The following is a 114,798-nucleotide window of genomic DNA, read 5'->3' on the forward strand; positions in this document are numbered from 1 at the left end:
TCTGCGAGGCGGTCACGCGACCGACGATGCGCTTTGTTCCGACAAAGAGCGAGGAGCAGCAGAGCGTGTTGATGCTGCATCGCGTCCGCGAGCTTTTGATCCGGCAGCGGACAATGCTGGTGAACGCCTTGCGCGGCCACTTGGCGGAGTTGGGCATCATCACTCGTCAGGGTGCTACAGGGCTGAGCATGCTCGTCGCGTTGGTTGAGGACGAGGGGCACGACCTCATTCCCCCGCTTGCCCGATCGGCCCTCTTTCTTTTGGTACAGCAATTGCGTGAGGTGCACGAGAAGGTCGGTGAGCTGGACCGACAGATTCACATCTGGCATCGTTCGCACGAGTTGAGCCGTCGCCTCGAAACGATCCCCGGCATCGGTCCGATCACCGCCAGCGCAATCGTTGCGACCGTGACAGATGCTTCCCTGTTCAAATCCGGCCGGCAACTCGCGGCTTGGCTTGGCCTGGTGCCGCGACAGAACTCATCCGGAGGAAAGGATCGGCTCGGGCGGATCAGCAAGCAAGGCGATCCCTACATCCGTCGCCTTCTTGTTGTGGGAGCCCATGCCGTGCTTCGCTTCTGTCGTAAGGGCAAAGCGGCACCCACTCGCTGGGCTGCCGAGCTTCTGGCGAAAAAGCCGTACAACGTCGTTGCGGTGGCCTTGGCAAACAAGATGGCCCGGATCGTCTGGGCGCTGATGACTACGGGCAAGCGCTTCGCGGATTCACCGGCGTAGTGACGTAGTCGCAGAGGATGCACAGAGGTTGGTGAGGTGCTGATGGTGTGATGACGGACGGTCAAACCGGGATCGGAAAAACCCGCTCAGTGGGTGCCGCTCAAAAAGCGCGTTGACCTGTCTGGGATCCGATCCGCGGACTTCATCAAGGCCAGCGGCATGAACAGGCCGCACTCAAAGGCCGAATACATGCCTGCACCCGACCAACCTGTCATCAATGTCAGAAAGCCCTTGCCACGCGGAGGCCGTCCATACATGCCATTGAACTTTCATCCAGCGGCGATTAGAGCCTCGACCGTTTCTGTTACGCCGAGGGGCACGGGTTGAGCAACCGGCGAAGACGCGGAGCCTTCGATCAGCACAGCGTCGGAGCGGGTTGCGGTGATGACCTCGGCATAGGCCGCCGGGGTCTGGTACCGAGCGAGGAATGTGGCCTCGCAGTGTTGAACAACTCAGCGATGCAACACCCACGGGACCGGCCCGGAGCGCGAGCTTCTCTATCCATGGCATCCTTGGGCGGGTCGCCAAGTCCATATTCACGAAGTGATCGATCGGAATGACGTAGCAGTCTTCCGCTGTAGCGTTTTCGGCCAGGCCTCGGATAAGAGGTTGGAGGTCCCGGCTTGGATGTTAGAGTTGGCGCATCACGACTGCTCCGCACGTCGACCTTGCCGCGCTGGGCACCCCGGCGAAGCCGCTCCTCGACACGGGCGCCCCATCGCAATCGCCGGAGATGGGCGCAGCATTGGGCTCTCACGCGAATCGGGCCAGATGCCCATGCCGCGCCAGCCCACGACATACCAGTTCGATATGTTCTCGAAGCCGAACGACGCCAATACGGTGCAGACGCCGCAATGGCAGGCGCTGCCGGCCGAGACGCGCCGATCAGTGACGAAGCTGACGGTCAGCCTGATCCTCGGGCACGTCGACGGCGAGGGTGCCCTACAACGGGAGGCCGCCGATCATGATGCATGAGAAGATCAAAGAATCGGCCGCCCACGGCGAACATTGAGTCAACAAAGTCCTGCGGAATCTGGAGAAGCTATGGGGCGAGCGGCGGCGGTATGGCACCATTCTCGTCGATAGAAGCGACAGAGGTGCCCCATGACCCAGGCTAACGATTTGAGCCGTTCGCTGGTCTCGTTTGAGCAGAATAGCAGCGTGACGGTCGTTGTCGAAATGAGTGAATCGAGCTGGCTGGTGGCGGGACAGGTTCCCGGTCTCGAACGCCAGCCGCTGAAGAAGCTGGACCCGGATTCAGCCGCGCTGCTGAGCCTGATGGAACGTTGGCGCGAGGAAGCCGTCAAGGCCGGCAGGACGATCGAGCGGATCGCGCTGGCCTTTGAGGCGGGACGCGACGGGTTCTGGCTGGCGCGGTGGCTGCGGGCGCGCGACATCGAGGCGCACGTCATCCATTCGACCAGCGTTGCGGTATCGCGTGAGCATCCCGTGCGAAGACCGACCGGTTGGACACGGCGATGCTCATGCGCGTGTTCCTGGGCTGGCTGCGCGGCGAGCGCGGGCATTGCGGATGGTTGCGATCCCCACGCTCGAGGAAGAGGATGCCAGACGCCCAAGCCGTGAGCGAGAAAGCCTGGTGGGCGAGCGCACGCGGATCATCAACCGTATCAAGGCGATCCTGGCGTGGCTCGGGATCCGCGGCTTCAACCCCAAATTGCGCAGAGCGGTGGAATGCCTTGACGCGCTGGGACACCGGATGGTGTGCCGCTGCCACCGAACACGGTTGACGAGCTCCGGCGCGATATGACCCGGCTCGCCATGATCCGCGAGCAGATCAAGGCGATCGAGGAGGCACGCCTCGCGCGTCTGGAACAGGCGCCGGTGACGGGGGCCACATGCCATGGTGCGTCTGATTGCCAGCGTCATCGGCATCGGCGTCGAGACCGCCGATATACTGGTGCAGGAGGTGCTATCCCGCAACCTGCGGATCGCCGAGCGGTTGCCCGCTATGCGGGGCTCACTGGCGCGCCTGACGAGAGCGGTTCCAAACGGTGGGAGAAAGGCTCGGCGAAGGCCGGTAACGCCCGAGTGCGCCGCGGCCTAGTCCAGCTCGCCTGGCGTTTCCTGCGGTTCCAGAACGACAGCGCGCTCGCCCAATGGTTCCGGGCGCGAACAGATGGCCCGAGCGGTATGCGCAAGACGAAAATGATCGTAGCGCTCGCCCGCAAGCTGCTCATCGCTTTGTGGCGCGTGGTCACGATCGGCGACATCCCGGCCAGCGTCGCGCTGCGGCAGCCGGCCTAAGCAGGTCTGGGAGGAATCCAAACAAGCAGTTCAGCGTCCGGTCGACTTTCCTGACTGGCCGTCGATGATCCGCGGTGGTGGTGACCCGAACAGAAACCTGGCTTCGATGCCTTCTGGAGAATGGGCCTGCCGCCTCGGAGCCTTGCCGCCGAAGCGAATGGATGCTTCATGGTCGGGATCCAGCACGGATCTCACCGAATACAAGGTCGCGGCGCATGTGTTGCGTGCGATGGCGGGCTCCCCTCGGATCCTCTCAATCAGGCGGGGCTGGTTGAAACGAAAGAAAACAGCAAGGCAGCCCAAATGGCTTGACAAACAAATCCCCATACAAGGTTTCTGTGAGGTCCGCACGCTCAACGGAGCACACCCGCTGGTCTTCGACCTCATTGCAAGCCGGATTGAACGAACCGGACGGTCCTGGCGCTATGGGGATTGTAGCCTGGAGAAGCGATCGGGGTCGTCGGTGCCGGGCTGAAGAAGGGCATTCACGATGCGGCCAGCGAAGCATGGCACGCTGGAATGCGGAACCGTTTGGCGCGGGCCGTCGGATAGGCTGCAGTGCTTTCTATCGTCGGGCTGGCTGCTTGCGGCTTTGTGCGGCAGTGCCGGCGCGCGTGGCGACGGGTGATGTGGACGCGCCCGGCGGATTATGAGGGTTGTCCAGAAAGGGCTCGGCGGCGCTTGCCCGCACTGCCAGATGGCGAGTGTGATCATTCCCTCTCCGCAGCAGAGCCAGCGATGCGCTACAGCAAGATGCTAGCGGCGACTGCGGCGGATCGACCACGGAGAGAGAACCTTGAGCCCGGCAAGCGCTGCATCAGCGAAGAGAAAGGAGCTCATTGACAGAAGCGATTAGGGAACCTGTGGTGACGCGACCCATCGGAACCCTCCGAAATTCATCGAGAGGCTGCCTGCCACACGGCCGGTACCAAAACGTTGCAACAGATCCTTCAACTAAGTTTGCAGTATCTTTACGACCGCCAAGCGCTGACAGTGGTACCTTCACCGCAAAGGTTTGAGATCAGGCATGGATAAAAAAAGCCGATGCCGGTTTACACTCGGGCCGCCGCATAGCAAGCAACGTCGGAGTCAAAAACCCATGGGAAGAAAAGCGCTCATCCTGGTTGAAGGTCATAGAGGTAATGGTCCGCTCTACGTCCAAGCGGCTCAGCGTGACGGCCTTCATCCAATTACCCTGGCTGGAGAACCGGCTCAGTACGAATATCTTGCGGCGGAAAGCATTGAGGCTATTCGTGTTGATACAGGTAATCTCGATGCACTGATCCGCGAATGTTACCGGCTGCGTGATGCGTATGACATTGTTGGCATTACTGGCTTTGCGGGTGACGACGAGTCTTTCTCTGCAACAGTCGGCAAGCTCTGCCAGCACTTCGATCTACCCGGCCCGAATCCCGCATCGATTGAACGATGCTGCGACAAATTCGTTCAACGTCAGGTTCTCGCGGGGGCTGGCGTTCCAGTACCTGCTTATCGCGTGGCAGAGAATGCGGCGGAGGTGGAAAGCTTTGCCGCCGAGATCGGCCTGCCGGTGATTCTTAAGCCGGCCCTGGGCAACGGCAGCGTCGGTGTCCGATTGTGCCGCAACGTCGATGAGTTGGCCGAACATACGAGTTATCTGTTGGGCGGGAAGCACATATGGCGATCTTCGCCGAGGATACTGGTCGAAGAATTCGCACAAGGCCCTTATTATACCGCCGACATCATGGGTAATGAGGTCATTGCGATTGGCGCCGGTGAGTTCGGTCCCCACCCGCATTTCGTTTCTCGTGATCTCACCTATCCGGCCCCGCTGACTGATGACGAGCATAATCGTATCGCCGATGTTTCGCTGAGCTCTCTGCGAGCTCTCGGCCTTGGCTGGGGGCCAACGAACATTGAACTTCGGTGGACGAAGCGTGGCCCAGTCGTCATTGAAGTTAATCCGCGTATGCCGGGTTCGCCCGTTCCTCAACTGGTTCAGCTGGCTTACGGTGTCGATCTCATCACCGAGCACATCAAGCTTGTCATCGGCGACGAATGGAATTTGCGCAGAAGGCATTCGCAGACTGCGGTCGCGCGGTACCTAGTTGCTGATCGCGATGGCACCCTCGATTGGATCGACGGCAGTCGGGCGGCTGCTGTGCCAGGGGTCGCCGAGGTCAAATTCTATATTAGACCCAAGACGCCGATCGTCAGGAAAGGCGATTACCGGGACTGGATCGGGCATGTTATCGCCGTCCCACCCAACCGTGCTCGGACCAAGACAATACTTCAGCGTGCTGCCGATTTGATCGATTGTTCGATCACACCATTTGCGAACCTTGACGAATAGCGGCAATCTCTGGCCCTTGCCGGTTTGCGGGGAGCGGAATTGGGGGCGCATGGATATCAGTGCGCTGCGGATCAGGCTGCGGGAATGGCGGGTCTCAGAGCAGGCCCGGGTTGTCAAGCGAAGTGAGGATTCGACCCCTTGGAGCATCATCGCACAGCTTGCATTGCCAACAACGCGATTGGTGGAACATGAACGCGACGGTTCTGAAATTCGGCGGCTCTTCTTTTCTGCATCCCAAAGACTACAGTCGAGTTGCTGCGCACATAGCCGACCGACGGGCGGCTGGCAAAAACAAAAATCGTTGCCGTGGTCAGCGCAATGTCGGTTACCACATCCGGGCTATGATGTCAGTCAGCGCTGCCGCAAGCGGATCGAGGAGGTGTTCGGCTGGATCAAAGCCTCGGCCGGCATGGCCAAGATCAAGCTGCGAGGATGCGCCCGTGTGGGAACCTGGCGGCCTACAATCTGATCCGCTTGCCCAAGCTGCTGGCAGCGCCGGCATGAGCGTCACCGGCCGCTGGCGGATCGTCGCGATGTCCTACTATGCCGGGGACTATCGCGACATGATGGAGCCCGCCTACATTGAGTTCGCGGCAGATGGCTCCGGCGAATTCGCTTTCGGCTGCGTCACCGGCCAGCTCTTCGGACCGGGCGACGGCAACAATGTCGCCCGCTCCTGGCAAGGCAATGACGAAATGGATGAAGCCCAAGGCAATGGCTGGGCCGAAATTCAACCAGACGGCTCCATCAACGGACAAATCTGCTTCCATGGCGGCGATGAAGCAGACTTCATCGCCCGCAAGTGGACTTCTTCAACAGCCTGCTAGGGCGAATGCTGCGCGGGGCCTGCGCGTGCACAAGCCTCCGGGGAATGGCAGCCGTGCTATTTCTCTGAGCCAAGGACGGTTTTCTTCGTATTCAACCATTTGAGGAAGCTATGAATATGTCAGGCGACAATCATTCTCGTCCAGCCCATCGCGTGGATGGATACGATACCGTGGGCTCGATTGAAACAAACGTTGCGGACGGCTTCACGATGGTGGCAGTCGGCGACCTCATCGTATCGCGACCGCTCACCAGATACGGACATCCCGGCTTCGATGACATCGTCAAGATCCTTCAGGACGCTGATGTCACGTTCGGCAACATGGAAACGCTTATCTTCGATATCCGGTCGTTCAAAGGAAGTCCGCAGGCTGAGCACGGCGGTTGCTACCACGTCAGCGTGCCAGAACTCGGCCCTGATTTGAGGGCGATGGGCTTCAATCTAATGAGTCGCGCAAATAATCATTCCCTCGATTGGGGTCTTGAGGGAATGCGCGAGACGAGCCGGGTGCTTGATGAGAGTGATATTGTTCACGCAGGTGTGGGAGAGAATCTCGCACAGGCGAGTGCCGCCCGCTTTTTGGAAACCGCACGCGGTCGCGTGGCGATAGTATCGCTTGCCACAACCTTTGCGCCTATGGCTCGGGCGTGCGATCCCGCCGGCGAGGCGCCTGGCAGACCAGGGCTCAATGCGCTTCGTTTGGCCCATAGCATTGTCCTTCCGCCAGAGATGCTTGAGAGCTTGAGACGGGTGCGTGACGTGTTGCCAGGCAGTATGGCCAGCGAGAAGGATCCGAGCCGGGTGGTACTCCTTGGGAAGACTTTCAAAGCGGGCGACAAGCCCGATTTTAGTTACGAAGCAGATCCGAGCGATGTCGCCGATATCGTACGAAACGTTCGCCGGGGTAAGCAATTCTCCGACTTCTGTATCATCACGAACCATGGCCACGAACCTGATTGGAGCGAGGAGGTCAGTCAGGGACCTGCAGATTACGAGCAGTCCTTTGCGTGTAAGATGATCGATGCCGGAGCAGACGCATATATCGGGCACGGACCGCATTTGCTGCGAGGCATCGAAATCTACAAGGGCCGGCCGATATTGTATAGCTTGGGGAATTTCTTCTATGACCACCTGCGGACGCCTGCGGGGGCTGACATGTTTGAAGCCTACGGCAAAGACCCTCGGATTGACACGGATGCTGAGGTAACGGTCGATGAGGAAGCAAAAGGATATCCGACGCCGGACGGGTTTAGTGGCGCGTTCGCGGCACCGATATATTACGAAAGCGTCATCGCTGTCAGTCGCTTTGAGCAGAACCAGCTCACTGAATTGAGGCTTTATCCGGTCGAGCTTGGCTTCTCCAAGAGGTTTGCTAATCGCGGCATCCCGCGGCTGGCGAGCGGGCAACAGGGAAGAGCCATTCTGGAGCGAATGCAGAAGCTCTCGGAGCCGTTTGGGACCGAAATAGCCATCGAGAACGACGTTGGAGTCATCAGATTGACGCCGGGCTCGCCGCGATGACGCAGCTCGGCTGCGCCAATTGAATCGTATCGGCTCGCCAAACCGATTGCTTGGGCTGGCGAACTACTTTTTGGGCACTTACGCCTGGCTGGATCGAGCCGTCTATGCGCACCCGAGGACTGATTCAGGGGTCGTGACGTGCCAGGGCATTGCCGGTTGTCGGCACGCTGATCGCGTTCATCGAAGACGAGAACAATGAGCTCATCCCGCCCCTTGCGAGAACCCCGCTTCTTCCCCTGATCGGGCAGTTGCGGGAGATTCACGAGAAGGTTGGCGAGATAGATCGCCAAATTCATGCCTGGCATCGCTCGAGTGAACTGAGCCGGCGCCTCGAGACGATGCCCGGAATTGGCCCTATCACCGCCAGCGCGATCACCATAAGCGTGACGGACGCGTCGCTCTTCAAATCCGGCCGGCAGTTAGCGGCATGGATAGGTTGGTGCCGCGGCAGAACTCCTCGGGCGGCAAGGACCGCCTCGGCCGGATTCGCAAGCAGGGTGATCCCAATCTCCGCCGCCTTCTCGTGGTCGGAGCCCATGCTGCGCTCCGATTTTGCGGCAAGGGCAAAGCGGCGCCTACCCGCTGGGCTGCCGAGCTTCTGACAAAGAAGCCTTATAATGTCGTCGCCGTTGCACTCGCGAACAAAATGGCGCGGACATTTGGGTTCTGATGATCACCGGCAAACTCGTTGAAGCTTCGGCGGCCGCGTGACGCGACCGCCGAGGATGCAGAGATTGGTGATGTGCTGATGGTATGATGGTCGAGCTGGATCGGACAAACCCGCTCAGTGGGTGCCGCTTTTCCTCCCTGAATGACATTTGTTTCCAGTGTGCACTTGCCGATCGGATAAACCGTGTTTAGGGCTGCTGCCGACTGTGATCTCTCGTTGTGATTGTCTCTGATTGCCTTTCCGATTCAGACGAGGTCGCGGGGGATCGTCTTCGATCACGACTTGCAGAAGATTCGCTCGCACTTTCGAAAGCGTCGAAGTTAAACTTCAGTTGAAAGGCCGACTTGGTGGCGGTCATAACTGCCCGCCCCTCCACCGCTGTCTGCCAGGCTCCGCGGCCCCGCTCATATCGGAAGTAGGCTTCCGTGCGGGCCGATTGCGCGTTTCGGTAATTCCCGGACACCCTTTTCGCTAAATCCCGGACTCCACCATTAGCGGAACCCCTGTCCGGCTTTTGCGAAATGCGCAGGCCGATGTCGGCGACCGAATAGATCAGGTGCTTTTTAGAGGTATCCCCACGGTGACGGCCGCCTTGCTGAGGTAGGGTGAAGGCTGCAAGTCCTAGTGCAAGCACTAGGAGTAGCCCTGTGACGAAGCATCAGATTGGAGTGATCACGTCGGTCGAGCGGCGCCGGCGCTGGTCTCGGGAGGAGAAGGAGCGGCTGGTCGCGGCGACGTTTGAGGCTGGGGTCAGTGTTTCCGAGATCGCTCGATCGGCCGGGATTCATGGGAGCCAGCTTTGCCGGTGGCGCAAGGAGCTCTGTCAGATCTCTGCGCCGTCAGTGCCACAGCTTGTTGCAGTGGAGGTCGTCGAGGCGCGGCCGGCGCCGCAGCCGCCTGCGCAGCAACCACCGATATCGCGACAGCGCAAGAAGAGCAGCACGGTGACGATCGAGCTTGGCGGCGCCCGTCGGCTGCGGATTGAGAGTGATATCGATACCGAAGCGCTCGGCCGGATCCTGGATGTGCTGGAGCGGCGATGATCCCGGTCCCGAGCGGCGTGAAGGTGTGGCTCGCCACTGGTTATACGGACATGCGCAAGGGTTTCCCCGGCCTCGCATTGATGGTGCAGGAGACGTTGAAGCGCGATCCGCATGCCGGCGATCTTTATGTCTTCCGCGGCCGCAGCGGCAATCTGATCAAGATCATCGGGCATGATGGGCTCGGCATGTCGCTGTATGCAAAACGGCTCGAGAAGGGCCGGTTTCTATGGCCGTCGCCGGCGGACGGTACGGTTTCCATATCACCGGCGCAACTCGCATCGACTGGCGGATGCCGCAAAAAACCTGCATCCGAGCTCGGCGGGATGAGCAAAATCGTTGGCATGGAGGAGCGAATATGATTCCATCGCGCCATGACCGATGCGGCCGATCAGCTTCCTGATGATCTTGCCAGTGCGCACGCGATGATCCTCGCGGAGCGTGCCGCCCGCCGCGAGGCGCAAGCTCTCGCTGCCCGCGCGCAAGCCGTGAACTCGCACTCGCCCAGCACCAGCCGCTGAACCGACAAAGCGAGCGCTATGCCCGCGAGGGCATCGACCTCAGCCTCTCCACACTGGCCGACCAGGTCGGAGCCTGTGCCGCGGCGCTGAATCCGGTGCATGCGCTGATCGAGACGCATGTGCTTGCCGCCGAGCGGCTTCATGGAGACGACACCACAGTGCCGATCCTGGCCCGCGGCAAGACCGATACGGGCCGCATTTGGACCTATGTCAGGGATGACCGGCCGTTCGGCGGGCAATCGCCGCCGGCGGCACTTTACTATGCCTCGCGCGATCGGCGGCAGGAACATCCCGAGCGACATCTGAAGACCTTTAGCGGCATTCTGCAGGCCGACGCCTATGGCGGCTATAACCCGCTGTTCAAAGTGGGCCGCGATCCCGGTCCGCTCACCCAGGCGCTGTGCTGGGCGCATGCGCGTCGCAAATTCTTCGTGCTCGCCGACATCGCTACCAATGCCAAGCGCGGCAAGGATGCCGCACCAATCTCCCCGATCGCGTTCGAGGCAGTCAAACGAATGGACCTGCTGTTTGATATCGAGCGCGACATCAACGGTCTTGCCGCCGACGAACGACTGCAACGACGCCAGCAGGAAAGCCGGCCAATCGCAGAGGCGCTTGAGGAATGGATGCGGAGCGAGCGGGCAAAACTGTCCCGAAGCTCTCCGGTTGCTGAGCCAATCGACTATGTGCTGAAGCGCTGGGACGGCTTCACGTCCTTCCTCAGCGACGGCCGGATTTGTCTGACCAACGACGCCGCCGAACGTGCGCTGCGTGGCTTTGCATCTCGGGGTCATTCTGCCCATGTTGGGCAGGAGGTCGAGGTCCATTACCGTTGGCACCCGTATTTCGGACGTCGGCTTCGCTGCGAGAACAGCGAAGAGCGCGCCAACGGCCGGATCATTCATCTCGTCGTCGCGCCCGGGCATGTCATTACCGCTTCGGCCTGGATGATCGATCCCGTGGCTTGCGCGGCGATGGACCTGGGCTCCCCGCGCGTATCGCTTGCCGCGCTGCTTGAGCTTCACAAGCTCTTGATCGAACGCCGTTTCCGGCGAGGCTCTCCGGATGGCTTCACCATCGCGGAGGCGCAACATGAGAACCCTGCCACCCCCGACACGATCTCTCGTGGTCGTTCGCCAACTCAGCTTGCCGCTCGACTATCGCTGCGCACGGTGCACAAGATCAGCGGCTATCGTTCTTCCGACAAGAGTGGCGAGTGGCTCACCATGTCGGATGCCGCCGCGAAGCTCGGCGTGTCGCACGTCAAAATCCGCCGGTTCATCAGGGATGGCCTCTTACCCGCCGAGCAGGTCATGCGCGGCGCGCCCTACCAGATCCGCGCCAGCGACTCGAAGACGAACGGATCAAGGCCGATTTGGCGCGCAATACTCCGCGTCGCATCCACGACGACAACCCGGAATCGCTGTTTTCCGCCGTTTGAAAAGGAGGTGCATAATGAATCAGTCTTCGCCCTCGGCAGGAAAGCTTGGCTGTTGCAGGCTCCGAGCGCGGTGCCGATCGGGCCGCCTTCATGGCGACGCTGATCAACAGCGCCTTATGCCGCGCGCGGCATAATGCAGAGCGTTTTTAGCTTGGCGTCGCGGAGAAAGGCGGTGGCTAGAGCGCGCTGAGATGGATCGCGACGGTGAGCTAAAAACGTGTTGGACTAAGCCGCCGGCACGGGTGGCCGCTATGGGCGTTCAATCAGGCCGTGGCCATGAACAGGCATGGCGTGGGCGCGGATGCGGTCGTGGACGCAGCGATTGCAGGGGTCGTGTGCGCCGAAAGCGGCACAGATATAGGTTCGGCAAAGTGAGGACCGGCGTCGCGCCTTGCCCGGCAAAGGCAGCCGGGGGTGACGGCGCGCAGCTTCGCGGACCGACTCGGTTTTCCGGCCGAACGGCTCGTGCGATGCGGTGACTGCGAAAGCGGAGCGGTTCTTTCATGAGGTATCCCAGTATGGCGGGGGTCCAGTGGCGCCGTCGAAGATATCGACGATGATCATCTGGCCTTGACGACAGGCGGGGCATTGCCTGAGGGAATGACCGGTGAGATCCTCATAGCGGTCGCGGTAATCCCTTTCGGAAGAGCCATCCGACGGCTCTGGAACCGGCATGCCGAGCAGGTCGCGGCAGTGGGCGAGCTTTTGCGCGCGGTAGCGATTGCCGAGGAAGCCGTAGTAGCGGATGCGATGAAAGCCCTCGGGCAGGACGTGCAACAAGAAGCGGCGAATGAACTCGTCGGACGCGACGGTCATGACCTTCTGCCGATTGCCGTGCCGGTAGTCCTTCCAGCGGAAACGAACGGCGTTGTCCTCGATATCGATGAGGCGGTTGTTGGAGATGGCGACGCGGTGCGTATAGCGCCCGACATAGTCGAGCACCTGGGCAGGTCCGGCGAAGGGCGGTTTGGCAAAGACGACCCACTCAGCCTTTCGTAGCGGCGCCAAATAGCGCCGGAAGGCGTCGCGCTCGCTCAGGTGCTGCGGGCCAGAGAAAAACTGCAACTGGCCGGCGTCGAAGGCTTTCTCCAGGTGCTCCAGAAACAATCGTCGGAACAGGCGTGAGAGCACCCGGACCGGCAAGAAGAAGCCGGGCTTGCAGGCGATCCACCGACGACCGTCGGCAGACAGGCCGCCGCCGGCGACGACGCAGTGCAGATGCGGATGATGAAGCAGGTTCTGGCCCCAGCTGTGCAGCACGGCGAAGAAGCCGATCTCGGCGCCCAGGTGCTTGGGATCGGCGGCGATGGTGCGCAGGGTCTCGGCGGCGGCGCGGAAGAGCAGGCCGTAGACGAGAGCCTTGTTGTGATAGGCGATGGCGGCAATGTCGCCGGGCAGCGTGAAGACGACGTGAAAGTATTGCGTGTCGAGGAGCTCGGCGCGACGATCCTCCAGCCATTGCGCGCGAGCCACCGATTGGCAGCGGGGGCAATGCCTGTCGCGGCAGCTGTTGAAGGCGATGCGCCGGTGGCCGCATTGATCGCATGCTTCGACATGCCCGCCGAGCGCGGCGGTCCGGCACAGTTCGATCGCCGTCATGACGCGGCGCTGGGCGGTCGACAGCGACGCGTCATGCTGCTCGCGATAGGCTTCGCCGTAGCAGCGGAAGATATCCGCCACTTCCGGCCCCGAGCGGGCCATCGGCGCGAGCTCAGAAGTACTGAGGCTTGGCGGCCGGCGGCACGGTGGGCGCCGGACGCGGTAAGAGCTCGAAGGGGCTCGATGTGGCGCAGACCTTGTTGGTGGCAATCCGCAGGTAATGGGCGGTGGTCGCGAGGCTGCGGTGACCGAGCAGCAGTTGAATGGTGCGCACGTCGGCGCCGGCCTCCAACAGATGGACGGCGAAGGCGTGCCGCAAACTGTGCGGCGTGACCGGTTTGGACAAGCCGGAGAGGTCGCACGCTTTCGCGCAGGCCTGTCCCACCGCACCCCTGGTGATCGGCTGGCCGGCACGATCGCCGGGGAAGAGCCACGCCTTTGGCCGCCGCAGCTTCCAATAGTCACGCAGGATCTCCAGCAGCTTGGGCGACAGCATCACGTAACGGTCCTTCTGGCCTTTGCCCTGCTCGACGCGGATGACCATTCTCTGGCTGTCGATGCCCGTGGGCTTTAGCTGAACCGCTTCCGAGATGCGCAAGCCGGCGGCATAGCAAGTGGTCAGGATGGCGTGGTGTTTGACGTCGAGGACGCAGCCGAGGAACCGCTGAACTTCCTCGGCACTGAGGATGATCGGCAGCTTCTGCGGCTTCTTGGGAAGCGGCAGGACCTCTTCAGGCGCCCAATCCCTCTCGAGCGTCACACTGTAGAGAAAGCGCAGCGCCGCAATTGCTGTGTGGATCGAACCAGGCGACAGCTTCTTCTCGTTGGTCAGATAGACCTGATAGGTCCGAATATCCTCGCGCCCGAGCAAGTCCGGCGACTTGCCGAAGTGACGCGCATACAGCGACACCTGCTGAAGATAGGAGAGTTGGGTGTTGAGCGCGAGGTTGCGCACCTCCATGTCCTCGCTCATGCGCTGGCGAAGTTGGGTCATGACAAGCTCCTTTGTCCGATGGAATAGGCTGCAAGCAGCCACTCCATGCTGACGCAGTCGGAGCTTGTTGTGGACACATGAACCAGCGCGACAGACGACGCGATCAGATCACGCTGTCGGCACTCACCCTCCTTGCCGCTCCGCATTCGCGGAGCGGGTTAGTCCAAATCGAGTAATGTTGTGCTGCACATTACTCGATGACTGGGGACCGGAAAAACTTAATGATGACCAGCGGCGTGATGTGCTTGAGATCATTGAAGACCGCTACGAACGCCGATCGACAATCGTCACCAGCCAGTTGTCTCTGGATCGCTGGCACTTTGGCCGACGCCATCCTGGATCGCCTCGTTCACAACGCCTATCGCATCGATCTCACCGGTGAAAGCATGCGAAAACAGCGCCCGCCGATCGCACCCGAAAACACCGAAGCTTGACCTGAAACAAAACCCAACCCAAACATCAACGAGACCCAGGATCAGTCCGAAAAATGGCCGCCTTCAAATCGGAATGGCGGCCGGAATGAAATCGGAATGACTGGCCGGCTTCAAATCGGAATCGGTGGCCGGCTTCATCGGAACACGCACTCGCCCGCATGACGCACGATAACGCGGCCGCCCAGCACCACGACTTGGACGTTCTCCCCGATCAGCCGCCACGGAACCGAGTAACTGAACTGTTCGTGTCCAGGTCGATTGCGCAGTCCGCCTGGACCTTGCGCACGAGATCCCGCAGCTGCCCAAACGGCGCCCGTCCGCCCAGAGCCTCTTCGGCAAAGCGCTCCGCAGGAGCCACGCCGGTCGTGCCATGCACACGCTGATCGGCAATCTCGCGCGTCCACCGGTCCAGATGCGCCTCGAACGCCGCCCAGTTCTCGAACCGGCGGCCGGCAATCGCATTGCGCTTGACGTAGCCGACCCCGCGTTCGTCCTTCCCCTTCGTCCGCGCCCGATAGGGCGCACAAGCCCGCGGCGTAAATCCCCAGTAGCGGGCAAAGGCGTGCAGCCGCATGTTGAACCGCACCTCCCGCGTCGTCGCATCGTGATGTTCGACCAGCGCCTTCGGGTTGTCGAACAGTACTTCCGTTGGAACCCCGCCGAAGCGAAGGAAGGCTCCTGCCATCCCCTCGAACCAGTCCGCCTGGCGCTCCCGAAGCGAGCAGGGCTGTCCGGGGAAAGTTTTGAGTGAATCGAAATGCCACATGTGCATGCCCCGTAAAACGGGTTTTGTCCGTCTTCTCTCTGGTTGTCGAGACTCAGAAAAGGAACGGGGCATGCGCTTTGCACCTAGCATCTTCGGGCAGCTTCTTGAACCCATCGATCGGCGTCAATTCCAAGCAATTGTGGATCGCCACGACGGGGATGCGTACGACAAATCGTTCAGAAGCTGGGATCATCTGGTGGCGCTGATCTATGCCCAGTTCTGCGGCAGCAGCGGCTTGCGTGGCCTGGAAGCCGGCTGGAACGCCAACAGCCAGCATCATTATCACCTGGGCAGCGGTCCCTTGATGCGTTCGACCTTGTCGGACGCCAACAGACGGCGTCCGGTCGCCATCTTTGCCGAGGCGTTCGGTCTGGTGGCGGGTCTGCTTGACCGGCAGACGCGGCGCGAGGGCACAGAAATGCTGCGGCTGATCGACTCGACCCCCATTCCGCTCGGCAAACTGTGCGATTGGGCCAAGTCGAACGGGCGCATCCGCGGCATGAAGGTGCATGTCGTCTATGACCCGAAGGCCGACTGTCCGCGCGTCCTCGACATCACCGACGCCAACGTCAACGACGCCCAGGTCGGCCGCCAGATCACGATCGAAGCTGGAGCGACCTACGTGTTCGACAAGGGCTACTGCCATTATGGCTGGTGGACGGCGATCGCCGAAGCCGGATCGATCTTCGTGACGCGGCCCAAGGCCAACATGGGGCTGGCGCTGGTGTGCGATCGCCCTATAGCCGAGCCGCAGGGCGACGGCTTCCTGGTTGTGGAAGACAGTGAGGTAAGCCTGGTCAGCAAGGGCGTTTGCAAGCTGCCGATGCGCCTGCGTCGCCTGCGCGTTCAGCGCGAAGAGGGCGACACCATCACGCTTTTGACCAACGATCTGGAGCGCTCCGCCATCGAGATTGGACGGCTCTACAAAGGCCGCTGGCAAATCGAGCTTCTGTTCCGATGGATCAAGCAGCACCTCAAGATCCGCAAGTTCCTCGGCAACAACGGCAATGCCATTCGCCTGCAACTCTTTGCCGCAATGATCGCCTATGCGCTGCTGCGCATTGTCGCGCGCACCCGCCGCGTCCCTATTCCAATCTTGAGGTTCACAGAACTGGTCGCTCAATACTTGTTCGGGCGGCGGAAAATGCACACCATCCACAAGCCGCCACCGGTCAATCAAAGCCGACCAAAAGACCGAGCCTCTCCCAATCAGATGGCCTTCATATATGAATAACTTTCCCCGGACAGCCCTGCGAAGCGAGGGACGGATATGCAGCCGACGCGAGTAACCCAGCGTTGCTACAAACAGGTGCACCCGAACACGCTCGCCGCCGATCCACGCCCGCGTGTCGCCAAAGTCGATCTGCATCTGATGTCCCGGCGCCGTCTCAAACCGAACCATCGCGCAAACGCGGTCGGCCGCACAGGCTTGCGAAACGGAACAGTCCCGCCCTCGCGTAGATACCGACGCACCGTGTTGCGCGCGCACCCGAATTCCTTCGCCAGTCGCTTCGCTCCCCAGCCAAGCTCATGCAGCCGCAGCATCGCTGCCACCTCTTCAGGCTGAAGCATCTCCTCTCCCTGCATCGTTCTCGACAATGCAGGAATCGCCGAAATCCCAATCGTCATCCATGCCTCCTCTCATAACCGAGGGGGTCAGTTCTTCATTTCGTCAGGGGGTCAGTTTCTCAATTCGACCGACATGTGTCAGGGCAACATTTTTCACTTCCTCGGTTCGGTTGATCGGAATCCATGGTCTGAGCCTGATTGCGTGACGCGTCTCGTTTATCCGAGCCAGATCCAACTTATATACGGTCGCGGTTTGAGACAGCGGCACCAACATCCCGCTTGCGGCGGACAAGGGCTCAGGAGGACGAGGCCATTCTGGCTGACGGCCATTTCAGCCATGCATATTCTCGGCTCGTCCCACCTGGATCCACCAGGACTTGATCAGGCCCTGGAAGAAGTGCTGAGTTCAGATTCTATGGAGGAGTGGCATCAGGCGCTCTTCATGACCGCGCCCTCGATGACGACGCCGGCGCTGACGTATTTCCACAGCGCTACGAGCAGCTTGCGGGCGAGCGCAACAATCGTCGCCTTCTTCAGGCGGCCGCCGTTGTGTTTGACCCGGTCCCGGAACCACAAGGTGAGCGCCGATCGCGGTTGATGGCGCAGCCACAGCTAGGCTGTCTGGATCAGCGTCGTTCGCAGCCTTGGATTGCCGGCTTTCGATACCCCCTGGTCGTGATCGACCGAGCCACTCTGCCAGGGTGTCGGCGCGAGGCCAGTCCCACGGCTGGCGTGATCGACAGCCAGTCGGTCAAGGCTCCGCAAGCTGAAACAATGGGTTACGACGCTGGCAAGAAGATTGTCGGCCGCAAGCGACACATTGCCGTCGATACGGACGGGCGGCTGTTGATGGTCAACCTCACCACCGCCGATATCTCCGACAGTGCCGGCGCTCAGGCGATCCTGGATGGTATCCGCAAGCGCTGGCCCTGGTGAAGCATCTGTTCGCCGACGGCGCCTATGACCGGCTGAAGCTCATGGGCAAAGCCACCTATCTCGACTTCGTGGTCGAGATCATCCGTCGATCCGACGACCAGAAGGGCTTCCACATCCTGCCCCGCCGGGGTCATCGAGCGGACCTTCGGCTGGATGACAAGATGGCGCCGCCTCGTGCGCGACTACGAGCAGCGCACCGACGTCTCGCAAGCCATGATCCTTGTCGCAATGGGCGGCAATCTCATCCGCCGAAACGCTCATCCGTGAATTTCAAAACGGACTCTAAGCGATTACCTCAATGAAGGCACCCTGGTAAGGCCAGGTAAGGCCAGGTAAGGCCTCTAAATGAAAGCTATCTCACTGGCCGAAAACATCATTTGCTGATTCCGGATACTGCGATGGAGCGAGAGGACGTCCAGATCTTTCGCAATTGGTTGATCACACAGGTCGCAGACCTAAATCCGATCCCGCCGGCGTCGGCTGTCGAATACGTTAGGGCAACACCAGTCGGGCGCAATGAGATAACAGCTGGGGCCTACAGTGCCGCCATCGCCTTATAACATTTAGTCCTGCGGCACATAATTTTTTGTTCGGTTGTTTTGTTGCTCCCGCGTCGCTAGCATTCTCAGAACAGTAAGGGGCAATGGCCCCTCAAGCTGCGTTCTTTTACTTGGATATTGAAGCAACGTTTGGATCATGCAGTTGAACTGTGATGAGAGATTAGAGGGTTATCGGCGGATGCTTCGCATCCGTCCATTCGAAGAAGAGGCTATGCGCCAGTACAAAAGGGGCAAAATCCCTGGTTACCTCCACGTGAGCGTCGGTCAAGAAGCCGCTATCGTGGGGGGGGGGTATGTCTCGCCTTTCGGGACGATGACGCCATGACCGGAACGCATCGTTCGCACGGCCATCCGATTGGGAAGGGTGCCCATCTGGGCGCTCATGGCCGAGCTTGGGAAAGGAAGGCGGCATTTGTAAGGGGCGCGACGGTTCGGAGGCGCCGGCGATACGCGGAGAGCCCGGCGATCGCTAGAGTCAATTCCGCACTTCCGGCTGGTAGCCAACCGCCAAGCTGATGATCTTGCGTTGGCGAGCAGGGATCAACGGAGTTGATTGCAGAAAAATGCTCCATCAAGCAGATAGGCGCGGATCGTTTCGCGCCAAAACCAAAAAAGGGGGAACTGAAAGATGGCGATTTCTCGACGCAATCTCTTAAAGACGGGTATCGCCGCCGGAGCGGCTTTTTCGATCCCTTCCGTCCTGCGGGCGCAAACGGCAGCGACCGAGGCGCGGACGGTCCGTATGTCGATGAGCGGCATACCGAGTATATTCGATCCCGTTATTACGGTTTCTCAAACCACCACCGACCACGCTGCGGCGATTTACGACACGCTGTTCGCGCTTGATTCGAAATTTATGCCGCAGCCGCAGATGGTGGGAAAGTGGGGCGCTTCGGATGACAAGAAGACTTACACTTTTGAGCTCCGCGATGGCCTAGGATGGCACGATGGCAACTCCGTTACCGCGGCGGATTGTGTGGCCTCAATTCGTCGCTGGGGCCAAGTGGATCCCGGCGGGCAGTTGATCATGGAGCGGGCCAGCGACATCTCGAAGAAGGACGATAAAACTTTCACGATCGCGCTCAAGGAACCTCTGGGGCTACTTCCCAATCTCCTGGCGAATCTGCTCTACGTCATGCGGGAGAAGGATGCGGATAAGCCGGCAACGGAAGCAGTGACAACCAACATCGGATCGGGACCGTTCAAATTTAATCAAGCTGCGGCGAGGCCTGGCGCTAGTTTAACTTACGACCGCAATGATAAATATTTACCACGCCAGGAACCAGTTGACGGATTGGCCGGTGGGAAAGTCGTCAAGGTCGACCGCGTGATTTGGGAGAATATTGGCGATGCACAAACTGCTATCGCGGCCCTTCAGGCGGGTGAGATTGTTTTTTATCTCACGCCGCCTGCGGATCTTTTCCCAGCCATTGAGAGCGATCCAAACCTTGAGCTCCAGGTTCTCTACAAGCACGGTCAGGACTTTTTCCTGCGCATTAATTGCTTGCAAAAGCCGTTCGACAATTTGAAGGCGCGCCAAGCAATGCTTCACTTAGTCGATCAAAAAGCCTTTTTGCAAATCCTTTCCTCCAACCAGAAGTACACGAATACTGTCACGTCATTTTTTGGCAGTGGCAATCCCGTATCTAACGATGAAAATACCGGATGGTTCAAAAAGGGAGGCGACCCGGAAAAGGCGAAGCAACTCTTCAAGGAAGCAGGATATGCAGGCGAAAAAGTCGTTATTCTTCAGCCGACGGACTGGTCAGACGCCAGCAACACTTCGCAACTTCTAGCAGACGCTCTACGCAAGATCGGGATTGACTCCGAGCTTGCCCCGAGCGACTGGAGCGGGCTTGTTGCACGCCGATCAAACAAGAACGCCATCGAAAATGGGGGCTGGAGTATCTTTATAACAAGCGACACCGACTTCGCCCGTGGTGAGCCTATGACTACATCCCATCTCGCGCTGAATGGCGAGAAAGCATGGTACGGTTGGCCACAGAATGATGAGTACGAGGCCCTTCGTGCCAAATGGGCCGATGTTGAAACGGTGGATGAGCGCAAGGCTCTGGCCCGCAAAATGCAGGGAATTGCTTGGGATTATGTGCCCGAGGTTCTCCTGGGCCAATTTACGGCGCCAATCGCACGCCGAAAGACGCTCACCGGCCTCATCGGCATGCCTGATATCGTTCCCATGTGGAACATGGAAAAAGCTTGAGCGATGGCTGGTTACATCCTTCGCAGAATTGTTTCGACCATCGCCGTTATGGCGTTGGTCGGGATCTTCGTTTTCTTGCTGCTCAGGCTGGCGCCGGGGGACCCTGCGGCGATGATCGCCGGCAGGTCGGCCACGGAGGAGATGATCGCCGGCATCCGCGAGCAGCTGGGACTGAACGATCCCATGCCGGTTCAGTTCATGCGTTGGGTGCGCGACATGCTCGGCGGCGATTTCGGCACCTCGATCTTTGCCGGACGACCGGTCCTCGAGCTCATCTCGCAGCGGCTTGAACCGACCCTTTCCCTGTCGATCCTGACAATGATCCTTTCGGTAACGGTCGGGGTCTCCTTCGGCATCTTTGCCGCGTGGCGAACTGGCGGTCTCGTCGACCGGCTCCTCACCGCCTTTTCAGCGTTTGGTTATTCTGTCCCGGTCTTTGTCATCGGCTATTTCCTCATATACTTCTTCGCCATCAAGACACACTGGCTGCCGGTTCAGGGATACGTGGAGATCGAGCGTGGCCTCGGGCCATGGTTCGAGCATCTGGTCCTGCCCACCGTGGCGTTAAGTCTTGGCTTCATTGCATTCATCGCCCGGGTTACGCGGGCGAGCATGCTCGAGGTTCTGTCGGAAGACTATATGCGAACGGCCGCCGCCAAAGGCGCTTCGTCCTATGCCATGCTTTTCCACCATGCCTTGAAGAATGCCGGCGTCCCGATCCTGACCGTCATCGGCATAAGCTTCGCTTATCTGATCGGCGGAGTTGTGCTTACGGAAACGGTGTTCAACATACCCGGTATCGGTCGTTTGGTCGTCGATGCGATCAACAACCGTGACTATCCCATCATCCAGAGCGTGCTCATCCTGACTTCGGGTCTGTATGTCCTTATCAATCTCGCGGTCGATCTCGCCTATACGCTGATCGATCCCCGCATACGATACTGATATGACGATTTTGTCCGCACCAGTTGAAGCTGTGCCGATGGGCCGGCTGCGAATATCTGACATTCCCCGTCTAACAAGGCGTCATCCGCTGGTCCTGGCGGGCGGCGGCCTGTTGGCGCTCCTCATCGTTCTGGCGCTGGCCGCCCCGCTTTACGCCGGCGATCCAGTGAACCTGGATCCATTCAAGCGCCTCCAGCCGCCTTCCGCCGAAATGTGGTTTGGGAGCGACAATCTGGGCCGGGATGTGTTTGCGCGAACGATCTTCGGTGCCCGCATTTCCCTCTTGGTCGGATTGATGTCGGCGGCGTGCACGGCTCTTGCCGGGCTTCTGATCGGTGTCATCGCCGGCTACAGCCGCAGCTTCGACAACGTCGTCATGCGGGTCATGGACGGCCTGATGTCGATCCCGACGATTCTGTTGGCGATTGCGCTCATTTCTCTGACAGGACCGGGAATCGGCATCCTTATCGTCGCGATCGCGATCCCCGAGACGCCAGCCGTCGCGCGGCTGGTTCGTTCGGTGGTTCTGGGTGTTCGCGGGCGTCCCTATGTTGAGGCCGCACTCTGCGGCGGGGCGCGCCTGCCGAGGGTGCTGTGGCGACATATCCTCCCGAGCACCGTTCCGGCGCTCATGGTCCAGGGCGCTACAGTCTGCGCCAGCGCGATCATGACGGAGGCGGGGCTGAGCTTCCTCGGCGTGGGCGTGCCGCCGGAGATTCCGAGCTGGGGCAACATGATCGCCAGTTCGCGCCTGTATCTCGCCATCGCCCCATTGACGATCTTCGCCCCCGGTATCTGCCTTGCCGTCACAGTCCTTGCCGTCAACCTGCTTGGCGATGGCCTGCGCGACATGTTTGATCCCCGCGCCAAGCAGAGGCGCTAACATGCAGATGCATCAAACCGCAGGCAATGATGTGCTTCTCGACGTTCGAAATCTCGAGACGCACTTTTACGGCGAAGACAGCGTCACCCGTGCGCTCAGCGGCATCAGCTTCCAGGTCAAGAAAGGCGAAACGCTTGGCATCGTCGGCGAATCGGGATGCGGGAAGAGCGTCACCGCTCTCTCCATTCTTCGCCTGCTGCCGAAGCTGACCGCCAGGACCGTCGGCGGCGAGATCCGCTTTCACGGACGCGACCTGCTTGAGCTGTCCGATCGCGAGATGCGAAAGGTCCGCGGCGATCAGATCGCCATGATCTTCCAGGAGCCGATGACCAGCCTGAACCCGGTCTATACGGTCGGCCGCCAGATTGCAGAGGCGGTGCAAATCCACACGAAAGCGTCCCGCTCGGTGGCTATGGCAAAGGCAGAAGAGATGCTGCGTCTCGTCCGCATCGCGGACCCTGAGCGTCGCGTCGACAACTATCCGCATGAAATGTCGGGTGGCATGCGCCAGCGCGCCATGATCGCCATGGCCCTTGCTTGCTCGCCGGAACTGTTGATCGCCGACGAGCCGACGACAGCGCTCGACGTCACCATCCAGGCGCAGATCCTGCGGCTGATCGTCGATCTGAAGGAGCGCACGGGAACGGCCGTGATGTTCATCACGCATGATCTGGGCGTTGTGGCCGAGACATGCCAGCGCGTGATCGTGATGTATGCTGGCCGGATCGTAGAACAAGCGAACGTCATGGATTTGTTCGCGCGACCGGCGCATCCCTACACTCAAGGGCTCATGCGATCGGTGCCTGACCGGCGGCGCGGCCGACAGCGCCGCCTTCCAGAAATTCCCGGCATTGTCCCAAGCCTGCGCGAGCACATTGTGGGCTGCAGCTTTGCGCCTCGCTGCCCGTTCGCTGTCGACATTTGCCGCGACAAGACGCCTGCCCTGCGTGATGTCGGGCCGAGCCACGCCGCGGCTTGCTGGCGCGCGGAAGAGGTGATGGGCGCATGAACGGTCCTCTGCTGAAAGTCGAGAATCTGACCAAGCACTATCCGCTTGGCTCGGGAATCTTCAAGAAAGGCATTCCGGTGATCCGGGCGGTGGAGGATGTGTCCTTTTCGGTCGAGGCGGGCGAGACGCTGTGCATCGTCGGTGAATCCGGCTGCGGCAAGTCCACCGTGGCGCGGCTCTTGATGCGGCTCGTCGAGCCGACGGGCGGGCGCGTGCTAATCGACGGTACCGATATTGCGGGCCTCAAGAAGGACGCGCTTCACGCCTGGCGCCGTCGGATGCAGATGGTGTTTCAGGATCCTTACTCGTCGCTGAACCCGCGCCTCACCGCTGGGCAAATCATCACCGAACCCGTCGAGAATTTCGAGCGTCTCAGCCGGAAGCAGCGCCAGGCACTCGCCGCGGACCTTCTCCGACAGGTCGGAATGTCGCCCGAGATGATGCACAGGCTGCCGTCCGAGTTGTCGGGCGGCCAGCGCCAGCGGCTCGGGATCGCGCGGGCGCTGGCCCTCCAACCCTCGCTCATCATCGCCGACGAAGCGGTCTCAGCCCTTGACGTGTCCGTGCAGGCACAGATCTTGAACCTGCTTCTGGATCTCCAGCAGCAGATCGGCCTCGCGTTCGTCTTCATCTCGCATGACCTCGGCGTCGTGGAGCATATCGCGCATCGCGTCGCCGTCATGTATCTGGGGCGGATCGTGGAACTCGCCCCATCCGAGGCGTTCTTCGCCAAGCCGGTCCACCCCTATACCGAGGCGCTGATTGCGGCAGCTCCGGTGCCCGATCCGACGCGGGTTCGGCTGGAGGCGCCCGTTGAGGGCGAGGTGCCAAGCCCCATCAATCCGCCGAGTGGGTGCGCCTTCCATCCACGCTGTCCGCTCGCGGTCGAGCGTTGCCGCATCGACGTGCCACCTTTGGTGCCGATGGCAGATGGGCGCGTCGTGGCCTGTCACGTGCGCGCTCCAGCCACGGACGTTGCGGCCGAGCCGGCTGCGGCGGCCAACTTGGCTATGCCAATCTCAGCAATTACCGGGAGATAGGAATGGAGGCCAGCTTAGTACGCTCATTGCCGAGCCATTTCCGCTGGCCGACATAACTGGCCAGCCGCATCAATGCGGACGGCAGTATGGCCACGAGACGCCGATCAAATTCGAAAGGGGACATCGCAACATTCCCGACCGCTAAGGCGCCTAAGCAAGAATGTTCCCGTGCCGGAGGTTTGGCGCGACAATAGTTTGATGAAAGGAAGTCTTTAAATGGGAATGCTTGAATTCGATGGACATCGCTATCTTGATGGCCGCGCGTCCGATCCTCGGGATCTTGGCTGGATGCGTGACGCGCCGCCGCCCGTAGAAAAGCGCATCACGATCGAGAGTGATACCGTTCTCCAATTCCCGCAGATGCGCTGGTCGCTGTCGCACATGCGTGAGCTCATGCCTACAGTGAACGTGTGGCGAAAGCCTGGCGCGCCTTCGCATTTTGAGCGCCACGAGAAGACTGGCGAGATCGACGCATTGACGTTCACAGATACCAACGGACGCACCCTCCGCTTCGATGAAGCGCTCATCGACAACTACACCGATGGCATCGTAGTATTGCATCGCGGACGCCTAGTTTACGAGCGTTACTTCGGCGCCCTCGAGCCGCACCTGCCGCATGCGTGCCACTCAGTCACGAAGTCGTACGCAGGCACGGTCGCGGCCGCTTTCGTGCACGAAGACGTACTCAATGACACCAAGACGGTCGCGTATTACCTGCCCGAGCTTCAGGGCACGGGGTGGGAAGACGCCACGCTGCGCCAGGTAATGGATATGCAGACAGGTCTGGCCTACACGGAGGTGTACGAGGACGAACGCTCCGGCGTCAGGGCGTATATGCGCGCTTGCGGCTGGCGGCCGCGGCCGGTCGGCTACGACGGGCCAAAGACCTTGTGCGATTATCTGCAAACGGTGCGCAAGGAAGGCACCCACGGCGAAACTTTCGATTATAAGACCGTCAACACCGACGTAATGACCTGGGTGATGACGCGCGTGACTGGCCGCTCGTTTGCCGAACTGCTGCAAGAGCGCCTGTGGGCGCCGCTCGGCTGCGAGGAGGACGGCTACCTCACTATCGATCCCGTCGGCACGCCACTAGCCGGCGCTGGTCTGAGCGCGAGCCTGCGCGACCTCGCGCGCTTTGGCGAGTTGATACGATGCGAAGGTGCGTGGAATGGTAAGCAGGTCATTCCCGCATTCGTAGTGCACGACGTGCAAAACGGCGACCACCCGGCTAAGCTTTCCGGCGGCTACTCGTATCGCAGCCAGTGGTGGGTGACGCACGATGAGCTGGGCGCAGTCGAAGCCCGGGGCATCCACGGTCAGCGCCTCTATATCGCGCCGGAGGCGGAAATGGTGGTCGTCCGCTTCGCGTCGCATCCTTTCGCGAACTCCCAGGTCGGCGACATAATCACGACCCCGCAAATGTTAGCTCTAGGGCGAATGCTGCGCGGGTAGCTGCGCGTGCACATGCCTCCGGGGAATGGCGCAGCCGTGCTATTTCTCTGAGGTTCGGCTGAGCCAAGGACGGTTTTCTTCGTATTCAAGCATTTGAGGAACAAATGTCAGGCGACAATAATTCTCGTCCAGCCCATCGCGTGGATGGATACGATACGGTGGGCTCGATTGAAACAAACGTTGCGGACGGCTTCACGATTGGTAGCAGTCGGCGACCTCATCACATCGCGACCGCTCACCAGATACGAACATCCCGGCTTCGACGACATCGTCAAGATCCTTCAGGACGCTGATGTCACGTGGCGCTGTTCGCACGGCTGCGGAGAAATTAGGGGAGATCGCAGGGCAGAAAATGCGGGACTGTGTGCAAGCAATCACCTGCGGATTCGGCGGCGCATATGAGTTACGAAAACGGAGCCAATGAGCGGAGTGGTTGCAACCTATGAAAAGGCAATCGTGAGTTCGGGCCCGCTGTGGGTAAGCAAAATTATCGGAGGATGTACTTGGATCTATGTTTATTTGCTTCATGAGATTAGTCGCCGCACGGGCCGCTGCGATTGGTCTGCTATTTCGGTCAATCTAACAAGCTGCCGAATCCGAAATCGCGCGCATCTTGGGCAACTTGTCGGCTGCAACTCCCCGTAAGAGATTCGAGCCTATGCTGATCCCGAATGGGTGCGATGGTACCCTGGCGCCCTCCGCCACTAACACGTTCAGTGGTTGATCAAGCGCGCCACGAAGAGCGTGTTCCGGAATTCATTTTCATATCGAATGCCGCTGCCGGGACTAGAGCCCTGGATCCGTTAAACTAGCATTCAGGTTAGCTCAGCGTTGCAAGGTAAAACCCATCATCACAAAGGAGGATTCAATGACCTTTCATGTCTTAACCGCAGAATTTTACCATGAAACTAATACATTCAGCCTGCGACCGACCGACTATCAGGCGTTTTGTGTGGACGGCGTTCATTTTGGTGACGATGCCGTTCGCGCACGTGGCGAAGCCAATACGGAGATTGCCGGTTTCCTCGACATCGGCCGCAAACATCAGTGGATCGTGCAGCACATCGTCAGTGCCCAAGCTGAGCCAGCCGGGCCGGTGACTAGCGGTGCCTTCCACCGCATCGGCGGTGCTATTGTCGAGGCGGCTAAGGAACTGAAAAGCGAGATCAATGGGATATTGCTTGGCTTGCATGGCGCCATGGTTACAGACTTCTCGCAAGACGGCGACGGCGAACTACTGGAGCGACTGCGCGCCGTAGTCGGTGAGTACCTTCCCATAGTCGTCACACTCGATCCACACGCCAACGTTACGTCTAAGATGTGCGAAAACGCCGATATATTGGTGTCTTACAAGACCTTCCCGCACGTTGACGTGCGCGAGACCGCACGCCATGCAGGCGAATTACTGCAGCGAACCATGACCGGTGAAATCCGTCCTAAGACGCTTCTCGTACGACTCCCAATGCTAGAAGAGGCAAACGGTGGGCGCACCGACGTTGGACCAATGGTCGATTGGATCAATGAGGCACGGATCCATGAGAAAACGCCGGGCGCTCTAGCCGTGAGCATCAATGGCGGTTTCCCCCACGCCGACATCTTCGAGGTAGGGCCGACCGTGCTTGTGACATACAACGGGGATCGCACGCCACACCAAGCTTTCGCTGAAAGCATTGCAAATAAAATCTGGGATAATCGCTTCAATGTGCTGAATACCTTCCATACGGCAGAAGAGGCAGCCGAAATTGCTCGGGAATATCGAGGCGACCGGCCGCTAGTTATCGCGGATTATGCTGACAATCCAGGAGCCGGTGCTTATGGGGACGCGACAACCCTGCTCAAGGCGCTATTGGACGCCGGCGTTGACGGCGCGTGTTTCGGACCGATCGTTGACCCGAAGACAGCACTTCAGCTCCACAACGCCACTATCGGCGAGACCGTTGCGCTCACGCTAGGAGGCAAGACAGACGCCCGCTTCGGGGGCGGCCCAATAGAGGCCGACGGAAAGGTGCTGTATGTCAGCGATGGCAAGTTAATAGGCGACGGGGAGCAACTAGGCGGTCTGGAGTTAAACTTCGGCCCCACCGCCGTGGTGCAGATTGAAGGCGTCACTGTATTGGTGGTCACGGAGCCGTCCCAGATCCGTGATCTGCAACAGTTCCGTGCCTTCGGTATCGACCCAGTTCGCCATCGTGTGGTCGGCTTGAAATCTATGCAACATTTCCGCACGGCTTTCGAGCCAATTTCGGGCAAGGTGATCGTTTGCGATAGCGGCGCCCTTTGCACCATGGATTTCTCCCGGATGGCATATGCCAATGTCCCGCGACCGATCTTCCCACTCGATCGCGACATGAAGCTCTAGAGGACAAGATGGAAACGAGATTCCTTCTTGCGAGCCTATCAGTCGTTTCGGCTGCAACGTTCGATCGGAGTTATATAGAGTCTTGGAAATCATCAATTCCACAGCGGGCGACATAGACGATAATAGCGCAAGCAAAGCATGGGGCAGACGTCATCGTCTTGGGGCCGGCATCATCGGCGTGTCGGTCGCGCTGTATCTGTTGCGTAAGCATCTGGCAAAGGCCGCAGCCCAGGACCTCAATTTTTTCGGCGTGATTTACGGGCCCACTTTACGATCAGGTCCTCGACGGCTTTGTTGAGTTCGGCGAAGTTGGGCTTTTCTGGATCGTAATCTCCGCTGCCCCACCATTCGACGAGCTCGGCGTGCCGCTCGTGGGTCGGATAGGCGAGAGCCTCGCGGAACTCCTGATAGCCCCCACGGACCGCCGATGTCCTCGGGAGGGCAACGTCCGGTTGCCTCGATGAGCATTGGGTCTGCAAGGCCGATAACGGGGTAGGTGCGCTCGATCTTGATACTGTGCGTCCAGCCGTCGCCGAAGTCGTAAAGGTACTTGAATGATTTCGCGCCGGTATCTTCGATAGCTGCCAGAAGCGAGATCTTGCGCGCGTCGAGCGGACCATCTCCCCAATCCTGATCAGGCAGACCAAAGCCGACGTCACGGATGCAGAATTCGTAGAGGTGGCATTGGTCCAGCCCATCGCCGCCTGCAGCACCTCATGAAGCCGGTTGAGCTTGATGCGGAACGGCACCACAACGCGCCGCATAACCGTCGGTTCGACATGGTCGAGGGTAACCTTCAGGCGGACCAGAGAGGCCGGCATCTTTATGCCGCCAGCATGTGCGCCGTCCGGAATGTTCTTTTTCAGTTCCAGGGCAGAAGCTCATCGATCCGATGCGCCGGATAGCCGGCAACACGGCTCAGCACATCGGCGAGCCAGGCTTGAGGATCGGCGTCGTTCATCTTGGCCGTGACGCAAGACGACGCTGTCGAGGCCATCGAATGGATCACGCGACAGGCCTGGTGCAGCGGCAGTGTGGGCATGATCGGCATCTCGTGGGGTGGGTTCAGCGCCTTGCAAGTCGCGGCGCGCCGGCCCAAGGGCCTGAAGGCGATCATCACGCACTGCTCGACTGACGATCGCTATGCTGATGATGGGAAGTACATGGGCGGATGCCTTCTCAACGAGACAGTGGTTTGGGGTGCGTGCTGTTCCGTGCAAATGGCGCAATCACCCGATCCGGAGATCGTCGGCCAGGAGCGCTGGCGCGCGATTTGGATGGACCAGCTGGAAAACGCGCGTCCGACGTTCTTTGATTGGCTTACTCATCAGCGCGGAGGTGATTTCTGGAAGCAAGGCTCGGTCTGCGAAGATTACGGTGCGATTGATTGCGCGGTCTTCGCGACTGGTGCTTGGAACGATGGTTATTCCAACGTCATATTCCGGCTTCTCTCGAAGCTAAAGGGGGTTGCCGATTCCGACGAAGCCGCCCCTTTGTTCCGATATGATTGCGCCCCCCGGATTCCAATATGATCTCGCCCCCTGGGGCTAGGGCTCTGCTGGCGTTGATTGTTGTCATTTCGTATGCGTCAGGTGTCAAGCTTTTTGCGGCTGCTTTCGCCGCAGGCTTTCGCCCGTCAGATCGATGCGATGAGCGTTGTGAACGAGGCGATCCAGGATGGCGTCGGCATAAGTCGGATTCGCGAATGCTTCATGATGCACCTTTCCTTAATCGCCTGGTCCGTTGCAGTCGGCGTTGAAGTTGATCGATCTGGTCGCTGGAAAGGCTGATCTGCCAAGGCTGGCCTTTCGTGCTTTGCCGACCGTGGACAAGGCCCTGGGCGAGGTAGTCGAAGATGGTTTGAGCCGTCACGCCGATCGCGGTGGCTGCGCCCTGTACAGAGTAGGTTCCATCAGGCCAGCGCGGCGGATTGGCTGCGACGCCGTTGATCTTGGCTGTGGGGATTCCCAAACGGTGGCGTAAGAGCCAGATGTTCTCATAGCTGAACAGCTTGCCTCGCGCCGAGCGGACGCCCTCGTCATTCAATATTTTGGCGATTTGCCTGTCCATAGCGCCCGCAGAATTGAGTTCCGTGATCCGCTCACGCACAAGCTCGAGTTCGCCATAGTCTCGATCGTAAGATTGAACGCGGCGTTGGATTTGATGTTCGCTGGTTGCGCCGGTCTGCCAGAGAATCCTGATGATGACCTGGCCGCGTATCTTCTTCTGGTCGAGAATGACCTCCTGCACGATGAAGCGCAAGATACGTTTGCGGTCTTCTGGCTGGGTGGTTTCTGAGTGCCAGATAGCCGGCAAATTCTCGGCGAGTTCCTGAAGCGCCGCGTGATCCTGTGCCTGTAACACCAAGGGCTCTCGGTCTCTCCACCGACGATATTCCTGCTCGATCCCATCGACCAAGCGCAGCTTGTCTTCCCATGCCTTTTCCAGGGTTCTGGCGACGAGACGATTTTCCGGTTCCACGGCGTCGTATTGTCGCCGAGCCCGCTCGGCGTCATACCGCGAGCGTTCCCGCCGTAGCGCCCATTGTTTCTCGAGGCTTCGTGTTTCCTCCGCAATCTCGTCGAGCGCAGCGATGGCGATGGCGATTTGGTCAGGTTCCAACGACTTCAGGAGGATCCGGGCGACCAGTTCATCTACTGCGGGCGCCCGAACCTCCTGACAGAGAGAGCTGCCGGTCTGATTGCGGTCCGCCAAGCAGCAGTAAACGGGGCATGCACTGTCGGGGCCGCTGTAGCGCACGGTCATGCGCCGTCCGCATTGGCCGCAAACCGCCAAGCCCTGCAGCAAAGCAATGCCCTTGCGCGCCGCGCCGCGGTGGCCGGCCTCGTATCGATTGGTGTTGTCGGCGAGGCGTCGCTGATTGGCCATGAACTCCTCCCAGTTAATATAACCAGGGTGTGCGTCTTTGATGCAAACCTCCCAGTCGTCAATGGCCACCTTCGAGGTTGCGCGGTGCGAACCCGGACCTTGGCGGACCGCATTGATTTGGCGCCGGCCATAGACATATGCGCCGGCATAGGCCGGGTTGTGCAAAATATGATGGACGTGGGCGATGGTGGCGTCTCGCCACAACAGCTCATGGGGCGCCGGCCCGCGAAGCGGCCGCACCGGTACGCATAGGTCGTGTGTGCGCAGGTAACGCATAACGCGTCGCGCGGTCTGAAGCTCTCTAAATTTGTCGAAGATCAGACGCAGCCGAGCCTGAACCTCTTCATCAGGGTTGAACACGATCTGGCCGGAGCGGTTGTAGGCCAAGCCGCCTGGCAGCGGTATGCGAAGCTCGCCCCGCGCCGCCTTCTGCCGCTCCCCTTGATGCAGGCGGATGCGGATCTGGTGCAACTCCGCTTCGCTCATGATCCCCGAGAGCCCTAACAGCAGCCGGTCGTGATAAGCGCAGGGATCGTAAAGACGTTCACCATCGGCGATGACAACGCCGAACAATGAACACAACTCGAGGAGTTGATGCCAATCCCGGTTGTTGCGCGCCAATCGAGATGCATCGAGGCTGACCACCAGACCCGCGTTGCCGAGCCCGATCTCGGCGATGAGCCGTTGGAAGCCGCCACGCTCGACTTGGCCGTTTCCCGATTTTCCAAGATCCTCATCGATGACGACGACACGATCCGGCGGCCAGCCCAATCTGACGGCGCGGTCCACCAAGCTGTACTGAAGTTCGGTGCTTTCCTGATGGTGGCGCACCTGGTTTATCGAGGATTGGCGCACATACACGTAAGCGAACTTTGAACGCCGGACGGCCGTGAGCCGCTCGTCAGAACTGCTCGGAATAGCCAACATCAAACCGCTCCCTCGCCGCTGGCGCGTTCGGCGGCATCCGGCGGATCAGAGTCGCGAGCATCTGCGTGACTTGGTGCTGAGATACCGGTGGGAGATTGTTCCAAAGGCTGGGCATATCTGGCTTGATCCGTACCAGTGGAACACTGGTCTCCGGTAGAGACACCGCAATCCGATGCGCCAAAGCATGAGCAACCATCGCAACTCTCTATTGAGTTACTAAAGGTGATTCGCGCATAATACACTAAAGGAAGCAAATTCCGAACGGATATTAACTTTCTCGCCGCGCTACGATGTTCATGATCATCATCGCTAGCAGGCGACAAATCCGTCACTGACCGGCGGATATTGCGTGACCGTCCATCCGGAAGGCGGATGACAATAAAGGCAGGTCCGCGCCCCGACCGAAGTGATGCCACCTCAAACCGTTGTCCACAGAGCGCATGTCGACGGTCAACTACCGTGACATGAGACACCAACCGATCAACAACAGGGGCAACCGCGATCCTTGATCGCCTGCTTCATCATTCGACAGTGATCACCATCCGCGGTGACAGCTACCGGCTTCGCGAAAAGCGTCGTTCCGGCCTATTGCAGAAGGCCGGAACGACGCTCGAGACCAACGAAACCGCAAAACAATGAGGGATCAGTTCTTCGTTTCGCCCAAGGGGTCAAATCCTCACTTCGCTTGACAACACATCCGTTCCGCCTTGATCTTCCTCATATAAGTATATTCGATCTGTTCGCCGAGCACGAGATCGGCCGCGAACTGCAAGCGATATCGCACTGGCTGGACGCGCATTGTGATGTGCTGAGCCAGGTGGCCGAGGATCTGCGTCGGCGCGGTCTCAAGGAGACCGGCCGGCAGGGCCTGCCGGCGGAGGCGGTGCTGCGCTGCGCTGCTCAACCAATACCGCCAGTTAAGTTATCAGGGCTGGCGTTTCATCTGGAAGATTCCGCATCGTTCCGAGCCTTTGCCCGGCTGCTGTGGGGATGGAGCCCGAAGAAGTCGGTCTTGCACAAGACGATCAGCGCGATCGGGGCAGAAACCTGGGAAAAGATCAGTCGGAGGCTGTTGACGAGCGCCCGGCGGGACAGGTTGGAAAACGGCAAGGTTGTGCGTGTCGACAGCACCGTCACCGCAGCATTCATCCACGCGCCGAGCGACAACAGCCTGTTATGGGACGCCGTGCGGGTGATGGTGCGGCTGCTCCACGCGGCCGACGCCTTGGGCAGCGCCACCCCATGGCATGATCACTGCCGCGCGGCGAAGAAGCGGGCCCGGACGATCGAGTATGCCCGCAGCCGTCTCCAACGGGTCAAGCCCTATCGCGAACTGCTCAGGATCACGCGCACCACCTTGAGCGATCTTCAGCAGGCGGCACAGCAGTTGCCTCTGGCCGCGGGCCCAGCCGTCGAACTCTGGCAGGCCACCGTCTGCCACTACCAGCCGCTGATCGAGCAGATCATCGCCCAGACCGAGCGGCGGGTCATGGGCGGCGAGGCGGTGCCCGCCAATGAGAAGCTGGTAAGCCTCTTCGAGCCGCATGCCGACATCATCTTCAAGGGCCGTCGCGATGTCGATTACGGCCATAAGCTCAATCTGACCACCGGCAGAAGCGGCCTGATCCTCGATCTTGTCATCGAGGCAGGCAACCCGGCCGACAGCGAGCGTCTGCTGCCCATGCTGGAGCGCCCACATCGCCTTTTATGGCCAAGCACCGCGGCAGGCGGCCGCCGATGGCGGCTTTGCCAGCCGCGCCAATCTGAGCCAGGCCAAGGCCTGGGGCGTGCGCGACATGGCCTTCCACAAGAAAGCGGGTCTCAAAATCGAAGACATGGTCAGGAGCCGCTGGGTCTACCGCAAGCTGAGCAACTTCCGCGCCGGCATCGAGGCCGACATCTCCTGCCTGACACGCGCCTACGGTCTGGCCTACTGCACCTGGCGCGGGCTCACACACTTCAAGGCTTACGTCTGGTCCTCGGTGGTCGCTTACAACCTCGCCCTCTTCGCCCGCCTCATACCCAACTGACCCCCCTCATCGGGTCGCCCTCAATGGCATGCCGGCAAGCGCCGGCCGATACCTTGTGCCCGCATGACCGTTGCAAACACTCTCGGTCGCAACTCAATGTCTCGCGCCATCACGCGCCGCTGTCAATGGGCACCGAAGTTTCCGCAAAAGTGGGCATCCAATTTTCCCTATCTGGCGGGTGAAGGTTTCGGTGATCAGCCGGCGTCTTGATCGGTCGATTTCAGTCCTGCTGGGCGGCCACGCTTTTTCGGCGGTGGCGGCGGATTGATGAGCGCTTTGGAGCGAACATGCTCGGGAACAAGATCAGCGTGCTGGCGCAATCGGTAGCTCGATCCTTCGATCTGCACGACGACAGCATGGTGAAGAAGTCTGTCGAGCAATGCTGTTGCGACACAGGATCACCAAAAACTTCGCCCCATTCTGCAAAGCCGCGATTGGAGGTGAGTATCATGGCACCCTTCTCGTAACGGGCATTGACGAGCTGGAAGAAGAGATTGCCGCCGCCGGGCACGACCGGGAGATAGCCGATTTCGTCGACGACGAGCAACGAGGCGCGGCATAGATAGCGGATACGCTCGCGCAACTGCCCCTCGCGCTCGGCCTTGGCCAGCGAGGCGATAATGTCGGCGAGCGTGGAGAAGTAGACGCTCTTTGCGGCCTTGACGGCTTCGACGGCGAGCGCGGTTGCCAGATGGCTCTTGCCGGTGCCGGGCGGGCCGAGAAGATGGACTACCTCCGCCCGCTCGATGAACTTCAGTTCGGCCAGCGCCATGATGCGGTTTTTATCGAGCGATGGCTGGAAAGCGAAGTCGAAGCCGGCGAGCGTCTTGATGGTGGTCAGGCGCGCCATCATCAGAGCAGCCTTGATGCGCCGACTTTCGCGCAGGGTTAGTTCTTCCACCAGAAGTTCGTCGAAGGCCTGGATGCCGTCGATCTCGCCCTGCTCGATGCGCCGCAGGGTCGCGTCAAGCGCTTCGAGCGCCCGCGGCATGCGCAGCCCGACCAGGCTCTTCCTGATGCTGTCGATCGTGGATGCGTGCATGGTCATGACCGGCTCCCCGCGTCGGCCAGTCGCTCGGCGACGGCCTGATAGAAGTCGAGCGAGCGCCGGGCGACATGGTCGCCGAGGCGGCCGACGATGATATCCGGGGCGCTCTTCCTCGCCGCGTGGCGAACTGCCCCCTGACGATGAGCAGGATCGATCCGATATTGGCGGCGCCCCTCGAGCACAGGATGGCTGGCGACCAGCCGGCCTTCGTCCAGGATGCGGATGCAGTCGGCAAGCTGGTGAACCTCGACAAGTCGCCGGGTGCGATCGGGAACGCTATAGTAGTTGCCGCCGATCGAGACGAGACCATCATGGCTGACGCGACGCTCCAGCTTGAGAAGCGCGTCGAAGGGAACTGCCGGGAGAGGTTGAAGTTCCGGCTGCTCCGCCGCGAAGGCTTCACTGACGATGCGTTGCGTGGTGCCGTGCAGGCGAGCGTTGGCGACGGTGTCGAGCCAATCTTGTAATTGCTCGTTCAGGTCGTCGAGATTGCGGAAGCTGCGGGCCAGGAAGAAGTCCTCGCGGATATAGCGGAATGGTCGCTCGACTTTGCCCTTGGTTTTGGCACGATACGGCCGGCAGGCTCTGGGCTGGAAGCCAAAGTGCTTGGCCAGCGCCAGCAGCGAGCGATTATAGATGATGTGGCCTTCGTTATCTTCGCCGGTAACCGCCGTCTTCATCCTGTCGTAGAGGATCTCGATCGGCACTCCTCCAATGGCGTCGAATGCCTGCATATGACAGCGCAGCAGCGTCTGCAGGTCCTGGTGCATGACGTAGCGGGCGAAGATGTAACGCGAGTGGCCAAGCACAAGCGAGAACAGCCAGACAATGCGCATCACGCCCGGCGCGTCGGTGAACTCGGTGATGAAGCGCGCGAAGTCGACCTGTGCTTGATATCCGGCCGGGGTCTCGAACCGCACCTCGAAGGGACGCACCTGCTCCTGCGGTCGGATTGCGGCCACGAAGCGCTTCACGGCGGTGTAGGCGCCGTCATAGCCGCGCTCACGAATCTCGCGCGTCAGGCGCACGGCGCTCAGATCGGGAAAGGCCGAGACCCGTTCGCGCAGATAGTCGACAAAGGGAACGATCTTGTTTGGCCGCCCCGCCTGTCGCGGGCCATAGGCGGGAAGTTCGAGCCCGCGCTCGATGTATTTGCGGACCGTCTTGGGATCGCGGCCCGTTCGCCGGGCAATCGCGGTCACGGACAGGCCCTGACGGTGTAGATCCAATATCATCAGAAGTTCTCCAAGTTGGACCACCAGCACCGCTCCGATTCCGATCAAATCGGGACGGACTATCGACGCCGGAGCGAAAGCCGCCAGTTCCGGGACGCGTCCCGGAACTGGCGGCAGCAGCGCCAACTAGGGAATTTTCGATGCCCACAATCAGGGAATATTCATCGCCCGATGACAGCCGCAAAAGCAGCATGGATCGAGCGGCCAAACGACCTTGAACACTCGCAAAAACAGCGATTATGGACGGGCACTAGTCTAAGAGGCCGCAACGTCCGCCGCTCCGCCAGCACGGGGGCTGCGCGGCGGACACGCCAACGTCACCGCTGAATGCCACGCCATTTTTGCTGATGGGGTGGATGCCAGCCTTCTCCGACGGCATCGCAATGTGCCAAGTTTGTGGCGTTAGCGCCACGCAAAGGAGAGGCAGGCATCCATGGAAAAGGTTACCATCATTGGGGTCGATCTGGCAAAGAACGTCTTTGTGCGACCTGCAAGTCGCGTAAGTTTCTGTTTCACAGGAGGGATATAGCCTGAAGAAACCGGCTGTTCCATCAGCCGTTCCCTACCCGGACATGCGGAGCCGGTAACAGCTCGGTGTGAAGCTCTGGGGACAAAGTAGCCGCCGGGTATCCGGTACGCCGAGCCGCGAGGCAAGGCGGAATCTGCCAGCACGAAGGCGGAGAGGAGCAAGGGATGAGCGGATACGACCAACGTATGTGAACTTCCGATAAACGTCGTGATCTTTGACAAGCCAAACGTGCTGAAAGGCTTGAACCAAAACGGTACGCGGTGTGGAGTGGTCTTTGAAAACTGGGCCACCATGGACGACCAGCCGCCGGCGAAGAGGAAGGGGTCCGCCCCGCTCGGAGACTTATGCGGAACAGGGTAAGCCCATAGTGCTGCCGGCAACGGCAGGCGGACCATAAGGAACGCTGTTGGCGCTGTGGGTACAGGAATGCGGAAAAAGCGAACGCCCGACTGTAATGGACGGGATACGGGCTGAAACATCGCCTGACGCGAAAGCGGGCAGACTTCCGCGCGGTCATTCATGGCGAGAGAACTTTGACCAATCATTATACGAGGGAAAGCAGATGACGGCGATCGGCGCGAAAGCGACCGAGGCTGGTGCATCCTCGCGCACTGCGCAGATGTGGGACCAGGCGAACTGGTCGCGCATTGAGGCAGAGGTGAAACGACTTCAGGTGCGTATCGCCAAGGCAACCCGGGAAGGCCGATGGAGCAAGGTGCAAGCATTGCAACGTCTGCTGACCCGCTCGCATAGCGGCAAGATGTTGGCCGTGAAACGGGTGACGGAGAATCGCGGTAAGAGAACGCCGGGGGTGGACGGTAAGATATGGTCATCCCCGGCGGCCAGATGGAACGGGATGATGTCACTTCGACATCGCGGTTATCGCGCGATGCCGTTGCGACGTGTTTACATTCCCAAGAGTAACGGCAAGAAGCGTCCGCTGGGAATTCCCTGTATGCGGTGCCGGGCGATGCAGGCGTTATGGAAGCTCGCTCTGGACCCGGTGGCAGAGACACTGGCGGACCCGAATTCCTATGGATTCCGGCCCGAACGCTCGACTGCCGACGCCATCGAGCAGTGCTTCATCACTCTGGCCAAGCGTGCCACGCAAGAGTGGATTCTGGAAGGTGACATCAGAGGCTGTTTCGACAACTTCAGTCACCCCTGGCTTCTGGAGCATGTCACGATGGACAAGGAGGTCCTGCAAAAGTGGCTTCAAGCCGGATATATCGATGAGGGAACTCTGTTTGAGACGTCGGCGGGCACCCCGCAAGGGGGGATTATCTCGCCGGTGATCGCGAACATGGCGTTGGATGGGCTGGAGGCGGCAGTCTACGCAAGCGTGGGATCGTCGAAACTCGCGCGCAGCAAGGCCCAGCTCAACGTCATCCGCTATGCCGATGACTTTGTGGTGACCGGCGAATCGAAAGATGTGCTCGAATTCAAGTCCTTCCGGCGGTCAGGCAGTTCCTGGCCATTCGAGGTCTGGAACTCTCAGAGGAGAAGACCCGGATCACGAACATCGCGGAGGGTTTCGATTTCCTTGGCCAGAACGTACGCAAGTACGACGGCAAGCTACTGATCAAGCCGGCAAGGAAGAGTGTTAAAGCACTCCTCGACAAGGTCAGGGAAATCATCAAGGGCAACGCGGGCGTCACGCAGGAGGTATTGATACAGAACCTGAACCCTGTCATCCGGGGATGGGCTATGTATCACCGCCACGTCGTCGCGAAAGCGAGCTTCTCATCGATAGACTCGCACATCTGGCAAATGCTCTGGAAATGGGCAAGTCGACGCCATCCCATGAAAGGAGCACGGTGGGTGAGGAACAGGTACTTCCGGGTCGATGGACACCGGTCCTGGGACTTCGCTACGAAGGGCCCGGCAGATGCCAGTACCAGCGGGTGCCGGCTCTTCCGCGCAATGACGATCCCGATTACGAGGCATGTCAAGATCCGGGGACTGGCTAATCCATTTGATCCGGTATGGTGCACTTACTTCGCCCGCCGTCGAATTGCGAAACGCTCCGGCCAGTTGTTCGGTGCCACACCATGGTGCTGAAGAATGGCTTGAGCCGGATGCGGGGTGATCCGCATGTCCGGTTCTTAGGGGGCGGCGGCGCAGCAATGCGCCGCCGCTACCCGACCAGCTGCACGGGGCGGCAGCTGATGGATCGGTTGTGTTCCGCAAGAAGCTGTCGCGCCTGCAGTTTTGCAAGTTCATGGCGAGTCAACCGGCATGTGTCGTGGCGATGGAAGCGTGCGGCAGCTCCCACTACTGGGCCCGTCAGATGGCTCGGCTTGGCCATGAGCCAAGACTGATTGCCCCGGCCTATGTCAAACCGTTCGTCAAGCGGCAGAAGAACGACGTCGCCGATGCGGAGGCGATCGTCGAAGCAGCGCAACGACCGACAATGCGCTTTGTCGAACCGAAGACCAAGGAGCAGCAGTCCCGGGCTATCGTGTTTCGCACCAGAGAGCAGTTCGTGAATCAGAGAACCGAATTGGTGAATGCGCTGCGCACGCACCTCTATGAGTTCGGTTATGTTGCTCCGCAAGGCATCGGCCACCTGCCACGTCTGGCAGAGATCGTCGAGGACGAGAACGCAGACCTGCCGGATCTGGTCCGCGACATCTGCAGCGCTCTCCTTGACCAGATCGAACAGTTGAGCAGCCGGCTCGCGGCATTGAAGAAGACGATCGACACGCTGTCCAAGCAGGCTGCAACATCTCGGCGCTTGCAAACCATGCCCGGTGTTGGCCCTATCGCTGCCCTTGCCATTGAAACCTTTGCGCCGCCGATGGAGGCCTTCACGTGCGGTCGCGATTTCGCCGCCTGGCTCGGGCTGGTCCCTCGGCAGAAGTCGAGCGGCGGCAAGCAACGACTAGGGAAGGTATCGATGATGGGCCAGCGCGATATTCGGCGGTTGCTCATCATCGGCGCCATGGCCGTGGTTCGATGGGCATCTCGGAGGCGCGCGCCCGACGGTTCCTGGCTTGACCGCTTGATCTTGAAGAAACCGCGCATGCTGGTGGCAATCGCGCTGGCCAACAAGATGGCGCGTGGCATCTGGGCCATGCTGACGAAACAGGAGGACTACCGAGATCCGGCGACGGTGCCTGCGTGATTTGCAACAACCCACCTGAGACCGGCACGTCGGGGATGTGAGGAAGGCATGAACTGCATGGGCAAATGATCGATCAGATCGGGGTCAGGAAAACCAGAGTCAAGTTGAGAGCCCACGCAAGCTCGCTTTGCTGATTTGGACCTGATCCGCGCATCACCATACCGGCCCGCGGCATATGGAACGGCCGCAAATCAAGGCCTGACACATGACCGCACTCGATCACATGTCCAATGCTTCAGGTTCTCCTTGCAAAACGGCTGGCATCCACACAAGAACTTGACGCACACATCTCTTGCGTGGGTCTCGGCGCAGGCCGCAGTTCCGTCACGAAGCTTGGTGGTGACTAATCAGTCTCTCAACGTTAACGTGTGTAGAACTAGCGGCACTCCTTCATGGGCCAGCGGACGACGTGGATACCCGTCGTTCGGTTCGCGACTGCGGGGTTCCGATTGAAGGCGTATCTCGGCTGCCGTTTTCGGATCATATGAATCACTTTGTTAATGTCACGGCGGCACCGGGGAATGACTTGAAGCTGAGCATGTACTGTACTGGAAGCGGCGCTTGTACCAGGTTCGCAGGAATGACTACTACATCCATCTCGGGATAGTTCAACTTGCTGCGGCATTTTGCCTGAGACTCCCGAGCAAATCGAGACGAGCTGATGGCGCAGGCTGGCCGGGGAACGCAACGACGATGTCCATATCAGTCGCGCAGCACGCAATCGACACGTCTGCCGACATGATTGTCATAGGCGCTCAGGTCCACCGCCGACTGCGTGATCGGATATTCGGCGCATAGGCGCTCCGCCGAGGCGATCTGGCTGATCGCGGTAATCTCAAAGGAATGGTCCCAACACCGTCACCATCGGGGCCAGCGACAATGGAGCATCGCCTCTGACTCGCTCCAAGTCGGTACCAATTTTCGGATGTGTCTCGGCTTTTTAAACTGAGACACAACGTTGCAATGTTGCAATGAGGGTTGTTTGCAATCCAATCCAATTGCGTTCGCGGATGTTGACGAACGCGAAGTGCCTTTCGCCAGTGTTGACCGGCACTAAATCGACGCCGGCCGGAGTTGCCCGATTTGTCAGAAGCGGCGCCTTTCCCAACCAAATGGGTGTCCCTATTGTTGCAACCCTGACCAGATTTTGTCGGCGGCGGAACAGCCAGAATCGCCGCTTAAACACAAGGCATGGAAACAACAGGGCTTTTTACTTTGGCGTGACTTTTGCGAAGGGAAGGTGACGATTAACCAGCAAGGGGGCCGTTCGATGTCCATACCGCAAATGTTGCTTGGCAGCCTCGCTGAACCGACGTCCAGCGAATATTTGCTGGCGACCGCAAAATCCGGCGGCGGGGCATTTTCATCCTGCGGCTCGTGCGCGACGCCGGAGGTCATGCATTCTCCTACGTTCTTACGTGCGCTGTCTTCATCCTACGCGGTGTCTCTTTCTAGCGCTGGGCGTCGCGCGAGCGCAGCGAGCGGCGAAGCCGCCATGACTGCCCATCCGGCGCGAACGATTTGCGGTCTACGAGAGTGGACCTGCTCCGTTTCCTCGCTCTGAGGTAATTCCTATGACGAGCTTAGGTGTTCATTCCGAGGTCGCCCCATTGAGAGAAGTTCTGGTGCACCGGCCAAGCCTTGGCCTCCACCGCCTCACTCCGCAGAACTGCAAGAGCCTCCTTTTTGACGATGTGCCTTGGGTGAAACGCGCCGGAGAAGAGCATGACATCTTCGTGGAGGCGCTGCGCGACCTTGGTGTGATAGTTCACTCATTCGACGAACTGCTTTCGGAAACGATGGCGTCAGCGGAAGCGCGTCGCTGGCTCCTCCACCGCCGTGTTAATGTCCCCTCGGTGGGGCAAGATATAGTGGATGACTTGTGGGGCTGGCTTGAAGAGATGCGGCCTGATCAGCTCGCCACCTACCTGGTTGGTGGGATTCTGGCCGAGGAAATCCCGTTCCAGGTGCGCAGTCTGACAGGGCAAACACTGATGCCGGAGGATTTCGTCCTGCCTCCATTGCCCAACCAGCTTTTCACACGAGACAGTTCCTCTTGGATCTATAGCGGCGTCTCGATAAACACAATGTATTGGCCGGCGCGACAGCCGGAAGCTGCGAATGTCGAGGCCGTCTATCGTTTCCATCCGCGGTTTCGGGATGCCAACTTTGCGAACCTGTCGCTTGATGGAGCGGGCCTCCCCCCGAGTCTTGAAGGCGGCGATGTAATGCCAATTGGCGGTGGGGTCGTGTTGATTGGAATGGGCGAACGAACCACACCGCAGGCAGTCGAGGCCCTTGCACGCCGCTTGTTCAGGACGGAAGAGGTGACGCACGTTATCGCAGCCGCGATGCCGCGGAATCGCAGCTTCATGCATCTCGACACAGTCTTCACGTTCTGCGACCGTGACCTCGTAACAACATACCCGCAGGTCGTTGAGCGATTGCAAACGTTTTCCCTGAGACCGAGCAATCCTGAGCGCGCGCTCGACGTCACCAAGGAGACAAGACCCTTCTTATCGGTAGTGGCCGAGGCGTTGGGGCTGAAGGCTCTTCGTACTATCGAGACTGGGGGTGATAGCTTCGCGGCAGAGCGGGAGCAATGGGATGGCGCCAATAATGTGCTCGCCGTCGAGCCGGGTGTTGTGATTGCTTACGACCGTAACGCATACACGAATACGTTGCTGAGGCGCGCCGGTGTGAAGGTAGTGACTATCGGCGGCTCAGAACTCAGCCGTGGCCGTGGCGGCGGACATTGCATGACTTGTCCACTGGTGCGCAATCCCATCTAACCAACAAGACTGCTGCACAATGTCGATACTTAATGACCGAGCCAAACCTTGGTTCCCGGCTGGCCATGAAGGCCGACTCGCGATCGTCCGTGTGAGGATCTTCGCCATCGACCAGCGAGCAACAGCAAGTTATCCGCTCTCTCCATCTCCGGCGTCAATGTTGGTCCGCGGAAGCAGAGCCGGTGCACATACATGGTTCCATCGGCGGCGATGCCGTAGTGACAGATTTGCACGATGGTTCGACGCGCGCCCATACGCTCAGATTGGGAGCGAGGGCGGGTCCCACAGACGTATCCGGCAACTGAGCTGCAGAGTCGTCACCCAGAGCGCTCTGCGGAAACCGATTTTTGCCATCGCCTCATTATTGGCACCCGGGGATGACCTGAGAAATCTCTTCCGAATGCCTGCAACGTGCTCGCCAACCCGATCGGAGTCTTCCCCCATGGCACAATCTTCAAATTTCTCGATTCAGGCTCCTTCAGCCGTGGTTATGATCCGTCCGCATCATTTCACGGTCAATGACGAAACCGCGGCCGACAACCGATTTCAGGTAGCGGAACGTGATGCGAGTGATCTGTCGCCGCTTGCGTACGCGGAGATCACCCGCGCCGCTGCACTCCTTCAAGAGGAGGGTGTCGCGGTGCATTTGTTCGAGGACGAAGGCAGCGACACTCCGGATTCAGTGTTTCCGAACAACTGGTTTTCAACCCACCCCGGCGGCTATGTGGCTATCTATCCGATGAGGGCTCTAAGCCGCCGGCGTGAGCGCCGGAGTGACGTTATCCAGATGCTCAAGAGGTGCTATAGAGTGCAAGTGGTAATCGACTATTCTGGCCTCGAGCCGGACGGGCTGTTCTTGGAAGGTACTGGTGCGATGGTGCTCGATCATATCCACCGTGTCGCATATGCGGTAAGATCCGAGCGGACGAATCCGGTCGTGCTTCAGAGGTTCTGCAGCCAATTTAGCTTTGAGCCCATGCTCTTTTCGGCGAAAGACCCAAGGGGGGCGGATATTTACCATACGAACGTGCTGATGTGCGTCGCGACCGATTTCGCCATGATCGGGCTCGACATGATTACTAACTCAGTTAGACGGCGCGAAATCGTCAATCGTTTGGAACGGACCGGTCGCCGAGTAATCGGGCTTACCAACGCCCAGATTGAGAATTTCGCAGGCAATGTGATTGAGCTGCAAGGCGAAAACGGGCGCATCCTGGCGCTGTCGACCACCGCACTCTTGTCATTGACGCCGGAACAAATTGACATCATCGGCGAGAGCGCGAAACTGTTGCCGCTGTCAGTTCCTACCGTGGAGCGGGCGGGCGGTTCTGTACGATGCACAATTGCGGGCGTGCATCTTCCGCCACGAAACTAGCAGAAGACCTCCTGTCACCGACGATATCAGCTACGCAATGAGAAATCTCCGGCGTTTGCTGGTTGTGTGCCAGGATACGGCACGGTTGGTGCTTGAGCGCAAGCCAGTGGCGGATTCGCAGTATCGTCTTGCAACGTCATTTCGCCCGCATGTCAAGTCCCTTCAGGAAACACGTGCTCCCATCAACTCATCTCGGCGAATGGCGGCCGCCGAGAGGCGGCTCATATTGCAGATAAATAGAGGGGATCCGACCGACGAACCACCCCCTTAGGCTTGCCAGTTGGACCCACACGCAATTTGACTCCAGGTGATAAGCTAGCCCATGCCACGAGCGCAGTGCAGTCGCCGTGACCGCTAGCGACGTGGTCAAGAATGATGGATGACCTTTTGGCCCTATGCCTTTTGCCACGGGTTTTGTTTGCCATTGATGAGGGCAGCACGGAGACGGGATGGGCCTTGAGACGACGGTTGGTTCTCTATTCGGCGGGTTGAGGTCAAGCGTTTTCGAGCTTTCCGCTTTGCCGGCATCTGACGTCTTTCGCGGGGTCTTGCTTCTCTCCGGGATCGGCGCTCAGGCCCTACCCTCCATGGGGTCAGAGGAATGAGGTGGAACAATCTCTTATGCGTCCTGATCGCGGCGATGCGATCGGTACTGCTTGATCAGCGAACCCACCCTCATCCATCGTCCCGCGAAGGACATCTTTCCACCGGCAAGTGGAACTTTGTTATCTCCTTCTTGGCTTATTCTTGGCTTACGGACCAATCAGCCCGCAACTGGCATGATTTCCTTCCTGGTTCATCGGAACTGTGTACCGTCGCTCCAGATACGATGCATGATTACTGCTAGCCGCCTTGCCAGTGCGACAATCGCTTTTAGCCGGTCGCGCCGCTTGGCGACGTGGCGACGTTCATCGCCCAGACTTTCAACCATGACCATTTTTTCACGTTGTCAGCAGGGCCTGCGCGGCTTCATAGAGCAGCGTTCGCATTATGGTGTCGCCGCATAATGAGATCCGGCCGACCCGTCGGCTTTCACCCGACTCATTGAGCACCGGCGTCAACCCCAAGATCGGTCCGACCGCTTTCGAGTTGCGGAAGCGGGCCGGGATGTCGATCGTCGCGGTATAGGCCAGGGCCACAACTGGGCCCACCCCTGGAATCGTCATCAGCCGGCGGCAAACCTTGTCATCCCGGACGATCGCCTGAACCTTGCGATGAAGAGCGTCAAAGTGCTGGCGTAGCTTGCTGCGTGCGTCGAGTAGCGATTCGATGACCTCGGCCAGTTCGGGCATGCCTTCGATGAGTTCGCGGATGCGCGCCTCGAACTTGACGGCTTTGACCTTGCCGACCTTGAGCCCAAAATTGCGCAATAGCCAGCGGATATCGTTCTCAATGGCAATCGCCTTTTCCTGCAGCAACTTGCGCGCGGTTTAGCAGCGCCCGGCGCTTCTCACCTGTTCGGTTGCGGGGCGATTCGCGTCCTTCTCGCGCATGATGAACAGGCACGGCGTTGCAGTGTCCGCGAGGATATTGATCAAAAGCCCTAACGGCTCCTTAAGCGGCAATCGTGAAGGTTTTGTCGTCCTTCTTCGAGAGGTCGCTGGCGCGCCATGATCAGCTGTCCGCCGGGGGCCACTTGGGCCCAGCGACGGAGCGAGGCGACGCAGTCCGCGCGGCGGTGACGGGACTGCCGTCGTGCCAGCCCAGGCCGTCCCGCAGCTCGAACGTATAGGTCTTCTTGTCGTCGGAGACGGCCCAGTTCCCCACCATTTGCGGCTGCGACATGAACTTCGAATCGAACGAGAACAGTGTCTCGTAGATCGCCGCGCCGTGGTCGGCGGTGATGTTCGTCGCCGTCCAGATCGGATCGAACACACGCAGGTCACTCGACTTGACCTTGTGCAGCATCCGTGCGCCGGCTGACGCTGTCTGCGCCCGCAGGACCGAAGGGAACGATAGAGCCGTTCCGGCGGCCAAACCGCCTTGAGGATTTCGCGTCGAGAGATTGTCATGCTTCAAGTTCCCCTTTTTGTTTTTTGGGCAAAACGATCCGCGCCTATCTGCTTGATGGAGCATTCTTCTGCAATCAACCCCGTTGATCCCTGCTCGCCAACTCAAGAGATCATCAACTTGGAGGTTGGCTACCAGCGGGAAGTGCGAATTGCCTGCATCATCGGCGTCAGCCTAATTGGGAAACACAAAGCGCTCGGTAACGTTCGTGAGGGGACTCTGGCGATCACCGGGCTCTCCACGTACCTCCGGCGCATCCAGCACGCGATACATGTGCAGGGAGTCGATGAAGATCTTGAACTCGACGATCTTTCCGTCACGGAACTTGAACATGTAAACGTAACAGTTGTTGTAACGCTTTCCGTTGGTCAGGTTCGCGTTGCTCTCCCACTCGACCCAGACACGGTCGCCCTCGGCGACCATATCACCGATTGTTGTTGTCCACGGTCCAACTGTCTCCAGGATGGATGGGCTCAAAACATCCTTCTCGCGCTTTGTCATCCATCCAGAGCAGGGCATGTCTCCCGAAAGAAAAAAGCGGCAGTCTTCGTCCACGAATTCCCTCTCTCCGCTGAAGTACCTCAGCACGAGGGCCTTGTTCTCTGCTTCTGTCATCAAATTGTCTCCTTATGGTGGTGATTATGGTTAGGCTTACGTTCATCAACTGGAAGCCCTGAATCAGTGCCGCGCTCTTTGCCGCTACTGGTACGGCAATGAGCAAATTTGGATGCACCACCCAAGGCCCCAGCCTCGGCGCTCGCCATCTTAATGGGGCAATGCGGGTCTCGACCACGATCCCCGAGCCCGACAGGCTGCTAGGCAGGCGTATCCCATTGTAGCGAGTCGCATTGCGGCGAGCCGAAATCGTGGATACGAAAGTTACGTAACCGTAGTCGCGAGATCGCTGCCATCTCTTCGCCGGAAAGCTTGAAATCGAACAGGTCGATGTTTTCCGCCAGCCATTCCTTGCGCTCGGCGCGCGGAATGGCGACCACACCTTCCTGCTGCACTAGCCATCGGAGCACGATCTGCGCTGCGCTTTTGCCGTGCCGCTTGGCGGCGTCCCCGATCGCCGCCTCCTCGAACAAGGCACCGCCTCGGGCGAGCGGGCAATAGGCAACCATCGCCATGCCGGCCGCGCGGCAGGTGGCATGGACCTTGGTCTGATCGATATAGGGATGATATTCGACCTGGTTGGCCACAAGCGGGGCATCTGACAGGCGCACCGCCTCCGCAAGCATCCCAGTGGGGAAGTTTGACACGCCGATGTGCCGCGCCATGCCGGAATCGATAACTGCGTTCAGCGCCTTGATAGGCCCCGCCAGCGGAATGGCGGGATTCGGCCAGTGAATCAGCAGCAGGTCGACCGTTTCGAGCCCAAGGCGCGTCAAGCTCTTCTCGGCAGATCGCTCCAGCTCTCCCGGTGTAATATCGGCAGCCCGAACCTTGGTTGTGACGAAGACGTCGTCGCGCGGTATGCCGGAAAATCGCACTCCCTCGCCCACCGCGCTCTCGTTCTCATAGTAGGCTGCGGTATCGAGATGGCGGTAGCCGAGCGAGAGTGCATGCGCGACCAACTCCGAGCACACTTCGCCCTGGAGTGTCCACGTCCCAAGCCCGATTACCGGGATCGCCGCGCCGTTCACCATGACATTATGCATAAGACCCTCACTTCTTTGCCCCGTGCCGCGGCTTTCCCTATCAACAAAGGTGCACCGGAGCTTGGCGCCCTCTTCTTGAAGCTAATCAAGCAGCCCTGCAACGCGCGCCGAACCGAAATGAGCGGCTCAAGCTCGTTCCAATCTGTCTGGATCTAAAATGACGTCCCGTAAGCCATGCAGGAATTTGCTCGCTTCGACTCCATCGACCGCGCGATGGTCAACTGAAAGCGTGCAGGTCAGCATTGTTGCCACTTTCGTTTTGCCGATACGATCTGCAACCACTCGCGGCTCTGCCTTCCCTACTGCCAGAATGGCACACTGTGGCGCGTTTATGATGGCGTCGAACTGTTCGACCCCATAACCGCCAAGATTAGATATGCTGAACGAGCCGCCAGATATCTCACTAAGGTTCAGCGCGTTGCGACCTGCTCGCTCGGCGAAATTCTTTACTTCTGCCGATATTTCCACCACCGACTTGGCTTCGGCACCCCGGATCACTGGAGTCGCTAGACCGCCTTCCAGGGCGATCACTACCGAAATGTCAGCGCTGTGGAACCGGTGGATCGCAGTGTCCGTTATCTGGCAGTTTAGGGCGGGATTGTCGACCAAAGACGCTGCAACCGCCTTGATGAGACAATCATTAACCGAGGTCTTTTTTGTCGGATCCGTGTCGTTGATCGCTGCCCGCCAACGCAAAAGAGCATCAATTTCCAGGTTGGCGACAAGGCGGAAGTGAGGAATCGTCTGCTTTGCCTGCGTCATCCGGGCGGCTATGGCTTTCCGCAACGGCGTCAGTGGGATCTCGGTGAACGAGCGGCACATCAGGCTTCAATCGTTCCAATGACAGCGTTGATCTCGACGGTCTTGCCGACCGGTGCAACGATTGTCGCCAATCTACCGCTTGCCGGCGCTTCGATTTCTACAGTGGCTTTTGCTGTCTCAACTTCGACTACTATTTCGCCTTCACTGACCTCATCTCCGATACTTTTTAACCAGCGAACGATGGTTGCTTCCTCGATACCCATTCCGCTGGAGGGGAGGATAATATCGGTTGTCATCTTGATATCCATTGTGTCGGAGTCTTTGAGGTGTTAGAGTAGCCGCCGAACGGCGGCGACGATGTGATCCTTCGTCGGGTAGAAATCCTTCTCGAGAGACGGACTGAATGGAACGTGAATGTCCGGAGCGCTCAGGCGCAGGATCGGTCGCTTAAGCAGATCGAAAGCTTCTTCCGCCATCACCGCGACGATTTCACTTCCGACGTTACAGACGCGGTGCCCATTCTCAACGATTACAAGCCTTCCGGTCTTCGCGACCGAGGTTTTGAAGGCCTCATGGTCGAGCGGCTTCAACGTACGCGGGTCAATTACTTCAACCGAAATGCCTTCCTTGGCGAGCGCGTCGACAGCTTCCATCGTCGGCCGAATGGCGCCTGCGATAGCGATAAGGGTTACGTCTTTTCCCTCTCGCTTCACATCCGCTTTGCCAATCGGGATTACATGGTCCGGATCTGTGGGTACATCGCCCTTGAGCGGCCACAGGCGTTTCTCTTCGAAGACGAGCACAGGATCGCCGTCGCGAATGGCCGATTTCATAAGCCCCTTGATATCGGCTGCGCTGGTTGGACTGATGATCTTGAGGCCCGGCACATTCATGAAAAGCGGATAGGGCCGGTCGGCATGCTGCGCCGCCATGGACCCTGTCGAGAACATACAGCACCGAAACACAATCGGAATGTCGATCTGGCCTCCAGTCATATACCGCAATTTCGAGGCCTGATTAATGATCTGATCCGAGGCGAGATAGGCGAAGCTGGCAAATTCGAGGTCTACTATCGGTCGCAATCCGTTGATGGCAGCCCCGATTCCCATTCCAGTAAAACTGCCTTCTGAAATCGGCGTGTCCCAGATCCTGTTCCTGCCGAATCGCTCAATAAGTTTGTCGCCGCCATAGACCGAGATATCCTCTCCCATCAGGACGACGCGCTCATCACGATCCATTTCCTCCATCTGCGCCTGCATGAGCGCTTCGAGATAGGTCATCTGAATATGGGTGCCGGGCGTCGGGGCAAGTTTCTGCGCATCAGTTAGCATGTCGATCAATTCCTCTCCAGCCCAGCCGCGGAGCTATACTGGCCTGCAAGCGGCGAGTTGAACATGTAGTCAGGCAATGTCTCCGGCCGAGGCATGGGGCTGGCCAAAGCAAACTTTACTGCCTGCTTGACGGCTTCGGCGACCTCATCCTCGACTGCTCCCAGACTCTCTTCATTTATGCCTTCTTCGAGGAGTACAGTGCGATATAGCAAAATGGGATCGCGGTCGCGTTTGTGAGCTTCGACTTCTTCAACTGATCGATAAGGCTCCCCCGAAATCACCAATCCGAAACTGTGCTCATCGAACCTATAAGTATTGGCCACTATGAGGGTAGGTCCCTCGCCCGCCCGTGCTCGCCTGACAGCCTGTGCCGCAGCCTCATACACGGCGCACACGTCCTGCCCGTCAACTGTTACCCCTGGCATGCCGTAGCCCGCCGCCCGCAGAGCAATGTCCGGCTGCCCGTGGCTTTGCGCCAACGAGGTGGTGATTGCATAGCCGTTGTTCTCGCAAAGGTAGATGACCGGAAGCTTCCACAGCGATGCCATGTTGAGACTCTCATGGAAAGTGCCCTGGTTCACCGCGCCATCACCAAAGAAGCAAAGCGTAACCTGATCGACGCCCCGCACCCTGGCGCTGAACGCGCATCCTGTGGCAAGAGGAATGCCACCTCCGACGATGGCCGATTCGCTGATGATCCCGACCGAATTGTCTGCAAGGTGCATCGAACCGCCGCGCCCCTTGCAAATGCCGCCTTCCTTTCCCATCACCTCGGCCATGAGCGCGTCCAGATGGGCGCCCTTCCCAATCGGATGGCCGTGCGAACGATGCGTTCCGGTCATGGCGTCATCGTCCCGAAGGGCGAGACATGCCCCTACGATAGCGGCTTCCTGACCCATGCTCGCGTGGAAGGGACCAGGGATCTTGCCACCTTTGAACTGGCGCATACCCTCTTCTTCGAATCGACGGATGCGAAGCATCCGCCGATAAGCCTCTAATCTCTGATCACCGTTCAACTGCATGATCCAAACGTTGCTCCAATATCCAAGTAAAAGAAACGCAGCTCACCGCCTCACCCAATGTACGAACTGAACCGGCATAGGATCGTTCAGGCCCAGCTTTTCGCGGATGCCGGCGATCATCTCCGTCGTGGATCTAGGCCGCCATTAGGCCGTGGCCTTCTGCATATTCCAAAACGGATTCTGAGTCGGCATGCCGATGAGGCCCGTCAGGATCTTTCGGCGCGCGATTGGGCTGATGGCTTGACCTACCAAAACCTGAGGCACATATTCCCACCATATTCTCTGCATCTTGCGGGCGAGTGCCTTGCGCTCTTTGAGCGTTTCGACATCTGCCCATTTGAGTCGAAGGGCCTCATATTCGTCGTTCCGCGGCCAGCCGTACCAACCTTTTTCACCGTTCATCGGTAAGGTGATTGAGGTGACAGGCTCACCGGAGCTCGCCTCAGGTGCGCTAGATATGAAGATACTCCAGCCGCCGTTCTCAACGGGGTCCTTTTTCGCGCGGCGGGCTACAACCCCGCCCCAGTCGCTTGGCGCAAGCTCGGCATTGACCCCGATCTTCCGCAATGCGGCTGCGAGAAACTGAGAGGCATTGCTGCCCTCTGCCCAGTCCGTAGGCTGAAGGATGACGACTTTCTCGCCTGCATATCCCGCCTCCTTGAACAATTGCGTCGCCTTCTCGCGATCGCCACCCTTCTTGAACCATCCTGTATTTTCGTCATTGGATACTGACGTATCGTTTCCGAACATCGAAGTCACAGTATGGAGGTATTTGGGATTGCCATACGCGGCGCGCATCATTGCCTCCTGATCGACCAAGTGTAGCATCGCTTGGCGAGCCTTCACATTGTCGAACGGCTTTTGCAGACAGTTCATGCGCACGAACATGTCCTCACCCCACCTGTTCAGAACCTCGAGTTCCAAGTTTGGATCGCTCTCGATGAGAGGCAGAAGATCTCCCGGCGGTGACTCCAAGAAATCAACCTCACCTGCTTGAAGGGCGGCGACGGAAGTGTGCTGATCGGCGAATAGGCTCTCTTCCCAGATGACACGATCTACCTTGACGATCTTCCCGCCGGCCAATCCGTCGGCCGGCTCGTCGCGTGGAACATATCTTACATTGCGGTCGTAAGTGAAATTCGCACCTGGCTTCGCAAGAGCGTGATTGAACGTGAAGGGGCCGGATCCAATATTCGCGGTCACTTGCTCTGTTGGAGAGAGACTTGCGTCCTTCTCACGCATGACGAATGGGCCTAGGTAGCCTAGTACGTTAAGCACCACTCCCAACGGTTCCTTGAGTGTTATTATGAAGGTCCTGTCATCTTTTTTCGAGACATCCCTGGTCCGCGACATGAGTAGCTGTCCGCCGGGAGCCACTTGGCCCCAGCGACGTATCGAGGCTACACAGTCCGCCGCGGTGACGGAGGCGCCGTCGTGCCACCCCAGACCATCACGGAGCTCGAACGTATAGGTCTTCTTGTCGTCGGAAACGGCCCACTTTCCCACCATCTGCGGATGCGGCTCAAGGTTCGCGTCGACCGCGAACAGCGTATCGTAAATCGCCAAGGCATGGTCCCAGGTATAGCTGGCCGTTGTAACGACTGGGTCGAACACACTGAGGTCGCCTTTCACCATCCGGACCGTCCGGTTCGGGGTTGGTGACGTCTGCGCCCGGAGGACGGAAGGGATCGATAAAACCGCTCCTGCAGCGATACCCGTCTTGATGATTTGGCGTCGAGAGATTGTCATGGTTCAGTTCCCCTTTTTTGGTTTTGGCGCAAACGATCCTCCCCTATCTGCTTGATGGAGCGCTCTTCTGAAATTCGACGTTGTCGATCGGATCCTCGTCGGACGCCTGCCTAAACGTTGCCCCCGGCTGGGCGCGGAACATTGGCGAGACTCCCTGTCCTGTGGGGCTTCAGCACAGCTTAAGAGGCTGTTGCCCCTTACTGTTCTAGGAACGCTAGCGACGCGGGCGCGACAAAACAACCGAACAAAAAGTAATGTACCGCAGTGACTAAATGTTATCAGGCGATAGCGGCTCGATAGGCCCAGCTGATATCTCGTTGCGCCCGCCTGGTGTTGCCCTAACGTATTCGGCAGCCGAGGCCGGCGGGATCGGATTTAGGTCTGCGACCTGTGTGATCAGCCAATTGCGAAAGATCTGGACGTCCTCTCGCTCAATCGCAGTATCCGGAATCAGCAAATGACGTTTTCGGCCAGTGAGATAGAGGCCTTACCTGACCTTACCAAGGCGCCTTCATTGAGGTAATCGCTTAGTGCGTTGTGACCACGGCCGACGCTAGGCGCGGCAAATCGACCGTCCCGACAGCCGCTCCATTCTGGTCAACCACAACCAGGTCCTTGACGGCACCACGAGCCAGAATCTGATGGCATCTTCGACTGTGATGCCAGACGTCACCGTCGCTCCGTTGACCGCATGCCCCGGTGCGAGTCATCACCGCATCGACATGAATGACGCGCCCCGGTTCACTTCCTTGACGAGGTTGGCGATGTAGTCGTCTGCAGGACGTAGTACGATGTCCTGGCTTGTGCCCTGTTGGATGATCTCGCCGTCACTAAGGATCGCGATCTGATCGCCGAGTCTCAAGCCTCGTCGAGGTGGTGGGTAATGAACACGATTGTCTTCTTGATTTCCTTCGCCAAGATCATCCGCGGCGATCCGACGCCTGCCACCTCGCTCACCGCGTTTGCGAGCTTGACCTGCCATTGAACTTTCAATCCAGCGGTGATTAGAGCCTCGACCGTTTCTGCTGCTCTGATCCCTGAAAACTGGATCGTTCGAAAGTGGAGTTTTCCGCGGTAACATCCCTTGGCTGGGAGGAGCGGAAGACGATGAAGGCATCGAAGTTCTCGGACGCGCAGAAGGCGTTCATTCTGAAGCAGGGATCGGACGGAATCCCCGTCGCGGAGATCTGTCGTCGGGCGGGGATCAGCCAGGCGACGTACTTCAACTGGAGAAGAAATACGACGGACTGCTGCCGACCGAGATGAAGCGGCTGAAGCAGCTTGAGGACGAGAACGGCAAGCTCAGGAAGCTGGTGGCCGATCTCTCCTTAGACAAGGAGATTGCTGCAGGACGTCATTCGCCGAAAACTGTGAGGGCTGGTCGCAAACGCGAGCTGGTGGGGCAGACGTGTGATGAGTGGAACGTGTCGATCCGGCGGGCATGCCGGGTTCTGGAGTTCGACGCGTCGACCTATCACTACAAGTCCCGCCGCCGCGATCAGGCCGGCATCGAAGCTCGGATCAAGGACATCTGCGCCACACGGGTCCTCTACGGATACCGGCGCGTGCACGTGATGCTCACGCGCGAGGGCTGGGACATCAACATGAAGCGAAGAAGTTACAGGGACTTGGGCCTGCAGCTCAGGGACAAGACGCCGAAGCGGCGTGTGAAGGCGAAGCTGCGGGAAGGCCGGGAGGAAGCCGTCGGCCCGAGCGACGTCTGGGCGATGGACTTCGTCCACGATCAGCTCGCGACGGGCAAGAAGATCCGTGTGCTGACGGTCGTCGACACGTTCTCCCGCTATGTGCCTGTGCTCGACCCGCGGTTCAGCTATCGGGCGGAGGATGTGGTCAAGGCACTGGAACAGGTCTGTCCGAAGATCGGCTATCCGAAGACGATCCGCGTCGACCAAGGCTCCGCGTTCGTCTCCCGCGACCTCGACCTATGGCCTACGCGAAAGGCGTGACGCTCGAATTCAGCAGGCCGGGAAAGCCCACCGACAACGCCTACATCGAAGCTTTCAACGGCCGCTTCAGGGCGGAGTGCCTGAACGCCCATTGGTTCCTGACCCTTGCCGACGCCGCTGAAAAGTTAGAGGATTGGCGCAGATACTTAAATCCTGTTTCATAACACCCATCTGTCTATGTCGTTGAATTGAATAGGTTTTTCTGATCGGGATGCGATCCCGTGGGGTATTTTGGGTTTTGCCGCGCGCGATGAACGACGCGCTGAGCCGCCGGTTCGCCAAGCGTTGATCGGCTGAAGATCCACGGACCGTCCGGTAGAGGATGAATGCCTTCGATCTCACCCGCCTCGGCGGCGAGCCTGAGGGTCTTCGGTGCAACGCCGAGAAGGCGCGCCGCCTTGTTCAGGTTAAGCCATGGCTCTTTGCCGTCCGCCGCTGGCCGGAAGACAGGGATCTTGTGATGCGACCTGTGCGCGGTGACCCGTTCGCGTGTCCATCGATTGCCGTGGCCGGTCACCAGCCCATTGCGGTTGAGGATACCGGCAATCAGATCATCATTGGCGATGAGCACCAGTTGGCGGACGGCCGAGATGATATCGCCGGACGTGCTGTTGCGCTGTCCACGGCGCCGCTTCGGCAGGCGCAGTTCAGTATGGACGCCGCCAACCCAATGGATCAGGAGAACGATCTCTGACGCTTCGTCATCGATATCGGCGACCACCTCCCGGATGACGGTACGAACGATGCGCTTCTTGAGCCTTGCATCCGTCGTCGGCGCCGCCCACACAGCCTTGAGATCGGCGGCGAGTGCGGTGACGTGTATTGGCGACAGAAGTGACGGTCCGATGTCGAGGCATCATGCGCGGCAATCCTGCTCTCGATCTCGCCGACACGCGTAAGTGCCCGGTTCCATCGCAACTCCAGTTCCGCCGCGACCAGCCGGTTCTGCGGATCGATGGCGTCGTATTGCCGGAACGCCCGATCGGCGCTGTAGCGTGCCGCCTCGCGATCGCGCGTCAGAGCATCGCGGACCTGATCGCGGCGACTGGCCGCTTGCGCTTCGGCCTCGACGGCCGCGGCTATCGCTCCCGGCTCGACAACCCGCAGAAGAGCTTCCTCGATGACGTCGTCGACGCGTAGTCCACCGAAGGCGATGCAACGCGGCTCGCCATTGTCAAGCAGACCACGCCAGCAGGAATAGCGCGGAATGTTGTGCTTGGTTCCCGTGTAGCGGACCGTCAGCTTGCGGCCGCAGCGCCGGCAGCGGACAAGACCGGCGAGCAGAGCGTCGCCATGCTTGGGCGCCCCGTGATGCCGGCTCGTGGGCACGTTGTCGCTCACCATCTTACGGATCGCTTCCGCCCTTTCCCAGCCGACGTAGCCTTCGTGTGCACCCGGGATCAGCGCCAGCCATTCATCACGCGCCTTACGGCGGCTGCGCGAGCGAATGGCTGTTGCATCATATCCCGACGCAGCACGAGTCTTACCATAGGCATAGGCGCCGCCGTAGATCGGTTCTCGATCATTCGGTGGATGGTCGCATAGCTTGGCCTGCGCCAGACCACATCGCCGTTGTTGCGCTTGGCAGGCAAATCCAGCCCATGTTCAAGGAACCAGAGCAGGGCCTGGCGGGCACTGCCGAGTTCCGCCACCTTATCAAACACAAGGGTGATGGCCTCCTGCATGCGACGATCGGGATTCTTCTCCAACCGGTCGCCGACCTTCACAAAGCCGACCGGGGCAGCGACGACGAGTTCACCGCGCCGGGCCTTCTCATAGCGGGCCGACAGGGAGCGCTGACGCAGAAGATCGAGCTCGTACTCGTTGAGACTGCCCTTCAATCCCAGCAGCAGCCGGTCATTGCCCTGGCGCGGTGCGTAGACCGTCTCCTGGTCGATCAGCACGGTATCGACGACGCGGCACATCTCGATGAGCTGCTGCCAGTCGCGGCTGTTGCGGGCGAAGCGCGATACCTCCCGCGCCGCAACCGCCCCAACCTTGCCGAGACAGACTGCGGCGACCATCCGATCGAAGCCGGCTCGCGCGACACCGCCAGCAGCAGAGCGGCCGAGATCGTCATCGACCGTCTCGATGCAAGACCAGCCGAGTGCCACCAGGCGATCGCGCATCGCATACTGCAGGGCGCGGCTCTCACGATTGTGCAGAACCTGATGGGGCGAGGACTGACGCACATACAGGATCGCCTTGCGCTCCAGATGGTGGGGCCGGATCTTCTCATGCATCATGGCGTGCCTCCTCCCGTCGAACGGCGCGCTCGCCGTCGACGTGGTCGAGGATCAGGCGCACCATCAGCTTTGTCAGCGTCAGGCGCGTCTCTTCCGGCAGCGCCTGCCATGGTGGCATCTGCGCGGTCTCCGCATCGTGCGGGTTGGAGAACAGATCGAACTGGTATGTCGTGGGCTGGCGCGGCATGGACCTCTCCCCGATTCGCGTCGTGAGAACCCGATGCTGCGCCCGAATCCTCCAATTGCCATGGGGTGTGTGAATTGGCCGTCGCGTCCTGCAGCAGTGTCACCAAGGCGCCAAGCGTTCTGAGATCAACATGGGGGGCAGCGGCAATGCGCCACGCGGCGCAGACCGCGCGATCAAACATCCAAGCCGGAACCTCCAGCCACCGATCGGAGGCGTGGCCAGAGAGACTGCAGCGGAAAACCTCCGGTCAGCCTTCTCGATCACCTCATGAACGTGAACACAGCGCCCCGCCCAGGGATGCCATGGATAAAGAAGCTCGCGTTCCTCGGTCCCGTGGGCGTTCTCTCGTCGTGTTGTACAACGAGATGCGCCCGCATGGTGCGATCGGGCACAAGGTCCCGATCTCGTTGCTCAATCCCGATGGCGCCGCCAGCCCGCCATTATGAGAAAGCCGGGAAACTCTACCTTCCGGCGGTCCAAAGAATGGTATCGGAGCAAAATCGAGGCCGGACTCTAAACTCCGATGGAGGAGATTACCCGTGGCAGGTCAAACGGCATCAAAAGTGCACAACGTGGTCGTGCGAAACGCCACAAAGAAGAAGGACCGCTCCATGGAGAAGATTGCCGTCCCCAGGTTTTGAATTCGGAGACTACAGCCTGACCTTGTCTCCGATACTTTTCAACAACGAACAGAGCCAGGCCATTTCCACGGCAATAGCGCGCAAACGGGGATTGCCCGCCTTCGAGACACCTTGTTCGTGGTTGATCGTGCCACTCTTCCAGGGCGTGGGCGCAAGACCGGCATAGGCCGCGACCTGGCGCCTGTTCGCGAATTTCCGGAACAGGCCTTCGGATCACAAGGCGCCGGCAATACCGGGGCCAATGCCCTTGAGCTCGAGCAACATCCGAACCGGCTCCAGTGCGGAACCCGCGGCCGGAGCCTCCTCCAAGAGCGCATCACGCTCCGCCTTCACGGCCTCGATCTGCCGGTTCAGCAGCTCGATGACTTCCAGCTCGCGCTGGGCCAGCGTCTTGAGATGTTTCGGAAGCGGCCGCCCGTCTCCGGTGCGCAGAGCCTCCAGGCGTTCCCGGCGGTCCTTGTTCCGAGGCTCGTACCCGCCGACCCTTGCGCGAAGAACAGACCCTTCAACCGGTTTACATGACGGATACGCTCTCCGATCAGAGTCTTCAGTTCCCGGCAAAGGCGCCGACGATCCTCTTCTTCCGGTGTCGGTACGCAAACCATCGAACAAACCCGCGCTTCGCCCCTTTTCCACGCCATGAGTGTGCGAACAAGCGCCTCCCCGTCGATCCGATCTGTCTTGGCGCGGCGATGCCGGCGCGAAACCGCGATCGAAGCTGGGTCAACGACGTGGCTCTCGATCCCTTCCGCGACCAGGGCGCGGTGAATCCAGTAACCGTCCAGTCCGGCTTCCTGGATCACGATCACTGGGACAATCCGGCCGGTCCGGCGGTGGACATGGCGTTGCAGATCCGAAAACCGCTCCAGCAGCCCCGGCATATCCCTACCCCGCACCTGATGCCTCGACAGCTTGGATCCCAGGGGGGCCGCAAGTGTGGTCACCAGCCACGTCGAGCGGCTGAGCTCCAGAGAAACGAAAATCGCGCCGCACTCAACGGTCGCAATCGGTGGTCATTCTGGCAGTCCATGGCAAAGGTCTCCATCGAGAAAGTGAGCGATCCAACTCTTCCAGAGCTAGGCGCGCGCGTCTCCTCCTCATGGAATCTTGACATATTGCGGAAGGATCAGCTTCACCTCATGCCCAAACGACTGCAGCAGGCGTGCCCAGTGGTGCGAGCCCCCGCACGCTTCAATCGCAACCACCGTCGGCGGCAGCTTCTCAAAGGACGCCACCATCTCCTTGCGCCGCAGTTTTTTGCGCAGCACCGGCTCCTCAGCCGCGTTCACGCCATGGAGCTGGAAGACGTGCTTTGACGTGTCGATGCAAATACGAATAATTTGTTCCACGGACGGTCTCCTTTGCTTGAGATCTGCAACGACCTCATTCTGGCACATCGATGCCGTGCGGGCGCCGTCCACCTCAAATCATGCGGCGGCCCACGCGCTGACCGCGACGAGAAGCGAGTGACCCACGGAACGGTCCAGAAAAAAGTGCAGGAGCATCTTGACCTTAACGACCCCAATCAGAGAGGACTCTCAGAGTAGCCGCCGAACGGCGGCGACGATGTGATCCTTCGTCGGGTAGAAATCCTTCTCGAGAGACGGACTGAATGGAACGTGAATGTCCGGAGCGCTCAGGCGCAGGATCGGTCGCTTAAGCAGATCGAAAGCTTCTTCCGCCATCACCGCGACGATTTCACTTCCGACGTTACAGACGCGGTGCCCATTCTCAACGATTACAAGCCTTCCGGTCTTCGCGACCGAGGTTTTGAAGGCCTCATGGTCGAGCGGCTTCAACGTACGCGGGTCAATTACTTCAACCGAAATGCCTTCCTTGGCGAGCGCGTCGACAGCTTCCATCGTCGGCCGAATGGCGCCTGCGATAGCGATAAGGGTTACGTCTTTTCCCTCTCGCTTCACATCCGCTTTGCCAATCGGGATTACATGGTCCGGATCTGTGGGTACATCGCCCTTGAGCGGCCACAGGCGTTTCTCTTCGAAGACGAGCACAGGATCGCCGTCGCGAATGGCCGATTTCATAAGCCCCTTGATATCGGCTGCGCTGGTTGGACTGATGATCTTGAGGCCCGGCACATTCATGAAAAGCGGATAGGGCCGGTCGGCATGCTGCGCCGCCATGGACCCTGTCGAGAACATACAGCACCGAAACACAATCGGAATGTCGATCTGGCCTCCAGTCATATACCGCAATTTCGAGGCCTGATTAATGATCTGATCCGAGGCGAGATAGGCGAAGCTGGCAAATTCGAGGTCTACTATCGGTCGCAATCCGTTGATGGCAGCCCCGATTCCCATTCCAGTAAAACTGCCTTCTGAAATCGGCGTGTCCCAGATCCTGTTCCTGCCGAATCGCTCAATAAGTTTGTCGCCGCCATAGACCGAGATATCCTCTCCCATCAGGACGACGCGCTCATCACGATCCATTTCCTCCATCTGCGCCTGCATGAGCGCTTCGAGATAGGTCATCTGAATATGGGTGCCGGGCGTCGGGGCAAGTTTCTGCGCATCAGTTAGCATGTCGATCAATTCCTCTCCAGCCCAGCCGCGGAGCTATACTGGCCTGCAAGCGGCGAGTTGAACATGTAGTCAGGCAATGTCTCCGGCCGAGGCATGGGGCTGGCCAAAGCAAACTTTACTGCCTGCTTGACGGCTTCGGCGACCTCATCCTCGACTGCTCCCAGACTCTCTTCATTTATGCCTTCTTCGAGGAGTACAGTGCGATATAGCAAAATGGGATCGCGGTCGCGTTTGTGAGCTTCGACTTCTTCAACTGATCGATAAGGCTCCCCCGAAATCACCAATCCGAAACTGTGCTCATCGAACCTATAAGTATTGGCCACTATGAGGGTAGGTCCCTCGCCCGCCCGTGCTCGCCTGACAGCCTGTGCCGCAGCCTCATACACGGCGCACACGTCCTGCCCGTCAACTGTTACCCCTGGCATGCCGTAGCCCGCCGCCCGCAGAGCAATGTCCGGCTGCCCGTGGCTTTGCGCCAACGAGGTGGTGATTGCATAGCCGTTGTTCTCGCAAAGGTAGATGACCGGAAGCTTCCACAGCGATGCCATGTTGAGACTCTCATGGAAAGTGCCCTGGTTCACCGCGCCATCACCAAAGAAGCAAAGCGTAACCTGATCGACGCCCCGCACCCTGGCGCTGAACGCGCATCCTGTGGCAAGAGGAATGCCACCTCCGACGATGGCCGATTCGCTGATGATCCCGACCGAATTGTCTGCAAAGTGCATCGAACCGCCGCGCCCCTTGCAAATGCCGCCTTCCTTTCCCATCACCTCGGCCATGAGCGCGTCCAGATGGGCGCCCTTCCCAATCGGATGGCCGTGCGAACGATGCGTTCCGGTCATGGCGTCATCGTCCCGAAGGGCGAGACATGCCCCTACGATAGCGGCTTCCTGACCCACGCTCGAGTGGAAGAAACCAGGGATCTTGTCACCTTTGAACTGGCGCATACCCTCTTCTTCGAATCGACGGATGCGAAGCATCCGCCGATAAGCCTCTAATCTCTGATCACCGTTCAACTGCATGATCCAAACGTTGCTCCAATATCCAAGTAAAAGATGCCGCCTGGGGGGCAGAGCGCAGGCCTGTAAATGCATCGAGTATAATTCATCCACTTTCCTGGTTCTCTCAAAATCCGGAACAAAGGGCTTGCCGACAAACTATCGGGCCCGCAGCTGCCAGTGGTAATGGAATTGACAAGAATTGGCTGCTTTGCGGCCTCAGCTTTAGCGGCCTTCAGCGTTTCAAGGACGTTCTGCGGGGACGAGACGCCATAGAGGTCGGTCTCGCAGTTGTCGGAGAAACCTTCCAACTCGAACCACTTCTCCACCCCACCATTGTTGAGCAGGGCGGCGTAGCGCCAGGAGCGCATACCGAAGCCGAGATTGTCCTTGGCGACCAGCATGCCCATCTTGCGCGTGAACTCGCAGGGACGTTTTGGTTCCTCGTCTTCGTCACCCGAACGACCACGTCGGTATGGGTGATCTGAGTGCCTTTGGGGCGGCTCGGGCAGGGCGCTGGAACGGACAGGAATGAGGAAAAATTGGTAGTGATCGGATGTGTCCGTGTCGAAATAGGCGTGTGATACGTCAACTGTGAGAACGCGCAAAAGCCCCGGTTCGCCGAATTGGTTCAGCGCGTTGTAGAGGATTGCGAGTGAGATGCCGGCTTGGGCGGCCCTTTGATGGACTTCTTCGACACGCGGATCGGTCAAATCGGCGAGCGCCACGCGTTGGCGCGTCGGCCTCAGAACAGTCGTACACAATATAGCTGCCGAGCACGGATCTCTGGAGTGGACCATGTCCCGATGTTCAGCTGGCGCCTCTATGGAGCTTCGCGGTGTCAGCAATGTGCCTTGTTCCTAGCCTTCTACGCGCTTTTGGCGGGTTCCAGAGCGTCTGACGCAAGCGCCGTGCCATATGACTTAAGGCTAGGCAATCACACTACTTTTGCAGCGACGGGGCATCGCCCGAAGAAATTCGCAAACCTTCTTTTGTCCGAAGCTGGACAAGAATGTCGGAAGCCCGAACAAAAGGATGGAGCCCGGGCCGGCGCTACGGACAAGCGGCGTGGCCTGCCCCTGAAATGTCCTCGCTTTGAGGTCGGTCTGCGAGACCGGTAATTTCTCTGGGGTCAGGCGGCATGCAGAAGAGGCGGTTTAAGCTTGATTATTGCAGGCACGTTCGGTTCAGGCTGTCGAAACGGTGCCCGCAGCCGGTTGCGAAGTTCGCCATTGATCTCCGCCGCCCGGACCTGCATGAGCATATGCGCACCCTGGAGCGACCAGCGCATCTGCTGCTTCTTGACCATCCGCTTTCCGACGAGTGAAGTCACTGCCGACCGGGCGAGAGTGTTGGCGACGCGAAGCCCAGCCCGGTAGCGCTTTCCGTAGTTGACGATCGCACTGCGGTTCGAACGGACAGGTCAGGAGCTGCGCGCCGAAGCTGTGAAGCCGTGCGCTCCAGAACCTGTCTTCTTCCTGCGAATCCTTCAGTCTCGCCAGGAGACGCTCCAAGTCGCGGACCGCGCGATCGACCTGCCCATGCCAGAGACGCGATTTCGTGGCTCTGATGCCTCTGTCGATGGAGGTAAGGATTTCGGGGAGATCGGATCGGGATCGGGCCATGTGATCGGAGATCTGCTGCATGGGCTGGATCTTCATAGCGATGTGGAACCAGTCGATGATGTGGTCATCGGTTTCGGCATAGCGCGGGGCAGGCGCTTAGGAATTTCTGCGCCATCTGAAATCACGGTGCGTCGCCGAAGCCGCAATACCCTTCGCGCCGAAGTGCATGCAGAGTTCGGTCTCGGATTGGTTGTTGGTCGGTGCTGCCGGTGACGAAATAGCGGCCGCCGCGATCGCATTTGGCTACAACGAACTCGAAGTTTCTCGCTGAATTGGGATCGGCGCTGCGAACATGGGCTGTATCGATGCTGATGACGAACTCTTTGCGACGATCACCGGAAAGCTGCATTTCGAGCTGACGTCGTTCATCCGTTTGAAACCTCGCGCGCCATGTTTCCTGCGCGATCTGGCCGTCGAGCCGCTCGCCGATCCTGATGGTGCGCTTGCGCACAGTCGCGTGCGTCTCGGTGGCCTCAATGAGCAGGAAATCGGCGAGCACGCTCGCCGCCTGCCGGTAGGGCATAATGCTCCCCAGCCGAGCCGTCAATTGCGTCAGCTCTGGCGTCGCTGAGATCGGGACAGACTTCCTTCAGCGGCGCGAAGGCGCCGACCATGCCCGGGTAACACTCCCGGCACAGCATCCAGCGCGGATTGCGAACCTCAACGGTGCCGAAGACGGTTCGGATCCGGCGAGTCGTGTAGTCCTTGACTGGCCGGAACATATGGCAATCCGGGCAGATCCGGCGAACGAGGGAATATGTCTCCGCCTCGTGGCTCTTGTCAATCCGGACTTCTCTCAACGACAAACGTCGCCGAACTCGTTCTTTCCCTCGATCGTGATCGTCCATTCCACCACCATCGCTTTGTCTCCGACAAAACAATGCGGATGGACTGCTCGGACCTAACAACCCGTATTCGACCCCAGAAAAATTACCGGAATCGTCCAATGTACGACGATGTTGGACATGCGACATAGTCGGTTTAATCTATTGCCTTGTATCTAAACGATTTTTTCTTTGGCGCGCATTTTGCATCGTGTCATCCGCAAACGCGTCACGGATCGACGATAATCGTGCGGAGAATGTCGAGATGTTAGCACAATACTTTCTGCCACGGCCTACGTCAGGCCATCCTGCAGCAGGACGTTCCAGATGCTGATCAAGAAAGAAGCGGTACTCGCCAAAGAATAGTTGAGCCAAGGCTGCACAGGCGCTTTTGCCGGGGTTGTTCTCGGCGCGGACGCCTACTCTGCAACCGGTCCGAATCGGCCGGTTCTTGCATCTCCACAAAGGGCGCATTGTCACGGCAACTGGGGAGGGCGACCAATGATCTATGCTGGAATGATTTCGCGTATCCGTGCATTTGCCCTGAGCATGGCCGCGCTGCAAACTCTGATGACCTGGGAAGCGGCGGCCGTCGAGGTCCCTCGAGCCGAATCCGAGATTGGAAATTTCCTGCTGAGCAATGGCATCGAGGTGGTCGTCATACCCGATCACCGGGCGCCGATCGTCACGCACATGGTCCGGTACAAGGTCGGCAACGCCGATGAGCCACCCGCCAAATCCGTGCATGGCTCATTTCTTGGAACATCTGATGTTCAAGGGCACGGAGAAGCACCCGGCCGGCGAGTTTGGCGCAAAGGTCGCGGAGATCGGCGGCGAGCAGTACGCCTTCACTTGGGTCCGACTACACCGCTTACTTTCAGACGGTCACGCCGGAGGCGTCCGGGACCATGATGGAATTCGAAGCTGACCGGATGCGCCACCTCGCACTCACCGACGCGGTGATCGTTCCGGAGCGCAATGTCGTTCTCGAGGAGCGGCGCTCGCCCGTCGAGGACGATCTCAACCAGCTTCTCGATGAGGAGATGCAGGCGACCTCATCAACCATCCTTACCGGTACTCGGCCGGATGCACGACATGGAACAGCTCAATTGCGGGGGCGCCATAGCCTTCTATGATCGCACCATGCCCTCAACAACGCCATACTGGTCGTGGCAGGCGACGTGGACTCCGCGACGGTGCACAAGCTGGCGAAGAAGACCTACGGGACCATACCGCGCGGCCGAGACCTGCCGCCGCGGGTGGGGCCGCAGGAGCCGGAGCAGACCGCGAGGCGGACGTCGTGCTCAACCGCCCCGCGCGAGCCGTGCCGAGCTTCCAGAAGTCCTGGGTGGCGCCTTCAGAACGACCGAGCCGGGCGAAGCGGAAGCCCTCGATCTTCTGTCGGAAATTCTCGGCGGAGGACCGCGCAGCCGAATCTATCAGGAATTGGTGGTGAAACAAGCCTTCCGGTCAGCGCCTATTTCCAGGGAACGTCGCTCGATCCGTCGAGCTTCACGATTTATGGCTCGCCGCGGGGCGAGGCGAAGATCGAGGCGGTGGAAGACGCGATCAACGCTGAAGTTCGGAAATCATCGAGGCCGGCGTTACGGATGGCGAGCTCGAGCGGCCAAGAACCGACTCGTGCGCTCGATGATCTTCGCACGCGACAGCCAGGCGGGGGAATGGCCAACATCTACGGGGCGGCACTTGCCATCGGCAGTACTGTGGAGGACGTGCAGGAATGGCCAGAGAGGATTCGCGGGGTAACGGCGACGGAGGTGCAGTCGGATGCCAGGAAGTATCTTGATCCGGACCGATCGGTGGCGGGATATCTGCTGCCGCGAGAAAGCGCATGAGATTGAAAAGCAATGACGATATTCAACCGATTGTCCCTCGGGGCCACCAAGCGTGGGTCGGGCCGGGACTGCGATGAATGTTCGTGTAAGAGAAGCAGACAGAATCTTGCAATGTGGACCGCGAAGGGCAACGAATCCCGCCGCAGGTATCGGAAATGCGCGAAGGGCATCTAGTTGTACCCGATCGTCCCCAGTTGGGGCACCGAGCCAATCGAGGCAGCGCTAGCCAAGCATCCACCAGCGAATTCAAGATGGCAACCCAGAGGAGCAAAGCCAATGATGCATCCCGATCTCATGAAGCGTTTTGACCTTACCGGCCGTTCGGCGCTGGTCACCGGCGGCGCGCGAGGCATCGGTCTGGAAATTGCGCGCACGCTAAGGATGGCCGGCGCCTCGCTCACGCTAGCCGATCTCGACCTCGACGCTACCAGGAAGGCCGCAGCCAATGTAGGTCCCGACGTCGGTGCCTTCCGCTGCGACGTCACCGATCCGCAGTCAGTGCGCGACCTAGCCGCAGCGATCGGCCCTTGCCTGGATATTCTCGTTAACAATGCCGGCGTCGGACGCGAGGGGCTGACGCGAGAAACAAGTGACGAGGACTGGCGGTTCGTGATCTCCGTTAACCTCGACGGCGTGTTCTATTGCTGCAGGACCTTCGGCGCGGCGATGGCTGAGCGCGGTTCGGGCAACATCGTCAATATTGGCTCGATGTGCGGCTTCATCGTTACGAAGCCGCAGAACGGTCCAGCGTACCACGCTAGCAAGGCCGGCGTGCACATGCTCACAAAGACCTTCGCCTGCAAATGGGCACTATCGGGCGTTCGCGTCAACGCGGTCGCTCCAGGATACATCCCCACGAAGATGACCAGTAGCCCCGGCGACGACATTTCGACCTGGGTCGAACTCACGCCGATGGGCCGCTTGGGCCGCACGGAGGAGATCGCAAATGTCGTTCAGTTTCTCGCTAGCGACGCCTCCAGCTACATGACCGGCGCAGTTCTTAACGTGGATGGAGGGTACACGAGTTGGTAAGTGTAGAATGACGAGGATATCCTTAAGGGCCTCGTACGTCCTTCTGCCAAGAGACCGGTAATTTTTCTGGGTCGAATACGGGTTGTTAGGCCCCTTCGTCCCGATGCGCCGACTCAAGCTCGTCCAGGACGCATCGGCCAGCATTGTCTCGGCTGCGATCGACAGCGTGTCAGGAATCGGTTTTTGCGCGGGCGACCGTGGCAGGCGACCGGAAAGATCAGAGACACATCGACCGGGTAAACCTTCTGGTGCCTGGGGATGCCGACGGCCCAGCGAAACTTTGCGTGCACTGAGTCCATAGCGGAAGGTGGAAGAGAGGCCTTAGCCGGCATCGGCAAGCACGGTTCCAAACCGCACGCCGACTGCCGTCAGCCGATCGATCTCTTCGAGCGCCATCTCAGGCTTCGTCCGTGCGTTGCGCCAGATCTCCAGCACGCCGGCATGCTCCATACGCGCGGGATTGGTCGACCAGCTTTCCGACGGAACAGCCGCAGGCCCACCGCTACGGGGATCTCGTCGCGGGCATGCGTCAGCGACACGAGTGTCTGGCAGTTGGCGTTCTTGCCAAGCGCTGAAACATATAGCGGCGCCACCCGTTGACCTGCCAAAGTAATGCTGAAACGGGAGGCTGTTGTAAGTTCCAGACGGGGGTCCCGTTTGTTTGGATGCCGATCAGTCCAAATGCGGGGTCCATGCCTAATCACATCTCGAAATCGCGCGCGACTATTTCTTCGGAACTGGGGGCGGAATGATTTTGGAATCAGGGGGCGGATTACCTCCGAATTTACACTCTGGTTGAGCGCCCTCCCAACCTTGGTAGGAGCGTGCATCTTTGCGCCTGCTAATCTGCCGCTCGCAGGATTCAATCACAAAGGCATATGCGAGAAGCGTTGGGTACGGGCGGCTATGATGTGCGAGCGGGATTCTTCTCCCTTTCAGAGGCCGATATCTCCGGTCTCTGCTTCGAGAGAATTCGTGCGCGTGCCAGTGATGATATGAGGCACCAGGTGCCCCTGTGGCTCCACGAAACGTTCCGATTGGGAGAATACCGGTGATCACGCGTCAGACCGAACGTTTAATCCTCACCCCAATACAGCGCGGACACGAGGCAGAGTTGTTCAAGCTGCACAACGATCCGCTTGTGCAGAAAGCGATCTTCAAGGATGTGCCGCAGACCACTGAGGACGTGCACGAATGGCTCGATCGATACTCGGCCCAGTGGCGGAAGAACAGCTTTGGCGTCTGGCTGGTCTACGAAAAGTGCAATGCTGGACCGATGTTCATCGGTCGCTGCGGTCTGCAAGACTACGAGGACACTACCAATCCCGAATTTGCTTATGCATTTTTCGAACATGCGGCCGGACGAGGGCTGGGTCCGGAGGCCGCACGCTTCACCATCACACATGCCTTGCGAAACTCGACCAAGGAAAAGGTTGTCGGCTTTATTGCGCACGGCAATGCACGGGCAGATCGGGCAGCCAAGAAACTTGGGCTGCGCTATATCGATGACCGCTTGTATTACGGAAAGCTTTACCGATACTACGAAATTACCCGGGAAGAGTATTTTTCACAACCTCATCACTAACACTACGTTGGCAGTTTCATCGACGGCTCCCTCGAGACCGTATGCGGCGCGAGCGGGTAAGGGCGCGTGTCGGCTCGGCTCAAATGATCGAACGCCGCACAACGACAACGACGACATTGGACGCCATATCGACCTGACAGTCCGGCGGCACCAGCTGTGGCTGATTGCGGCGGAGAGCCTCTATTCCATGCAGGCGACCCGCCCCGCCAGGCCGCTCTGGGAGCAATTGCCGACTCGGGACGCTTTTTGATCGACGAGGCACATACCAACGGGTGCCTATGGACCGGGTGGCAGCGGCCTTGATAGGGGCGATGCAAGGAACAGGAAACGCTTGACGCCTTCGCTCGCGAGCGCACGGGAGCCACCCTTTATAGTCGAGCCGCTTGTCCTCGGCGCGGACGGCATGCGAATGTATCAACGTATCCGCCCAGTCTCCTCACCCGACTGAAACGGATCGCGAAGCCTCTGACGAGATGGTGACCGGGACTGGGGCCGGACGGGAACGTTGTTTACCTGCGAGCAGGCCGGCGTCTCGCCGGGCATCATATGCAGGTCAAATGGGTTGACGGGCGGTGCGGTCTCATTTGCCGCCACGTCATATTCGAGGCGCATTATGTTCACGATATCTCAGCCGAACCTTCTATCACAGAGCTTCTACGCGGCCAACCCAATCGCCTGCGTAGCGGTCGAGGCTCTAATCGCCGCTGGATGAAAGTTCAGTGACAGGTCAACGGCAAGGACGCCCGCGTCGGAGAGAAAATCAATAAGCTCGAAGCCATCTCTCTTAAAGCAGTCGGCGGGTCCACCGAGGTTCAGATAGCCGCGATCCCACAGATCGGCTTCAATGATCCGCCAGCGGCCGATCAGTTGGCAGCCCGCGGGCGCGGTCATGTCGGCCCCGCCAGCCGCTTCGGCAATCGCACCAGATTGTAGGCGGCAGCCGCGAAGATGAAGGCCCATCCGACGCGGTCGCGGCGACGCAACTTCTGCCCGGCGACGGTTTTGATCCAGCCGAACGCCTCTTCGATGCACTTTCTGATGCGCTGGCTGACGGCATAGCCACCGTGGCGCGTGGTGCGGCGATCGATCGCGGAACGGCGGCCGTTCGTGTTCAGCGCCACGTGCGGCGCGTCACCTTCATTGAGCGCAACTCGTTGATGAAGTCCTCCGCGTCATAGGCCTTGTCGGCGCCCAGCGTGATCGCCTGCGGCCGGTCGGCGCAGGGTTCGATCATATGCAGTGCGGCCACTCGCTCGGCATGCCCATCGGCCAGCGTCAGGCAGGCATCGACCAGCAGACCATGGCGGTTCTCCATCAGCCCGTGCCCCATGAAGCAGAGCTTGGCCTCCTTGCCACGCCCCTTGCGGTAGAGCCTGGCATCGGGGTCGGTGGTCGAAGCATGGGTCTCGTTCGACCGTTGCTGGCCATGGAAGACCGCTTCCGCGTTACGCCCGCCGTCCTGAGCCGGCGGCTCGCCTGAGCCATCTTCGCCCGAACCGTCCTTCGGCTTGAGGCTCTTCATCGACGCCCAGGCCTCGATCAGCGTTCCGTCGACCGAGAAGTGATCCGTGGAAAGGAGCTTCTTCACCCGAAGTCACAGGCGATGGCCATGCCGAATTGCTCGACGACGGCTCGATCGAGATCACAATCCCTTCGGTGACAATGAATCATCGTTGCAAACCGATGGTGAGCGCCTTTTTCAACAGCCCGCTAGGGATGCGACTCAAAAGTCCTCTAGCGCCGCGATATAAAAAATCTCATCGTAGTAATACACATTTCTTTCACGCCGTCGCAGCCAATATTGTCTATTTTGCTTAAACTATTCGAACCTATACCATCACAATTCTATGATTCCGGCGCTAATCGCCTTTATAGCTGCGAGCGTTCTGCTAGAGACATCCAATTTTCTCATCACATTCTTTATGTGGAAATTGACAGTATTATCGGAAATCTCTAGAATTTTTCCTGTCTCCCACGACGATTTTCCTCGCGCTACCCACGAAATACACTCCTTTTCTCTTTGAGAGAGACTGGTAGGCTCTTCGGCGCCACTCGAATTCGCGAACTCGGCGACCCTCGAAAGGAAGTGTATGGCGGCAAGCTCCAAGTATGTTATAGTTATATTTTCGAATTCGCGGTCCATGACCCGAGCAAAGCTAACAACTGCAAAGCTGCCATCGGGGCAGTGCAATGGAATGCTAACGCCTGACCTTAAGCCGAACGTCGCGGCCTCCTCGAAAACGCGCCGTTCGTCTTCAGTCGTGCTTGCGTCATTGTACACCTCGCTCCAGCGAAAGGCTCCTGTCCGCTTTCGACTCGTCTTAATGATAGGGTCTATTTTGTCGTAGCCCATCTCGAAATAGCGCTGCTGCCACTCGTCAGGATAATTCAGCATGACCCGACGATCGCGCCGAGGCGTTTTCAATAATTTATGGTCGGGAGTAGGAGAGCCATATGCGATCCATGGGCAATCAAAATTCAGGGCAAAAGCACATACTAGGTCGAACAACTTCTCGGGTTGAGCAACACCGTCAGCCTGGTCTAGAAATCGGCCGAACTCGACCGCAAATGCCTCCTTGACGGCCGTTCGCAAGTCCGTCGAGGGGACCAAAGAAAACTGGTTGGAAACTCCGATTGCCAGCCTGGAGACTGCAGTCATTCGCGGGCTTTCCATAGTCTCTGCTCTGCAGCCACTTGCGCCTGGTGTGTTCACTGGTGCACAAAGCTGCCGGGTTTACGGCGCCGTCTTCGGCAGACGGGCACCGCCAAACCACTATTCCATCCTCGCGCGCGATAAAGTTATTTTATGTTAAGTTTAGTTTTTGGAAGCTTTGTGAAAGTGGATAGATTGAAAAAATCTTGGATATAAGGCGTTTTGGCAGTCGGTCTTCGTGTAGCATATTAGGTGCGTTCTCCTGATTGCGTTGGTTAGCCGGCGCCATTGCTTCGCTATATGCCAGATGATGCTGGCGGGAGAGCCGATCACGGATTAGGTTTCCCACCGCTGTGACGGCGCGTGACGACGACATGGGCGACGCGATCCGGCAGCCGAATTCAGGAACGGCGCCATCGACCAATTCTTCGGCAGCACGCAGGGTGATGACCTGGCGCACAGTGAAGAGCTCCGGCTCGGGCGTCAGACGCACCCCACCCGCTCTCCGGAATAGACCAGGTCTAATACACCGACAGTTCTGCTGCTGTTCCGCATCGATGACGACGTCGTGATCGATGCAGGTTCCGGGAATACTGCGGAGCGCGGGCGGAGATCAGCGTTCGTCACAGCCGTGCGGACCTGAACGATCACCTGTCCACTGCTGGCGTGAGTTGCCCAGGCAACAGACTGCGCGTCGAGGCTTCCCCGATCGACGCTGATACAAAACTGCCGCGCAGCAGCAAGGCGCGGTTCTTCTCTCGATGGACGTTGACCTGATCTTCGCTGCGAATGCCAAATCGGGAAGTAGGACAAGACCACGCGCGGAATGATAGCCGGCAGCGTGGTCACGATGATTGCAAGGCTCTCAACGATCATCCCCAGCGGGAGATAAGCGACGCACAAATGCAGGATAGGCTCCAGTCGCGACAGCGGGTCAGCGTTACTGGCACTCAGACATAGGATAGAACGAACTGAGCAATAAGGATGCCGGTCAGGATAAGGGTGAGCATCCCGTGGTGGCCGCGTTCGCCTCGAAAGTCTCCCGTAGCATCATCAGTTGCGCGCAAGCGCAACCGGAGATCGCGGCAAACGAACCGCCTCGCCAGCCAACATAATTTTGGCCCACTATTGTCGATTACGGGTAATACCGGCAATTGGTGGACTTGCACCCTGTTGCACGGCTCGAACTATTCTCTAGAATTCAATAGTGAACAGGGCCATAGCCGCCACGCCCGCGGTGCGGTCGAACTGGGATGTCGGCAGAGGTTGGTTCAACAGATTGGCGATTTCCGCGCATCTTTGAACGCTTCACCCTGAGCGATGCTGCATGACTGTGGTGGAGGCGGAACTTCTCGCCCGCACGATCGTCGCACACGAATCCAGCCACCAGTGGCGAGTTGCAGACGGCCAGCGAATTGTGACGTTCCGCCAATGCAATAATTGCCGGGCTGGAAGAAAGAAAACTGTTCGTCTCATCTCGGAGCTGTGCGGATCGCGCTGAGCTATTTGGAGTCTGCATTCGAAGGCCCTGAAATCTCCATCTGGCGATCAGGATCCATCCATCCTGGAGATGCGTTTCATCGAAACAATCGATTTTACGAAGAAGTAACGGACATGAAAAGACGTCGCTCGGGAGGCAACGTCTACAGAGGTTACTCCCGTCATGCGGAAGATGGAATGGAAGTCCTTCCAGAGCTGATGCCGACGGCACACGGCACTCGATGCAAACCCGCATGCCTTCTTAACATCACCAGAGGCTCAGACTCCAGCTAAGACGGTCATACAGTGTTGATTGCACCGCGATTGTAGCGCGCAGTTAGTCATTCCCACGCGCCGTTGACCATTCCAATCAAACGCGCCATCACGGAATATCAGGAATGAGTTCACCCCGGCGTACGGCATTTATTACAGGTATTACCGGCCAGGACGGCGCATTGCTTGCCGAACTGCTGCTTTCGAAGGGCTACATGGTGCACGGCCTGAAGCGACGGGCCTCGCTGATCGGGAATACCCAACGTATCGACCACCTCTATCAAGACCCGCATGAGGACCATCCCGACATGGTCCTGCATTACGGGGACATGACGGATGCGACAAACCTGATCCGTCTCCTGCAGGAAACGCAGCCCGACGAAATCTACAATCTCGCTGCGCAAAGCCACGTGCAAGTTTCTTTCGAAACCCCCGAATATACGGCCAATGCCGATGCGCTCGGCACGCTGCGGCTGTTGGAAGCGATCCGCATTCTTCGCGTCGAGGACAATACCCGATTTTACCAGGCCTCCACATCCGAACTCTTCGGTTTGGTCCAGGGTGTCCCACAGGGGGAGACTACCCCGTTTTATCCGCGCTCGCCGTATGCGGTGGCGAAGCTCTACGCATACTGGATCACGGTGAACTACCGTGAGGCATACGGACTGTACGCCAGCAACGGGATTCTGTTCGATCACGAAGGACCGACGCGCGGCGAAACCTTCATCACGCGCAAGGTAACCCGTGCAGTAGCTGCGATTGTGGCCGGCAAGCAGGACTGCCTCTATCTCGGAAACCTGGAGGCAAAGCGCGACTGGGGCTCGGCGCGCGACTATGTCGAGGGCATGTGGCGGATCCTGCAGCACCACGAGCCTGACGATTTCGTGCTCGCGACCGGCGAGACGCATTCGGTCCGCAGCCTTGTCGAGGCTGCCTTCAGGCGAGTCGGCAAGGAGATCGTATGGGAGGGCAAAGGCGTTGACGAGGTGGGCCGCGAACGCAGGAGTAACCAGGCGCTGATCCGCATAGACAAACGTTATTTCCGTCCGACATTGACCTGCTGATTGGCGACGCCTCTAAGGCGGCCACCAAGCTCGGCTGGAAGCCAAAAGATCACCTTCGATGAGCTCGTCTCGGAAATGGTCGATGCCGATTGCCGCGCCTGCGGAATCACATCGACTGACGTGAAAGCAAATGATTTCGCCGGAGGGCAAACGCATCTGGTCGCCGGCCATCGCGGCATGGTTGGGTCCGCACTGGTACGCCGGCTGTCAGACTTGCCCGCGGTAAAGGTCCTCACGTCGGACAGTCGTGATCTCGACCTGACCGACTGCGCAGCGACGACTGCCTGGTCCACGCACAACGTCCCGACCTGGTTTTCATGGCAGCCCTCAAGGTCGAGGGAATCGTGGCCAATAACTAACGTCAAGTCGGCTTCCTCCTGGACAATCTCACGATCGAGCTCTCTACGATCGCGGCCGCCGCATTCGAGGCGGGCGTCGAGAAGTTTATGCTGCTCGGCTCGTCCTGCATTTACCCCAAATTTGCGGCACAACCGATCTAGGAAAGCTCGCTGATGACCGCCGCTCGAGCCGAAGAATCAGTGGTACGCGATCGCCAAGATCGCCGGAGTGATGCTGTGCGACGCTTACCGTCAGCAGGTCGGGCGTAGCTTCATCTCGACTATGCCGACAAACCTGTACGGGCCGAATGACAATTTCGACCCGTTTGTGAGCCATGTGGTGGCCGCGACGATTCATAAGATCGTTGTCGCACGGAACGCCGGGAGGAATCGCGTCACGATGTGGGGTAGCGGGTCGCCGTTGCGCGAAGCGGAGATCGGGTTCGCGATTCTTGCTGAGCGGCGTCGGCACACAGATGATGACCACGTCCGTTTCGACATTTCCCGAGAAGTCCATGGTGGCTTGAAACCTTGCCTCTGCAAGCGCTCCTCAACGAGCGCCTTGGCGTCAACCTCAAGCACGGATGGATCTCGTCAGTGGCAATCCCACCGGATCGCCACCGTCAGGCGACGCTAGTCCATGCCGTTCCGTTGAGGCGCGGACCATTCGATCGCGATCGAGCGCGCGGCGTCGCGAATGCCGAGACCGGGCTGAGCGGATGGCCCGAACGGGGCGAGTTGAGCATGTGTGCGCGCTGAAAACGATCCAGCGTGTTGGGCGGGCATTTCTGCCCACTGCTGGCCGCAGACCACAACGAGGAAGAGGATTCGGAGGAAAAGAAGCACGGACGCTGGTGCGCCAGTTCTCCTCTCCGCCAAAAGTCTGGGCTCGTGCGCTTCAATCATGTCGATGCGGCTATAACGCTCCGGTCCGAGAGATGTGCCTCTCAGCTCTTCGACCGAAAATAGTGGGACACTCGCTCTTTCGCCAGACAAGCGCCTAACAGCGTTGTCCCTTGACGCCGGCGCGCATTTCGCCCGAGCTCCTCCGCTGATTGAGCTGGTACAGCCCCGGATCGATGGTGACCGGGTGGAGCATAGCGCCCCGGTCGGACATTTGCCTGAGCGGCGGAGACCTTCGAGGCGCAACCTCTTCCGCACGAGCGAGATAGCTGAGCCAGATCTATCACTTTGCCTCGAAACGGTTTTTCATTTGGCATGGTACATGCGTTCTCATCCGCAAACAACGTCATGGACTGAGGAGAAATCGTCCCATGATCACCTCCCGAAAAATACCGCCGCCGCGGGTTTCCCGGCCATCCAAAGATGACGCTCGACCAACCTGCAGACGGCTCATCTGGCTCGGCGCTGTCCGCCGATCCACCTTCTCCCACAAGGGCAGACGGGGGAACAGCGCCTTTGTCCGGCATCATTGTCAATGAGCGCGACCTCAAGGCAATCGCCCAGCGCAAATGGCTGCGCGCGATCTCCGGCACGCATCCTTATTCGAGGCCGAACGAAGGCACCAAGGAGAGCCTCGTCGCCATCTCACAGGCTGATCTAAGCGCAGCTTGATCCAGCACAAACGAATTTCAGACATGCACCAAGACACCGTCCGGGCGAGGCTTTCGCCATGCCCCTGAACAACCCGGCCTATCCGGCCGGCCCATACCGCTTCCGAAACCGGGAGTATTTGATCATCACATATCGCACCGATCCGCAGAAACTGCGCGACGTAGTGCCGGAGCCGCTTCAGGTGCGCGAGCCGTTCGTGAAATTCGAGTTCATTCGCATGCCGGACTCGACCGGCTTCGGCGACTATACGGAAAGCGGGCAGGTCATCCCTGTTACGTTCCGCGGCCGCAAGGGCAGCTACACCCATTGTATGTTTCTCAACGACCACCCGCCGATTGCCGGCGGACGCGAGCTGTGGGGCTTTCCCAAGAAGCTCGCGAGTCCGACTCTTCGCACCGAGACCGACACCCTGGTGGGCACGCTCGACTACGGCCCGGTCCGCGTTGCGACCGGCACAATGGGCTACAAGCATAGAGCCGCCGACCTCGCGAGCGTGAAGGCCTCGCTCGCCGAACCGAACTTCCTCCTCAAAACATCCCTCACGTCGACGGCACGCCGCGCATCTGCGAGCTCGTGGAGTACCACCTGGAGGAAATCAATCTGCAGGGCGCCTGGACCGGCCCGGCAGCCCTGAACCTCTGGTCACACGCGCTGGCCCCAGTCGCCGAGCTGCCGGTGCTGGAAGTCGTTTCGGCGGTTCACATCGTCACCGATCTCACGCTCGCGCTCGGGAAGGTCGTCCACGACTACCTCGCGGAAGCCGAGCCTCGCTATCGGAAAGGAAGAATCCATGAACTTGCAGAATGAGATCTTATCGAACAAGCGCGCCGACGGAGCCGGTGGCCGGCTTTTGGACAAAGTGGCGGTAATCACCGGAGCCGCGAGCGGCATCGGCAAGGAGATTGCGCTCAGCTTCGCCCGCGAGGGAGCAAGAGTGGTCCGCGGATCTTGATCACAGCGCTGCCCAACACGGCGTCCGGGATCGATCCGATGGGCAAACGTGCACTCGGGGTTGGCATGGATGTCAGCAACGACGAGCAGGTGAAAGCGGATGGGGCAGGCGATCGAAACCTTCGGGCGCCTCGACATCCTGGTCAGCAACGCCCGCGTCCAGATCATGGCGCCGCTTGTCGAGTGAGGCGGCCATAAAGGATATCGCGTGTTCGCGCGGTGCGGTGTCCCGGATGCCCGAAGTTGCGCGACAGTTACCCAAGGCAAGGAGCCAAAATATGTGCGGCATCTGTGGATGGATTGATTTCGATCGTGACCTAGGAAGTCCCGACGCGCGAAGGGAGCTTCCCGACATGACGGCCGCCATTGCCTATCGTGGTCCGGACGACGAGGGGACTTGGATCGACGGGCCTGCGGCACTGGGACACCGCCGCCTGGCGATCATCGATATCCAGGGCGGTCGCCAGCCGATGACGCACCAGGAGGACGGCCGACCGACGTTGGTGCTCGTTTACACGGGCGAGACTTACAACTACCGCGAGCTGCGTCAACGGCTTGCCGCCCTAGGCCATCGGTTCGACACGAGCAGTGACACCGAGGTGGTGCTGCGCGCCCACCGCGAGTGGGGCCACCGCGACCCCCGCAGCGCCGTGAGCGAACTCAACGGGATGTTCGCCTACGCACTCTGGGACACCGCCAAGCGCGAACTGCTTCTCATACGCGACCGGCTCGGCATCAAGCCGCTTTACTACTACCCCACCGAGCACGGAGTGTTATTCGGCTCCGAGCCAAAGGCGATCCTCGCCAATAGTCTCGCGGAACGGGCCATAGACGCCGATGGGCTACGTCGCACGCTGTGCCCCATCGCCGACCCGTCAAGCACCGTGTTTCGCGGCATGCGTGAGGTACCGGCCGGCCATATCGTCCGCGTGACCCGCGACGGCATCCAGCAGATGAGCTACTGGCAGCTCACCGACAGTGGGCACACCGACGACGTGCCTACCACCGTTCGGCGCGTCCGCGAGTTGCTCGAGGACACGATCCAGCGGCAGCTCATCGCCGACGTGCCGCTGTGCACGCTTTTGTCGGGCGGGCTTGATTCCTCGGCCATGACCGCGCTAGCCGCGCGTTTGAGCGACGGACGGACCCGGTCCTTCGCCCTAGACTTCGTCGGCTACACCGATAACTTTACCCCCGGCCCGGAGCGCGCGACACCCGACGGGCCGTACGTGCAGGAGGTCGCGAAATTCGTGGGTACCGACCACACGGACATCACGTTGTTTGCGGACGAACTCATGGACCCGAACGCGCGGGCCGCCACCCTCCACGCACGCGACCTGCCGTTGACTATGGGCAACCTTGATAGCTCGCTCTACCTGCTGTTCCGGGCCATCGGGCAACACTCGACGGTGGCCCTGTCTGGGGAGGCGGCCGACGAGGTTTTCGGCGGCTACTCGTTTTTCCACGATCCCGCGCACGTTCAGGCGGACACGTTTCCCTGGTTGGAACTTAACGACGGTGTCGCACTGCAATCCCTAGATCCCGGGCTCGTCGAGAAACTCGACCTCCCCGGCTACCTCGACGAGCAGTACCGCAGGGCACTTTGCGGAAGTACCCGCCCTGACCGGGCCGGCCGCGGCCGATCCGCGCGAGCGTCGCATGCGCGAGATCTGTTACCTCGTCCTCACGCGTTTCCTGCCGACGCTGCTCGACCGCAAGGACCGGATGAGCATGGCTTTGGGTCTCGAGGTGCGGGTCCCTTTCTGCGACCACCGCCTCGTCGAGTACGTGTTCGGCACCCCATGGGCCCACAAGACTTTCGATGGGCGCGAGAAGAGCCTGCTGCGGGCCGCCAGCGCGGACCTGCTCCCGCAGTCGGTGGTGCAGCGAGTGAAGAGCGGGTATCCGGCTATCCAGGATGCCACCTATGATAGAATGCTGCGCACGCAGTTCACCACGCTGCTGAATGACCGCAATGCGGCAGTGGCACCGCTGTTGTCCGTCGACAGGTCCCGCGCGTTGCTCGATGCGACCGACAACCTCAGGGGGGTAGAGCAAATCCTGACCCTGCAGGATTTCCTGACCGATTACAACGTGAGCTTCACCATCTGAGACGACAGAACACGCAAAAGGATAGCAAGGGGGTCCGGCGTCCGAACGGCGTTGGGCTCCATGGCCAGGAGGCGGCGGGCCTGATATCGGGTGGCACTTAATTATCAGCATGCTGGAAAGGAATAACTTCCAAGTGCGATATGCTAATAAAAACAAAGACTTCGCCCTTAAGATTGTCGAGCCTCAGCCGTTGCGGAAGGTGTAGCCATAACCGTTGATCGCGGGCCCGCCGCCGAGATGCGCGTACAGCACCCTCGACCCGGCCGGAAGGAAGCCTTTCTGAATGAGATCAATCATCCCTTGCATTGACTTGCCCTCGTATACGGGATCCGTAATCATCCCTTCAAGCCGCGCACACAGGCGGATGGCCTCCTTGGTTTCCTCGGATGGAATGCCATAACACGGGCCCGCGTAGTCCTCGAGCAACACGACGTCATCCTGGACGAGTTCCGTTCCGAGCTCGATGAGCGCCGCTGTATGTTGGGCAATGCCAAGGACCTGCGCTCTGGTCTGGGCGGGGGTAGCAGAGGCATCGATACCGACCACCTTGCGCTGTCGACCGTCCTTAGCAAACCCGACGAGCATGCCGGCATGTGTTGACCCAGTGACCGTGCAAACGACGATGTAGTCGAAAGCAAACCCAAGCTGTTGTTCCTGGGCGCGCACCTCCTCGGCGAACCCGACATAGCCGAGGCCGCCGTACGGGTGAACGGATGCGCCGGCTGGTATCGGATAAGGTCTGCCGCCCCTTGCCTTCACCTCATAAAGCGCTTTTTCCCAGCTGCGGCGGATACCGATGTCAAAGCCCTCGTCGACCAAGTGCACCTCTGCTCCCATGATGCGGCTTAAAAGAATGTTGCCGACCCGGTCGTAGACGACATCCTCGTGTGGTACCCAGCCCTCCTGAACCAGCAGACATTTCATGCCGATCTTGGCAGCGACCGCTGCGACCATCCGGGTGTGGTTGGACTGCACGCCGCCGACGGTGACGAGCGTATCGGCATCTGACGCGATCGCATCGGGGATGATGTATTCGAGCTTGCGCAGCTTGTTTCCGCCGAATGCGAGACCAGAGTTGCAGTCCTCGCGCTTGGCGTAGATTTCCACCTTGCTCCCCAGATGCTTGCTGAGGCGGTCGAGCTTCTCGATGGGCGTTGGTCCAAAGGTGAGCGGATAGCGTTCGAACCTTTCCAGCATGTTTTCTCCAGCAAAAGGTAATTAAGCTGAACCAGCTTCGGCCTCAGTCATGAGCGTGTTTGGTTCAAGCCAGCGGCATCTGAGGCGGTGCAGAAGAGCCTCATCATCATTGCCAGCGTCTCGTTCGATCGAGACGAAGCAACCCGCATGCCGGCGTGCTGCGACTTTGCCTATATGTCTAGGCAACTCGAACGCTCGCCTCCCGCCTTTGGACGGTCAAGGATGCGCCTCTGCCCGCTTCAAGCGCACCAATTCTTGAACGGTCAGCTCGATGTCCAGGTTGATCCGAAGTGGCCTGAATCTAAGTTCGAATTTCTCAATTCGCCACAACGGAGCGGCGATAAATACCGCCCATCCGAATAGCTGAGGCACATCGTTCATTGGTCACCTCATGAACATCTGTTGGCTGCTATCCAACTTCCCTGCCCTACCGAAATGCTCCGCCCTTTCATCTGCTCGACAAGCACAGCTGGACCGCCAGAGCAGAAAGAGCACGCTTGCGAAATACACCACCTGGAGCAGCAACGAGCAGGCCATCGTAGTAACGATCGCCAGAGGGATCGAATGGGAAGCGAAGTAAACAATCATAGCGTTGCCGCAAAAGACCAGCCCTAAGAGCCGACAAAACACTATGAAGCGCAACGCCGTTCTCCTGGTCTCGTCTCGTTAAATCCTGCTGCTCATGCTGCGATCTGGTCGGCCGCGACATGGGTCTGGCAGTTCTTAGGGCAGACGCGCCCGCAGGCTCCGCAACCAATGCATCGGCCGGCATGGTCGACGACCATGATCATGCGATTGAGCTCACCATCGAAGTCGCCGTCACCGCCGTCGCAGGCGCCGAGGATTTCACCAGCGTCATCGACGCCGTAAAGATGCATGACCTCGCGCGAGCAGACCTTGAAACAGCGGCCGCAGCCGATACAGATCTTGCCATCTATAGCGGTCAGATATTCCGGCACCCATGTGGAGCCGTCGCGGCTGATTAATGTGCTCGTCATCCTAATTTCTTCATTCTAGCGAGCTCTCTCCTGGCACCATCCAACTCGGCATAAACGGCGTGCGTTTTCTCGGCGACCTCCTCTATGTCAGTCCATTTGACCGGGAGACCCTCAGCAAGGTCGCGCAAGTTCGTTTTAGCAATTGCCGCGCGCAGCTGCAGCTTTCGGACTTTCTTCACCATCTCATCCAGGTTTGACATAATCCTCCCTCGAAATCCGTTTCTTCCGCGCCACGTCGGCTATAACTGCAGTCGCATCGTCGACCAGTTTCGTACCGGCATCTGCGAGTTTCCGGAAAGTCTCGAAGCCGAACCGGTGGACGTCTCGACAGAACGACCACTGCCGACCGTAAAAAGCACGCGCCCGTGGCGCCGCTCCTCGATCGCGAGCCCGCTCCGAAGTAAAAACATGTCGAGCCTCCACAGCGCGTTCGGATCCGGATCGCCAACGATCGGATTTTCCGGCGCAGCTCCTTGGTGTTGATGAGGTCGGCCAGCAGCTCGGTGTCCGATTTCCCGTGGCATGAGCCGTGGAAGTCCTGAGCACGAACCAGCCGCACAAGGCATTCTACTAAAGGGTGGCCAGGGCCGCTTGCCCCTCGTTGACAGTAGGGCTAAGCGCGGTGTGAGACATTTCGTTTTCCTCAATTTCAGTGCTCGTCCTCGAAAGACGATTTCTGCTTTCGGAACGCGGACGTCTGGTCCGCTTGCGCAGCCGACGTCCGGCTTGGCCGGGCCGTTTCCACGTAAATGCCGTCCTTTTGGCCGACCTTGAGCAAGTCCTGGACTGTGACGTCTTCCACGACGGGCCAAATTCGCGTCGAGTATTGCGCCCGCGGCGATCCGGTTGAAGGTCACTGAGGCCCGAGCCTTGACCTGCAGCGAACGATCCACCCTGTGCTGCATGGACACACTTACAGCGGGCACGCCGCAGAACTGGCGAATTGACCAGGGTTCCATTCCACATGTGATCCCTTTGCGATCTTTGCTCATCATGCGATTGCGCTTTGATTTTCAGGAGCCTTGTTTTGCGGAACCACGCAAAGCCGCGCGTAGCAGGCGTTCTCACCCGTGTAGTTGGCCAGAGCTTGGAGCAATGGGGTAAGGTAGTACTGTTTGATGTGGTCCGGCATCGTCTCCGGACCACCCAGAGACTTCAGTGCCACCTCGATCAACTCGATCGCGCGATCTTTGTTGCCGCTCTCGTAATAATATTGAGCGACCGGGACGTACCAACGGAATTTAAGGGGTCCGTCGCCTTGCGGAGGGTTCAGTGTCAGGATCTGTTCCGAGAGCTTGTCGCCCATTGCGATGCGCTCAGCACGCGGGAGATGGGAGTTGTCCATCGCGGGATCGAAGAGTTGGTTCAGGGCCATGACCATCCAAGACACGGCCTCGAACTTTTTGTCGATCGCGTCCTCAACTAACTGTCGCAGGGCTGGCAAGCCGGTCTGCATGTCGCGCAGCTTGTGAAGGAGTAGATCCACATGAGTCTCCCGGAACCCGATATAATCCGGCATCAACGCGAGGCCTTCTTCGATGGCCAAGAGTGCTGCCGTCCAATCCTCGGCCTGCATCGCCGGCTGAAGTTTGGCATATATCGGTTTGGTCACCGATAGTTCGCGCGCTGTGCGTTGGTTACTAGCGATCCGGCCGATATCGGCCGCTTTGGCATCATCGCTGCTGCGCCAGCTTCCGTTCAGAACATTCGGTAGAATGTCATCGAGTTCCGACGGGTGTCCGATGAAAGCGATGTGGCCGTCGCGATCAACGACGAACGTGGCGGGAATCCCGAGAGAAGAACTGGCTTCCATCCATAGTCTGTTCATTTCGCCGGTGGAATCGAACGCGATCCGATAATTCAGATTCGGGAACCTCTCGGTCAGCCACGCATCCAACTTGGTCCGCGCCTCGTCCGCGGTTGGAGCCTGTTCGCTAGCTGCGACTCCGACGACCTCAAATCCGCGGTCTTTATATTTCTCTTTCACTTCCACCAAATGCGGCATGGCAGCCACACAGGGTCCGCACCAAGTCGCCCAAGATTCAACAAGGTACACCTTGCCGGGCTGAAAGTTGGCGAGGGGCTCGCCACGCAGCCAGTCGTCCACTTTGATCGGAGGAGCCGGGGACTCCATACGCAACACCATGTTGTTCTCCAAAGCTATTCCCACATCTTTCCTGCCGATAATGCGGAGCTGGTTCTTCTCTCAGAGACGGAATGCACCGGTTAGGAAGACCATCGTTCGTCTTGCCCGTTCGAAATGCGGTCAGCCCTCATCTTTATTGCCGCATCTCAACTAGCAAAGGCCGTGCCAGCGCGCTGGCGCGCGCAGTAACTGTATGGTTAGGCTTGGGAAAAACTCTACGGCACCTACACGGCCGGTTTGTCGTGAATCTGACATGTTTTCTGCCGCTGTTGAGTTGTGGACACGCATCGCTCATGCGTCAGTCGCTTAGGACAGCGAACAGCTTGGCCGTCTTGCCTGTGGTGAGATTGGCACCGGCTCATCGAGCAGCAGCACTTCGGCGCCCTCGAAGTGCGCGGACGACTGGGTTCCCGCGTGCACCGAATGCCTCCCTCGGCCATGGCTGATCTTTTCTCCCAGACCCGAGTTGATTAGCCCAGCGCGTCGGGTGCGAGCCGGATACTGCGTATGCTGTTTCGCTGAACGCAGAACCAGCATTCGCGATCCGATTTTTCGCCACAGACCTTAGCTTACGAAGCAATGCAGGTTCCACCACTGCGGTGCTCGGCTTAGCATCTGCTCCGCTCGTGGGCGAAGCGGATGCCGCCGTCGCCATGAGGGGTAAGCCCGACGATGATGATGCGGCCCAGCCTGCTTTTCCCTGCTATTGCCGTCGAGGAGTCCCTGGATCTCGCCCGGCGCCATGCGTATCAAGCGACATCCGGAAGTGATCCCTCGGCGACACTTAAAACTGCCCCCCTGGTTGATGGAGTGTGGCTCGGTGCCGGAGTCCACAGGAGGGACCCGCGCGTAGCGGAGCGCCTCCACGCGGCTGGCGGAGCGGAGCGCGGGAGGTACCTGTGGGCCTCCAGGTGCCGGCACGCCGGGGCGCAAATCTGTCGGCTATCGTGCGTCATGAGCCTTCTCCAGGTTGAGGTTGGCTGAGTTGAAGATACCGGCACGGCGCTTCTCGCGCAGGCGGTAGCTGTCGCCGCGAACGGTGATGACATGGCTGTGATGGAGCAACCGGTCGAGGATGGCTGTGGCCACGACCGGATCGCCGAACACCTCGCCCCATTCGCCGACGGACCGGTTCGAGGTGATGAGCAGACTGCCGCGCTCGTAACGTCTGGAGACGAGCTGGAAGAACAGGTGCGCCGCGTTGGGATCGAACGGCAATAAGATCGCGTACGGTGGGAAAGTGGGCGATCATGCTGGCCATCTCGATCCGGCACTCCTCCTTGCGGGGGAGCGATCAACTGCTTTCCTCATGCCAAAGACGGGTGCTTTGTGGAGAGCTTTGCTCCGTCTGCCGACGTGATCTCGCCGAACCTAGCGGCTCGCACTGCGCAGGGCCTGCGTCTCCATCCGACGCGATTGTCTCAGCTGCCGCCTGGGCGTCCGGCCAGTCCGCTGAATGAGCTTGTCCGGTTTGAGGACTCACAGATCCTCCGGTTAAAGGTTCAGCTGAGCAAAGCAAGCAACTCTCGCCCGGGCATAAGTATCCATTATTCCTTCGCGCGCGAGCAAGGGCTCGCATCATCGCTCACGGAGCTTACTTTCCGCTCCTTGAACCGGTTGCGGGTATCGGACAGATGGAGGTCGGCCACGACATAGGGATCAGGCGAAAGCGGAAACGCACCATAGATTTCCGACGTTTCCGAAAAGCCACGCCTTGCCCCAGTCATCACCAGAGCGGGCGTGAACCTTGTCGCCTAGGTCAAAGCTGTCCAGAAGCGCGGCCGCCGCCGCGTATGGTGGTTTTGCTAGCCTCGTAGACATAGCTCACAACCCGGATGCCAGGTGTCCTCATATCGATTTCTGGTGATTGAGAACAGAATTGTCGGATCTGTCGTAGAACCCTAGCACAGGTCCGAGATCAAAGATCGTCCCCGGCGCAAGGCGCCGGACGGACGTGGGCCATGTTTCGGTTGAGAGGCCATCGATGCCTCGCGCCAGCGTGCTGGCAAATCGGAGCATCAGCGGTGGGAGGGTCTGCACCAGGATCGCAGCGGCCGTAGCCTGAAGCGCGAGCGAAGTCCGGGTGCGGGCGGGATAGAGACGTCGCGCCGCTGCATAGTCTTGCGCCTGACGGTAGATCATGCAATCGCGCACGAAATCGCATGCCTGCGCGGCCGCGCGCCGGACCGAGAAGCCGTCATCCGAATAGGCGCGTTCGATCGCCGCGCGATGGATCTCTATCCGAGCAAAGAAGGCGCGGTCGGCCGGAGCCCAGTCGCCTGCGTCGGGCACGCGCCACCAAAGTCTTGCTTGATTTCCTGGTCCAGCCGATCCAGCCAACTCAGCCAGATCCTTTGGAATATCTCGTTCTCGGTGCGGCGTAGCGCGTCCAGCGTGAAGTTCGTCCGTTCACCTTCCGGGCGTGTCAGGCCCAAATGGAGACGGACGATGTCGACTGTCTTTGGGCCCAGAACCTCCTTGCCCCAGACCGCATAGCCGCGGCTGGTTGAGAACTTCTGGCCGTCGAGCAGGTAGAACTCGTTCACATGATAGCGAATGCGCGGCGTCCAGTGGGAGAACACCTCGGTATAAAGAGCGGGGTATAGTAGCGCGTGGTAGAAGGAGTTGTCGAAACCGAAGAAATGGACAATCTGCCAATCATTGCTGGGCATTGCCGCGTTCCAATCGCGACCTAGCAAGCGAGCTAGCGCCTGGATCTTGTAAAGAAAACCGAAGGCCATCTCCGGCCAAACCCAGATTACCTGCCCTGGGAGCCCTTCCGCCGGCAGGCCCCAGTCCGAGGGGCGGGTAATGGGCACGGAGAAGTCGCCGCGTTGGCGTACACGCGCGAACAGGTCCATGATCCGAACGGGGGCTCCCGACGCCCTTAATGCCAGTCGATATTATCGTAGCATCGTTCCAGCGCAAGTTCGGCACGTACCACGGAGCCGACCACCGGCGCCTCGGCCGATTGACGTGCCCGGGCTGCACGCAAGTCGTGACATAGGTTCGGCGAGCCGCATTCCTCACAGATGTTGCCGCTAGTGAAGCCGCCGCAATCGGGGCAGAGGCCGCTTACATCCGGTTCGTAAAGGTAGTCGCCCGTCACAGCATCGAAGAGCGCAGGGCTCTGGCGCAGAGCTACCGCCGTGCTGCTCAGAAGACTACGGAAACACGCGGCCTGAAACTCTGCATAACCGTTATCGCCCAACGTCACTTCTTGACTGCGAGGTCCACAGCTTCCTACCCGCCACTACGCGGAAGAGATTCGCACCACGCTTGCCCTTTGAGGGCGTCGATTGATCGGCGTCGGCACGCGTGGCGACGTAGCTCTGGTAATCGTCGCTTCCAGTCAGGTGATAGGCTTCGGCCCCTTTCATGCGCAGGAAACGTGTGTAGACATCGGCGCCAAAATAAGGGCCAGAAAGATGCCCTAAATGCAGATCGCCATTAGGCGTCGGTGGCGTGGAAAAGACGAAGATCGGCCGGCGCGGAGTCGCGACCTTCGCAGCGGCATCGAGGGCGGCCTTGCCTTCACGCCAGTAGACATCGACGAAATTTAGATCTTCGTCCCCATCGTTGCGCAGCACATGCGCTTCAAAAGGATGAAACAGAACGACGTCGCCGGCTTTGACCGAGATTTCCCCAAGGTCGGTCGTGACCTTGCCCACGCCAGACAGGACCACGAAGGCCTCGATTTCGTCGTGCCGATGGGGCTCGGATGTGACGCCTGGTCCAACCTTTCCGAATGAAAACCCCGTGCCAGCGCTTCCCGTTCCGAGCGTGGCCATGTCGATGCCGAACGCCCGCGACAACTCCGTTCGAGAAAACGTGGATTTGCGCATGACCAACCCAAGCTGTTGAAGAAGTGGGACCTTCGGCTGCTAACACAACAGCCTCTTGTGCACGTTGCGGAGAGAGCCGGTAGCCCAACCCGTTGCGGCCCCCGCCTGAATAAACTGGCTCTGGCCCCAGGCGGGCGACAACGGGTGCGCCAGTAGCGCTGTAGGCGTCACAGAAGACCGCCCGGCGACCACCGCACAATCGACATGCCGAAGCGTCGTAAACGGGCTACGGATGATGCTCAAAAAGCCGGCAATCAGAACCCCATGCCCCCTCTCCGCATTTTTTTAGCGCTCGATCAGTTTCGTGTGCATGCCTCGTTCGCACCGTGTGAGCTCAATCTCGATAAAAAATGCCGTTTGGGGGCTTGAGTTTGTCGAGAAAGGCCACTTTGCCCTCGGGCGGGTTGAGGGCGCGCTTAAGCACGTTATATTCAGCGCGGATCGGTCCACCGGTTGAAGCACGCTGAAACACCAAGTAGAGTGTCCGCCGCGAACGATTGCTTTTGTTCGGTAGTGAGTAATGCGGTGCATAATCGTCGAAGATGAAGATGTCGCCCGCCTTCCATACTACGGGTTCCCAGGAAAACATTTCGGCGACTTCAGGATCGATCACCCCGCCAGCATCCATGGGAAAGACCCCCTTCTTGTGGTTGCCGGGGCTGAAGAAAAGCCCGCCGTTGTCCGGGTCGGAGTCGTCAATGCCAATCGCAACGACCGCATGGACCATCCGCTCGGGCAGTCTGTGTGGAATGTGGTAAATGTCCTGATGCGGGCGATAGCCGCCGCTGTCGGGATAGTGGAAAATCAGCAACTCCTTGAGCCTGCGCGAATCTTCGCCAAGCAAGTCCTCGACCGCAGACTGTATGCGCCGATCTTCTAGGAGCAAACGACGCAATGGATCATGGAAGTCCAGAAAATTCTCGACCTTAGAGGTGATCTTTCGATTGTCCGTCGTTTTCTCGAACCACATGAGCCATTTATCATCGCTGACATCCCAGCGTGATACATCTTCAACAAAGCTGGAGATATGTTCCAGAGCTGCGGGATCGAAGAACCTTTCGAGCCTGACATATCCGTCTTTCTGCCACTTTTCTCTTTGTGCATCAGTCAACATGCGAAAAGCCTCCTGTTGGAAAGACTGGTTGGTCGAACATTCCGGTTAGGGCAATCGGGCGCTGGTCAGGTTGTTGGTCGACGGAAAAAGTACTCCACGGCATATCGGACGACGCTAAGTGCGTCTCGCTCTCCAGCCTCCGCTGCAGTGAAGGCGGAATCATTCCTTGGATGCCACCGCCAATAATCAGCAGTCGGCCGGTCATATCCCGCTGCCCATTTCTTCTGCGACGGTGTCGGACCAGCTCTCGACAGAGGTAGGGCTGATGAAGCCGGGATGCTCGGGGTTGGCGCGCGGCGCGCGCCCCAGAAGACTGTCGAGGATGCGACGCGCTCGCCAGGCCAGCAGGCTTAGATTCGGATCAGCCAGCCCACGTTGTCCTAGGCTCGCGTTCTGTACGAAGATGCGTCTGTCATGCGGTCCGTCCCAGCACACCGAAAAATCTTCGCGAATAGCCAATTCGTTGTCGATCTTTTCCAGCCGGTCCGCCATCGGTTCCAAGAAGCCTGGCACCGCGTTCTCGTAACCGGTGGCCAGGATGACGATGTCGGCCGTGACTTCTTCGATCTCCTCCATGCCGTGCTGCAGGGTGAGTCTGTGGCCCGCGCCGGCGTTGATGCAGTGCGAGACAGTGCAGCCCGGCCGCAGTGTGATTTCGCATCGGTTTGGCTCTAGAAACGCGTGGCGGTATAGCGCCTGATAGATCGCGCGCAATGTGCTTTCCGAAATGCCGTCCGAAGCAAGCATGAAGCGCCGCAGGAACAGCTTGCGCTGCGACTCGCTCATTGCCGCGAAACGATCCGAAAAGCAGGGCATGAACAACTCGTTTGTGAACGGGCTGTTGTCGATGGGCAGGTAGTTTTCGCGCTGCGAAACCCAAGTGATCGATCGAGGCCGCCGTTCTTTCGTCCGGCCAACAAGGTGCAACAGCACTTCGGCTCCGGACTGTCCCCCGCCGACCACGCAGACATGCTTTTTGTGCACCTCCGGACAAATGTGCAGTAATTCAGATGAGTGGAACAGGTTGCGTCCAGTCCAGCCCTGAAACTGAGGCGGAATATGCGCCTGCTTGCCAATGCCGACCGCGACGTTCCTGGCGCCGAGAACCGCGTTATCGGTGCGAACCCGAAACTCGCCGTCAAAGCGGATTTCGCGCACCGTCTCGCCGCCGCGGACGAGCGGATTCCTTTGGAAGGTCCAGTTCAGGTATTGCTCGAACTCAGTTCTGAGCACAGCCTCGAACTGTGCATTCAGGAAGTGGTACAGACGCCCGTTCTCGTGCAGGTAGTTTACGAAAGTGTAGGCTGATCGCGGATTCACCAGCATGACCAGATCCTTGAAGTGGCTGACCTGGAGCTCCGAGGAATCGAATGCGCTGCCTGGGTGCCAGCGGAAGTCGACTTGCCGATCCAAGAACAGTGCCCCTTGCCCAATTTGCTCGTGTATCTGACACGCCAGGCTCAAATTGGAAGGCCCAGCACCCACTCCAACGCAAGAGAGTTCCACTTGCCTTTCTCCTATAGGTGCTTCCCAATTAGGCGATCTTCGCGGGGAATATTGGCTATCGGCTTCACGCTCCACGCGGGCATTCTCGACTGCGGTGCCGCTGGATTTGCTTGATTTTCTCCCCGCTTTCGTGTGGTCGGCTGTGAAGCCCATGGATCCCAGCCAAGTGATGAGATCGACACTGATGCCGGCGAGTTGTGGGGCGTGGGCGGGATCGACGTAGCTCCTCTCGCTTCGATGATGATCGCGTCTCGGTCAGCGAGATGCTTTCGAACCTTATTCCGTGTTTTAATCGGGCGCAGTCGCCCGCCTTCGACATGATGCGCGGACCTTTGACCGGCTTGGGGATCAGCGAGGACGCGATCTCGAATGCGGTACAGCATTTTTCCGTGAGCCTAATCATAAGAGGACATCCGCTGATGTGTTCGGAAGATTCTCTGCATCGAACGTGCCAGAAGGAAATTATCATGAAAGCAATGGGTAGCTGGTTTGTGATCCCGTCGGTTATCCGACATTGAGGGGAACCTTCCGCCGGCGGCCGATTTACAACGTCGCTGTCATCTTGCCGCTAGGGCTAATAGGCCAGCTCCGCACCGGAAATTAGGGACGCCGGCAACCCAAGTTTACGGACTGTGGCGCGGAAACGGCTCTTGCCACCTCCTCGAAGCGCGAATCTGAAAAAGACGCCTTCGGAAGGCGCGGCCTCCAGGAGGTCTCTCCCGTCTTGCGAAAGATCGAGGCGAGATTCGGATGCCTTCTTCACTCACTCGAGGCGCAGCACTAAAGATGGTCACACAGCTATGTCGGGGGCATGTATGTGGCCCATCCTGCAGCATCACGAGCCTGACGATTTTGCCCTCGCGACCGGCGAGACGCATTCGGTCCGCAGCTTTGTCGAGGCTGCCGTCAGGAGGTTCGGGAAGGAGATATTCCGGGAAGGCGAAGGCGTTGAAGGTGGGCCGCGAACGCAGGAACAACCTGGCACTGATCCAAATAGACAAACGTTTGTTTCGGGCCGTACCTCTGCTCCCATGATCCGCTCAAGAGAAAATGTCGCCGACCCGGTCGTAGTCTGCATCCTCATGCGGACCCAGCTCTCCTGAAGTAGACGACATCTCATGCCGATCTTGGCGGCAACCGTCGCGATCATACAGTTTGGACTGCCAGTCCGCGATGGAGACAAGTGTGTCGACATCTGACGTGGTCGCGTCAGGAATGGCGTATTGAGCTTACGCCGCTTGTTTTCGCCGAATGCAAGATTGCCGTTGCCGAGAAGCCCCTTAGATCCTGTCGTCAATGTCCGCATTTGCCTCCATCCACCGCCGGTTGTCGAGTCCGTGACAATTGTCCTTGGCCTGCCGGACTCTCAACGCGTTGAGCAACAGGCAGAAGTTTTGAGCCCTTTTTGTAGTTGGCACAACTTTTGATGCTGACCGTTTGAGGGGCAGCAGGGGCTGCCCACCGATCTTATTGTGGTGGGTGATGTCGAAAATTCCAGTTTTGTCATTTAACTTCCTTAGGACGGAGCGTGTTGATGCGCCCGCTTTAAAACAATGAACCGTTTCCCCGTCCATCAGCGCGGCGCCACTTCTCGTGGTGTTCTCGCCTTCACTGTGCACCACTGGCACAGGCAGCCGGCCCGGCTCGCGATCATCATGGCCGCAATGCTCGCCTCCACGCTGGCTGACGTGCTGATGCCGATCTATTCGGGCCGTCTCATCGATGCTGTTGCAGCTGGCGCTGCTGTGGCAGCACCAACTTGGGATTCGGCCCTTGCAGCCTTCTCTGTACCGATTGCGCTAGCGCTCGCTGCCATCGCCATGCGCCACATCGCCTTCATTGGCATTACCGACCTTTTGCTGAAGATGATGTCCGATGTCGCGAACGAAGCGTTCCATCATGTCCAGCGCTTTTCGACAGACTGGCATGCGAACACCTTCGCCGGCTCGACAGTGCGCAAGATAACGCGCGGCATGTGGGCGCTGGACCTCCTAAACAGCACTATACTACTCGCGCTGTTTCCGTCCTTTATCATTCTTATAGGTTCGACGGCAGTGCTCGGCTGGCACTGGCTGATCATGGGCGTGATCTTTGCTTACGGCTCCCTCATCTACCTTGCATTTTCGATTTCGCTGGCGCTCAGCTATGTCGCGCCGGCGGCGAGCCTTGCTAAAAGATGGGACACAAGGCTCGGCGGCGCGCTTGCGGATGCGGTTAGCTGCAACGCTGTGGTCAAAGGCTTCGGCGCGGAGGTCCGCGAAGACGAGCGGCTCGCAAATATCATGACCAAATGGCGGCACCGCACGCGCCGGAGTTGGGTGCGCGGAACGATCATCGGCTCAACCCAAGGCGTCACTTTGGTTGCGCTCAGGGTGGCGGTGATCGGATATGCCCTGCTTCTGTGGACTCACGGACAGGCAACGCCGGGCGAGATAGCATATGTTGTCACGTCCTTCATCATCCTACAGGGCTATCTGCGTGATGCCGGCATGCATGTCCGGAACGTGCAGCGCTCGGTTAATGATATGGAAGAACTGGTTGCCATCCACAACCAGCCGCTCGGGGTTGCTGACAGTCCAGAGGCCAAGCCGATCCGGATCACGAAGGGCCGCATCGATTTCGAGAACGTCCATTTCCGCTACGGCAACCATCCTCTGCCGCTCTATAGCGAATGTTCGCTGTCGATTGAGGCTGGCGAAAGGGTCGGGTTGGTTGGTCCCTCCGGTTCCGGCAAGACAACATTCGTGAAGCTCATCCAGAGACTCTATGACCTGAGCGGCGGCCGGATCCTGATAGACGGCCAGGACGTCTCCGAGGTGACGCAAGAGTCGCTTCGTTCGCAGATCGCAATCGTGCAGCAAGAGCCAATCCTGTTTCACAGGTCGCTCGCCGAGAACATTGCCTATGGCCGGCCTGGCGCGAGCCAGGCCGACATCGAGCAAGCGGCACGACTGGCCAGTGCGCACGAATTCATCGCGCCCCTGCCGAAAGGCTATGGGACATTGGTCGGCGAACGAGGCGTGAAGCTCTCCGGCGGCGAGCGCCAGCGGGTGGCGATCGCGCGCGCCTTCCTCGCGAATGCGCCGATCCTCATCCTGGACGAGGCCACATCGAGCCTCGATTCGGAATCCGAGGTTCTCATTCAAAATGCAATGGATCGGTTGATGGTTGGTCGGACCACGCTTGTCATCGCACACCGGCTGTCGACGGTCCGCGCGCTCGATCGGCTGCTCGTCTTCGATCGTGGCCGCATTATTGAGGACGGCGATCATGCCGCGCTGATCGGTCTCGATGGCGGCATTTACCGCCGCCTCTTTGAACGGCAGGCGTTGGAACTAGCGAAGGGCCTTGCCTGAGCGCCAACCGGATTGCGCGATGCGCTGGCCCGTTGCCGGAGAGGCGCGTGGCCTGTGAGCGCTTACCGAACAAGCGCGGGTGGCGACTGCCGGCGGTCGGCGGGGCCGGAAAACGGCGGCAATGTCGGCGGTCATTTGGGTGTGGAAATGCGCGGCGCCCTCCCTGCCGCCGTTACCCACATCTAGCCAAAGGAATCGAAGTCAGCGCACATTGAAATGGTGGCGGTGCTTTCCGGCCGGCTGGTACCCTGTCGCTGGCCCCACCCTGCCCAGTACGTCAACGCATCAAACTCCCTCCGGTTCGCAATGTTGTCTCTCAGAGTCTGGAAGCGCAGGAATCTCCGACCGCAGCCTTCGCTCAGATCTCGTCATTTGCTCCGGCGGATTGGATCCCATCCTCTTGCTCACGAGTGGCAGCGGAGCACGAACTCGCCGGCCTTGTGTCTTTGATTACAGCCAACCGTAGGAAGGAATTGGGAATCGCCTGCCCTCTGCGGAGCGACTGAACAGTCCGCAGATCATCGACGTCGCGAGATTGATCGCGGCCTCCGGCTCAGCGCTGACCGAGGTTATGCACGTCCGGTACGGCAGGACGGCGGAATCGTGGTCTGCCGAACGTCAGCCGTTGCGAAAGGTGTAGCCGTACCCGTTGATCGCCGGCGCGCCGCCGAGATGTGCGTAGAGGACCCTCGATCCCTGTGGAAAGAAGCCCCTCTGGACGAGATCGATCATCCCTTGCATCGATTTGCCCTCGTAAACGGGATCGGTAATCATGCCCTCGAGCCGCGCGCATAGACGGATCGCCTCCTTCGTTTCCTCGGATGGAATGCCATAACCCGGGTACGCGTAGTCCTCGAGCAACACCACGTCATCGTCGACGAGTTCCGTTCCGAGCTCGACGAGCATCGCCGTATGTTGGGCAATGCTAAGCACCTGCGCCTTTGTCTTTGCGGGGGTGGCAGAGGCATCGACACCGATCACGTTGCGCTGTCGACCGTCCAAGGCAAACCCGACGATCATGCCGGCATGCGTTGAACCAGTGACAGCGCAAACGACAATGTAGTCGAAGGCAAACCCAAGCTGTTTCTCCTGGGCGCGCACCTCCTCGGCGAACCCGACATAGCCGAGGCCGCCGTACGGGTGAACAGACGCCCCGGCTGGTATCGCATAAGGTCTGCCGCCCCTTGCCTTGACCTCATAAAGCGCCTTTTCCCAACTATGGCGGATGCCGATGTCAAAGCCCTCGTCGACCAGGCGCACCTCTGCGCCCATGATGCGGCTCAGAAGAATGTTGCCGACCCGGTCATAGACAACATCTGCATGTGGGACCCAGCTCTCCTGAACCAGGAGACATTTCATGCCGATCTTGGCGGCGACCGCTGCGACCATCCGAGTGTGGTTGGACTGCACGCCGCCGACGGTGACGAGCGTATCGGCATCTGACGCGATCGCATCGGGGATGATGTATTCGAGCTTGCGCAGCTTGTTTCCGCCAAACGCGAGACCGGAGTTGCAGTCCTCGCGTTTGGCGTAGATTTCTACCTTGTCGCCCAGATGCTGGCCGAGGCGGCCGAGCCTCTCGATGGGCGTGGGCCCAAAGGTGAGCGGATAGCGTTCGAATTTTTCCAGCATGCTTTCTCCAGCAAGAGGTGATTGGGCTGCACCAGCTACGAACCGGTGAGCCCAAGGGCTTATTGACTTGAAGCCAGCCCCATTTCGAGACGAGTGCAGAACAGGTTCATCGTTGTTCCAGCGCCGAGTTCGTCATTGCGACGAAGCAGCCCCGCATCCGGCGTGCTGCGATGACTTATGTGCCCAGTCGACCAACACCTGCATCCCCTGGCGTAAGAACAAACCGAATGCGGTCGCGGCCGACTAACAAACACAGTTTCCCTATACGGTCAGCTCAGTGATCAGAGCGATCCAAAGTGATGTCGACTGAGCACTGCTCTGGCGACCGCGCCCCAAAGCAACAGCGCTATGCTGGGCAGCTGGGACACAGCTGAAATTTGATTCCGCAGCTGATCAGAGTCAGGCGACTGATATCGAGCTTCCTTGAAACCATCGACATGATGGCCCCTGTGGCGAGCTGTGCAAGCGCGGCTAGACCGCCAGATAGAAAAGAGCACGCTGCCGAAATAGCCGACCTGAAGCAGCAGCGAACATGCCAGCGTCGTGACGACTGCCAGTCGGATCGAATCCGCAGCGAAGTAAACAATCAACGCATTGCTGCACAGGACCAGCCCCAGGAGCCGACAAAAGGATATGAAGTGCAACGCGTTCTCCTGGTTTGTCCGCCAGATCATGCTGCGAGCTCGTCGGCCGCGACATGCGTCTGGCAGTTCTTTGGGCAGACTCGGCCGCAGGCTCCGCAGCCGATGCAGCGGCCGGCATCATCGACAACCATGATCATGCGATTGAGCTCGCCGTCGAAATCGTCGTCATCGTCATCGCAGGGGCCGAGGATTTCACCCGCGTCATCGACGCCGTGAAGATGCATGACATCGCGCGAGCAGACTTTGAAACAACGGCCGCAGCCGATGCAGATCTTGCGGTCGATGAAGGTCAGGTACGACGGCATCCAAATGGAGCCGTCACAAGTGGTGAACGTGCGCCTCATCGTACATTCTTCATTGTCGAGAGCTCTCGCTTGGCAGCATCCAACTCGGCATAAAGGGCGTGGGTTTTCTCGGCAACTTCTTGTATCTCGGTCCACTTGACCGGAAGATCCTCGACAAGTTCATGCAATGCCATCTTGGCAATAGCTGAACGCAACTGAAGCTTTCGGACTTTCTTCCTCATCTCTAGGTCTGACATAGATCCTTCCTCGAACAATGCTTTTCTTTACGCGCGCTATCTCTGGCTAGGCTTCGAGTAGCTGCAGTTGCATCGTCGACCAGTTTCGTACCGGCCTCAGCGAGTTTGCGGAAGGTCTCGAAGCCGAACCGGTGGACGTCTCGACAAACCGACCAACCTCCCGAAGCCCCCACGGGTTTCATTCCAATTATTGTCGACGTCGACACGCCGGAGCGCTCCTCGATCGCAAGCGCCACGGCGGTGTAAAACATGTCGAGCCTCCACAGCGCGTCCGGATCGTGATCGCCGATGACCGGGGTCGCATGTCGCTGTTCCTTGGTGATGATGAATTCGGCCAGCAGCTCGGCGTCCGAATTGCCTTCCCATAACCCGAAGGAATCCTGAGTACGGATCAGCCGCAGGAGGCATTTGACGAACGGGCGAGCAAGGGCCTCGTCGTCCTTGTTGACAGCAGGGCCAACCGGTGCATGAGGCATTTCGTTTTTCCTCAATTTCGGTCTCGTCTTCAGAGGACGATTTCTCTTTCCTGCGATGCCTACTTTGGGCGCACTTGCGTGGCCGACGAATGGCTTGGGCGGGCCGGTCGCAATAGTATCCCGTGGCCGACCTCGACATTGCCACGCGTGCGAGACCTTCCACCGCGGCACGAATTCACGGCGAACATCACCTGCGCCGCGATCCGACCGGACGTCAACGCAATTGAAATCCAACCTGCCGCAAGCCGCCCGCCCTTGCTGCACGACATAGTTGCTACGAAACGGGCCACGACTGGGCGGATCGGCCAGTGTTCAATTCCAATTGTCATCCCCTGCGCGACCTTGCTCAGGAAGTGACTGCGTTTTGAGTTTCGGATGCCTTGTTTTGCGGAGCCACACAAAGATCCGCGTGACAGGCAGGCTCACCCGTGTAGTTGGCCAGTGCTTGGAGCAATGGGGTAAGGTAGTGCTGTTTGGCGCGGTCCGATATTGGCCCCAGATGGTCCAGCGATTTGATTGCCACCTCGATCAACTCGATCGCGCGATCTTTGTTGCCGCTCTCGTAATAATACTGGGCAACCGGGAGGTACAGGCGGTATTTAAACGGGCCATCGCCTTGTGGGGGATTTAGTGTCAGTATCTGTTCCGAGAGCTTGTTGCCCATCGCAAAGCGCTCAGCGCGCGGAAGATGGGAATTGTCCATCGAGGGATCGAAGAGTTGGTTCAGGGCCAAGGCCATCCAAGACACGGCCTCGGACGTTTTGTCGATCGCGTCCTCGACTAATTTTCGCATGAGCGGCATGCCGGTCTGCATGTCGCGCAGCTTGTGAAGCAGTAAATCCGCATGAGTCAGCCGGAAATCGTAAGAGTCTGGCATCAAGGCGAGGCCTTCTTCGATGGCCAAGAGTGCCGCCGTCCAATCCTCGGCCTGCATCGCCGGCCGAAGTTTGGCGTATATTGACCGTTCGCGCGCTCTACTTTGGTTATTTGCGATTCGCTTTGCATCGGCGGCTTTCGCTTCATAGCTGCTGCGCCAGCTGCCGTTGAGGACTTTCGGCAAAACGTCATCGAGATGCGCCGGGTGGCCGATAAAAGCGATGTGGCCGTCGCGGTCGACCACGAACGAGGCGGGAATCCCGAGTGAAGAACTGGGTTCCATCCACAGTCGCTTCATTTCACCTGTGTGATCGAACGCGATTCGATAATTCAGATTCGAGAACTTCTCGGTCAGCCAGGTATCCAACCTGGTCCGCGCCTCGTCTGCGGTTGGGCCCTGTTCGAAAGCGGCAACTCCGACGACCTCAAATCCGCTGTCTTCATATTTCTCTTGCAGTTCAATTAAATGGGGCATGCCCGTTACACATGGTCCGCACCAAGTCGCCCAGAATTCAACGAGGTAAACCTTGCCGGTTTGAAAGTTCGTGAGGGGCTCGCCACGCAGCCAGTTCTCCACTTTGATCGGAGGAGCCGGGGACCCCATACGCAGTTCCATGTTCGTATCCAAAGTTATCTCACCTTTTCGTCGCTTTTGTCGCGAGTTGGTTTCTCTGTCAGAGTCGGAACACACGAGGCACGAGGCCATCGCTCCTCTTGCGCGTCGCTGCGATCGGCCCTCTCACAGTGTTGCCTCCCATCAAGCTGCAACGGACGTGCCAATTCCCTCAGTTCCGGTAAGCGGCGGGGAATGCTTTGAAAATTCTCCACGAGCCCAAATACGGCCGATTGTCGTGAACCCGACATGTCTTCTGCCGCTGTCGGGTTTCGAGCCAGCCGCCATAAGAAGGTACGATTGGGTCGGATAGGCATTCTGCCAGCAAATGAGGTCCGCTGTATTTCTCGCGATGGATGACAGGCGTTGTCGGGTGATCGGGCACTATGCAAGGCGCGCCACGCGGACCAGCGCCTCGAACCGCACCGGTAAAGACGGCCAGGGTAACAGGACGGATATCGCAAGTTCCCTTGAAATGTCTCGTCCCCCTGCGGCGGAGCGCGTCCAGCGTGAACGCTCACCTTCCGGGCCTGGCAGCGCCGAATGGGTACGCACGACGTCAACCTGCCTCTGGGCCCAGAGCCCCCTTGCCCCAGCCGCATGGCCGCGGCTGGTCGAGAATTTCTGGTCGTCGAGCTGGTAGAACTCTTTCACATGATGGCGAATGCGCGGCGTCCAGTGGGACAACACCTGGGCATAAAGAGCGTTAATTCCCGGGCCGACGGTGGTGGAGCATAGCGCCCGGTCGGAGCTATTTGCCTGAGGGGCGGAGATCCTCTTGCGCACGAACGAGACGTCCTCCCAATCGGCAAGCGGTCCCGTTCGGCGCTATCCGATGTCCGACAACGTCGGATACATAACGTAGCTGAGCAAGATCTATCGCTTTACCTCGAACGATTTCTCATTTGGCATGGCGCATGCGCGTTGATCCGCAAACCCCGTCATGAGGAGAAATCGGAGCTGGCGCCACTCCACTTCCTCCTACCACGAGGGCAGACGGGAAGCAGCGCCTTCAAAAGAGGAACAAAATCACTTTACCTCGAATCTTGCCTCCAGAGCCATGGAACCGCGTCCGCGACCATCGCCAATGAGTGCGCCCCAAGGCAATTGCCCAGCGCAAAATGGTCTACGCGCGATCACGCCATGCATCCCTTACGAGGCTAACGAAGGCACCTCGGAGAGCCTCGCCGCCATCATGCAGACCGATCTAAGCCCACTTGATCCAGCACAAAGGCATTTCAAACATGCACCAAGATACCGTCCGTGGGAGTGCTTTCGCCATGCCCCTGACCAGCCCGGCCTACCCGGCCGGCCCATATCGCTTCCGCAACCGGGAGTATCTGATCATCACATATCGCACCGATCCGCAGAAACTGCGCGACCTTGTGCCGGAGCCGCTTCAGGTGTGCGAGCCTCTGGTCAAATTCGAGTTCATTCGCATGCCGGACTCGACGGGCTTCGGCGACTACACGGAAGGCGGACAGGTCATCCCTGTCTCCTTCTGTGGCCGCAGGGGGAGCTACACCCACTGCATGTTTCTCGACGACCATCCGCCGATAGCGGGCGGACGCGAGCTTTGGGGCTTTCCCAAGAAGCTCGCTAGCCCGACGCTCCGAACGGAGACGGATACCCTTGTTGGCACGCTGGACTACGGGCCGGTCCGCGTCGCGACGGGTACCATGGGCTACAAGCACCGAGCCGCGGATCTTGCGAGCGTGAAGGCCTCGCTCGCTGAACCGAACTTCCTCCTCAAAATCATCCCGCATGTCGACGGCACGCCGCGCATCTGTGAGCTCGTGGAATATCATCTGGAGGACGTCCATCTGAGGGGCGCCTGGACCGGACCGGCAGCCCTGAACCTCTGGTCGCATGCGCTTGCCCCCGTCGCCGAACTGCCGGTGCTGGAAGTAGTCTCGGCCGTACACCTCGTCGCAGATCTCACGCTCGCGCTCGGGAAGGTCGTCCACGACTATCTCGCGGAAGCCGAGCCTCGCCATCGGAAAGGAAGAAACATGAACTTTACAATGATATCTCATTGAACCAGCGCGACGGGGAGCCGGTGGCCGGCTTCTTGACAAGTTGGCGCTGATCACCGAAGCCGCGAGCGGGGTCGGCAAGGATAGCGCGGTTCGCCGGCGAGGGAGCAAGAGTGGTCCGCGCATCTTGATCACAGCGAAGTCCAACAACGGCGTCCGGGATCGATCGATTGACAAAAGATGGTTGCCGGAGTGAGGGGCAGTTGGAAAGCGGCTGATGCAGACGATCGAAACCTTCGGGCGCCTCGATGTCCTGGTCAGCAACGCCGGCGTCCAGAACGTAGCGCCGTATGTCGAGTTCTGCCACCAGGCACTTCCCGCCCGTGATAGGCTGCATGTCACGGTGTCGGCGAACTCAATGCCACCAAAATCAGTGTAAGGCTTGCCTAGAGGCAGACGCTCGCCCCTGTCGCCGATATCGCGTAAAGACTCGGCCGGCAGGGGAGGTGGATTACGACCTACCTTGGACTTTGCTGCTGGTTTTTACCGCGTCGTCAGACGAAGCGAGTCGAAATGTTGCGCCGCGGTGCTGATGAATGAAATTCCCGGCGGCTCGAACTTTACCTCGCCTTTACGAGGAGGTTGCACGAAAAGCGCGGCCTTGCCCACTCGTCATCACAAGAGCGACACGGGCCGACATGGCGGCCGAAACGCTCACCTCATGCGCAACCTGGTTAAGAAGCTGGCGCAAACGGGGCCGAGCGAGGCGGAACTCGAGGGGACGAGGATGAAACGCCCAAATCCTCAAAGAGACGGCCCGCGTCGAGAAAACCCGTGCCTGGCCGAGATCGGGCAAGGGCCGGTAGCCAAGGCTACCCAGCCTAGCGAAGCCCGTGATCACGTTTTAGGCACCCAATAACGATAATGGAAAAATCTGCGCGAAACGGTCGCACCGGTATTGACATTAATTGACACACCCCGCGAACACTTGCATAAGCCACATAGCGGTAGTGACTAGGTGCATGCCGCACCCAATTTTTCCCTAGGGGCGAGGTCTGATCTATGGCGGCACTGGCGAAATTCAGACCAGTTGATTCCGGCCAACACGACAAGGACGAACTCCGCGAGATTGTCCGTGAGCGCTCTTTTCGATTCGGACGCTACACGCTCTCGTCGGGCATAGAGAGCGACATCTATTTCAACATGAAGCCTACCATGATGGTGGCGCGAGGCGCGCAGCTTGCCGCTCTTGAGTTCCTAAAAATAGCTGAGCAAGTGAAAGCAGAGTACGTCGGCGGCCTTGAAATGGGAGCGGTCCCCGTAATCGGATCGATGGCGGCTGTCAGCTCGGTGATGAACAAACCCATAAACACGATCTTCGTTCGCAAGGCTCCAAAGTCCCATGGCACAATGGACGTGATTGAAGGTCTTGGGCCTAAAGAAGATCTCGAGGGAAAAGTGGTCCTGATCGTTGACGACGTTGCCACAAGCGGCAAGTCGATATTGAAGGCGATTGAAGAGGTTCGCCGCGTCGGCGGCATTGTGCGTGACGCTGCTTGCCTCGTGGACCGTGACGAGGGAGCTACGGCGCTGCTAGCCCAACATGGGGTCACGCTGCATTCCGTGCTGCATGCGAGCGAATTTGTGGAACGCCACTGACAATCTCATACAACGTCTTTCCGGCGACCTAGCCTTAGAGAACATTTCCGCCGCTTTGCAGCGAGTGCAGGCGCCTCGCGAGTAAGAGCGATTGCCCTTGCCCATCCTCCCTGCTTTTGGTGCAACATATGCTCGCTGCCGTTCACCAACGGCTTGACGCTATTGGCTACCTTTCTGAGCAAGGCGCCATAAGGCTGAAGGCCTTTACCGATTATCTGGCGGCAGTCGTTCAAATAGCTTCAGAGAGCGGCGACGCGGCACCATGGGTTGATCTAGCCAGCCGGTTTAGCGCTCTTTTCGGTACCGACGAGGTTGCCCATTAATCTCGCGCTTATCGCTTTTTCGTGGAACGAGCAGCCTCGTCGGCAAGGACCCTCCCCGCTGACCGCGGGCTCAGCCATGGCCGCTGAGGCCGCTGCACTCTTTCGAGTGAACGTAAGGTCTTGTCGAGCGTAACCGACGATGCGGGCAGATGGATGCTCGCGGCAGTGACCCTTCCACACCGCAGGCCGAGCAGGTCAGGCCGCCGATTTGACCCGCCTGCGGGTACGTTGATCAGGGTTTTCGACCGGGCTCCCGCTGGAAGGCCGGGGTCGCCATGGACACCCACCCTCTGTGTCTCGGCCGCCTGTTGCAGCCGAGTTTTGGCCTCATTTCGGAGCGCCTTTACTCTGCGCGTTACGGGCCATCTCGGACGAGCTAAACACCCGAGAGCGTGCCCGAAAGGCGTCGAGGCATCCCGATTGGCTCTGACGAGCTTTGCAAGATGTTCGCGAACGCAGGGACCTTTGTCCGCACATTCGACGGGTGACCGAAGGAGACTTCGGACTGATCGGCGCTTCTTCCTGATGGGTGCTCCTGCGGAACCAATCAGCGAGCCAAAAACAGCGGCAATGTCGTTTTCTCAAAGCTCCAGCTCGGCACGCCGTCGAAAAACCGCTCACGCAGCCGACGGCTGCCATAAGCACCCATGCAGAGGTGTCGGTCGCGCTGCGTCAGCACGGTGACCGCCGACTTGCCGGTGCTCTGAAGCAAGTCAACCGAGACCCGAGCACCGTGCCGAGTGAGATAGGCAGCGATGTCGGCTCCAGACTACGCGCCTTTGGCATCTCGAATGTTCAGATGATTGGCCACCCAGTGGGCCGCCCAGTGCCACGCGCACTGCTCGGCGGAAAGGCGAAATGCACGTGAAAGCATCCATTCCGGAAATGCATTTCATAACGGCAATCGATTACCGCCATGACTCGACGAGCGATATACGAAGGCCCTTCGTCGCGGGGTGGGTGCATCGGGAAATTGCGATGAAAAAGTTTATCCTGCAGCTAAAACAGTTTCTTAGGGGCCAACCAGCTTCCGAAACCATCGACAACGAGTGGCACGACGCAAGCTTGGGTCCTAATGGCGGCGACCGGATCGACGCTTGTCGCGGCGACAATCAATCTTTGGCCCGCGAGGGCGATCACCAACCCTACGGCGAGAAGGCTTGGGACGAACTCTCCGGTGACAGAGACCGCGACAAACCGCACATTTTTGGGGACGACAATGACAAGCTCTGCGGATCCGGCGAAGATGTCCTCTACGCTGCAGGCAGCAAGGATTATCTGACCGCGGGCGATGACTCACGGTTCCAGGATCCGATGAGCAGCTTCGACCCGAGGTTAGGGTGGCAGCCGCACATCATCGCGCTCGTCGATATCGAACGGGATACCTTCATCTTTCATACGGTGGGATACAATAGGGACGATTTTGGCGCGAACTCCGTCGACACCGCCAGCGTACTGTATGGCCCGGCGAGCTGGTTTTACAACCGCAAGCCTCATTAAACTAGTTAGCAGATCGCAAGATGCGCGCCTTGGACAGGTATTGCCGAAAGTTGTAGGTGTGCCACCGCGCTTAGGTCTGCACGCGGGTTGGGCGACCGAGGCACCAAGGCTGCGCCCGTGAAAGGATCGGCGCCGCGCCGACGGGCTGCTTCGACATAGAGCTCAGCGTAGCGGTCGAAAGCCGGGCCGGGTGGATCGCACAACTGACTGCCGTAATCGATGTCCTCAGTAACGATAGCACCGCCTGGCAGGAGCCGCCTCCCATGCCCGTTCGAGAATTCGCTCAGGATCTGCAAGATGCGTGAGCACGAAGCGGACGTAAACCAGCGCGGCTTTGTCCGCTGGCCAGGGATGGAGTATGTCCGCGTCTGCCGATCCCTCGCGCAGCGGCTTCTTCGCGCCAGCACTAGCTTGCTTTCGTCGAAGTCAATGCTGACGACGCGGCCATTAGTCCCGCCCCCCGCGCCAACTCGATGCTTACATTCCGCCCGCGCAGCCGGCGTCGATCACAGTGGAACCCGAAAGCGGCTTGAACCGATCGAGCACCGATTGCGTTGAAGGCCGCCAGCACGCGCGAAATGAGGGCAAGCGCGCCCGCCCCACTGCCAGCTTTGATGATGTAGGAGTGGAGGTCCCTTACTGCCATAGTTTAGCGGCCTTCCTTGAATCATGATTGACGGTGCTCCTCGGGCACCCAAGACATTAACAGAAGCGGTTGCGGAGCTTCCGATGCGAGAGATCAATCCACCGCGCCGATTGCTCCGGTACGATGGACATTTGAACCGCGAAAAAGCAGCTCGATCGTGACATTGTTCTTGGATGCCTCCGACCTTGGCGGCAGCCACGAAACCACGTTGGAACGTTGTGCCCGGACCAGACAGTCGTCGCTGCGCGATTGGTTGAACTAAGAATCGTTAGCGACCCAGCCAGTTCTTGCGTGCATGTCGTTACCCAAAACCGCCTTGCACCCTCGGGTCACGCCCAGGGTCACGCCCAAGGGCAGGCTTTGGGCGACATGCATTGGCCCGGTCAAGTCCCGGAGCGACGCAGGCGGTACGCCATCTGCGACAACTCACCTTCGCCGAAAATCCCGTCCAGCATGTTGAGAAGTTGGCGCACGGCATCGGATTTGCAGGAATAGTAGATCATCTGCCGGTCGCGCCGGGTCTCGACGAGATCGAGCGCCCGCAGTTTGGCCAGATGCTGTGACAGGGCGGATTGGCTGAGCAGGACCTTCTCGGCGATTGCGCCGACCGACATTTCACCGTCAGCAAGATAGTTCATGATCAACAATCGTTTCTCGTTGCCCATCAGCGTCAGAAACGCAGCCGCTGATTCGGCATTGGCGATTAGCTTTTTCGAGACCATCGATCCCCCCAATACTTTCCTGCTCATCGGACGCTATGGGGGCAATAGCGTCTGTTTTCGATAACCTCACTCGCGAGAGAGCGCTGGCGATTCAACGCTACCGGGAATAGGTCCGATCACGACTGTCCACCGTAGGGCCTTTGCCTCGGGCGCCGGACAGCCGCGCACCACTGCGCACCCCAACCATGCCGGCGTGGCCGGAGACCAGACGCGTTTGCCCTCCAGCGAGATCATTATCTTTCATTTTAAACGAGCGTGATTCCGAAGCGTGACAATCGGTCTCGACCATTAGACGAGCTCATCAAAAGTCGTCTTTGGCTTCCAACCGAGCTTGGTGGCCGCCGTAGCAGGCCTCGCCAATCGGCAGGTCCACCCCGGTCGGATGGAATCAACGCTTGTCTATCCGGATCAGCGCCTGGTTACTCCTGCGTTAGCGGCCTAGCTCGTATTTTCCCCCTTCCTGACGATCTCCCTCCCGACACGCCGCAAGGCAGCCTCGACAAAGTGCGGACCGAGTGCGTCTCGCGTTCGCGAGCACAATCGTCAGGCTCGTCATGCCGCAGGATGCGCCAGGAAAGCGAGCGGTTAGATTGAGTGGTGTACCCTGGGCATCAGAACTGGGAGGACTCCGTTCCACCTTCCGCCTTGCGCATGACTGGAGAGATTTCCGGTGGGCGTCGCCTCCCGAGCAACGCTTTTTCATGTTCGTTACTCTCCGTAAAATCGATTGTTCCGATGGAGCGCATCTACGGCTTGAATGCTGGCCATCACCGTAGAGCTTCGAACAGCATTGGTGCCGGAACCAGTCAGCGCGCCAAAAACAGCGGCAATGTCGGCTTCTCGAAAATCCATCTCGTGACGCCGCCAAACAGCCGCTCACGCAGCCGACGGCTTCCATAAGCGCCCATGACTATCATTTCGGCAGACGTGTCTATGGCGTGCTGGGCAAGCACCGCGGCCACTGGTTTGCCCGCGCTGGGCAGCCGGTCAACCGATACCCGAGCACCATGCCGAGTGAGATAGGCAGCGATGTCGGCTCCAGGCTCGGCGCTGTTCGCGTTGTAGTTCGGCTTCGGATCGACCAGGGCGACACGAACTTCCTGAGCAGCGCATAGGAGACCCAGCGCTTCCCGAACCGCGCGGGACGCCTCCAGTCGTGAATCCCAACCGACCAGGACGCGCCGTGGCCACAGCGTCGGCTCAGCGCCGTCCGGCACAATAAGCACCGGCTTTCCCGTATCGAACAAGCTGCCGTTGATGACAAGAGGTCCGACAATACTGTCGTTGAGAAGTGCGGGGCCGACAATTGTCAGGTCGGCGCAGAGCGCCCGCTGTCGCACAATCTCACCCACGCGGGTCGCATCGCAATAATCCGTATCGACGTCATAGGAAAGGCACATGGCCCTCAGCAGTTTCTGGACATCCTGGGAGCGTTTTTCCTGTCTGGCCACGTCCTGTGTGAATCTGTCGATTTGCCGAAACCGATTGTTCAATTTGGCAATTGCCTGTCCACGTCCTGCAGGCCACTCGGGGACACCATCTCCAATCGGCAGAGGTGACATAACGAGCATCTGAGGCGGTGTAATCAGTACGGAAAGGTGCGCGCCGACTTCGACACATAAGGTGGCAGCAGTTCTGACGTCCTGATCGGAATGGTCAGCGTCGGTCACACAGAGTACGCTTTTAAAGCCCATTTGCCTGCTTCTTCCTGAGTATTCGTTTAGGGGCGTTTCAGGCCGCAAGACCGGCTCACAGCCCGAGGGAAAGGGAGTGGCATCACACCCGGCCCTTGTTCATTCGTCCGGCTTCTCGAGCGAGTAGCCGGCCGACCTGACGGTTCGAATCACGCTGCCGGGCGAAGCTGTCTTCAGGGCTTTTCTGATCCGGCTGATATGGACATCGACGGTGCGTGCACCGACATGAATGTTGGGCGGCCAGGCCGCGCCGATAAGTTCGTCCCGGCGGAAGACCTTCCCGGGAGCTTCAATCATAAGCCGCAGCACGTTGAACTCGATGGGTCCGAGGTGGATGTCGTGGCCATTGCCGCGAACCCGGTGGGCGTCGAGCTTCATCTCGAGGCCGCCGCAGGTGAGCCAGCCGCCGTTTTCAAGACCATTTGCACCCCGCTTCGTCAGCGCCAGTCTCGTCCGTAGACAGTCGAGCAGCTTGGCCGGGGCGATCGGCCGCACAAAGCTCTCGTCAATGCCAGCCTTCAGAAGATCGAGGTGCTGGTTCTCGGCGCCGGGCGCGATCAGGGCAATAATGGGCAGCCCGCCGGTCCGGGGCTCCCGCTTGAGCCGGGCGCAGATCGCGGACCCGGTTATGCTCGCTGGCCCGCAGTCCAGCACCACGGCACAGAATTCCCGTTCGTCGGCCAATGCAAGCGCTTCCTTGGCGCCGCCTGCCGGCTCAGTGGCAAAGCCGTCCACCTCCAGTATGTGGCTGAGGAACAGATAGAACTCGGCATCTTGCGAACAGATCAGGACGAGTGGCTTCATCGACGCTACCCCAAGAGCCCCATCATCGGCCTGACCCCCCTCGGCTTGCCTGGGATGGCTATCGCGCCTGCTCAAGACCCGTCATGACCCCTTTGCTCGAAGATCCGCTTCATCAAATCCTCGCCACTTCGGGATAGGTTTCGATGGCTGCGATTGCGTCGCCGACCAGTTTCGTGCCGGCCTCGGCGAGCTTACGGAGCGTCTCGAAGCCGAACCGGTGGACGTCGCGCAGCGTCTTCGACAGAGCGACCAACCGCCCCGCCGTGAAAAGCACGCGCCCAAAGCCTTCATGGCTCAGCTCCATCATCGGCGATGCCATCAGGCCGCAGCGCTCCTCGATCGCAAGCCCAACGGCGGTGTAAAACATATCCAGCCTCCACAGCACGTCCGGATCGGGATCGCCGATGATTGGGATTGCACGGCGCTGGTCCTTAGTGATGATGAAGGCGGCCAGCAGCTCGGCGTCCGCTTTGCCTTCCCACGCCCCGTAGGAATCCTGAGCACGGATTAGCCGTACGAGGCATTTGAGGAACGGGTTGGCAAGTGCCACCTCGTCCTCAGCGACAGCAGGGCTAACCGCAGGGCCAGACATTTCGCCTTCTCCTCATTCAGTCACTCGTCCTCGAAGGACCGCTTCTTCTCCGCGACGCCTGCCTCAGCCAGCACCTTGCGCAACCAAGGGGGAGGAGATGTCCTGAGCATCATCTGCGTGTGCAACAGCACCTGTTTGATGCTTTGAGGCTGCCGCACCTTGATCGGATGAATTTTTGCCGAAACAAGCTTGGCTGCCGAAGGTCCGCCAATCGCCAGGCAAAACAGGAGGTGGCAGCCCTTCAGCGCTTCCACCTTCGGTGTGATACGGTCATCGCCTTCGGCCCGGTGTTCCCCGCTTTCGTCCGAGACGTCGTCGAAGGCCACGGCTTCCACGAGTTTCCACTCCTCGCGCGTCACATCGTAGATGACAAAGCGCTTGGCCGACCCGAAATGCGCATTGAGCTCCTTCATGTCTTGGCTAGCGATAGCCACGCGCAAAGCGCCTGCTTCTCGTTCACGCATCCGACCTTGAACCTCGGCAGTGACGAGTGAGAGGCGACGAACGGGGCCTACCTGGCGTTTCCCGCTTGCGGAATGGATCAAGTTCTTGCGGCGTCGGCGCATGCCGGTTGGCCTGGAAGATGTTCGAAACTTCGAAAACCAAATCGCGGGTTCCCTGATAGAGGATGGTGAGCTTGTGCTGACTGCCGAGCCGGTCGAAGACCGGGAAGCCGACGCGCATGAGCGGAATGCCAAGGCGTTGCGACGCCTGACCTCCATGTGAATGGGTGACCAGAAGATCAGTGCCGACGGCCAGCGCTTCCAAATCGCCGAGATCGCCGACCTGAACCGACTCCGTCGGTACCTTTTCCAGAATTTTCGACATATCGGTCGTGGTGACCGCCGCAGCGATTTGGGACCCCATATCCACGAAGAAGGTGGCGAACTGATAGAGTTGGTCTGGTTCTGCAGCGATCGCAATTTTCTTGCCTCCGAAATGGAAATGTCCGTCGAGCAACGCATCCTGCAATTGCGCCCGCCGACGGCACACGGCTGTCGGCACGGGCTCGCCAGAAATCGTGGAAAGCAGGGAAACGAACTGATCGGCGCCCTTCAATCCGGTCAGCGACTCCAACAGCACGTAAGGGACGCCGGTCACCTTATTCAGCACCTCGGCCGGGCGGCGCATATGCTCGCCGATGGCGATGCAGTGCTCGACCGCGCCGAGCTCGCGGATATCCTCCACGCTCGTACCGCCATAGGTGGTCGTCACCCAGTGATCGGGCACAGTTCCGTCGAGCGAGCTTGAGACGTCCGGCAAAATCACCGGCTGCAGACCAAATCCTTCAACCATCTCACGCAAATGTTCGATGTCAGCCACGGTGAGGTTCCAGCCAGGCAGGATCGCGATCTTCTTTGATTGCCGCGCCCGCTCGCCAGGCCGTGTAATGCCTTCGATCATCGCGGTGACAGCGTTGGCCCAGCCCTCTTCGAGGGCGCCGCTGAAATCCGGCGTGTTGGCCAGCACGATCTCAGTCCCGGCGAGTTCTTCCGCCCGTTTCAGCCTGATATCCGAAATGTCGCCTGCGGAATCCTCGCCACGGGTTTCCACCAGGGCCGTCGTGCAGACGCCGATCAGCTTTGGCTTCGTGCGAGTCTTGATATTGAGGATCGCCTCTTCCAGATTGTCCGCCCCACCGAGGATGGTCGCCACTTCATCCATCGCGGTGGTCTGTAGGGAGATCGTTTCCTTGAAATGCCGCACTAAGAGCACGAGCGCGAAGCTGGTGCAGCCCTGGCTGCCGTGGAGCAGCGGCACTGCGCCCTCGACCCCGAGAAAGGCCAAGGCGGCACCCAGCGGCTGTGATGATTTCAGTGGGTTAACCGAGGCTGACTTGGTCTGGGAAAGGATGCGGGTCATCGGATTTCCTCAACACCAGCCGAAATCGCCCGCGTCGCGCCGGCGAATTCCTGGACAGCGCGCATGGTCGCCGTGTCATTCTTGGTGCTCGGCAATTCGTCCTTCACATCGGGCTTGCACTCCCACGGGGCCCGCTCGCGCACCTGGCACCAGATCGGGTTGTGAATGGCGAGGTCGATCTGGCGTACGAGTTCCACCATGCCGTCGTAACCGGCGTAAGGGTGTTGGCGCTCCTGGTTGATGTCGAGCCAGGGCGTCTTGGCCTTGAGCGCGACGAATTGCGTACGCCCACCCGACAGCATGATATCGGCCTTGCCTTCTGAGAGCATGGCGTAAAGGTCGCGCGCTGCCATCTGCTCGAACATGTGGTTGTCGTCCTTTAGGATCTGTTTGATGCGCTCCTTATCTTCGACCGTGGATTTCTTGACCGAGGTGCCCACGATCTCCATGCCGATCTCCATCAGCGCATGGACGACCGACCAGGACTTCACACCACCCGTGTTGAGCAGCACGCGCTTGCCTTGCAGCCCCCGCCGGTAGGCCTCGAGTTTCTCCCATGCAATCGCCTCCTGCTCAGCGATCAGCGTCTCTGTGCGGTCGAGGATCTCCCGATCGGCGCCCTTCCTCACCAGCAGCTCAGCAATTTTGCGGAGGGCTTCCGAGGTGTCCGAGATCCCGTAGAAGGAGCCCTCGAAGAAGGGGATATCCCAGCGCTGCTCCATCTTGCGGGCTAGATTGATGAGGGCCGTCGAGCACACCACCATTGCCGCCCGGGCGCGGTGCGCGGAAGCAACGTCGAGATAGCGCGCGTCGCCCGGAATGCAGGCGCGCACCCGGATCCCGAGTCGATCAAGGAGCGGCTTTATCAGCCAGAATTCGCCGGAGAGATTGAATTCACCAAGGATGTTGATGTCGTACGGGCCGGCGTCGTCGGGTTCCACCGTGCCGATGACATGGTCGAGCAACGCCTCGGCGGCAAGCTTGTTGCCGAGGTTCTTGGAGCCGGCCAAGCCCGGCGCATTGATCGGAACTACGGCCAAACCGAATTTTTCGGCGGCGCGTTTGCAGACGGCCTCGATATCGTCGCCGATGAGCGCCGTCACGCAGGTCGAGTAGACGAAGACTGCCGGCGGCGCATACGTTTCCTTGATTTCGCGGATCGCCTTGAAGAGCTTCCGCTCACCCTGCCCCATCACCACGTCGAGTTCGGTAAGGTCGGTCGTGAAGCTTGTGCGCCACAAGGTTGGCCCAGACGAAGCTGCACCGCGGTTGTCCCAGGAATTGCCCTCGCAGGCGAGCGGCGCATGGACCAGGTGCGCAACGTCCGTGATCGGCTGCAGGACGATCTTGGCCCCGTCAAAGGCGCAACCGCCCGCTGCCGCTCCCGGCGTCAGCGGCCTTGCACAGCCTTCCTTGCGCGCCTTGGCATCCTTGCCACGGTTCTTGTCGCAGGCGGGCTCGTCGAAAACGTCCTGGATCTTGGCACTGAGCGAGGTCATTGCGTCAGTCTCCAAAGGCCATTCGGCAATGAACGGCCCTGGGCGAAAAGCCGGCCGTGTCTTCTAGCGGGTGAGGTCATAGGAATAGTCCGTCACGCCCGTCTGGCTCGTCTCGCGATCGAGCTTGTCGAAGATCTTGTCGAGGATCGTCGTCAGCACGCGCAACCCGCCCTGATAGCCCATGAGCGCAAAGCGATGGTGGTGGTGCCGGTCGAAAATCGGAAACGTCAGCCGGATCAGCGGGGTGCCGGTGTCGCGCTCCAGATACTTGCCATAGGAATTGCCGATCAGCAGGTCCACTGGCTCGGTGAAGAGCAGCGACCGCATCGCCCAAAGGTCCTTGCCCGGCCAGACCTGAGCATCCTTGCCGAAGGGCGACGATGCAAGCAGTTCCTTCAACTCGGCTTCCCACGCCGAGGTGCCATTGGTGGCGAGGCAATGTATCGGCTCGCCGCCGGTTTCCATGACGAAGCGGGCCATGGCGTACACGAAATCCGGATCGCCGTAGATCGCGTATTTCTTGCCGTGCAGCCAGGACTGGCTGTCCGCCATGGCGTCAACCAGTCGGCCGCGCTCCAGGCGGATTGCCTCGGGGATTTCCTTCCCGGAAAGCGCCGAGACCTTCATCAGGAATTCGTCAGTCGCCTGGATGCCGAGCGGGTAATGGAACGAAGCCGTGGCCTGCCCGACTTGCCCGCAGTAGTCCAGCGTTTTTCGGGTGTTGTAGTACTGCAGTGAAAGCGTCGCCTCGGCGTTAAGTGCCCCCTTCACATCTTCGATCTTCGTGCCGCCGTCATACATGCGGTATTCCCCGTCCGATGGCGTGTCGAACTGGTCAGACGCGTCCTGGATGAAGGTGTAGGACACGCCCATCACATCGAGCAGGCGTTTGAGTTCCCGGTTGTTGCCTACGCAGAAGCCGTCGAAGCCCGGAATGACGTTGATGGTTCCCTTGGCTTCCGTGCGCTGCTGGCCTTTCCAGAAGTGCTCCAGAATGCCCTTGAGCATGCCGTCATAGCCATCGACATGGCTACCGACGAAGGCCGGCGTGTGGGCGAAGGGCACGTCAAAATCGCGCGGGACCGAATTTTCGTCCTTGGCGTTCTCGATAAAGCTGTGCAGGTCGTCGCCGATGACTTCCGCCATACAAGTCGTCGAGACTGCGATCATCTTCGGGTCGTAAAGTTGGTAGGTGTTGGCGAGCCCGTCGACCAGGTTCTTCAGGCCGCCGAATACTGCCGCGTCCTCGGTCATCGAGGAGGAAACCGCCGAAGCAGGCTCCTTGAAATGGCGAGACAGGTGCGAGCGGTAGTAGGCTACGCAGCCCTGGCTGCCGTGGACGAAGGACATGGTCCGCTCGAAGCCCGCGGCCGCGAACACCGCGCCGAGCGGCTGGCAGGCCTTGGCGGGATTTATCACAAGCGCTTCTCGGGCGAGGTTCTTTTCGCGGTATTCCCAGGTCTTGGTGAATTCGCCTTGATCGGTAACGATCTGATCTGGGTGCGGACATTCGAAATTCAGCTTCTTCTCGGCGAGCATCTGCCTGTATTCTGGCTCGCGGAACAGGGGAGCGTGGTCGAGAATCTTTTCGGCCGACTGCGGCATTTGGTGTTACCTCTTTTTCATCTGGCCGCGCGATACGGCAGCTCAGGTAAGTCGAGATGTTTCCGGTTTCCCAAGGCTCACAAGCCGCGGGCGTTTATCGTCTCTCTGGGAGACGAGGCCAGGGACGGGCGTCTATTCGGCAGCTATCGCCTGCCCATGGGGCGGGCTTTCTATCCACGGCGCCTGGTAGAGGCCCCACACCGGATTGTTGATGGCAAGATCCACGTCGCGCGCGAAAATGGCAAAGCCGTCATAGCCGTGATAAGGTCCCGAATAGTCCCAGGAGTGCATCTGACGGAACGGGATGCCCATCTTCTGCACCGGGTATTTTTCCTTGATGCCAGAGCCAACCAGATTGGGGCGAACTCCCTCGATGAACTTCTCCAACTCGTAACCGGTAACGTCGTCATAGATAAGCGTGCCATTCTTTACGTAATGGCCGGTACGCTGATAGTCATCGTTGTGGGCGAACTCATATCCGGTGCCGACGATGACCATGCCGAGGTCTTCGTAAGCTGTGATGACGTGGCGGGGGCGCAGGCCGCCGACGTAGAGCATGACGGTATTGCCTTCGAGGCGCGGCCGGTACTTGGAGATGACCGCATCAACAAGCGGTCTGTACTTGGAGATGACCTTCTCGGCTTTCTCCTCGATTTCCGGCCCGAAATGCTTGGCTATCTTGCGCAGAGAGGCTTCGATCTGGGACGGTCCGAAGAAATTGTACTCCATCCAGGCGACGCCATACTTTTCCTCCATGTGCCGGCAGATGTAGTTCATCGAGCGGTAGCAGTGGATGAGATTGAGCTTGGCCTTTGGTGCGCGCTCAATCTCGGCGAGTGTGGCGTCGCCCGACCAGTTGCCCACCACGCGCAATCCTATCTCCTCAAGCAAGATGCGCGAGGCCCAGGCGTCGCCGCCAATATTGTAGTCGCCGATCACGTTGACGTCGTAAGCACCAGCCTCGAACTCGACTTCCTTCTTGTCGAAGACCCAGTCGCGGATCGAGTCATTGGCGATGTGGTGGCCGAGCGATTGCGAGACGCCGCGGAAGCCCTCGCAGCGCACGGGTACGATAGTCTTTTCGTACTCCTTGGCCTTTTTGCGAGAAACTGCCTCGGTGTCATCGCCAATGAGACCGATCGGGCATTCGGATTGCACGGTGATGCCGTTGTTCAGCGGAAACAGTACCTCGATCTCGTCGATGATCTGTTCCAGTTTCTTGTCACCGCCGAAGACAATGTCCTTCTCCTGGAAATCGGAGGTGAACTGCATTGTCCCGAACGTGTCGATGCCCGTTGTGCCGACGTAGTAGTTGCGGCGCTGTGACCAGGAATATTGGCCGCAACCAACCGGCCCGTGCGAGATATGGACCATGTCCTTGACCGGACCCCAAACCACGCCCTTTGAGCCGGCATAGGCGCAGCCGCGTATAGTCATCACACCGGGAATGGACTTGATGTTCGATTTGACGTCACATTCGGAAATGACTTCACTTTCCTCGCTAGCCTCGTCTCCGCTCTTTGCGACGCTGAGGTGCTTTTTGCGGCGCTTCCCCGCTTTGTCGGGATATTGCGATAGTACATCCTCAATCAGCTTCGCATGGAGAGCACCATCATTCTCGTATTCCAGGCTCATGGGACCCCTTTCAAGGTGTCTGGTGACGCCTCACCGACGAGGCGCCGTTCTTTGCAAGGCGCGCCAGCTCAAGGAGGCGCCCAACATCGTCGTTACTGGGCGGCCGCCTTCGCTGCTTCCTTGGCCTGAAGCTCGGCAAGCATCTGCTCGTCGGTCTTCATGATACCGAAGTCGAGGAGCATTTCCTCGAGCTCCTCCATGGTGATCGGTGTCGGGATGGTGCCCTGGCCCGAATTGGCATGGATCTTTTCGGCCAGCGCGCGATACTCCCCGGCCTGCTTGGAGTCGGGCGCATACTGGATCACTGACATCTTTCTGAGTTCGGCGTGCTGGACGATGTTGTCGCGCGGCACGAAGTGGATGAGCTTGGAATTGAGCCTGGAAGCCAGTGCTTCGGCCAGGTCGAGCTCACGGTCGGTTTGACGCTCGTTGCAGATCAGTCCGCCGAGCCGCACGCCGCCCGAATGAGCATATTTCAGGATGCCCTTGGCTATGTTGTTGGCGGCATAGAGCGCCATCATCTCCCCGGACATAACGATGTAGATTTCCTGCGCCTTGCCCTCGCGGATCGGCATCGCGAAACCGCCGCACACCACGTCCCCGAGCACGTCGTAGGAGACATAGTCGACATCGTCATAGGCGCCGTTCTCCTCGAGGAAGTTGATCGAGGTGATTACGCCGCGGCCGGCGCAGCCAACACCCGGCTCCGGGCCGCCGGACTCCACGCATTTGATGCCTCTATAGCCAACCTTGAGCACGTCCTGGAGCTCAAGATCTTCGACC

90 protein-coding genes and 34 pseudogenes (2 of these 124 only partly in view) are annotated in these 114,798 nt (G+C 59.3%); 53 read left to right on the top strand and 71 right to left on the bottom strand.

Annotation, left to right across the window (positions count from 1 at the left end; genetic code table 11):
* From IHQ72_RS34050 to tnpC, 12 genes and pseudogenes are all read left to right on the top strand, one after another.
* On the top strand, positions 1–734 hold the 3' portion of the coding sequence (locus IHQ72_RS34050; protein ID WP_258120175.1) for an IS110 family RNA-guided transposase. 289 nt of this gene lie to the left of the window's left edge; 734 of the gene's 1,023 nt are visible here — the last part of the coding sequence; its start codon lies beyond the left edge, outside the window; the stop codon is at positions 732–734.
* Positions 735–1,511: 777 nt separating this feature from the next.
* A complete protein-coding gene (locus tag IHQ72_RS34055) occupies positions 1,512–1,709 on the top strand; it encodes a hypothetical protein (RefSeq protein WP_258120177.1) in 198 nt (65 codons plus the stop codon).
* 129 nt (positions 1,710–1,838) lie between these two features.
* Positions 1,839–2,999 (top strand): annotated as a pseudogene (locus IHQ72_RS37460) (IS110 family RNA-guided transposase).
* A 1,099-nt stretch (positions 3,000–4,098) separates the two neighbouring features.
* Positions 4,099–5,331 (top strand): ATP-grasp domain-containing protein, encoded by a 1,233-nt coding sequence (locus tag IHQ72_RS34070; protein WP_258120181.1) that lies wholly within the window; start codon positions 4,099–4,101, stop codon positions 5,329–5,331.
* A 331-nt stretch (positions 5,332–5,662) separates the two neighbouring features.
* Positions 5,663–5,835 (top strand): annotated as a pseudogene (locus IHQ72_RS34080) (IS5/IS1182 family transposase); the annotation flags it as partial.
* Positions 5,832–6,158, top strand: coding sequence for a hypothetical protein (locus tag IHQ72_RS34085; protein ID WP_258120183.1), 327 nt, complete (start codon positions 5,832–5,834; stop codon positions 6,156–6,158). The pseudogene IHQ72_RS34080 and the gene IHQ72_RS34085, both read left to right, overlap by 4 nt.
* A gap of 116 nt (positions 6,159–6,274) precedes the next feature.
* Positions 6,275–7,678, top strand: coding sequence for a CapA family protein (locus IHQ72_RS34090; RefSeq protein ID WP_258120185.1), 1,404 nt, complete (start codon positions 6,275–6,277; stop codon positions 7,676–7,678).
* Between the two features lie 127 nt (positions 7,679–7,805).
* Positions 7,806–8,389: pseudogene (locus IHQ72_RS34095) on the top strand (IS110 family RNA-guided transposase); the annotation flags it as partial.
* A gap of 627 nt (positions 8,390–9,016) precedes the next feature.
* Positions 9,017–9,391: an IS66-like element accessory protein TnpA gene (gene tnpA / locus IHQ72_RS34100; RefSeq protein WP_258120187.1), complete on the top strand. Its 375-nt coding sequence runs from the start codon at positions 9,017–9,019 to the stop codon at positions 9,389–9,391.
* Positions 9,388–9,750 carry an IS66 family insertion sequence element accessory protein TnpB gene (tnpB, locus tag IHQ72_RS34105; RefSeq protein WP_374120305.1) on the top strand — a complete coding sequence of 121 codons (363 nt, stop codon included), beginning with the start codon at positions 9,388–9,390 and terminating at the stop codon, positions 9,748–9,750. Before tnpA ends, tnpB begins: the two co-directional genes overlap by 4 nt.
* Positions 9,751–9,762: 12 nt before the next feature.
* Positions 9,763–9,909 (top strand): hypothetical protein, encoded by a 147-nt coding sequence (locus tag IHQ72_RS34110; RefSeq protein WP_258124082.1) that lies wholly within the window; start codon positions 9,763–9,765, stop codon positions 9,907–9,909.
* Positions 9,894–10,691 (top strand): annotated as a pseudogene (tnpC, locus tag IHQ72_RS34115) (IS66 family transposase); the annotation flags it as partial. The gene IHQ72_RS34110 and the pseudogene tnpC, both read left to right, overlap by 16 nt.
* A 1,160-nt stretch (positions 10,692–11,851) precedes the next feature.
* On the opposite strand, the gene IHQ72_RS34125 reads toward tnpC, so the two are convergent.
* A complete protein-coding gene (locus tag IHQ72_RS34125) occupies positions 11,852–13,051 on the bottom strand; it encodes an IS91 family transposase (RefSeq protein ID WP_258120189.1) in 1,200 nt (399 codons plus the stop codon).
* A 10-nt stretch (positions 13,052–13,061) separates the two neighbouring features.
* Positions 13,062–13,943 carry a tyrosine-type recombinase/integrase gene (locus IHQ72_RS34130; RefSeq protein ID WP_258120150.1) on the bottom strand — a complete coding sequence of 294 codons (882 nt, stop codon included), beginning with the start codon at positions 13,941–13,943 and terminating at the stop codon, positions 13,062–13,064.
* A 190-nt stretch (positions 13,944–14,133) separates the two neighbouring features.
* On the opposite strand from IHQ72_RS34130, the pseudogene IHQ72_RS34135 reads away from it, so the two are divergent.
* Positions 14,134–14,377: pseudogene (locus tag IHQ72_RS34135) on the top strand (ATP-binding protein); the annotation flags it as partial.
* A 143-nt stretch (positions 14,378–14,520) separates the two neighbouring features.
* Here IHQ72_RS34135 and IHQ72_RS34140 read toward each other — a convergent pair.
* Positions 14,521–15,098 (bottom strand): annotated as a pseudogene (locus tag IHQ72_RS34140) (Mu transposase domain-containing protein); the annotation flags it as partial.
* 115 nt (positions 15,099–15,213) lie between these two features.
* On the opposite strand from IHQ72_RS34140, the gene IHQ72_RS34145 reads away from it, so the two are divergent.
* On the top strand, positions 15,214–16,377 hold the full coding sequence (locus IHQ72_RS34145) for an IS4 family transposase (RefSeq protein ID WP_258117380.1): 1,164 nt from the start codon (positions 15,214–15,216) through the stop codon (positions 16,375–16,377).
* Here IHQ72_RS34145 and IHQ72_RS34150 read toward each other — a convergent pair.
* Positions 16,267–16,772: pseudogene (locus IHQ72_RS34150) on the bottom strand (helix-turn-helix domain-containing protein); the annotation flags it as partial. The gene IHQ72_RS34145 and the pseudogene IHQ72_RS34150 overlap by 111 nt on opposite strands.
* A 369-nt stretch (positions 16,773–17,141) precedes the next feature.
* A pseudogene (locus IHQ72_RS34155) lies at positions 17,142–17,429 on the bottom strand (transposase); the annotation flags it as partial.
* On the opposite strand from IHQ72_RS34155, the pseudogene IHQ72_RS34160 reads away from it, so the two are divergent.
* From IHQ72_RS34160 to IHQ72_RS34200, 10 genes and pseudogenes are all read left to right on the top strand, one after another.
* Positions 17,421–17,915: pseudogene (locus tag IHQ72_RS34160) on the top strand (IS5 family transposase); the annotation flags it as partial. The pseudogenes IHQ72_RS34155 and IHQ72_RS34160 sit on opposite strands and share 9 nt — an antisense overlap.
* A gap of 504 nt (positions 17,916–18,419) precedes the next feature.
* Complete coding sequence (locus IHQ72_RS37315; protein ID WP_374120426.1) at positions 18,420–18,533, top strand: hypothetical protein; 114 nt, start codon at positions 18,420–18,422, stop codon at positions 18,531–18,533.
* Between the two features lie 303 nt (positions 18,534–18,836).
* On the top strand, positions 18,837–20,429 hold the full coding sequence (locus IHQ72_RS34165) for an ABC transporter substrate-binding protein (protein ID WP_258120190.1): 1,593 nt from the start codon (positions 18,837–18,839) through the stop codon (positions 20,427–20,429).
* Positions 20,430–20,432: 3 nt separating this feature from the next.
* Complete coding sequence (locus IHQ72_RS34170) at positions 20,433–21,374, top strand: ABC transporter permease (RefSeq protein ID WP_258120191.1); 942 nt, start codon at positions 20,433–20,435, stop codon at positions 21,372–21,374.
* 1 nt (position 21,375) lies between these two features.
* Positions 21,376–22,257, top strand: a complete 882-nt coding sequence (locus IHQ72_RS34175; RefSeq protein ID WP_258120193.1) for an ABC transporter permease — start codon at positions 21,376–21,378, stop codon at positions 22,255–22,257.
* A 1-nt stretch (position 22,258) separates the two neighbouring features.
* Positions 22,259–23,266 (top strand): ABC transporter ATP-binding protein, encoded by a 1,008-nt coding sequence (locus tag IHQ72_RS34180; protein ID WP_258120194.1) that lies wholly within the window; start codon positions 22,259–22,261, stop codon positions 23,264–23,266.
* Positions 23,263–24,306, top strand: coding sequence for an ABC transporter ATP-binding protein (locus IHQ72_RS34185; RefSeq protein ID WP_258124031.1), 1,044 nt, complete (start codon positions 23,263–23,265; stop codon positions 24,304–24,306). The genes IHQ72_RS34180 and IHQ72_RS34185 overlap by 4 nt, the downstream gene beginning before the upstream one ends.
* A 216-nt stretch (positions 24,307–24,522) precedes the next feature.
* Positions 24,523–25,761, top strand: coding sequence for a serine hydrolase domain-containing protein (locus IHQ72_RS34190; RefSeq protein ID WP_258120196.1), 1,239 nt, complete (start codon positions 24,523–24,525; stop codon positions 25,759–25,761).
* A gap of 104 nt (positions 25,762–25,865) precedes the next feature.
* Positions 25,866–26,064: pseudogene (locus tag IHQ72_RS37465) on the top strand (CapA family protein); the annotation flags it as partial.
* A 565-nt stretch (positions 26,065–26,629) separates the two neighbouring features.
* Positions 26,630–28,120, top strand: coding sequence for a M81 family metallopeptidase (locus IHQ72_RS34200; RefSeq protein WP_258120197.1), 1,491 nt, complete (start codon positions 26,630–26,632; stop codon positions 28,118–28,120).
* A gap of 236 nt (positions 28,121–28,356) precedes the next feature.
* On the opposite strand, the pseudogene IHQ72_RS34205 reads toward IHQ72_RS34200, so the two are convergent.
* Together IHQ72_RS34205 and IHQ72_RS34210 are read right to left on the bottom strand one after the other, a co-directional pair.
* Positions 28,357–28,941, bottom strand: a pseudogene (locus tag IHQ72_RS34205) (plasmid pRiA4b ORF-3 family protein).
* 41 nt (positions 28,942–28,982) lie between these two features.
* A pseudogene (locus IHQ72_RS34210) lies at positions 28,983–29,102 on the bottom strand (transposase domain-containing protein); the annotation flags it as partial.
* Between IHQ72_RS34210 and IHQ72_RS34215 the strand changes: the two are divergent.
* Positions 29,089–29,652: a CocE/NonD family hydrolase gene (locus IHQ72_RS34215; protein ID WP_309508726.1), complete on the top strand. Its 564-nt coding sequence runs from the start codon at positions 29,089–29,091 to the stop codon at positions 29,650–29,652. The pseudogene IHQ72_RS34210 and the gene IHQ72_RS34215 overlap by 14 nt on opposite strands.
* 63 nt (positions 29,653–29,715) lie before the next feature.
* Here the strand turns inward: IHQ72_RS34215 and IHQ72_RS34220 are convergent.
* Positions 29,716–29,835 (bottom strand): annotated as a pseudogene (locus tag IHQ72_RS34220) (ATP-binding protein); the annotation flags it as partial.
* Complete coding sequence (locus IHQ72_RS34225; RefSeq protein ID WP_258120199.1) at positions 29,831–31,936, bottom strand: recombinase family protein; 2,106 nt, start codon at positions 31,934–31,936, stop codon at positions 29,831–29,833. The gene IHQ72_RS34225 and the pseudogene IHQ72_RS34220, both read right to left, overlap by 5 nt.
* A 498-nt stretch (positions 31,937–32,434) precedes the next feature.
* Between IHQ72_RS34225 and IHQ72_RS34230 the strand changes: the two are divergent.
* Positions 32,435–32,575 (top strand): annotated as a pseudogene (locus IHQ72_RS34230) (ATP-binding protein); the annotation flags it as partial.
* An 82-nt stretch (positions 32,576–32,657) separates the two neighbouring features.
* A pseudogene (locus tag IHQ72_RS34235) lies at positions 32,658–33,966 on the top strand (ISNCY family transposase).
* A 194-nt stretch (positions 33,967–34,160) separates the two neighbouring features.
* Here the strand turns inward: IHQ72_RS34235 and istB are convergent.
* Positions 34,161–35,014, bottom strand: a pseudogene (gene istB / locus IHQ72_RS34240) (IS21-like element helper ATPase IstB).
* Positions 35,011–36,273 (bottom strand): IS21 family transposase, encoded by a 1,263-nt coding sequence (istA, locus tag IHQ72_RS34245; RefSeq protein WP_258120200.1) that lies wholly within the window; start codon positions 36,271–36,273, stop codon positions 35,011–35,013. Before istA ends, istB begins: the two are co-directional and overlap by 4 nt.
* 1,067 nt (positions 36,274–37,340) lie before the next feature.
* On the opposite strand from istA, the gene IHQ72_RS34250 reads away from it, so the two are divergent.
* The 4 genes and pseudogenes from IHQ72_RS34250 to IHQ72_RS34265 all read left to right on the top strand — a co-directional run.
* Entirely contained in the window at positions 37,341–38,360 is a 1,020-nt protein-coding gene (locus IHQ72_RS34250; protein WP_258120201.1) for a reverse transcriptase N-terminal domain-containing protein, read from the top strand.
* Positions 38,361–38,413: 53 nt separating this feature from the next.
* Positions 38,414–38,839, top strand: coding sequence for a group II intron maturase-specific domain-containing protein (locus IHQ72_RS34255; protein WP_258124033.1), 426 nt, complete (start codon positions 38,414–38,416; stop codon positions 38,837–38,839).
* 88 nt (positions 38,840–38,927) lie between these two features.
* A complete protein-coding gene (locus IHQ72_RS34260) occupies positions 38,928–39,905 on the top strand; it encodes an IS110 family RNA-guided transposase (RefSeq protein WP_258124034.1) in 978 nt (325 codons plus the stop codon).
* Positions 39,906–40,610: 705 nt separating this feature from the next.
* Positions 40,611–40,703, top strand: a pseudogene (locus IHQ72_RS34265) (universal stress protein); the annotation flags it as partial.
* A gap of 324 nt (positions 40,704–41,027) precedes the next feature.
* Here the strand turns inward: IHQ72_RS34265 and IHQ72_RS34270 are convergent.
* Positions 41,028–41,303, bottom strand: a complete 276-nt coding sequence (locus IHQ72_RS34270; protein WP_258120202.1) for a hypothetical protein — start codon at positions 41,301–41,303, stop codon at positions 41,028–41,030.
* 176 nt (positions 41,304–41,479) lie between these two features.
* On the opposite strand from IHQ72_RS34270, the gene IHQ72_RS34275 reads away from it, so the two are divergent.
* Positions 41,480–42,697: an arginine deiminase gene (locus IHQ72_RS34275; RefSeq protein ID WP_258120203.1), complete on the top strand. Its 1,218-nt coding sequence runs from the start codon at positions 41,480–41,482 to the stop codon at positions 42,695–42,697.
* Between the two features lie 442 nt (positions 42,698–43,139).
* A complete protein-coding gene (gene ctlX / locus IHQ72_RS34280) occupies positions 43,140–44,072 on the top strand; it encodes a citrulline utilization hydrolase CtlX (RefSeq protein ID WP_258120204.1) in 933 nt (310 codons plus the stop codon).
* Positions 44,073–44,868: 796 nt separating this feature from the next.
* Here the strand turns inward: ctlX and IHQ72_RS34285 are convergent.
* The 10 genes and pseudogenes from IHQ72_RS34285 to IHQ72_RS37470 all read right to left on the bottom strand — a co-directional run.
* A pseudogene (locus IHQ72_RS34285) lies at positions 44,869–45,530 on the bottom strand (IS110 family RNA-guided transposase); the annotation flags it as partial.
* Positions 45,524–46,084, bottom strand: a pseudogene (locus IHQ72_RS37320) (ABC transporter substrate-binding protein); the annotation flags it as partial. The pseudogenes IHQ72_RS34285 and IHQ72_RS37320, both read right to left, overlap by 7 nt.
* A 172-nt stretch (positions 46,085–46,256) precedes the next feature.
* A complete protein-coding gene (locus IHQ72_RS34295; RefSeq protein ID WP_258120207.1) occupies positions 46,257–46,697 on the bottom strand; it encodes a nuclear transport factor 2 family protein in 441 nt (146 codons plus the stop codon).
* Between the two features lie 200 nt (positions 46,698–46,897).
* Positions 46,898–47,743, bottom strand: a complete 846-nt coding sequence (locus IHQ72_RS34300) for an aldo/keto reductase (protein ID WP_258120209.1) — start codon at positions 47,741–47,743, stop codon at positions 46,898–46,900.
* Between the two features lie 126 nt (positions 47,744–47,869).
* Complete coding sequence (locus IHQ72_RS34305) at positions 47,870–48,565, bottom strand: 2-oxo acid dehydrogenase subunit E2 (RefSeq protein ID WP_258120210.1); 696 nt, start codon at positions 48,563–48,565, stop codon at positions 47,870–47,872.
* Entirely contained in the window at positions 48,565–48,813 is a 249-nt protein-coding gene (locus IHQ72_RS34310; protein ID WP_258120211.1) for a biotin/lipoyl-containing protein, read from the bottom strand. The genes IHQ72_RS34305 and IHQ72_RS34310 overlap by 1 nt, the downstream gene beginning before the upstream one ends.
* Before the next feature lie 21 nt (positions 48,814–48,834).
* Complete coding sequence (locus tag IHQ72_RS34315; protein WP_258124035.1) at positions 48,835–49,836, bottom strand: alpha-ketoacid dehydrogenase subunit beta; 1,002 nt, start codon at positions 49,834–49,836, stop codon at positions 48,835–48,837.
* 5 nt (positions 49,837–49,841) lie between these two features.
* The gene (locus IHQ72_RS34320) at positions 49,842–50,858 is read right to left on the bottom strand and encodes a thiamine pyrophosphate-dependent dehydrogenase E1 component subunit alpha (RefSeq protein WP_258120212.1); all 1,017 of its coding nucleotides are present in this window, start codon (positions 50,856–50,858) and stop codon (positions 49,842–49,844) included.
* Positions 50,859–51,002: 144 nt separating this feature from the next.
* The gene (locus IHQ72_RS34325; protein ID WP_258120214.1) at positions 51,003–52,607 is read right to left on the bottom strand and encodes an ABC transporter substrate-binding protein; all 1,605 of its coding nucleotides are present in this window, start codon (positions 52,605–52,607) and stop codon (positions 51,003–51,005) included.
* Positions 52,608–53,134: 527 nt separating this feature from the next.
* Positions 53,135–53,525: pseudogene (locus tag IHQ72_RS37470) on the bottom strand (proline/glycine betaine ABC transporter ATP-binding protein); the annotation flags it as partial.
* A 189-nt stretch (positions 53,526–53,714) separates the two neighbouring features.
* Here IHQ72_RS37470 and IHQ72_RS34335 point away from each other — a divergent pair.
* Positions 53,715–54,726 (top strand): annotated as a pseudogene (locus IHQ72_RS34335) (IS3 family transposase); the annotation flags it as partial.
* 170 nt (positions 54,727–54,896) lie between these two features.
* Complete coding sequence (locus tag IHQ72_RS34340; RefSeq protein ID WP_258120216.1) at positions 54,897–55,268, top strand: hypothetical protein; 372 nt, start codon at positions 54,897–54,899, stop codon at positions 55,266–55,268.
* On the opposite strand, the gene IHQ72_RS34345 is transcribed toward IHQ72_RS34340, so the two are convergent.
* The 11 genes and pseudogenes from IHQ72_RS34345 to IHQ72_RS37335 form a co-directional block, all read right to left on the bottom strand.
* A complete protein-coding gene (locus IHQ72_RS34345) occupies positions 55,250–56,086 on the bottom strand; it encodes a recombinase zinc ribbon domain-containing protein (protein ID WP_258124036.1) in 837 nt (278 codons plus the stop codon). The genes IHQ72_RS34340 and IHQ72_RS34345 overlap by 19 nt on opposite strands.
* Entirely contained in the window at positions 55,975–56,820 is an 846-nt protein-coding gene (locus tag IHQ72_RS34350; protein WP_258120217.1) for a recombinase family protein, read from the bottom strand. The genes IHQ72_RS34345 and IHQ72_RS34350 overlap by 112 nt, the downstream gene beginning before the upstream one ends.
* A complete protein-coding gene (locus IHQ72_RS34355; protein ID WP_258120218.1) occupies positions 56,810–57,007 on the bottom strand; it encodes a hypothetical protein in 198 nt (65 codons plus the stop codon). The genes IHQ72_RS34350 and IHQ72_RS34355 overlap by 11 nt, the downstream gene beginning before the upstream one ends.
* Before the next feature lie 692 nt (positions 57,008–57,699).
* A pseudogene (locus tag IHQ72_RS34360) lies at positions 57,700–58,655 on the bottom strand (IS110 family RNA-guided transposase); the annotation flags it as partial.
* A 99-nt stretch (positions 58,656–58,754) separates the two neighbouring features.
* Positions 58,755–58,997: pseudogene (locus IHQ72_RS34365) on the bottom strand (IS110 family transposase); the annotation flags it as partial.
* Between the two features lie 189 nt (positions 58,998–59,186).
* Entirely contained in the window at positions 59,187–60,188 is a 1,002-nt protein-coding gene (locus tag IHQ72_RS34370; protein WP_258124035.1) for an alpha-ketoacid dehydrogenase subunit beta, read from the bottom strand.
* A gap of 5 nt (positions 60,189–60,193) precedes the next feature.
* Positions 60,194–61,210 carry a thiamine pyrophosphate-dependent dehydrogenase E1 component subunit alpha gene (locus IHQ72_RS34375; protein ID WP_258120219.1) on the bottom strand — a complete coding sequence of 339 codons (1,017 nt, stop codon included), beginning with the start codon at positions 61,208–61,210 and terminating at the stop codon, positions 60,194–60,196.
* Between the two features lie 188 nt (positions 61,211–61,398).
* Positions 61,399–61,611 (bottom strand): annotated as a pseudogene (locus IHQ72_RS34380) (peroxiredoxin); the annotation flags it as partial.
* Between the two features lie 707 nt (positions 61,612–62,318).
* Positions 62,319–62,495 (bottom strand): hypothetical protein, encoded by a 177-nt coding sequence (locus IHQ72_RS37325; RefSeq protein WP_374120306.1) that lies wholly within the window; start codon positions 62,493–62,495, stop codon positions 62,319–62,321.
* 437 nt (positions 62,496–62,932) lie between these two features.
* A complete protein-coding gene (locus IHQ72_RS37330) occupies positions 62,933–63,334 on the bottom strand; it encodes a hypothetical protein (protein WP_374120307.1) in 402 nt (133 codons plus the stop codon).
* A 463-nt stretch (positions 63,335–63,797) separates the two neighbouring features.
* Positions 63,798–64,382 carry a hypothetical protein gene (locus IHQ72_RS37335; RefSeq protein WP_374120308.1) on the bottom strand — a complete coding sequence of 195 codons (585 nt, stop codon included), beginning with the start codon at positions 64,380–64,382 and terminating at the stop codon, positions 63,798–63,800.
* A gap of 22 nt (positions 64,383–64,404) precedes the next feature.
* Here IHQ72_RS37335 and IHQ72_RS37340 point away from each other — a divergent pair, with 22 nt between their 5' ends.
* The 4 genes from IHQ72_RS37340 to IHQ72_RS34395 all read left to right on the top strand — a co-directional run bounded on the left by IHQ72_RS37340 (position 64,405) and on the right by IHQ72_RS34395 (position 66,523).
* On the top strand, positions 64,405–64,563 hold the full coding sequence (locus tag IHQ72_RS37340) for a hypothetical protein (RefSeq protein WP_374120309.1): 159 nt from the start codon (positions 64,405–64,407) through the stop codon (positions 64,561–64,563).
* Entirely contained in the window at positions 64,544–64,771 is a 228-nt protein-coding gene (locus IHQ72_RS37345) for a hypothetical protein (RefSeq protein ID WP_374120311.1), read from the top strand. Before IHQ72_RS37340 ends, IHQ72_RS37345 begins: the two co-directional genes overlap by 20 nt.
* Before the next feature lie 546 nt (positions 64,772–65,317).
* Complete coding sequence (locus IHQ72_RS37350; protein WP_374120313.1) at positions 65,318–65,491, top strand: hypothetical protein; 174 nt, start codon at positions 65,318–65,320, stop codon at positions 65,489–65,491.
* Positions 65,492–65,767: 276 nt separating this feature from the next.
* A complete protein-coding gene (locus IHQ72_RS34395) occupies positions 65,768–66,523 on the top strand; it encodes an SDR family NAD(P)-dependent oxidoreductase (RefSeq protein ID WP_258120220.1) in 756 nt (251 codons plus the stop codon).
* Between the two features lie 90 nt (positions 66,524–66,613).
* On the opposite strand, the pseudogene IHQ72_RS34400 reads toward IHQ72_RS34395, so the two are convergent.
* Positions 66,614–67,116, bottom strand: a pseudogene (locus IHQ72_RS34400) (transposase); the annotation flags it as partial.
* Positions 67,117–67,574: 458 nt separating this feature from the next.
* Here IHQ72_RS34400 and IHQ72_RS34405 point away from each other — a divergent pair.
* Both IHQ72_RS34405 and IHQ72_RS37355 read left to right on the top strand, forming a co-directional pair.
* Positions 67,575–68,108 (top strand): GNAT family N-acetyltransferase, encoded by a 534-nt coding sequence (locus tag IHQ72_RS34405; protein ID WP_258120221.1) that lies wholly within the window; start codon positions 67,575–67,577, stop codon positions 68,106–68,108.
* A gap of 505 nt (positions 68,109–68,613) precedes the next feature.
* Positions 68,614–68,820 (top strand): aminotransferase class III-fold pyridoxal phosphate-dependent enzyme, encoded by a 207-nt coding sequence (locus tag IHQ72_RS37355; RefSeq protein WP_374120314.1) that lies wholly within the window; start codon positions 68,614–68,616, stop codon positions 68,818–68,820.
* On the opposite strand, the gene IHQ72_RS34410 is transcribed toward IHQ72_RS37355, so the two are convergent.
* The 4 genes and pseudogenes from IHQ72_RS34410 to IHQ72_RS34425 all read right to left on the bottom strand — a co-directional run bounded on the left by IHQ72_RS34410 (position 68,763) and on the right by IHQ72_RS34425 (position 71,254).
* Positions 68,763–68,999 carry a hypothetical protein gene (locus tag IHQ72_RS34410; RefSeq protein WP_258120222.1) on the bottom strand — a complete coding sequence of 79 codons (237 nt, stop codon included), beginning with the start codon at positions 68,997–68,999 and terminating at the stop codon, positions 68,763–68,765. The genes IHQ72_RS37355 and IHQ72_RS34410 overlap by 58 nt on opposite strands.
* Positions 68,996–69,699 (bottom strand): annotated as a pseudogene (locus IHQ72_RS34415) (IS5 family transposase); the annotation flags it as partial. The pseudogene IHQ72_RS34415 and the gene IHQ72_RS34410, both read right to left, overlap by 4 nt.
* Positions 69,700–69,945: 246 nt before the next feature.
* The gene (locus IHQ72_RS34420) at positions 69,946–70,767 is read right to left on the bottom strand and encodes a LuxR family transcriptional regulator (RefSeq protein ID WP_258120223.1); all 822 of its coding nucleotides are present in this window, start codon (positions 70,765–70,767) and stop codon (positions 69,946–69,948) included.
* A gap of 145 nt (positions 70,768–70,912) precedes the next feature.
* On the bottom strand, positions 70,913–71,254 hold the full coding sequence (locus tag IHQ72_RS34425; protein WP_258120224.1) for a hypothetical protein: 342 nt from the start codon (positions 71,252–71,254) through the stop codon (positions 70,913–70,915).
* 1,384 nt (positions 71,255–72,638) lie between these two features.
* Here IHQ72_RS34425 and gmd point away from each other — a divergent pair.
* The 5 genes and pseudogenes from gmd to IHQ72_RS34455 all read left to right on the top strand — a co-directional run.
* Positions 72,639–73,673, top strand: a pseudogene (gene gmd / locus IHQ72_RS34430) (GDP-mannose 4,6-dehydratase); the annotation flags it as partial.
* 474 nt (positions 73,674–74,147) lie between these two features.
* Positions 74,148–74,285 (top strand): annotated as a pseudogene (locus IHQ72_RS37360) (NAD-dependent epimerase/dehydratase family protein); the annotation flags it as partial.
* A gap of 1,049 nt (positions 74,286–75,334) precedes the next feature.
* A complete protein-coding gene (locus IHQ72_RS34445; RefSeq protein ID WP_258120225.1) occupies positions 75,335–75,490 on the top strand; it encodes a hypothetical protein in 156 nt (51 codons plus the stop codon).
* Positions 75,491–75,513: 23 nt separating this feature from the next.
* Positions 75,514–76,297: pseudogene (locus tag IHQ72_RS34450) on the top strand (acetoacetate decarboxylase).
* Positions 76,281–76,442: an SDR family NAD(P)-dependent oxidoreductase gene (locus tag IHQ72_RS34455; protein WP_258120226.1), complete on the top strand. Its 162-nt coding sequence runs from the start codon at positions 76,281–76,283 to the stop codon at positions 76,440–76,442. Before IHQ72_RS34450 ends, IHQ72_RS34455 begins: the two are co-directional and overlap by 17 nt.
* 72 nt (positions 76,443–76,514) lie before the next feature.
* On the opposite strand, the gene IHQ72_RS34460 is transcribed toward IHQ72_RS34455, so the two are convergent.
* Positions 76,515–76,637 carry a hypothetical protein gene (locus IHQ72_RS34460; protein ID WP_258120227.1) on the bottom strand — a complete coding sequence of 41 codons (123 nt, stop codon included), beginning with the start codon at positions 76,635–76,637 and terminating at the stop codon, positions 76,515–76,517.
* Between the two features lie 82 nt (positions 76,638–76,719).
* On the opposite strand from IHQ72_RS34460, the pseudogene asnB reads away from it, so the two are divergent.
* Positions 76,720–77,982 (top strand): annotated as a pseudogene (gene asnB / locus IHQ72_RS34465) (asparagine synthase (glutamine-hydrolyzing)); the annotation flags it as partial.
* 118 nt (positions 77,983–78,100) lie between these two features.
* Positions 78,101–78,553, top strand: a complete 453-nt coding sequence (locus IHQ72_RS34470; protein WP_258120231.1) for an asparagine synthase-related protein — start codon at positions 78,101–78,103, stop codon at positions 78,551–78,553.
* 183 nt (positions 78,554–78,736) lie between these two features.
* Here the strand turns inward: IHQ72_RS34470 and IHQ72_RS34475 are convergent, their stop codons facing one another.
* From IHQ72_RS34475 to IHQ72_RS34535, 13 genes and pseudogenes are all read right to left on the bottom strand, one after another.
* Positions 78,737–79,750, bottom strand: a complete 1,014-nt coding sequence (locus IHQ72_RS34475) for a 1-aminocyclopropane-1-carboxylate deaminase (protein ID WP_258120232.1) — start codon at positions 79,748–79,750, stop codon at positions 78,737–78,739.
* Positions 79,751–79,966: 216 nt separating this feature from the next.
* A complete protein-coding gene (locus tag IHQ72_RS34480) occupies positions 79,967–80,131 on the bottom strand; it encodes a hypothetical protein (protein ID WP_258120233.1) in 165 nt (54 codons plus the stop codon).
* Positions 80,132–80,134: 3 nt separating this feature from the next.
* Entirely contained in the window at positions 80,135–80,338 is a 204-nt protein-coding gene (locus tag IHQ72_RS34485) for an exopolysaccharide production repressor protein (protein WP_309508983.1), read from the bottom strand.
* A 92-nt stretch (positions 80,339–80,430) separates the two neighbouring features.
* Positions 80,431–80,748: a ferredoxin III, nif-specific gene (gene fdxB / locus IHQ72_RS34490; protein ID WP_258120234.1), complete on the bottom strand. Its 318-nt coding sequence runs from the start codon at positions 80,746–80,748 to the stop codon at positions 80,431–80,433.
* Positions 80,745–80,948: a CCE_0567 family metalloprotein gene (locus IHQ72_RS34495; protein ID WP_258120236.1), complete on the bottom strand. Its 204-nt coding sequence runs from the start codon at positions 80,946–80,948 to the stop codon at positions 80,745–80,747. Before IHQ72_RS34495 ends, fdxB (IHQ72_RS34490) begins: the two co-directional genes overlap by 4 nt.
* A pseudogene (locus tag IHQ72_RS34500) lies at positions 80,932–81,381 on the bottom strand (DUF269 domain-containing protein). The gene IHQ72_RS34495 and the pseudogene IHQ72_RS34500 overlap by 17 nt, the downstream one beginning before the upstream one ends.
* 358 nt (positions 81,382–81,739) lie before the next feature.
* The gene (locus tag IHQ72_RS34505) at positions 81,740–82,894 is read right to left on the bottom strand and encodes a TlpA disulfide reductase family protein (protein ID WP_258120237.1); all 1,155 of its coding nucleotides are present in this window, start codon (positions 82,892–82,894) and stop codon (positions 81,740–81,742) included.
* Positions 82,895–83,836: 942 nt separating this feature from the next.
* Positions 83,837–84,112, bottom strand: a pseudogene (locus IHQ72_RS34510) (ATP-binding protein); the annotation flags it as partial.
* A gap of 630 nt (positions 84,113–84,742) precedes the next feature.
* Positions 84,743–85,186 (bottom strand): hypothetical protein, encoded by a 444-nt coding sequence (locus IHQ72_RS34515; protein ID WP_258120238.1) that lies wholly within the window; start codon positions 85,184–85,186, stop codon positions 84,743–84,745.
* Entirely contained in the window at positions 85,132–85,755 is a 624-nt protein-coding gene (locus IHQ72_RS34520; protein ID WP_258120239.1) for a class I tRNA ligase family protein, read from the bottom strand. Before IHQ72_RS34520 ends, IHQ72_RS34515 begins: the two co-directional genes overlap by 55 nt.
* Positions 85,756–86,094: 339 nt before the next feature.
* Entirely contained in the window at positions 86,095–86,739 is a 645-nt protein-coding gene (locus IHQ72_RS34525; protein ID WP_258120240.1) for a cupin domain-containing protein, read from the bottom strand.
* 334 nt (positions 86,740–87,073) lie between these two features.
* Positions 87,074–87,853, bottom strand: coding sequence for a phytanoyl-CoA dioxygenase family protein (locus IHQ72_RS34530; RefSeq protein WP_258120242.1), 780 nt, complete (start codon positions 87,851–87,853; stop codon positions 87,074–87,076).
* Between the two features lie 201 nt (positions 87,854–88,054).
* Positions 88,055–89,359: a lysine N(6)-hydroxylase/L-ornithine N(5)-oxygenase family protein gene (locus IHQ72_RS34535; protein ID WP_258124041.1), complete on the bottom strand. Its 1,305-nt coding sequence runs from the start codon at positions 89,357–89,359 to the stop codon at positions 88,055–88,057.
* Between the two features lie 815 nt (positions 89,360–90,174).
* Between IHQ72_RS34535 and IHQ72_RS34540 the strand changes: the two are divergent.
* Positions 90,175–90,270: pseudogene (locus IHQ72_RS34540) on the top strand (GDP-mannose 4,6-dehydratase); the annotation flags it as partial.
* Positions 90,271–90,374: 104 nt separating this feature from the next.
* On the opposite strand, the pseudogene IHQ72_RS34545 reads toward IHQ72_RS34540, so the two are convergent.
* Positions 90,375–90,626 (bottom strand): annotated as a pseudogene (locus tag IHQ72_RS34545) (1-aminocyclopropane-1-carboxylate deaminase); the annotation flags it as partial.
* Between the two features lie 286 nt (positions 90,627–90,912).
* On the opposite strand from IHQ72_RS34545, the gene IHQ72_RS34550 reads away from it, so the two are divergent.
* Positions 90,913–92,715, top strand: coding sequence for an ABC transporter ATP-binding protein (locus tag IHQ72_RS34550; protein WP_258120244.1), 1,803 nt, complete (start codon positions 90,913–90,915; stop codon positions 92,713–92,715).
* A 618-nt stretch (positions 92,716–93,333) separates the two neighbouring features.
* Here the strand turns inward: IHQ72_RS34550 and IHQ72_RS34555 are convergent.
* From IHQ72_RS34555 to IHQ72_RS34580, 6 genes are all read right to left on the bottom strand, one after another.
* A complete protein-coding gene (locus tag IHQ72_RS34555; protein ID WP_258120245.1) occupies positions 93,334–94,347 on the bottom strand; it encodes a 1-aminocyclopropane-1-carboxylate deaminase in 1,014 nt (337 codons plus the stop codon).
* Positions 94,348–94,628: 281 nt separating this feature from the next.
* Positions 94,629–95,021, bottom strand: a complete 393-nt coding sequence (locus IHQ72_RS34560) for an exopolysaccharide production repressor protein (protein ID WP_258120246.1) — start codon at positions 95,019–95,021, stop codon at positions 94,629–94,631.
* Positions 95,018–95,335 carry a ferredoxin III, nif-specific gene (gene fdxB / locus IHQ72_RS34565; RefSeq protein WP_258120247.1) on the bottom strand — a complete coding sequence of 106 codons (318 nt, stop codon included), beginning with the start codon at positions 95,333–95,335 and terminating at the stop codon, positions 95,018–95,020. The genes IHQ72_RS34560 and fdxB (IHQ72_RS34565) overlap by 4 nt, the downstream gene beginning before the upstream one ends.
* Complete coding sequence (locus IHQ72_RS34570) at positions 95,332–95,532, bottom strand: CCE_0567 family metalloprotein (protein ID WP_258120249.1); 201 nt, start codon at positions 95,530–95,532, stop codon at positions 95,332–95,334. Before IHQ72_RS34570 ends, fdxB (IHQ72_RS34565) begins: the two co-directional genes overlap by 4 nt.
* Positions 95,520–96,008 carry a DUF269 domain-containing protein gene (locus IHQ72_RS34575; RefSeq protein WP_258120250.1) on the bottom strand — a complete coding sequence of 163 codons (489 nt, stop codon included), beginning with the start codon at positions 96,006–96,008 and terminating at the stop codon, positions 95,520–95,522. The genes IHQ72_RS34570 and IHQ72_RS34575 overlap by 13 nt, the downstream gene beginning before the upstream one ends.
* 346 nt (positions 96,009–96,354) lie before the next feature.
* Positions 96,355–97,500 (bottom strand): TlpA disulfide reductase family protein, encoded by a 1,146-nt coding sequence (locus tag IHQ72_RS34580; RefSeq protein ID WP_258120251.1) that lies wholly within the window; start codon positions 97,498–97,500, stop codon positions 96,355–96,357.
* A 1,241-nt stretch (positions 97,501–98,741) separates the two neighbouring features.
* On the opposite strand from IHQ72_RS34580, the gene IHQ72_RS34585 reads away from it, so the two are divergent.
* Positions 98,742–99,536: an acetoacetate decarboxylase gene (locus IHQ72_RS34585; protein ID WP_258120252.1), complete on the top strand. Its 795-nt coding sequence runs from the start codon at positions 98,742–98,744 to the stop codon at positions 99,534–99,536.
* Here IHQ72_RS34585 and IHQ72_RS34590 read toward each other — a convergent pair.
* Positions 99,517–99,840: a hypothetical protein gene (locus IHQ72_RS34590; protein ID WP_258120253.1), complete on the bottom strand. Its 324-nt coding sequence runs from the start codon at positions 99,838–99,840 to the stop codon at positions 99,517–99,519. The genes IHQ72_RS34585 and IHQ72_RS34590 overlap by 20 nt on opposite strands.
* Before the next feature lie 695 nt (positions 99,841–100,535).
* Here IHQ72_RS34590 and pyrE point away from each other — a divergent pair.
* Positions 100,536–101,132 carry an orotate phosphoribosyltransferase gene (gene pyrE, locus IHQ72_RS34595; protein WP_258120255.1) on the top strand — a complete coding sequence of 199 codons (597 nt, stop codon included), beginning with the start codon at positions 100,536–100,538 and terminating at the stop codon, positions 101,130–101,132.
* Between the two features lie 870 nt (positions 101,133–102,002).
* On the opposite strand, the gene IHQ72_RS34600 is transcribed toward pyrE, so the two are convergent.
* Complete coding sequence (locus tag IHQ72_RS34600; RefSeq protein ID WP_258120257.1) at positions 102,003–102,134, bottom strand: hypothetical protein; 132 nt, start codon at positions 102,132–102,134, stop codon at positions 102,003–102,005.
* 179 nt (positions 102,135–102,313) lie between these two features.
* Between IHQ72_RS34600 and IHQ72_RS34605 the strand changes: the two genes are divergently transcribed.
* Entirely contained in the window at positions 102,314–102,955 is a 642-nt protein-coding gene (locus IHQ72_RS34605) for a hypothetical protein (protein ID WP_258120258.1), read from the top strand.
* A 1,029-nt stretch (positions 102,956–103,984) separates the two neighbouring features.
* On the opposite strand, the gene IHQ72_RS34610 is transcribed toward IHQ72_RS34605, so the two are convergent.
* The 10 genes from IHQ72_RS34610 to nifH form a co-directional block, all read right to left on the bottom strand.
* Positions 103,985–104,323 (bottom strand): ArsR/SmtB family transcription factor, encoded by a 339-nt coding sequence (locus IHQ72_RS34610; protein ID WP_258120260.1) that lies wholly within the window; start codon positions 104,321–104,323, stop codon positions 103,985–103,987.
* An 806-nt stretch (positions 104,324–105,129) separates the two neighbouring features.
* A complete protein-coding gene (locus IHQ72_RS34615) occupies positions 105,130–106,017 on the bottom strand; it encodes a universal stress protein (RefSeq protein ID WP_258120261.1) in 888 nt (295 codons plus the stop codon).
* Positions 106,018–106,116: 99 nt separating this feature from the next.
* Entirely contained in the window at positions 106,117–106,821 is a 705-nt protein-coding gene (locus IHQ72_RS34620; protein WP_258120262.1) for a response regulator transcription factor, read from the bottom strand.
* 112 nt (positions 106,822–106,933) lie between these two features.
* The gene (locus IHQ72_RS34625) at positions 106,934–107,413 is read right to left on the bottom strand and encodes a NifX-associated nitrogen fixation protein (protein ID WP_258120263.1); all 480 of its coding nucleotides are present in this window, start codon (positions 107,411–107,413) and stop codon (positions 106,934–106,936) included.
* 20 nt (positions 107,414–107,433) lie between these two features.
* Positions 107,434–107,877 (bottom strand): nitrogen fixation protein NifX, encoded by a 444-nt coding sequence (gene nifX, locus IHQ72_RS34630; protein WP_258120264.1) that lies wholly within the window; start codon positions 107,875–107,877, stop codon positions 107,434–107,436.
* The gene (gene nifN, locus IHQ72_RS34635) at positions 107,870–109,276 is read right to left on the bottom strand and encodes a nitrogenase iron-molybdenum cofactor biosynthesis protein NifN (protein ID WP_258120265.1); all 1,407 of its coding nucleotides are present in this window, start codon (positions 109,274–109,276) and stop codon (positions 107,870–107,872) included. Before nifN ends, nifX begins: the two co-directional genes overlap by 8 nt.
* Positions 109,273–110,775: a nitrogenase iron-molybdenum cofactor biosynthesis protein NifE gene (gene nifE, locus IHQ72_RS34640; RefSeq protein WP_258120267.1), complete on the bottom strand. Its 1,503-nt coding sequence runs from the start codon at positions 110,773–110,775 to the stop codon at positions 109,273–109,275. The genes nifN and nifE overlap by 4 nt, the downstream gene beginning before the upstream one ends.
* Positions 110,776–110,838: 63 nt before the next feature.
* On the bottom strand, positions 110,839–112,380 hold the full coding sequence (gene nifK, locus IHQ72_RS34645) for a nitrogenase molybdenum-iron protein subunit beta (protein ID WP_258120268.1): 1,542 nt from the start codon (positions 112,378–112,380) through the stop codon (positions 110,839–110,841).
* Between the two features lie 132 nt (positions 112,381–112,512).
* A complete protein-coding gene (nifD, locus tag IHQ72_RS34650; RefSeq protein ID WP_258120270.1) occupies positions 112,513–114,015 on the bottom strand; it encodes a nitrogenase molybdenum-iron protein alpha chain in 1,503 nt (500 codons plus the stop codon).
* Positions 114,016–114,107: 92 nt separating this feature from the next.
* Positions 114,108–114,798, bottom strand: the 3' portion of a protein-coding gene (gene nifH, locus IHQ72_RS34655) for a nitrogenase iron protein (RefSeq protein ID WP_127211486.1). 203 nt of this gene lie beyond the right edge of the window; only the last 691 of its 894 coding nucleotides appear in the window; its start codon lies beyond the right edge, outside the window — the gene reads right to left on this strand; the stop codon is at positions 114,108–114,110.

It is taken from the genome of Mesorhizobium onobrychidis (genome assembly GCF_024707545.1).
Taxonomy (GTDB): domain Bacteria; phylum Pseudomonadota; class Alphaproteobacteria; order Rhizobiales; family Rhizobiaceae; genus Mesorhizobium; species Mesorhizobium onobrychidis.

Bases quoted from the DNA above. Each gene is read 5' to 3' on its own strand.
- IHQ72_RS34610 (WP_258120260.1), bottom strand. From the start codon at position 104,323: ATGGTCTCGAAAAAGCTAATCGCCAATGCCGAATCAGCGGCTGCGTTT.
- IHQ72_RS34470 (WP_258120231.1), top strand. From the start codon at position 78,101: ATGCGCGAGATCTGTTACCTCGTCCTCACGCGTTTCCTGCCGACGCTG.
- IHQ72_RS37315 (WP_374120426.1), top strand. From the start codon at position 18,420: ATGCGCCAGTACAAAAGGGGCAAAATCCCTGGTTACCTCCACGTGAGC.
- IHQ72_RS34620 (WP_258120262.1), bottom strand. From the start codon at position 106,821: ATGAAGCCACTCGTCCTGATCTGTTCGCAAGATGCCGAGTTCTATCTG.
- IHQ72_RS34570 (WP_258120249.1), bottom strand. From the start codon at position 95,532: ATGTCAGACCTAGAGATGAGGAAGAAAGTCCGAAAGCTTCAGTTGCGT.
- IHQ72_RS34175 (WP_258120193.1), top strand. From the start codon at position 21,376: ATGACGATTTTGTCCGCACCAGTTGAAGCTGTGCCGATGGGCCGGCTG.
- IHQ72_RS34090 (WP_258120185.1), top strand. From the start codon at position 6,275: ATGTCAGGCGACAATCATTCTCGTCCAGCCCATCGCGTGGATGGATAC.
- IHQ72_RS34585 (WP_258120252.1), top strand. From the start codon at position 98,742: ATGCACCAAGATACCGTCCGTGGGAGTGCTTTCGCCATGCCCCTGACC.
- IHQ72_RS34370 (WP_258124035.1), bottom strand. From the start codon at position 60,188: ATGCTAACTGATGCGCAGAAACTTGCCCCGACGCCCGGCACCCATATT.
- ctlX (WP_258120204.1), top strand. From the start codon at position 43,140: ATGGCACAATCTTCAAATTTCTCGATTCAGGCTCCTTCAGCCGTGGTT.
- IHQ72_RS34525 (WP_258120240.1), bottom strand. From the start codon at position 86,739: ATGCGCAAATCCACGTTTTCTCGAACGGAGTTGTCGCGGGCGTTCGGC.
- IHQ72_RS34200 (WP_258120197.1), top strand. From the start codon at position 26,630: ATGACCTTTCATGTCTTAACCGCAGAATTTTACCATGAAACTAATACA.
- IHQ72_RS34410 (WP_258120222.1), bottom strand. From the start codon at position 68,999: ATGACCGCGCCCGCGGGCTGCCAACTGATCGGCCGCTGGCGGATCATT.
- IHQ72_RS34350 (WP_258120217.1), bottom strand. From the start codon at position 56,820: ATGATGCATGAGAAGATCCGGCCCCACCATCTGGAGCGCAAGGCGATC.
- IHQ72_RS34475 (WP_258120232.1), bottom strand. From the start codon at position 79,750: ATGCTGGAAAGGTTCGAACGCTATCCGCTCACCTTTGGACCAACGCCC.
- IHQ72_RS34625 (WP_258120263.1), bottom strand. From the start codon at position 107,413: ATGTCTGGCCCTGCGGTTAGCCCTGCTGTCGCTGAGGACGAGGTGGCA.
- IHQ72_RS34375 (WP_258120219.1), bottom strand. From the start codon at position 61,210: ATGCAGTTGAACGGTGATCAGAGATTAGAGGCTTATCGGCGGATGCTT.
- IHQ72_RS34480 (WP_258120233.1), bottom strand. From the start codon at position 80,131: ATGAACGATGTGCCTCAGCTATTCGGATGGGCGGTATTTATCGCCGCT.
- nifK (WP_258120268.1), bottom strand. From the start codon at position 112,380: ATGCCGCAGTCGGCCGAAAAGATTCTCGACCACGCTCCCCTGTTCCGC.
- IHQ72_RS37330 (WP_374120307.1), bottom strand. From the start codon at position 63,334: ATGCCCTACCGGCAGGCGGCGAGCGTGCTCGCCGATTTCCTGCTCATT.
- IHQ72_RS34275 (WP_258120203.1), top strand. From the start codon at position 41,480: ATGACGAGCTTAGGTGTTCATTCCGAGGTCGCCCCATTGAGAGAAGTT.
- IHQ72_RS34250 (WP_258120201.1), top strand. From the start codon at position 37,341: ATGACGGCGATCGGCGCGAAAGCGACCGAGGCTGGTGCATCCTCGCGC.
- IHQ72_RS34395 (WP_258120220.1), top strand. From the start codon at position 65,768: ATGATGCATCCCGATCTCATGAAGCGTTTTGACCTTACCGGCCGTTCG.
- IHQ72_RS34170 (WP_258120191.1), top strand. From the start codon at position 20,433: ATGGCTGGTTACATCCTTCGCAGAATTGTTTCGACCATCGCCGTTATG.
- fdxB (WP_258120234.1), bottom strand. From the start codon at position 80,748: ATGACGAGCACATTAATCAGCCGCGACGGCTCCACATGGGTGCCGGAA.
- IHQ72_RS34225 (WP_258120199.1), bottom strand. From the start codon at position 31,936: ATGTTGGCTATTCCGAGCAGTTCTGACGAGCGGCTCACGGCCGTCCGG.
- IHQ72_RS34315 (WP_258124035.1), bottom strand. From the start codon at position 49,836: ATGCTAACTGATGCGCAGAAACTTGCCCCGACGCCCGGCACCCATATT.
- IHQ72_RS34520 (WP_258120239.1), bottom strand. From the start codon at position 85,755: ATGGACCTGTTCGCGCGTGTACGCCAACGCGGCGACTTCTCCGTGCCC.
- IHQ72_RS37350 (WP_374120313.1), top strand. From the start codon at position 65,318: ATGGCCAACATCTACGGGGCGGCACTTGCCATCGGCAGTACTGTGGAG.
- IHQ72_RS34575 (WP_258120250.1), bottom strand. From the start codon at position 96,008: ATGCCTCATGCACCGGTTGGCCCTGCTGTCAACAAGGACGACGAGGCC.
- IHQ72_RS34605 (WP_258120258.1), top strand. From the start codon at position 102,314: ATGCACGTGAAAGCATCCATTCCGGAAATGCATTTCATAACGGCAATC.
- IHQ72_RS34495 (WP_258120236.1), bottom strand. From the start codon at position 80,948: ATGTCAAACCTGGATGAGATGGTGAAGAAAGTCCGAAAGCTGCAGCTG.
- IHQ72_RS34550 (WP_258120244.1), top strand. From the start codon at position 90,913: ATGAACCGTTTCCCCGTCCATCAGCGCGGCGCCACTTCTCGTGGTGTT.
- nifD (WP_258120270.1), bottom strand. From the start codon at position 114,015: ATGAGCCTGGAATACGAGAATGATGGTGCTCTCCATGCGAAGCTGATT.
- IHQ72_RS34505 (WP_258120237.1), bottom strand. From the start codon at position 82,894: ATGGTGTTGCGTATGGAGTCCCCGGCTCCTCCGATCAAAGTGGACGAC.
- IHQ72_RS34300 (WP_258120209.1), bottom strand. From the start codon at position 47,743: ATGCATAATGTCATGGTGAACGGCGCGGCGATCCCGGTAATCGGGCTT.
- nifX (WP_258120264.1), bottom strand. From the start codon at position 107,877: ATGCGTGAACGAGAAGCAGGCGCTTTGCGCGTGGCTATCGCTAGCCAA.
- IHQ72_RS34530 (WP_258120242.1), bottom strand. From the start codon at position 87,853: ATGTTGACTGATGCACAAAGAGAAAAGTGGCAGAAAGACGGATATGTC.
- IHQ72_RS34455 (WP_258120226.1), top strand. From the start codon at position 76,281: ATGAACTTGCAGAATGAGATCTTATCGAACAAGCGCGCCGACGGAGCC.
- IHQ72_RS37345 (WP_374120311.1), top strand. From the start codon at position 64,544: ATGATGGAATTCGAAGCTGACCGGATGCGCCACCTCGCACTCACCGAC.
- IHQ72_RS34310 (WP_258120211.1), bottom strand. From the start codon at position 48,813: ATGGATATCAAGATGACAACCGATATTATCCTCCCCTCCAGCGGAATG.
- IHQ72_RS34185 (WP_258124031.1), top strand. From the start codon at position 23,263: ATGAACGGTCCTCTGCTGAAAGTCGAGAATCTGACCAAGCACTATCCG.
- nifN (WP_258120265.1), bottom strand. From the start codon at position 109,276: ATGACCCGCATCCTTTCCCAGACCAAGTCAGCCTCGGTTAACCCACTG.
- IHQ72_RS34270 (WP_258120202.1), bottom strand. From the start codon at position 41,303: ATGACCTCCGGCGTCGCGCACGAGCCGCAGGATGAAAATGCCCCGCCG.
- IHQ72_RS34420 (WP_258120223.1), bottom strand. From the start codon at position 70,767: ATGACTGCAGTCTCCAGGCTGGCAATCGGAGTTTCCAACCAGTTTTCT.
- IHQ72_RS34085 (WP_258120183.1), top strand. From the start codon at position 5,832: ATGAGCGTCACCGGCCGCTGGCGGATCGTCGCGATGTCCTACTATGCC.
- IHQ72_RS37335 (WP_374120308.1), bottom strand. From the start codon at position 64,382: ATGCACGGATTTGGCGGGTGGCTCATCGGCGTTGCCGACCTTGTACCG.
- IHQ72_RS34485 (WP_309508983.1), bottom strand. From the start codon at position 80,338: ATGATTGTTTACTTCGCTTCCCATTCGATCCCTCTGGCGATCGTTACT.
- IHQ72_RS37325 (WP_374120306.1), bottom strand. From the start codon at position 62,495: ATGGTCAAGAAGCAGCAGATGCGCTGGTCGCTCCAGGGTGCGCATATG.
- IHQ72_RS34320 (WP_258120212.1), bottom strand. From the start codon at position 50,858: ATGCAGTTGAACGGTGATCAGAGATTAGAGGCTTATCGGCGGATGCTT.
- tnpB (WP_374120305.1), top strand. From the start codon at position 9,388: ATGATCCCGGTCCCGAGCGGCGTGAAGGTGTGGCTCGCCACTGGTTAT.
- pyrE (WP_258120255.1), top strand. From the start codon at position 100,536: ATGGCGGCACTGGCGAAATTCAGACCAGTTGATTCCGGCCAACACGAC.
- IHQ72_RS34355 (WP_258120218.1), bottom strand. From the start codon at position 57,007: ATGCCGCGCCAGCCCACGACATACCAGTTCGATCTGTTCTCCAACCCG.
- fdxB (WP_258120247.1), bottom strand. From the start codon at position 95,335: ATGAGGCGCACGTTCACCACTTGTGACGGCTCCATTTGGATGCCGTCG.
- IHQ72_RS34295 (WP_258120207.1), bottom strand. From the start codon at position 46,697: ATGACAGAAGCAGAGAACAAGGCCCTCGTGCTGAGGTACTTCAGCGGA.
- IHQ72_RS34580 (WP_258120251.1), bottom strand. From the start codon at position 97,500: ATGGAACTGCGTATGGGGTCCCCGGCTCCTCCGATCAAAGTGGAGAAC.
- IHQ72_RS37340 (WP_374120309.1), top strand. From the start codon at position 64,405: ATGTTCAAGGGCACGGAGAAGCACCCGGCCGGCGAGTTTGGCGCAAAG.
- IHQ72_RS34055 (WP_258120177.1), top strand. From the start codon at position 1,512: ATGCCGCGCCAGCCCACGACATACCAGTTCGATATGTTCTCGAAGCCG.
- IHQ72_RS34125 (WP_258120189.1), bottom strand. From the start codon at position 13,051: ATGGCCCGCTCGGGGCCGGAAGTGGCGGATATCTTCCGCTGCTACGGC.
- IHQ72_RS34180 (WP_258120194.1), top strand. From the start codon at position 22,259: ATGCAGATGCATCAAACCGCAGGCAATGATGTGCTTCTCGACGTTCGA.
- IHQ72_RS34145 (WP_258117380.1), top strand. From the start codon at position 15,214: ATGCGCTTTGCACCTAGCATCTTCGGGCAGCTTCTTGAACCCATCGAT.
- IHQ72_RS34555 (WP_258120245.1), bottom strand. From the start codon at position 94,347: ATGCTGGAAAAATTCGAACGCTATCCGCTCACCTTTGGGCCCACGCCC.
- IHQ72_RS34190 (WP_258120196.1), top strand. From the start codon at position 24,523: ATGGGAATGCTTGAATTCGATGGACATCGCTATCTTGATGGCCGCGCG.
- IHQ72_RS34460 (WP_258120227.1), bottom strand. From the start codon at position 76,637: ATGGCCGCCTCACTCGACAAGCGGCGCCATGATCTGGACGCGGGCGTT.
- IHQ72_RS34070 (WP_258120181.1), top strand. From the start codon at position 4,099: ATGGGAAGAAAAGCGCTCATCCTGGTTGAAGGTCATAGAGGTAATGGT.
- IHQ72_RS34305 (WP_258120210.1), bottom strand. From the start codon at position 48,565: ATGTGCCGCTCGTTCACCGAGATCCCACTGACGCCGTTGCGGAAAGCC.
- IHQ72_RS34165 (WP_258120190.1), top strand. From the start codon at position 18,837: ATGGCGATTTCTCGACGCAATCTCTTAAAGACGGGTATCGCCGCCGGA.
- IHQ72_RS34615 (WP_258120261.1), bottom strand. From the start codon at position 106,017: ATGGGCTTTAAAAGCGTACTCTGTGTGACCGACGCTGACCATTCCGAT.
- IHQ72_RS34560 (WP_258120246.1), bottom strand. From the start codon at position 95,021: ATGATCTGGCGGACAAACCAGGAGAACGCGTTGCACTTCATATCCTTT.
- IHQ72_RS34130 (WP_258120150.1), bottom strand. From the start codon at position 13,943: ATGACCCAACTTCGCCAGCGCATGAGCGAGGACATGGAGGTGCGCAAC.
- IHQ72_RS34325 (WP_258120214.1), bottom strand. From the start codon at position 52,607: ATGACAATCTCTCGACGCCAAATCATCAAGACGGGTATCGCTGCAGGA.
- nifE (WP_258120267.1), bottom strand. From the start codon at position 110,775: ATGACCTCGCTCAGTGCCAAGATCCAGGACGTTTTCGACGAGCCCGCC.
- IHQ72_RS34110 (WP_258124082.1), top strand. From the start codon at position 9,763: ATGACCGATGCGGCCGATCAGCTTCCTGATGATCTTGCCAGTGCGCAC.
- IHQ72_RS34340 (WP_258120216.1), top strand. From the start codon at position 54,897: ATGAATGCCTTCGATCTCACCCGCCTCGGCGGCGAGCCTGAGGGTCTT.